The organism is Pantoea sp. X-Soil-OKNW-556, assembly GCF_059730695.1.
On sequence record NZ_AP035992.1, the window covers coordinates 230,686 to 345,158 of the forward strand.

63 protein-coding genes (1 of these 63 running past the window's edge) are annotated in these 114,473 nt (G+C 51.1%); 35 read left to right on the forward strand and 28 right to left on the reverse strand.

The features are described from left to right. The 7 genes from AC6I8T_RS24740 to sctC form a co-directional block, all read right to left on the reverse strand. Positions 1 to 48 carry the beginning of an EscR/YscR/HrcR family type III secretion system export apparatus protein gene (locus tag AC6I8T_RS24740; protein ID WP_497834741.1) on the reverse strand. 615 nt of this gene lie to the left of the window's left edge, so only the first 48 of its 663 coding nucleotides appear in the window; its start codon is at positions 46 to 48; its stop codon lies off the left edge, out of view. Then, positions 49 to 1,074 (reverse strand): FliM/FliN family flagellar motor switch protein, encoded by a 1,026-nt coding sequence (locus tag AC6I8T_RS24745; RefSeq protein WP_497834680.1) that lies wholly within the window; start codon positions 1,072 to 1,074, stop codon positions 49 to 51. It lies immediately after the preceding gene. Next, a complete protein-coding gene (locus AC6I8T_RS24750; protein WP_497834681.1) occupies positions 1,058 to 2,038 on the reverse strand; it encodes a hypothetical protein in 981 nt (326 codons plus the stop codon). The genes AC6I8T_RS24745 and AC6I8T_RS24750 overlap by 17 nt, the downstream gene beginning before the upstream one ends. 242 nt (positions 2,039 to 2,280) lie before the next feature. After that, positions 2,281 to 4,353, reverse strand: coding sequence for an EscV/YscV/HrcV family type III secretion system export apparatus protein (locus tag AC6I8T_RS24755; protein WP_497834682.1), 2,073 nt, complete (start codon positions 4,351 to 4,353; stop codon positions 2,281 to 2,283). Beyond that, positions 4,343 to 4,666 (reverse strand): hypothetical protein, encoded by a 324-nt coding sequence (locus AC6I8T_RS24760; protein WP_497831593.1) that lies wholly within the window; start codon positions 4,664 to 4,666, stop codon positions 4,343 to 4,345. The genes AC6I8T_RS24755 and AC6I8T_RS24760 overlap by 11 nt, the downstream gene beginning before the upstream one ends. Continuing rightward, on the reverse strand, positions 4,650 to 5,732 hold the full coding sequence (locus AC6I8T_RS24765) for an HrpJ domain-containing protein (RefSeq protein WP_497834683.1): 1,083 nt from the start codon (positions 5,730 to 5,732) through the stop codon (positions 4,650 to 4,652). The genes AC6I8T_RS24760 and AC6I8T_RS24765 overlap by 17 nt, the downstream gene beginning before the upstream one ends. Next, positions 5,729 to 7,390: a type III secretion system outer membrane ring subunit SctC gene (gene sctC, locus AC6I8T_RS24770; RefSeq protein WP_497834684.1), complete on the reverse strand. Its 1,662-nt coding sequence runs from the start codon at positions 7,388 to 7,390 to the stop codon at positions 5,729 to 5,731. Before sctC ends, AC6I8T_RS24765 begins: the two co-directional genes overlap by 4 nt. Before the next feature lie 563 nt (positions 7,391 to 7,953). Here sctC and AC6I8T_RS24775 point away from each other — a divergent pair. The 7 genes from AC6I8T_RS24775 to AC6I8T_RS24805 all read left to right on the forward strand — a co-directional run bounded on the left by AC6I8T_RS24775 (position 7,954) and on the right by AC6I8T_RS24805 (position 13,627). Beyond that, positions 7,954 to 9,000: a PrgH/EprH family type III secretion apparatus protein gene (locus AC6I8T_RS24775; RefSeq protein WP_497834685.1), complete on the forward strand. Its 1,047-nt coding sequence runs from the start codon at positions 7,954 to 7,956 to the stop codon at positions 8,998 to 9,000. A 10-nt stretch (positions 9,001 to 9,010) separates the two neighbouring features. Further along, a complete protein-coding gene (locus tag AC6I8T_RS24780; protein ID WP_497834686.1) occupies positions 9,011 to 9,283 on the forward strand; it encodes a hypothetical protein in 273 nt (90 codons plus the stop codon). Position 9,284: 1 nt separating this feature from the next. Beyond that, positions 9,285 to 9,575, forward strand: a complete 291-nt coding sequence (locus AC6I8T_RS24785) for a hypothetical protein (protein ID WP_497834687.1) — start codon at positions 9,285 to 9,287, stop codon at positions 9,573 to 9,575. Then, positions 9,575 to 10,312, forward strand: coding sequence for a type III secretion system inner membrane ring lipoprotein SctJ (sctJ, locus tag AC6I8T_RS24790; RefSeq protein WP_497834688.1), 738 nt, complete (start codon positions 9,575 to 9,577; stop codon positions 10,310 to 10,312). Before AC6I8T_RS24785 ends, sctJ begins: the two co-directional genes overlap by 1 nt. After that, positions 10,293 to 10,850: a hypothetical protein gene (locus AC6I8T_RS24795; RefSeq protein WP_497834689.1), complete on the forward strand. Its 558-nt coding sequence runs from the start codon at positions 10,293 to 10,295 to the stop codon at positions 10,848 to 10,850. The genes sctJ and AC6I8T_RS24795 overlap by 20 nt, the downstream gene beginning before the upstream one ends. Beyond that, entirely contained in the window at positions 10,847 to 11,461 is a 615-nt protein-coding gene (locus AC6I8T_RS24800; RefSeq protein ID WP_497834690.1) for a hypothetical protein, read from the forward strand. Before AC6I8T_RS24795 ends, AC6I8T_RS24800 begins: the two co-directional genes overlap by 4 nt. Positions 11,462 to 11,614: 153 nt before the next feature. After that, positions 11,615 to 13,627: a hypothetical protein gene (locus AC6I8T_RS24805; RefSeq protein ID WP_497834691.1), complete on the forward strand. Its 2,013-nt coding sequence runs from the start codon at positions 11,615 to 11,617 to the stop codon at positions 13,625 to 13,627. 88 nt (positions 13,628 to 13,715) lie between these two features. Here the strand turns inward: AC6I8T_RS24805 and AC6I8T_RS24810 are convergent, their stop codons facing one another. Together AC6I8T_RS24810 and AC6I8T_RS24815 are read right to left on the reverse strand one after the other, a co-directional pair. After that, positions 13,716 to 13,901, reverse strand: coding sequence for an Rpn/YhgA-type helix-turn-helix domain-containing protein (locus tag AC6I8T_RS24810; RefSeq protein ID WP_497834692.1), 186 nt, complete (start codon positions 13,899 to 13,901; stop codon positions 13,716 to 13,718). A 46-nt stretch (positions 13,902 to 13,947) separates the two neighbouring features. Continuing rightward, a complete protein-coding gene (locus AC6I8T_RS24815; RefSeq protein WP_497834693.1) occupies positions 13,948 to 14,829 on the reverse strand; it encodes a hypothetical protein in 882 nt (293 codons plus the stop codon). A 545-nt stretch (positions 14,830 to 15,374) separates the two neighbouring features. Between AC6I8T_RS24815 and AC6I8T_RS24820 the strand changes: the two genes are divergently transcribed. The 3 genes from AC6I8T_RS24820 (at position 15,375) to AC6I8T_RS24830 (ending at position 22,819) form a co-directional block, all read left to right on the forward strand. After that, positions 15,375 to 20,765, forward strand: coding sequence for a hypothetical protein (locus tag AC6I8T_RS24820; RefSeq protein WP_497834694.1), 5,391 nt, complete (start codon positions 15,375 to 15,377; stop codon positions 20,763 to 20,765). Positions 20,766 to 20,903: 138 nt separating this feature from the next. Continuing rightward, positions 20,904 to 22,151, forward strand: coding sequence for a hypothetical protein (locus AC6I8T_RS24825; RefSeq protein WP_497834695.1), 1,248 nt, complete (start codon positions 20,904 to 20,906; stop codon positions 22,149 to 22,151). A gap of 122 nt (positions 22,152 to 22,273) precedes the next feature. Then, on the forward strand, positions 22,274 to 22,819 hold the full coding sequence (locus tag AC6I8T_RS24830; protein ID WP_497834696.1) for a chorismate mutase: 546 nt from the start codon (positions 22,274 to 22,276) through the stop codon (positions 22,817 to 22,819). Between the two features lie 54 nt (positions 22,820 to 22,873). Here AC6I8T_RS24830 and AC6I8T_RS24835 read toward each other — a convergent pair whose 3' ends face one another. Further along, positions 22,874 to 24,034 (reverse strand): lytic polysaccharide monooxygenase, encoded by a 1,161-nt coding sequence (locus AC6I8T_RS24835; protein ID WP_497834697.1) that lies wholly within the window; start codon positions 24,032 to 24,034, stop codon positions 22,874 to 22,876. Between the two features lie 334 nt (positions 24,035 to 24,368). Here AC6I8T_RS24835 and AC6I8T_RS24840 point away from each other — a divergent pair, with 334 nt between their 5' ends. Next, positions 24,369 to 25,319: a lytic polysaccharide monooxygenase gene (locus AC6I8T_RS24840; RefSeq protein ID WP_497834698.1), complete on the forward strand. Its 951-nt coding sequence runs from the start codon at positions 24,369 to 24,371 to the stop codon at positions 25,317 to 25,319. A 52-nt stretch (positions 25,320 to 25,371) separates the two neighbouring features. Here AC6I8T_RS24840 and AC6I8T_RS24845 read toward each other — a convergent pair whose 3' ends face one another. Continuing rightward, the gene (locus AC6I8T_RS24845; RefSeq protein WP_497834699.1) at positions 25,372 to 25,740 is read right to left on the reverse strand and encodes a hypothetical protein; all 369 of its coding nucleotides are present in this window, start codon (positions 25,738 to 25,740) and stop codon (positions 25,372 to 25,374) included. Positions 25,741 to 26,138: 398 nt separating this feature from the next. Between AC6I8T_RS24845 and AC6I8T_RS24850 the strand changes: the two genes are divergently transcribed. The 3 genes from AC6I8T_RS24850 to AC6I8T_RS24860 all read left to right on the forward strand — a co-directional run bounded on the left by AC6I8T_RS24850 (position 26,139) and on the right by AC6I8T_RS24860 (position 34,748). After that, positions 26,139 to 29,534 (forward strand): Tc toxin subunit A, encoded by a 3,396-nt coding sequence (locus tag AC6I8T_RS24850; protein WP_497834700.1) that lies wholly within the window; start codon positions 26,139 to 26,141, stop codon positions 29,532 to 29,534. Continuing rightward, a complete protein-coding gene (locus AC6I8T_RS24855; RefSeq protein ID WP_497834701.1) occupies positions 29,534 to 33,229 on the forward strand; it encodes a Tc toxin subunit A-related protein in 3,696 nt (1,231 codons plus the stop codon). The genes AC6I8T_RS24850 and AC6I8T_RS24855 overlap by 1 nt, the downstream gene beginning before the upstream one ends. Before the next feature lie 340 nt (positions 33,230 to 33,569). Then, positions 33,570 to 34,748, forward strand: a complete 1,179-nt coding sequence (locus tag AC6I8T_RS24860; protein ID WP_497834702.1) for a hypothetical protein — start codon at positions 33,570 to 33,572, stop codon at positions 34,746 to 34,748. 54 nt (positions 34,749 to 34,802) lie between these two features. Here AC6I8T_RS24860 and AC6I8T_RS24865 read toward each other — a convergent pair whose 3' ends face one another. Next, positions 34,803 to 36,206, reverse strand: a complete 1,404-nt coding sequence (locus AC6I8T_RS24865; RefSeq protein WP_497834703.1) for a hypothetical protein — start codon at positions 36,204 to 36,206, stop codon at positions 34,803 to 34,805. 285 nt (positions 36,207 to 36,491) lie between these two features. Between AC6I8T_RS24865 and AC6I8T_RS24870 the strand changes: the two genes are divergently transcribed. Together AC6I8T_RS24870 and AC6I8T_RS24875 are read left to right on the forward strand one after the other, a co-directional pair. After that, positions 36,492 to 37,967, forward strand: a complete 1,476-nt coding sequence (locus AC6I8T_RS24870) for an RHS repeat domain-containing protein (protein ID WP_497834704.1) — start codon at positions 36,492 to 36,494, stop codon at positions 37,965 to 37,967. 404 nt (positions 37,968 to 38,371) lie between these two features. Further along, a complete protein-coding gene (locus AC6I8T_RS24875; RefSeq protein ID WP_497834742.1) occupies positions 38,372 to 39,601 on the forward strand; it encodes a lytic polysaccharide monooxygenase in 1,230 nt (409 codons plus the stop codon). Positions 39,602 to 39,672: 71 nt separating this feature from the next. Here AC6I8T_RS24875 and AC6I8T_RS24880 read toward each other — a convergent pair whose 3' ends face one another. From AC6I8T_RS24880 to AC6I8T_RS24890, 3 genes are all read right to left on the reverse strand, one after another. After that, positions 39,673 to 45,087 (reverse strand): inverse autotransporter beta domain-containing protein, encoded by a 5,415-nt coding sequence (locus AC6I8T_RS24880; protein WP_497834705.1) that lies wholly within the window; start codon positions 45,085 to 45,087, stop codon positions 39,673 to 39,675. Positions 45,088 to 45,617: 530 nt separating this feature from the next. Further along, a complete protein-coding gene (locus AC6I8T_RS24885; RefSeq protein ID WP_497834706.1) occupies positions 45,618 to 54,491 on the reverse strand; it encodes an inverse autotransporter beta domain-containing protein in 8,874 nt (2,957 codons plus the stop codon). Between the two features lie 237 nt (positions 54,492 to 54,728). Then, a complete protein-coding gene (locus tag AC6I8T_RS24890; protein WP_497834707.1) occupies positions 54,729 to 55,352 on the reverse strand; it encodes a hypothetical protein in 624 nt (207 codons plus the stop codon). A 200-nt stretch (positions 55,353 to 55,552) separates the two neighbouring features. On the opposite strand from AC6I8T_RS24890, the gene AC6I8T_RS24895 reads away from it, so the two are divergent. From AC6I8T_RS24895 to AC6I8T_RS24910, 4 genes are all read left to right on the forward strand, one after another. Next, on the forward strand, positions 55,553 to 55,819 hold the full coding sequence (locus AC6I8T_RS24895) for a hypothetical protein (RefSeq protein ID WP_497834708.1): 267 nt from the start codon (positions 55,553 to 55,555) through the stop codon (positions 55,817 to 55,819). 76 nt (positions 55,820 to 55,895) lie between these two features. After that, entirely contained in the window at positions 55,896 to 56,303 is a 408-nt protein-coding gene (locus AC6I8T_RS24900; protein ID WP_497834709.1) for an InvB/SpaK family type III secretion system chaperone, read from the forward strand. Positions 56,304 to 56,312: 9 nt separating this feature from the next. After that, positions 56,313 to 57,620 carry a FliI/YscN family ATPase gene (locus AC6I8T_RS24905; RefSeq protein ID WP_497834710.1) on the forward strand — a complete coding sequence of 436 codons (1,308 nt, stop codon included), beginning with the start codon at positions 56,313 to 56,315 and terminating at the stop codon, positions 57,618 to 57,620. Then, positions 57,598 to 58,005, forward strand: a complete 408-nt coding sequence (locus AC6I8T_RS24910; RefSeq protein WP_497834711.1) for a hypothetical protein — start codon at positions 57,598 to 57,600, stop codon at positions 58,003 to 58,005. Before AC6I8T_RS24905 ends, AC6I8T_RS24910 begins: the two co-directional genes overlap by 23 nt. Before the next feature lie 203 nt (positions 58,006 to 58,208). On the opposite strand, the gene AC6I8T_RS24915 is transcribed toward AC6I8T_RS24910, so the two are convergent. Continuing rightward, positions 58,209 to 60,653 (reverse strand): hypothetical protein, encoded by a 2,445-nt coding sequence (locus AC6I8T_RS24915; RefSeq protein WP_497834712.1) that lies wholly within the window; start codon positions 60,651 to 60,653, stop codon positions 58,209 to 58,211. Between the two features lie 628 nt (positions 60,654 to 61,281). Here AC6I8T_RS24915 and AC6I8T_RS24920 point away from each other — a divergent pair. From AC6I8T_RS24920 to AC6I8T_RS24940, 5 genes are all read left to right on the forward strand, one after another. Then, entirely contained in the window at positions 61,282 to 66,069 is a 4,788-nt protein-coding gene (locus tag AC6I8T_RS24920; protein ID WP_497834713.1) for a YadA-like family protein, read from the forward strand. Positions 66,070 to 66,073: 4 nt separating this feature from the next. Continuing rightward, positions 66,074 to 66,841, forward strand: a complete 768-nt coding sequence (locus AC6I8T_RS24925) for a hypothetical protein (protein WP_497834714.1) — start codon at positions 66,074 to 66,076, stop codon at positions 66,839 to 66,841. A 7-nt stretch (positions 66,842 to 66,848) separates the two neighbouring features. Continuing rightward, positions 66,849 to 67,637, forward strand: coding sequence for a DsbA family protein (locus AC6I8T_RS24930; RefSeq protein ID WP_497834715.1), 789 nt, complete (start codon positions 66,849 to 66,851; stop codon positions 67,635 to 67,637). 205 nt (positions 67,638 to 67,842) lie between these two features. After that, positions 67,843 to 68,625 (forward strand): hypothetical protein, encoded by a 783-nt coding sequence (locus AC6I8T_RS24935; RefSeq protein WP_497834716.1) that lies wholly within the window; start codon positions 67,843 to 67,845, stop codon positions 68,623 to 68,625. Positions 68,626 to 68,729: 104 nt separating this feature from the next. Next, positions 68,730 to 74,621 (forward strand): SET domain-containing protein, encoded by a 5,892-nt coding sequence (locus tag AC6I8T_RS24940; RefSeq protein ID WP_497834717.1) that lies wholly within the window; start codon positions 68,730 to 68,732, stop codon positions 74,619 to 74,621. 32 nt (positions 74,622 to 74,653) lie between these two features. On the opposite strand, the gene AC6I8T_RS24945 is transcribed toward AC6I8T_RS24940, so the two are convergent. Beyond that, positions 74,654 to 75,946, reverse strand: a complete 1,293-nt coding sequence (locus AC6I8T_RS24945) for an ABC transporter ATP-binding protein (RefSeq protein WP_497834718.1) — start codon at positions 75,944 to 75,946, stop codon at positions 74,654 to 74,656. Further along, entirely contained in the window at positions 75,946 to 77,658 is a 1,713-nt protein-coding gene (locus AC6I8T_RS24950) for an ABC transporter permease (RefSeq protein WP_497834719.1), read from the reverse strand. Before AC6I8T_RS24950 ends, AC6I8T_RS24945 begins: the two co-directional genes overlap by 1 nt. A 742-nt stretch (positions 77,659 to 78,400) precedes the next feature. On the opposite strand from AC6I8T_RS24950, the gene AC6I8T_RS24955 reads away from it, so the two are divergent. Next, entirely contained in the window at positions 78,401 to 84,154 is a 5,754-nt protein-coding gene (locus AC6I8T_RS24955) for a hypothetical protein (protein ID WP_497834720.1), read from the forward strand. A gap of 3 nt (positions 84,155 to 84,157) precedes the next feature. On the opposite strand, the gene AC6I8T_RS24960 is transcribed toward AC6I8T_RS24955, so the two are convergent. Beyond that, entirely contained in the window at positions 84,158 to 84,439 is a 282-nt protein-coding gene (locus AC6I8T_RS24960; RefSeq protein WP_497834721.1) for a hypothetical protein, read from the reverse strand. Positions 84,440 to 84,662: 223 nt separating this feature from the next. Between AC6I8T_RS24960 and AC6I8T_RS24965 the strand changes: the two genes are divergently transcribed. Next, positions 84,663 to 90,290, forward strand: a complete 5,628-nt coding sequence (locus AC6I8T_RS24965) for a hypothetical protein (protein WP_497834722.1) — start codon at positions 84,663 to 84,665, stop codon at positions 90,288 to 90,290. 60 nt (positions 90,291 to 90,350) lie between these two features. Here the strand turns inward: AC6I8T_RS24965 and AC6I8T_RS24970 are convergent, their stop codons facing one another. The 3 genes from AC6I8T_RS24970 to AC6I8T_RS24980 form a co-directional block, all read right to left on the reverse strand. Further along, positions 90,351 to 90,998 (reverse strand): GH25 family lysozyme, encoded by a 648-nt coding sequence (locus AC6I8T_RS24970; RefSeq protein ID WP_497834723.1) that lies wholly within the window; start codon positions 90,996 to 90,998, stop codon positions 90,351 to 90,353. Between the two features lie 142 nt (positions 90,999 to 91,140). Beyond that, positions 91,141 to 91,623, reverse strand: a complete 483-nt coding sequence (locus AC6I8T_RS24975) for a hypothetical protein (protein WP_497834724.1) — start codon at positions 91,621 to 91,623, stop codon at positions 91,141 to 91,143. Next, on the reverse strand, positions 91,593 to 92,372 hold the full coding sequence (locus AC6I8T_RS24980; RefSeq protein ID WP_497834725.1) for a winged helix-turn-helix domain-containing protein: 780 nt from the start codon (positions 92,370 to 92,372) through the stop codon (positions 91,593 to 91,595). The genes AC6I8T_RS24975 and AC6I8T_RS24980 overlap by 31 nt, the downstream gene beginning before the upstream one ends. Positions 92,373 to 92,979: 607 nt before the next feature. Here AC6I8T_RS24980 and AC6I8T_RS24985 point away from each other — a divergent pair. The 7 genes from AC6I8T_RS24985 (at position 92,980) to AC6I8T_RS25015 (ending at position 102,189) form a co-directional block, all read left to right on the forward strand. After that, entirely contained in the window at positions 92,980 to 93,519 is a 540-nt protein-coding gene (locus AC6I8T_RS24985) for a helix-turn-helix domain-containing protein (RefSeq protein WP_497834726.1), read from the forward strand. Between the two features lie 246 nt (positions 93,520 to 93,765). Then, positions 93,766 to 94,299, forward strand: a complete 534-nt coding sequence (locus AC6I8T_RS24990; RefSeq protein WP_497834727.1) for a hypothetical protein — start codon at positions 93,766 to 93,768, stop codon at positions 94,297 to 94,299. Next, positions 94,289 to 94,831 carry a helix-turn-helix domain-containing protein gene (locus tag AC6I8T_RS24995; RefSeq protein ID WP_497834728.1) on the forward strand — a complete coding sequence of 181 codons (543 nt, stop codon included), beginning with the start codon at positions 94,289 to 94,291 and terminating at the stop codon, positions 94,829 to 94,831. Before AC6I8T_RS24990 ends, AC6I8T_RS24995 begins: the two co-directional genes overlap by 11 nt. 127 nt (positions 94,832 to 94,958) lie before the next feature. Beyond that, positions 94,959 to 99,212 (forward strand): SpvB/TcaC N-terminal domain-containing protein, encoded by a 4,254-nt coding sequence (locus tag AC6I8T_RS25000; RefSeq protein WP_497834729.1) that lies wholly within the window; start codon positions 94,959 to 94,961, stop codon positions 99,210 to 99,212. 331 nt (positions 99,213 to 99,543) lie between these two features. After that, positions 99,544 to 100,566 (forward strand): ABC transporter substrate-binding protein, encoded by a 1,023-nt coding sequence (locus AC6I8T_RS25005; protein ID WP_497834730.1) that lies wholly within the window; start codon positions 99,544 to 99,546, stop codon positions 100,564 to 100,566. After that, on the forward strand, positions 100,550 to 101,368 hold the full coding sequence (locus tag AC6I8T_RS25010) for an ABC transporter ATP-binding protein (RefSeq protein ID WP_497834731.1): 819 nt from the start codon (positions 100,550 to 100,552) through the stop codon (positions 101,366 to 101,368). The genes AC6I8T_RS25005 and AC6I8T_RS25010 overlap by 17 nt, the downstream gene beginning before the upstream one ends. Continuing rightward, the gene (locus AC6I8T_RS25015; protein ID WP_497834732.1) at positions 101,365 to 102,189 is read left to right on the forward strand and encodes an ABC transporter permease; all 825 of its coding nucleotides are present in this window, start codon (positions 101,365 to 101,367) and stop codon (positions 102,187 to 102,189) included. Before AC6I8T_RS25010 ends, AC6I8T_RS25015 begins: the two co-directional genes overlap by 4 nt. On the opposite strand, the gene AC6I8T_RS25020 is transcribed toward AC6I8T_RS25015, so the two are convergent. The 5 genes from AC6I8T_RS25020 to AC6I8T_RS25040 all read right to left on the reverse strand — a co-directional run bounded on the left by AC6I8T_RS25020 (position 102,186) and on the right by AC6I8T_RS25040 (position 109,018). Then, a complete protein-coding gene (locus tag AC6I8T_RS25020; protein ID WP_497834733.1) occupies positions 102,186 to 103,661 on the reverse strand; it encodes an EAL domain-containing protein in 1,476 nt (491 codons plus the stop codon). The two genes, AC6I8T_RS25015 and AC6I8T_RS25020, sit on opposite strands and share 4 nt — an antisense overlap. A 114-nt stretch (positions 103,662 to 103,775) precedes the next feature. Then, positions 103,776 to 105,080 carry an RHS repeat-associated core domain-containing protein gene (locus AC6I8T_RS25025; RefSeq protein ID WP_497834734.1) on the reverse strand — a complete coding sequence of 435 codons (1,305 nt, stop codon included), beginning with the start codon at positions 105,078 to 105,080 and terminating at the stop codon, positions 103,776 to 103,778. 1,110 nt (positions 105,081 to 106,190) lie between these two features. Next, complete coding sequence (locus AC6I8T_RS25030) at positions 106,191 to 107,189, reverse strand: RepB family plasmid replication initiator protein (RefSeq protein WP_497831758.1); 999 nt, start codon at positions 107,187 to 107,189, stop codon at positions 106,191 to 106,193. Between the two features lie 888 nt (positions 107,190 to 108,077). Next, positions 108,078 to 108,395 carry a hypothetical protein gene (locus AC6I8T_RS25035; RefSeq protein ID WP_497834735.1) on the reverse strand — a complete coding sequence of 106 codons (318 nt, stop codon included), beginning with the start codon at positions 108,393 to 108,395 and terminating at the stop codon, positions 108,078 to 108,080. Next, complete coding sequence (locus AC6I8T_RS25040) at positions 108,392 to 109,018, reverse strand: ParA family plasmid-partitioning AAA ATPase (protein ID WP_497834736.1); 627 nt, start codon at positions 109,016 to 109,018, stop codon at positions 108,392 to 108,394. Before AC6I8T_RS25040 ends, AC6I8T_RS25035 begins: the two co-directional genes overlap by 4 nt. A gap of 1,234 nt (positions 109,019 to 110,252) precedes the next feature. On the opposite strand from AC6I8T_RS25040, the gene AC6I8T_RS25045 reads away from it, so the two are divergent. Beyond that, positions 110,253 to 112,562: a molybdopterin-dependent oxidoreductase gene (locus AC6I8T_RS25045; protein ID WP_497834737.1), complete on the forward strand. Its 2,310-nt coding sequence runs from the start codon at positions 110,253 to 110,255 to the stop codon at positions 112,560 to 112,562. 215 nt (positions 112,563 to 112,777) lie between these two features. On the opposite strand, the gene AC6I8T_RS25050 is transcribed toward AC6I8T_RS25045, so the two are convergent. Continuing rightward, the coding region (locus AC6I8T_RS25050; RefSeq protein WP_497834738.1) for a hypothetical protein at positions 112,778 to 114,473 on the reverse strand (1,696 nt) is incomplete at its 5' end.

Below are 114,473 nucleotides of genomic sequence, written 5' to 3' on the forward strand. Positions count from 1 at the left end.
CGTAGCCGCCAGTGACAAGGTTAATATCAGTGCCGCTTCATTCATGATTCAGGACTGTCCTGCGGCACGAAAATAGATATGGTTAAGAATCAGACCTAGTCGCCCGTCAACTTCAACCAGTTCACCTTTTGCCAGCGTCTGGTTGCCGAGACGCAGACGGCTTGCTTTCAGACCGCCGCTGGTCAGCGGGACAAAGTCCCCGGCCTGTAATGCCATGGCCTGCGACAGCGGTAACCCGGCTTTACCGAGTGTCATCTCCAGCGTCACTTCAACATCACTTAACGCCAGTTCAACAGCATCGACTTTCTCCGCCGCTAAACCAAATTCGTCGTCATCCTCGTCATATTCATCTTCGTCCTCATCATCGACCATATCCTCATCGTCATCTTCGAACATCCAGTTTTCATCAGGGTCCATTCGTTCCATAACGATTCCTTTTTCATCAAATTTCCATTGACCAAAAAAACGTCCGGTTAGTGTCAGATATTGCTGGCGACGGGTGAGCAGCACCACATCGCCGGTTTTCAGCTCACGTAACTGGCTGAGCGGCATCACGCTCCATCCCACCCGACATTGCAACGGCAGATGCCACGCCGGATAGTTATCTCTTTGGCGTCGTGGCGGGATCGCCGGAACCTTGATACTGGGATGATTATCCAGACAGAGCGCCACTGGCCCAAAGCTGGAGGAGACGCCATAACACCAGTCGGTCAGGTTCGCCGCCGAGGCTTCCGCTTGCGTCAACAGACGAATTTGTGATGCGTGCCAGACATTACCCGACAGTTCTAATCCATGCATTTCGAGGTATTGCGCCAGCAATGCTTGACGCAACTCTTTTTTCATCAATACAGAATCGGGTGGCGTGTTGGGTGCAAACACCCGTTCTGCCATACCTCGTACCGGTACAAACAGATATAAAGGGGCATCCCGGTCCCTGCCTTGTAGTTGCAGGATATCTCCCTCACCTTGTGGCATGTCGCCGCGCGAACATCGCTGACGATACAGCAAGTGATGAGCCGTTTTGGTCATTGCCGGAATGACAGGTGACCTCGGCATTTTATTGGTCACGTTCATCCCATGTACCATCAGTTTGGTTCACACGTTCCTGGCCGCTGGCACTGCCAAGATAAAAGGGTTTGGCCTGTCTGATGCCATGTAATGTCCAACTGGGGTCATAGGTCGTCAGCGATTGTTGACCAACCAACAAAGTATTGAGTCGAACATCGCTGCTGGACGGCATAATCGCCTGCTCCGCCACCTGAAGTCTGGCTGATGTCTGATCATTTACGGCGTAACGCAGCACTACCTGCTCGGCCTGTAAATCAAGCTCGATGGTTTTTCCGACCACACTGGTGGGAACATCGTCTGTTGCCGCCACGGGTGACACATCAGAACGCTGCGCGCCCGGCAACGCGGCATCCGCTGGCTTTAACTGTTCAGCGTTGGTTGGCGGCGAGTTTGGTTGCATACCGATAACACGCAGCACCCCAAGGTCAGCATCGGCTATCTTCTCAGCGGCTTCATCACCCCCCTTGCGCAAGGTGACGATGCCCGCTGAGTTTTCCGTTACCGCTGCCACAGGAGACTGGACCGAGTTGGCAGGTGACACTGTCGACGGCTCATAGGAGCCACGGGGTTGGTTTACCCTCTGCACCGCAGACTTAATGTCTGGCGGCATGTCGGTGGTTTTAACTACCCGGACCGGTAAGGGAGTTAGCGTTGGTTTGTCACTGGCAGTATGTGGTGAGGAATCGGCTTCAGGTCGCGTGGCTGAGCCATTTAAGACCGTTAACTGCATCATCACCCTGGATAACGCCGGTTGTAACGGTTGTGACGATATCGACTGCTGGGGTTGATATTGCATAAAACCAATCCCTTCGTCCTGGGTTTTATGGCGTTTCTTGCTGCGATCGACAGCCTCTTGCTTACTCTGCACCAGGCGATCGGCCAGACATTGTGCAAGGTCACCTGTGTCTTCCGCGCAGGCTACCGCACCCGCGTTATTAATCATCGGGTTTGCGACGTTCGGGTTTGTCACTTTTTCCTCCTTTTCACCCTGCGTAATCCGGACTGCCATCGACAGCGATGGTGTAACGCTTTAGATGGTTACATCGCGTGATAAATCGCGCCGCTACAGGACATGCCGTTTTTCATTTAAGAGAGATCTGACCGAAACAGATCGCACTTTCCTTAGAGCAACCACAAATATCGGCAGAGCGAAAACCCGCACTTATTTTGCAGCGGCGCGATGTATCACGACCTTATTAACCGGATGACAACCTATACCGTGGCAACAATTTGCAGTTGGCTGTGATCTGAAATTTCTTGCCATGACAGCACATCAAGATCGGTGAATTTATTTTCCAACAGTTTCTTCACAAAACGGCGAATATCCATGCTACACATAATGACCAGCTCATCTGCGGCAAAGGCTGTTTCGGCAATAGCATTGGAAAACAGCGCAAAAATCTCATCCATTTGCCCAGGCTCCATATTGATCGAACTGCCGGAGCCGCTGGTCTTGATATTGCTGCGAATTTCCTCTTCTACGCCCTGGGTCATCATCACGCAGCGAATAAAGCCACGACTCTGATATTTGTTTGAGATATAACGTGCCAGACGGCCCCGAACTAATTCGGTCAACGCCAAATTGTCTTTCTCTTTACCCGCATGTTGAGCGATCGTCTCAAGAATTATCTTATTATTCCTGAGGGAGATTCCTTCACTGATTAAACGTTGAAAAATTTCTGAAACTCTCTGAACAGTGGCATTTCGATACACTTCTTTCATTAGCTCAGGTGATTTGCTGTCAATTTTATCCAGCATTTCTTTGGTGTCCTGAATACCAAAATATTCATTAACCAGACGGCTCAGCGCGCGGGACATCAGCCGGTATATTTCCTCACGAGCACTGCGACTTTGAATATTGAGGGGGGCTAACTGGCTGGCATAGTTTTCGTCGCACCAATATTGTGGCGGCGTGCGTTCCAGACGCCTCAGGGGGATATGCAATGATTCCAGCATGGCTAATTGATCAACCGCCAGGATGCGACGCTGACCTGGCAATACCTCAATCTGGTCAACATCAATTTCATGAATCAGTAATTTCACAACTCCTTCAGGAATTCCCTCTTTCGCCAGAAGCTCAGTTCGTGGTAAGGGAATGCCAAACTCCAGAAAAAACGATTGTTGAAACCACGTCATATCATCAGGTTGATTGAGCCACTGGTGGGTTTGTGGCGCCATCACCAACATCACCGGAATGGTTTCAGGAAACAGTTGCCCATCGGCTTGTTCCTCGCCTTTCGCCGCGGCTTCCTCAGCCGCCCGGATCTCCTCAGCAGTACGCATCAGACCGACCCGCTGGAGCGAAGTCACTAATTGCGCCTTGAATTTACCATCCCGTTTTATCACTACCACTATCCCCAGCATCGCAGCCAGTGAGCCGAAGACCATCAGTGGAAAACCTGGTAGCAATCCAACAATCAGCACCATCACCGCAGCGCCGCCCAATACAAAAGGGTTGCTGAAAAGTTGTAGAACAATGCTGGCGCCGAGGTTCTTGTTATCATCATTGACGCGCGTGACCACAAATCCAGCGCCAATCGAGATCAGCAGTGCCGGTATCTGCGCCACCAGTCCGTCACCAATAGTCAGCATGGTATAGATGTCCAGCGCTTCGGAGAAACTCATGCCGTAGGAGTGCTGCGCAATTAAAATGCCGCCAATAAAGTTGACCAGGATGATGAGCAGACCGGCAATAGCATCGCCTTTTACAAAGCGCATCGCGCCATCCATCGAACCGAATAACTGGCTCTCCTGCTCGAGGCGTTTTCTTTTTATCGTAGCCTGTTCAGCCGTCAGGCTGTTGGCCTTCAGATCACCATCGATACTCATCTGTTTACCGGGCATGCCGTCCAACGAGAAACGCGCACAGACTTCCGCCACACGCTCCGAACCTTTAGTAATCACGATGAATTGCACGATGGTGACAATGAAGAAAATCACCACCCCCACCGCGAGGCTGCCGCCAATCACGAACTGACCAAAGGTGGACACCACCTCACCGGCATATCCGTCTAATAAAATGAGTCGGCTGGTGCTGATAGAGAGCGCAAGCCGGAATAACGTGCTGATCAGCAATACCGCCGGAAAGGTGGAGAACTGGATCAGATCATTGACATAGAGTGAGCTGAGGAAAATCAACAGCGCCAGGGCGATATTCAGACCAATCAGGAAATCAATCAGCCGAGGTGGCAACGGGATGATCAACATGGCAATCACCGTGCCAATCAGAATGACGATGGCCAGTTCCGGTTTAATCAACGCAGACAGACCCAGTTTACTCAGCATGCAGCCACTCCTTTAGCTGTGCGGTAACCGCGTGGAGGTCGCGCAAAATCTGGTTGGTCAGTTCCTCATAAGCGCGATGTAGATAACATTTCTCGCGAAGCAGTAGCAGCAGATAACCAGGATACTCACGCTCAACCAGGCTAATCAGCGCCGCTGAAAACGGCACCTCAGCTAACAGCAGCAATATCTCACAACCATGTTGCCGACGATGGAGATAGACGGTGATGCCCCCTATATCAAGCTCGATGCCCGCACCAGGCTCCAATTCATGCCACGATCCTAACAATCCGTTTTCTTCAACATCCCACATCATGTTGCCCTGTCCCTTGTCCCTGCCAACGCTCGCTAAGTTCCTGAACGATTTTTGCATCCAGCCGTGCCCGATCACTCTGCTCTTTAAAGAACAAGTCGGGCAATTCCACCAACGCGGCACGCAACTCACGTAAAAAGCGCGTTTGGCGGGAATGATCATTTAACATTTCGTGACACTGTAACGTTCGCCATTGCGGTAAAAATGTCACAGGCTGTGCAAGGATAGTGCGGAGAAAATGGACTACCGGGTCAGCCAGAGTGGATGCTGCCTGTTCTCTATCCGACTGTCCGACCGGGGATAACCCACAGACACGTTGCAGCAAGGTAGAAAAACGTGACATGGCGAAGATTTTGTTCTGTAGTGTACTCAGGCGTGCGGGTTGCGTGCTGGGTCGCAAGGCATTCATATCGTGACGTAAAGCCCGCGATATATAGTGAAACAGGGAGCCTAGACTGCCGAGTTCGGCCTCATCCGTCATGGCCCAAAAGAAACCATCTTCGTCATCTTCTGACCAACTCAGCCATACCCGATACCAGCGCCGCAGTTGTTGCGGGGTAAAACGCGTCATTCTGGCGTACTGCTGTGTGAGGGCATGGGTATTCGCCCCGGCCCACATCGCCTGGCGCTCCTCTTCGCTGGCCTCAGCCTCCAGCAGATCCAAGGTTTCCTGCAATAACAGCCGATCCAACAACCAGTTGCTGGCGTTAGCCAGTAAGGCTTTTAGAATCAGCAAAATATCAGTGGCATCGCTATAACGCTGGCGCAACATCAGGAGCAGCTCGCTGGCACGGGTGACCGGCTGAATGTCAGGCACCAGCGAAGAGGCGTTACCCTCAACATCCAGTTCCACTTTGCTGTTAATATTCTCAGCGCTGACGTTTTTCGCTATGGCTGGCAGACCGAACATCGGCCGCATCAGGCCTAAATCATCAGACATGCCAATCTGTTCCATCAAATTTGGAAACGCTGATATCTCAGTGATTTTGTCAGGCACATCCTTCCGGCTTCCCGCACGCTCGCTACTGACTTCGACAAAGCCATACTGGCTGCTAATCGAGCTACTCATGGCAGGCTCCGATTAGTTTCCTGACGAGTGCGCTGTAGCCACTCTTCCAGACGGGTAACCGAGCTGTCCGGTTCGCTCAGGACGCGCGGTTCAATCAGAAACAATCGCACCACATTGGTGCTGCGTGGCTCCTGATAGCGAAACAAGGCGCCCACCAGCGGGATACGACTCAGTAACGGTATACTGTTACGATCATCAACGCGCTCGCTGCGGGTATAACCGCCAATCAATAGACTGTCGCCGGAGGGGACGCGTGCCACAGTTTCGATACGTGTCTGACTGACTTGCTGATTATTCACATCAGCGGCGGCATCACTGCTGCCGTCCTCCACCGTCAGTTGCATTTCCACCTTCGGCAGTTGCCCAATCGCGGTGATAATGCGCGGAGTGACAGATATCAGCGTGCCATAGGTGATGGTTTTCAGATCGACAAAACGCTCGGCTTCCAGCTTGATGTAAAAGGAGTGGCTGTTGTCAAAATAGGCGGTGACATTATCCTGAGTCAGCACCATCGGACGCGAGATAATCCGTGCCTGTGACTTCTCGGTCAGCGCGTGGATGCGCGCCAAAATCGCGCTGGTTGGTACCAGGGTTTTCGCTGCACCAATGGGGTTGATTTCGCCTGTCAGGCTGCCATCGGTGAAGCTGCCCGACCACTTAATTCCCAGCCGCTCGACCTCGCTTTCTTTGACATCGATGATTTGCAGGCCAAGCTGCACCTGCTGGCGGGGATTATCCAGTTGCCGTATCAGGTAACGCGCATCGCGGATTTGGGCAGGATCACCACGCAGAATGACGCTGTTGCTATCGTTGTCGCCAAGTATCCATAACTGCTGACCGGATGACTGCGGGACAGTTAACGCGACCGTTTCTCCTTCAACCGCCGGCGTCGCCTCTTCCAGGACCGGTGGCGGCAGAGATGGCGGTTGCCCGGCCTCACGGCTGGCGGTAAGCGTCAAACGATCTGCCCCTGTCCATAACGCCCGTAGCGTATCAATTAAACCGGGTTCCGTGACTTTTTCACCGCGCAGCGTCAGGGTACGGGCAAAGATAGGACGATAACGTACCCGCACCACGGCAACCGTCGCGGTGACACCGCCCCGATCTTCTTGCGCCAATTGCTGTTGTTTATCCAGCAGTGCTGCGGTTTGCGTCACCAACTGGACATATTTGGGTGGCCCGGCAAGGTAAAATGAATGGGCGTCGGGACGCGCTTTTAATGGATAGGTTTCATCATATAACCCGGCATCGCGCAGCGAGCGCACCAACCCCTCGACACTCATGTGCTCCAGGCGCACCAGCGCACTGGTCAGTTCATCCTGGCGATAAACGTAAATCGCCAGACCATCGAAATACCAAATCAACCCCATATCATGGCAGAAGACTTTTAACGCAAGCATCGAATCGGTCAGGTCAAACTGACCCGACACCTCCATTTTTTTGCTGGCGGTACTGAGGATGACGGGCCTTTCCAGTAGTGCTGACAGCGCCTGAAAGTAGACCGTCACCGGTTGTTTCTGCAACGTCAGCAACGCCGGTTCCTTTGCCGGTGCAGAAAAAGCCATAAATAACAGCATCAGGCTGACCGGCAGGAGGTAAAATTCCGCCCATGCCCGGTTGAGTGCCGTATTCCATTGGTGTCGTCCTGTGTTACTCACCCGGCACCCTCTTCCATGATCAAGTTTCCTGACATTTGTTGTGCCAGCCAGCGCAATAACGCCTGACATTTGTCACCCTTTTGTTCTGGTTCGATGACGTCTAACACTATGCGGCAACTGCTTTCGTCCGGGAGCATATTAATGCTAATAGTTACGTGTTCACGTAATATCAATATGGCCACCGATAACAAGCTATAGTGATATGAAAATAATTCATCCACAGTCAATCTGGCATATAAGATCATCCAATCCTTCCCAGCCAATTAATTTATTTTCGACACAAGAATATAGCTTAATATTACCGATAAGCGTCCAATAAAACCATGCAGCCAGATTTGATAATCTTCTGAAAAGGATGATTTAAATCTGATAAATACTTCACCTTACATATGAAAAATAGAAATTAAGCACTTACATAACAACAAGTAAGCACCGAAAGCTGCTAAAAAATGCATTCGATTTACCTTTTTTTGGCTTTCATAATTGGCATATATCCATAAAATACCAGAAATCAATTTCATTCTTCCACGGCGTGGAGACGTATTGTTAACCTTGGGTTTATCATGTTTTCACTAAAAATTCTAAATGGTCCACTGAGTGGTTTTGATATGATGTTGAACAGTGGATTGTGGCACCTTTATCTATACAACCAAAATAATGAGCCCGAACAAATCCGGGTAGCCAATAATGTGAAAGTCGCCGGTGACAATGTTATTTTCATTCCGGTGTATGGCGACGAAAATGCACGACACATGCAACTGGAACTCGGAGAAAGCGTACAGGACTGCCGCTATGGCTGGCAGGACGAGCCAACGTCTTTTCAACTACTCACACCTCAACAAAAAACAGACTTCGGTGGCCTCAGTTTTGCGCTGAAGCCACAACAGGAGAACTGGTCACTTAACAGTGACTCGGGCACTGAGACACCAGCCGATGTGGGTGACAAACCGGTAAAACACCCCACCCGCACTGGGACTGTCTCTCCATTGAAGCTTGTTATGCTGGTTTGCATGCTGATGATCTGCGTGTTATCCGCTGTTTTTTATTATGTTGTGCCTTCAACCTCGCAGGAGAAATCGCCTCAGGCCAGCAGCAGTTTTCAGCTCACGCCCAAGGTGCGCAAGGTAATCCAGCGGCGGCTTTCAGAGGCCGGTATTCTGTGGCTCACCCTCAGCCAAAACGAGCAAAACAAAGTGGTGTTGCGCTTGCTGACCGATGGGCAAAAGGATGCGGTACAACGCGCAACACAAGTACTCCAGCAATCCTGGCCCCAGATGGGTACGGTGATTATCCATCCGCATTCAGTGCAGGAGATGCAGCGCGAATTACAGCTGCTCTTTGCCCAAACCGGCATTCAGTATTACCAGGAAACCACCGCCGAAGGGATTTATGTTGCTGTACGCCAGACGCTGGCCCCTGAGGCGCTCGATTTTCTGAACAAACGCCTGAACGCGTTCTACCTACGCTGGGGAAAGCAGCGCGTGCATGTCTCTATTCAGTTACCTGACACCAGCGATACGCCACGCGCGGTGCTTCAGCGTGGTCAGGATGACCTTATCTGGGACCGGAAAAATCACATCTTCCGTCCTGTTTTAAAGCAACCACTATAAGGAAAGTGAAATGAGCTCAATCTTCACTGATACACCGACAGAGACAAAACCGCTCAACGGTGACTTTTTACACCTATATGGTGTATTCGAAGAAAAACTTAAGGCAGCCCATGATGCGCTGGGTAAAGCAACTGCGGCCTGGGAAGAAACCCCTACCGATCCGAAGCTTACGCTGAAAATGCAGGCTGCCCAGGGTGACCTGGGCAACATTACCCGCGGGGTGGGTAGCCTGATCAGTGCGCTGGTCGCCCTGCAAAGCGAAGCGACTCAGAAGATTAAATAACATGGCGCAAATTCAACTTTTCGCCCTGCCGGACATGGCTGGCGCACTCAACCATGATGTCGAAGTCTCACTGGACCAACGGATGATTGCCGCCATGAGTCAGATGATTACGGAGAATCAACAATTGCGCACAGCAGGCACTACAGCGATGGATAACGCGGTGACCAACAATTCGCCTGGCGAGATGCTGAAATCTCTGGCCCTGCTAGGCGATCATAAAATTCACACCGAGACGCTACTGGCCTTCGCGCGTGAAGTGAACCGAGGGATTGAAACGCTGGTTAAAGCCTGATGAAACTGTTTGCTACGGGTAAAGTCTGCCTTTTGGCCTTGCTGATGTTACTGCTCACCGGTTGTCGCGATGAGGTGTTGAGTGGATTAAGCGAGCGCCAGGCGAATGAGGTCATTGCATTACTGGATCGTTACCAGATCCCGGCGACCAAAGTGCACGGAGAGAAAAAAATGTTTAATGTGCTGGTCGATCAGCAGCACATGAAGCAGGCGATTGCCGTGATTGCCGACTATCGCCTCCCTTCACACGATGACGTTGAGATCGACCGTTTTTTCCCCACCGATGCGTTAGTCGCTTCGCCACGGGCCGAGAAGGCGCGCCTGATCTCCGCGATTGAGCAAAAGTTGCAGCAATCGCTACTCAGGTTGGATGAAGCGGTGGAGGTACGGGTGCATATCACCTATCCGCTGGAGGATGAGACGCGCCTGGCCCATCCGTCAGATAAACGTATTTCGGTACTGATGCTCCATCGCCCCCTGGATGACGCCACCATCTTCGCCAATAAGATTCGTTTATTTATTTTGAACAGCTTTCCTGACGTCAAGCTGGAGGACATTACCGTGGTGCTGTTCGCGAAACAGGAGCCGCCACATCCCTCTGCGCACCCGGCGGAACCCTCTGGCACCAGTGCCATCATCATGATTGGCGTGGGGATGCTACTCATGACGGGCTTGCTAATTATCGCGAGGATTTGGCTACACAGACGGAGGGCAATCCGTGCAAACCAGATTGCATAAGCAACTATGTCAGCTGGGGGATATCAGCAGCTGGTTGCACCCGATGCGTCGACCTCAGGAGTACGCCGGACTGAACCGGCTACAGCAAAATCGGCTGTTGAGTTTACACCATCAGTTCAGGCTACCTGACCCTGATGCGCTCACCAGCGCCCCCGGCAGCGATCTCATCGCCTGCTGGGGGCAACTCCCCCGGCTGAGCCTGCTGGCGGGCAGCCTGGGCCTGATCGGCGCAGTACATACGCAACGTTTGCAGTCGTTGTATCAGGTCAGTGACCTCAGCTATATCACCGCCTTGTCCCTACAATGCTTCCCCATCCTGGCCACGGATGTCGGAACGTCGTTAAACGAAGCGCTATTGTGTGAACGTGGCTGGCTGGCGCTCTGCCAGGCGTTTAACGCATCTACTGAAATGACACAGGCTGGCAGACTGGCGCTGCCACCCCTTTCCTGCGACACGCGAGTACCGCTGACGGTATCGCTGCGTGTCTGCCTGACACTTAACAAACTTTTGCATTACGTTCAGGAAATAAGGCTATGAGCAGCATTGAACTGTTTTCAGCTTATGCCCTGCTCTCATCATCTGCGGTGACCTCATCATCACTGGATACGATGATGATACAGCGTCTGTCATCCCAACCGAGCGGTCAGGTTTTTCAGGAAAACGAAGAGACGCCAGCCCCCACCGTGAATGCCAAAGAAAAATTTTTGCAACGTTACGCGCAGGCTATCGCCGCCAGGGACTTTATCCTCGCCTACGACAAAGACCCGCAGAAGATGTGTAAGCAATTCGCCGCAGATCTCGCCCTGCTCTACAAATTGATGTTACCGGCCGAGGAGGATAAAGAAATTTTGCAACCTCCGTCGATATCAGAAATGGAAGACTGGTTGATTGCGTTGGTGCCTACGCCGGATGAAGAGGACGCCAGCGAAAAAGATCCTGTAGAACCGACCGATGAACAGAACTTTCTGTCGCTGGCATTCAACAATTTCCAGCTGATGTACAAAAAGAACTGGCAAAATATCTTCGATAAGCTGAAGGAGGAACGAGGCAAACCCCTGGCGGTGGACTGGGAGCAAGGGTTAGCCCAACCGAACTGGCCCTTTAGTGATGCCGAATATACCCCGACGGCTACCAGCAGCAAAAACTGAGTCATCCGTTATTCAGGACACAAGCGAATAAAACTCTGAGACCCTGCGCAATTTACACCCCCCTTCATAAGATTGCTGAAAAAATCATGGAAAAATTATTACCACGTTTTATTTACGGGATAAATAATAAATAAAATAACAAAAGAGGTCATCATGATGTGTGATTTATTATCTCCCCGCAGAAATAAACGCGCACTTCCGCGCACTATACTGACATCAGGATTGTTTTTTACAGGGATCAGTGCCAGTTATGCGGCGCTTTTCCCGGTGGAAAGCTTTCCATTACCCGGTAAAAGTACCTTCCTGTATCAGGGTGATGATCAGTTAATTTATGCTGTGTATCATAAGACTGACGGGTGCTCTGATGCTGTTGATGAATGCTCCAGCTATGCGGTCATTGAAAATCATGCCGTTAAGCGGTATGAACATTGGATTGCAGACAGCCTCAATGGCATGGCGCGTCTGGACAGCAGATTTCGTTTTGTGACCAACGGACCTGAAAATGAATTATATATTTCCAGCGACAGACGGATATATAGACTCAATGCCGATCCCGGAAAAGAAATTACCCCCATATTCATCATGCCAGAGAAAATTGGCATTTATAATTACAAAACAGATAAAATCAACACTTTTTTATTCAACAAAGATTTCACCCGATTATATACCGGCATAGTTCTGCGCAACAGTAATTATAATGCTGTAGCTGCCTGGGAGATTGATAGCAAAAATGGGGAAGTGCAGTCTGAATATCTCTGGAATGATAATCGTGGTTCTGCTGAACCTCATGCAATTTATAACCCTGACAAACAAGAGTTAATCTATCAGAGCAACGTGTCGAATTATGGTGGTTATAGCCTCTCGGCCATTGAAGGCGATTATCAATACCATGCCGGACAATGGTTTACCAGCGGCGCGGCGGTCATTGACGAAAATAATATGCTCTATGGGCTGAATGCGTATCAGTGCAAAATCAATAAAATCAAGTTGCAAGGTGCCACCAGCGATCAACCTGGCTGGGGAGTTACCGCTGATGGTTGCACTAACAGCGGGTTCTGGCACCATCCCCATACCCATATCAAATTGGGTAGCGAGGACAGCAACCTGCTGTATGCCAGTTATGAAAATGCGGTGTACGCCATAAACCGCGATACCGGATCCATACGATTCACCGTCCCGGCGCCAGAAGGGACAAAATTTATTCATCAGACAACGTTCGATGCCAGAACCGGATGGGGCTATCGCACTTTCAGTGGCGAAGATGGCAGCGGTGTCCTGGCTTTCTCGCCTGACGGGCAAAACACTAAAATTATGCTGTATCGCTGGGGTATCGACAGCGCGCCAATGATTCAGGGCAACTCACTGTACGTAGCAACGAGTAGTACCCTCTATCGCTATACACTGGATGGCCAGGAGATTGCTGGCTGGAAACAAGCCCGACAGATCGGTCAGGATGTACTGGAGGATAATAAAGATGACAAATTCATTTCCTTAGCCTGGGTCGTGAAAGAAAACGGTATCGAAATCGAACGTGGCTCCATTCCAGTCAGTCCGCGTGATTCTGTCGACAAGAAGGTCTCTCCGTATCAATGGCCATTGCAATTGGCAACCGCCATCAACGAGCGTTCTCTGTACCTGAAAGCCGGTGAACAACAAGATGATAAATTTATTCCGCTTGCCAGCAAATATCGCAATTTTATTTTCATTCCACAGGGCAGCAATATGAGTGTGGAACTAATACCCACTTTTTATGACTTTGCAGATTGTTCAACCGGATGCAACAGCGGCGTTATTCACTATTGGGGAATTAACCCCACCGGCAGCTATATCTGTTCGTTCAAAGACCTCGCGCCAAACTCTAAAATAAAAGTGACCGCGACTCCGCCCTTTGGACAGGCAGAAACCAAAATCTTCGAAGCTGGACAGAATACAGGTCGTTATAGCTGGCCTAAATTTCTGAGTGATTTTATCAATAACCAGTTCGGAAACTATGCGTTCAGGGCCGGAGAAAAGCTGGATGCGAAGAGAGATGTACAAATGAGGACGGTGTATAGCGGCTATCGCAACCGTCTGTGGCTATCGGGCAACAGTCGTATTACCATCGAACTGCCAGAAGCTGTAGGCAAAGTCGCAGATGACTGCGATGAAGACTCAATGGCGAAATAATGTAAGTTAATACGCCAGGTTTACACCGGGTTGGTATGTTGCGCTTACACCCTTCATCGGAAATAAGTGCAACACCCAACCCACACAACTACTTTTCAGGTCCCGATAAATCGTCCTCACTAACGCCTGTCAGTGCGATAATGGTTTCACGATCATAGCCTTTCTTCTCCATTGCCTTAGCGATATCAACCCTGGCCTGCTGCACACCTTTGTAATAACCTAACTCTTCCAGTTGCTCTGCAATACCTCGCGCAATCTTTTCTAAGTTTGCCACCCCTTTCCTCCCTTTGTTATATCGCTGGCGGTCCATTATTTCACTATTAAAACCGCGTAAACTCAGTATCGTTCTTTTTTGTTATGTCAAAAAAACAACAGGGTTTGATAAATTGCTGACCATCTTCTTGTGGATGTACGGCATTATGATTACCTTCGACAAAAACAACGTCATGATCAGGAACATGACTTTTTATCACGCGAATCGTATCAACCACGCTCATATTGTATTTTTTGGCAAATGCAATCGCATTATTGACTTTGACAACAACATCTGGTGTGCTGTTTGTCAGGCATTTTATCTCACCATAAGATCTGATGGATTCTCTGGTGTCGCTCACTATAAGCGTATCAATATCAATGTTAAATCCCTTGCGCGCCATATAGGTCAGCATTTCATGTGTGTTGAGTTTTTTCGTGCAACATTTATCATAAGAATGTTTGAATTTAGACACCCAGTCATTATTAATTCGATCGCTACCCCATGAATATTTCCCCTGTCCCGCCAGGGAAAATATCCCCCTACCTGATTTAGCAGAGAGTAATCGTTGGGTTTGCCAGTCGTCACAGCCGTTCATTTGCATGATCTTACTGACGGATAAAGCTCCCCTGGTGATGTTAGAGATTTTCTCCTCTAGCCTTTGCTCAACTCGGGTCAATAAGCGAATAATTTTCGCCTTATCGCCTTCCTGCCGGACGGTAATTCTATCGCCCTCAATCCCTTTTTTAAGAGAACACACAATAGCTCTCTGAAACTTCAGACTATAACCACTTTTCCTGACATATTTCGGCTTTAGGAAATTAAGAGAGAGTTTGACATTAGTTATGTATTTTACGAACTTCCTGGCGCCTTCTTTTGATACTTGATCACCTATAAGAAGATCAATGTAGTCTGAGGCAGAACCCTGGTGTGGACCTGTGATTATCATTGCCTTCCCCTCTGAGACATGGTTGTTAATCTGAAATCAGACTTCCATCTTTGTCATCGCAGAATGTCTTGTCGAGCGGCTTTCATGAATTTTTCATGGCATGTTTATCTTAATGCAGCCAGGCTAGTTAACGAGATAAATAACGAGATCGCGCAAATAAATATTAACCTGGAAACACCATATACAGAGGGAGAAAAACTCTAATAATCATTCACTAGCTTTAAATTTTTATTACCAGCTCAACTAACTCACGTAATTAACATAAAATGCCGCAGTATATATGATCGATTTTCATTAATTGTATTTAGAAAAAATCAGGCAACAGCTTCATGTTTTTTTCATAGCTATGGAGGAAAAGAATGATCCCGGATGCAGCCAATCCCCTATCTTCACCAGAATTTATTCACCCTGGCGGTTCAGGCAGCGAGGCAAAAAAAGCCACTTTGGTACCCTGGCTGGTTCGGAATACATGCAGTTTTATCAAGTCATGGTTTATCACTCCTCCTCCGCTACCCGCTGACGCGGCATTAGCAGACTACAAAAACATGACAAAAGGTATACCGGGTGCAAGATCGTTCAACAGTGAAACCGGGTTACTCGTCCATATTCAGGCGAAGCTGCTTAATTTTGAACAACAGACCTCTGCCATCGCTTCACAGCCAGGCACGCCTTCCCCCCTGTGCTGGCTACGTATCAAACAGGATTTTTTAACGTTTTTGCATGAAAAGTGCAGTGGTCAGCATTTACTGCCCGCGCAGCCGTTAGTTAGCGAACAACAGTTACAGCTGCTGGTGCAGACAATCTTTCCTGAAATCACTGATAAGGAAGTCCTGGCGCTGCTGACTTCCCGTTATCGCCATCTTCATAATCTGTTGTTGCGGGAGATATATCAGGTAATGGCCCGACCCGCACTGGAGCTGGCGCCCGCGGCAGGCATCCATTTGCTCAGCCAATGCCTGGCATTTCAATACCCCCTTATCGCGCTGGCTATTCAGGGGATTAACGCGATACGCCTTGCACCACGGCAAGGTATAAAACCGGGTTTGCATCTGGTTGATCAATGGGCCTGCATGCCGTTGCTGGGCCGTGGCACCCTCGATTCCGCAGGTTATCGGCCGGTTACTTTAGCTGGCGTCATCGCGCAGTGTCATGACATCGTCAGCGATGCCATCGCGCCGGGCATGCCATCTCCCGCCATACCGCATGAAGACAAAGCTATCCCCATGTTTAACTTCACCCTGAAGTTGCATGCTAACTCCGCGCTTAACTATCAAACGGCCCCTCTTCCGCTCCAACTTGCCGCAAACAGTTGTGCTGAATTTCTCAACACAGATACGCACCAACCTTTCTGTCCGGCGAACGTTACCCGCAACGCCGCCGAAACTTCAGAAGCCTTGCACGGACCTGGCGTAGTGACATTTACGCGTTTCACGGGGAGCAACAACCGGCAGTTGCTCCAGCAAGGCGTGTGGGTGGTCACCGACGACGTCACCATGCAGATCTTCGGCAGCCATATTTCGCCCATGCAAAGCCCAGTGCTGATTCAACATCGACACCTGGAAATCCACCGAGAACAGCATTCCTCTCAACAGGCCACCCAATTAATTTGTCCTGCCCCTTTCTGGTCAGCCGATCCCCCTCTGTCTGCCGCCTCCTTGCCCGCTGGCAGCCTGAACACTGAACCAAATTGGCACGGTTTTCTTTCTGCTGCTCACGCGCTGGAATCCACCACCGCTTTTGAGGGGGAATGGTGGGACAGAGGAAAACGCGGATTTGGCTTCGGCGTAAAGTTCGAACTGGAAGAAGCCGCCTCCTCGTCATCCACCACCCACGCTCCCATCCCCTGGCCTGGCTGGATTGAGACCGATGCCAACGCACCAGCCTGCCTCGAGATGCCCGCACAACTCGAAACCGCAGGCTTACGCGATATGATCAATCAACTCAGCCAACGAATTGAGACGCTGCCGACGCAGCAACTGAAAAGCATGCTGGAAGAATTTGTCGGTCCAATCGCTGGGGATAGCCGATTTAAGACCACGCTTCTCGCCGCCTGCGATCGCCTGGTTTCATGGGATGTTCAACATGAGCGAATGCATATTGATCCCGAACAGGCTGCCAATTTTATTGCTGGCCTGCCTGATATCTCCGCATTCAGACAATACCCGGAATCGATCGATGCCTTTGTCCGTTCGCCTCGCGCTACAGGCGCACTGGCTTATCGTCTGTTGCTGGCGCTGGATCATGCTCTGGACGCCACGGGTCGCCCACTGCTCAGCATCCAACAACTGTTTCTTCAGCGCATTAAGCCCACTACCACTTACGGAGAACTCGCGGCGTTGCTGGTAGAAACGGATCGCCTTTTTATCCAGCGGATACGTCCGGCCCTTGAGAGGTATGCACAGCAGGCCGGCAATAATCTGGAAGCAAAGCTCCGCTTTCTGGTGCTGCCAATGTTGCGGCAGCAATATCCGATGCTGAAATTGTCCGACCACCCGGACCTCAGCAGTGAACCTTGCCTCTCCGCCACCGGTTTTCAGCGTGCAGCGGCAGCGCATGAAATTCAGGACCCGGAAATTCTTGCGGCCGCCAGTGGCGAAGCCCTGCGCACCTTTGGTCTTCAGTTGATCTTCAGGCGTGCACCGGATGCATTGCAGGCCGAATTTGCCGCCACAGATGCACTGATTTTTAATCCCAGGTACAGTTTCAAACATTATCTGGCCGAGACACAGCAACAGGCGAAACGGCTCGATCAATACCTTCAGCATGCGTTCCGACTGCGTCAACTGCTCAACCAACCCGTGAAAAACGCCACCGAAATCACGCAACGTTACAATCAATTGCGGGAATCCATTCACGCCTGGTATCAGCCTGTACTGGAAAATCTGTCCGCTGACGATGAGGCGTTTTTTCAGCAACAATTCCTGACGTCACAAGGTGTCAGCATCTATCTGGTGCATCTGCAACAAACCACCGGGAACAAAACCGAAACGTCCTGCGTCGGCTGTTATCTCACTGCCAGTCACGATATCGAGTCGCGTACTTTGTTTATTACGCCTTTTGCCCAGTTGAACAAACTGGGCCAGCCCGACAGCTTTGATGCCAGCAATGAATTCAGCAACCGTCTTCAGACACAGGCACTGCTTAATGATGCGGGCAAAGTCGACATGTTGACCCGCATCTATCAGCCAGCGTTACGCAATAAAGCCAACATGCGTTTCCTGATCGATAAAGGGGTGATGATTAAGTCCGGCAACGCTAACGGCGGCTGGCCGTTTTGCGCCGCCGCCATCGCTCGCCAGATTAGCGAATGCCAATTTCCTGACATCACACAACCGACAAGCCAGGTCGCACCCACCAGCATGCCTTCGCCTGATTTACTGGGATTGTTGTTTGACTTAAACCCGTTAACCGTATGCTACGACGCGGTCAAATCCGTGATTCAGTTGCAATCGGTGAAAAACATCGTGCTACATCTTCTCGACTGTGGGTTGAGCGCTATCCCGGAAGAGGAGGCGGTGAGTGACATAGAAAAGGTGGGGAAATTTGCTTTGCGCTCGGTATACCATTATTTGGCAGACAGCGTTCGCGACCATCCCGACACCTCTACGGTATTTCCCCTGAATATCAAATTGGCGGAAGCAGGCATGGTCGATGATAGCCTGATTGGCGAAAAACTCTGCCGTTGCCCCGCTTTTAACGCAACCTTTGGTAAGGAGTTGCTACGGCGTTCTCTGCCAGTCAACGACCTGCCCAGGGGATATACGCTTACTGGCGTGATTTGGGATGAATTCAGCGATCGCATCCATTGCAATGTCACCACCCCTGATGGCACCAAAGATTATCAGTTGGATCGGTTTAGTCAGCATCTGTTGCCGCAACCCGAGACGCAACCTGCGACCGGGTTGACTATCCCGGTCGCAGAATTCCTGAATGCACTCAAGAATCAGCAGTTGCCGATGTTATTCAGCAACTTATCTCCCCTCTCAGCGATCCCGATTAGATTAAATGCTGTCGAAGCGGAAAATCCGGATCAGGATATCGTTTATAACCATCTTGACCACGCCAGCTTTCCTCCCGAATGGCGCTATCAGCGTAGCTGGATAAAAACGGCACCATACACGCAATTGATCGTGGAGTTTAAAAATGCCGCTGGCGCAGCGGTGTATGTTCAACTGAACCATGCCGGGCAGTGGCGTGACTGGCTTCCTCCCACCTCACTGCGGCGTGAAAATCGCGATCCTGTCACGCGACGACCGCTGTTCTTCGATGCGCTTACCCCCTCTTCCATCGGTTATCACGTTCTGGCGGCCACACTCTCTGCGCAACGGAGCGATGCGGCGAAGGAAGTTACTGACCAACTGCTGGCCATCCCTCATCCACAGCTATTAAACAAGATCTACGTAAAGGGGCTTTTCCACTATATTGCGTCTAACCTGCACCATACCTTTGAATCCTTTGGCGTTCCTGCACCTAAAAAATGGGTGGAGGAATTAAGTACCTGGCGAGAACCATTAACGGACGGAATAGTAAAAAACCTGGAGGACACGTTTAATAATTATAAATTGGTCCATTATCTGAAAGGGAACGAAGAGATTGATAAATTCGTTCTTGATATGATGCATGTGCTCTCTGAACGCAAAAAGTATGCCGCACGATATAATGATTTCCTGCTCAAATACCATAAATATGCCAGGGCATTAAAAAATCTTAAACAGGTGATCGAAACGGAACATTCAGCCGTAAAATCCTTTTTGATGAAAATAAAGAAAGCACTCCATCCGAATCCATCACCCTTTATTCTTAAGAGTTATAACGAAGAGCACTTACTCAGGAAGTATCCACTGGAGGCAGAAATTATTCGGAAAGCCCTCGGTGAAGTTCATCACACTGCCGGCGTGATCAGTGCCATGCTTGACCCGGTTGATAATCCAACGGGGATGTTGGATTTTCTGAAATCGTTTCTGGGAAAAAGCAGGCTGGACAGCACGCTGGTGGCAACTTTTCAGACGCATCTCATCAATATACTGCAAATTGCGGAAACGTTATCTGTGAACGACTTCTATCTGGTAGAGGATCGATTTCTCAATGATGGACGCATACCCGCTACCTGCGCCAGGCTGCCATTAGAGAAAAGTTTGCTTGGCAGCAGTGTCGTGGGTTACGTCTCCAGTGATGACAACTATAAAAGAATATATCTGATGAAATATGCCGTAGAGCAACTGCCAATCAAAGAACTGGCGAACGTCATTCGCCACGAAGGAAGTCATGTCGCCATGAGTGCGGTGGGGGATGAGTATATCGGCTCGGAAGTGTATCTTGACGCACCTCATCCGATTAAAAAACTCACGCTACACGGGATGTCCGTGTTGGGGAAAAAATTGCTGTCTGACAGTCGACTCTTTCAAAACTACGTGCTGAATGATGAACATTTTCTTGACGCATTTCTGACCCACTTTCATGACTATACCCATGATCCAATTATGAAAGCGAAAATTGACCACTTCAGAAATCGATTTTTACCGACAACACGCACGGTCAGCAATAATAAAAGTCAGGAAGACATGGCCGAAAAATATGCTTTACTCACCCCGGTGGTGGATAGTGCATTCAATAATCCGGCATATATGATGCAATTTATCCTGCGTAATGCCGACTGGGTCCTGAGCTTATTGGGATGGATGTTAGATTATGCCAGGAAAAAGACACATTTACGTGTCCAGCATGGACACAAACGACAGGTAAGATCGGCTGGTCATAAGCTCACACATTCCCGCCTGCGTACGGTACGTAAACGCGAGACAACGGCAAATACACCAAAGACGCCTCCTGCGTTTTACAACAAACTGGGGGGTGCTAATTCAACTACGGATCAGGCCAACAGTCTGTTTATTCAACTGTTGACGATACTGATCAGGAATAAGCCAGTGGTGACGTAATCGTGTTTCTCGGGCACGAGTTGGAAGTAGCCGATAGTCTTCGTGACATGCGGGGCAGACATATACCCAATAGCAACGTTGCTGGCGCTGGATTACAATGATGATCTCTCAAAAATTGTGTCCTGTATCTGCTGCGCTATGGCGGAGGGAGCATGTGGAATAGCTTCATTCCTGACTGAGGATCGTCCCATCAAAAAAACGCTGCTGTACTGGGCAGGTTTTGCGGCACTTTACACCGTGCTGGCACTGTTCAGTTTTCAAAACCGCGACCCGTGGAGTTTCTCCTCGACGGTGTGGTTTCCGGCAGGTCTGCTGCTGGCAGCGCTGTGGTTATCGCCCCGGCGCGACTGGCCAATGTGGCTAATCACCGCCGGGCTACTGCACGCATTGTGCGGTGTGTATACCGGACGTCCTCCTTTACTCGCCGGGATTTTTGCCGCTTTTGATATCGTGGTGTTTCCGCTTTGTGTCCTGCTGCTGCGCCAGTTGCCACAGCTACGCTGGCAACAGCCGGTCATTCAGGTGCTGTGCCAGGTCGGGATCGTGGCAGTGTGCCTGAGCCTCGGCAGCATCTTGCTCAGTTGCTGTTTATTGCTGGCAGGCTATGCCGTCGCTCCGCAGCATTTTCTCTCCTGGACGTTGGCCGCGCTCACGGCGGCGCTGTCTATCCTCCATTTTCTGCATAGCAAAGAGAGTACCTTCTCACCCAGCCGCTGGCACAGCATCCCGGCTCTCGCCAGCAACCTTGGTCTGATGTTACTGCTGGCAGCCACCAATAACGGCCCGTGGCTGGGGCTGAATCCATTGTGGCTTCAGTTCAGCGCCCTGCTGTTAAGCGTTTTTATTCTTTCCACTCGCCAGGTGGGTCTGCTTCTGCTTTTGCAATACGCCATCATGACCACCGCCGCGTCATTCGACCATTCGGCACAGGCAACGGTACTGACGGTATGGCAGGTACAGTGGTATCTGATTTTTTCAGCGATTCTTTCCGGTTGCCTCAGTGAATTCGTCGATGCCCACCGACAAATGGTGGCACGCAGAGAAAGCGAACAGCAAATTATTGCCCGCCTGGCGGATACGGCCTCCAGCCTGATATTTACGCTGGACCTGGCCGCAGGCGAAATTGAGTGGCGCGGAACGCCTGCGGGGTTTTTCCCCGATGAAACCCTTTCGGTAAGCACGCTGGAATTACTGAATGCTCATTGCTCTCCCCCGTTTATCCATGAGGTGATTGAATGGTATGCCGACACCGCCCGCATCCAGTTTAGCCAGCCAGTATGGGTGCAGCGGCTCAACGGCGAGCGGGTGCATTGTGTGCTGATGTTGCAGCGTATCGCCGGACAGCCGTCACTCATTGGCGGGCTGACCCTGTCAGGGGCGCAATAGCGACAGAGTCATCATTCCTCACATTGCAGGCATTTACTGCCCCGCTCGCCATCAGGTAAATTATTCTTTGCCTGGCTGCTTTATCAGGAAATGCATCAAAAAGATCACTACAGGGAGAGGTAATGAAGATGAAACATCAGGGTAGAAAGTGGGTCTGGGGAGTGCTGGCGCTGTTGGCATCCTGTTCATGGAGTGCCAGTGCCGCGTCGGTTGGCGGGCTGGTAGGCCAACGTCTGTCAATGATGAAAGACGTCGCCGCCTGGAAAGCCGCCAATCATAAACCCGTGGAGGATTTGCCGCAGGAACAACGCGTACTGGACAGTTCGCTGGCAGAAGCACGTAAACTCGGCCTGTCTCCGGACTCAGTCGCGCCATTTATTCAGGCGCAAATGGATGTCGCGAAGGCGATTCAGTACCGCTATCGCGCCGACTGGCTATCAGACACACACCGTCCAACCCCGCCGCGCTCGCTGGATGAAACCCGCAGCCAACTTAACAGCATCAGCAGTGAAATCCTGCGTCAGCTCTCGCGCGATCTGCGGGTTGACCCTAAAGCGGGCGGCAAAGCATGTAGCGCGTTGCAGTCACTCCGCCTGCATAATTTGACCAATGATGACAAACGCTATCTGTGCCAGACATTACGCCAGGTAAAACGGACCCGGCATTAGCAATAAAAAAGCGTCAACAGCAGAGCCGTTGACGCTTTGTTCACGCATGAAAACTTACTTCACCAGTTGCCACAAACTATGTGCCACGCCCGGTGCCCAGTCGCTCTGTGATTTGTTGTCGTTCAGACACTTATACGTCTGGCCGTTATGCGTCACCGTATCACCTGCGAAATACTGATGACCCACCACCCAGGCGCTGCCTTGTGGGGTTTCAGTACCTGGCTCATCGCCGCCCGGTTGCTGCGGGATACTGTCTTTGACTTCCACCTGGATATCTTTCGACACGCTACCAAAATCGTTTGTTGCTGTCAGACGGTAGGTCGCGGTACCGGTATGGTCACCCTTAACCCAGGCGCGTGGTGCGGTGATATTCGGACCTTCCAGTCTGCGAGTGGTAGGCGCTGCATGTTTCTCCTGCAACTGGAATTTGTCGAAACCTTCCACCACTTCCCAAATGTAGTTGTTGGCATACTGGGTGTTGGATGCATCCATCGCATAAGCCGCGTTGGCGCTGTTCTTCTCCACCACGATTTTGTTCTGTGCAAAATGGATGACCGGTTTATGCTGCTGTTCCTGGGAACCATCATCATCACCACCACCGATGTTACTCCCGCTGAACTCAACATCAGCTATGTTATAGAACGCCGCGCTGGTGTCATTGACCGTCCAGACGGCCAGAATCGCCTGATATCCTTCGCGGGCCGGAACATTACAGGTATGGCTGTCAGTCTGCCCCGGACGCTCTCCATTACGGCTAACGGTACAGAATGGCGTGGATTCAAAAGAGGCGCGCGACAGTGCCTGATTTGGGTTCCAGTTATTTTTGGTGATGAAATATTCGTATTTCGTGGTCGGATGCGGTGAAGTAAAGTACCAGGTAAACTGATGCTCACCAGCAGACATCGGGGTCTTATTCCAGCGCGTTTCGCTTTGCGCATCCAATTCAGGACCACGCACACTGTTAGCGCTGGCAATCATACCATCAAGTAGTTCACCCAGAGGATAACCCTTGCCTCTTTCCAGACTTTGCGGCTCATACTGAATATCCCCGCAGCCGGTGTTCATCTTTTCAGTGGGATAGTTTTTATCATGAGTTTCCTTGATCTTATTACACAATACCGCACGCGCCGGTGGGTCCAGTAAGTAACCATGTGACCAGGCCGCACCACTGACCAACAGGGTTGTAACAGCAAATGCCAGTTTGTTAAGTTTCATATTTATTGCTCATCAATATTAAGTTGAAATGAATGCAATCCCACGATTCTGCGGTGAAGCTGTAAGAAAACGTGTTAATTGGTGATTCATTATGAATTCGGCATGGAATATAGATACCCTGGTCACCTGGCGGAATAAGGTTTTTCTCTTCTACAGCGGGAATAGCAGAATAATTAAACTAAAAAACCATTATCTCGTGTAGAAATCGCAACTTCTCGCTCGGGATAAGAAGTTACTCATTCAACCGGGCTGCGTTATTCAGCAAAATCACGGGAAAATTCTATTACCTGACAATCAGGTTTTATTCTTCGCGCGAGAATCGACGAGAACAGTTATGAAATTCAATAAATCCGCTATGACCCTGGTCGGCTTACTGGTGAGCGGTGTGGCATATTCGCAAGGTTATGTGGTGGACCCACCTTCGCGGGCGGCTATGTGCAAGCAGGGCAAAAATAACCAATGTGATAACGAAGCGATGTATATCGCGGATCGGGTCATCAACTCAACCGCATTCAGCGATGATTTTCCTGATGATGGCAGACTGGCCAGCGGTGGCCTGTTACAGTTTTCATCATTAAATAGCGAACGCGCCACCCGCTGGGAAAAGAATTCGCTGGAAAAAGGCAACGTTGATATTAGCTGGCAATTCACCGCGCCTTCCCGTGTGTCAAGTTATAAATATTATCTCACCAAACCAGACTGGCAAAAAAGGCTGGATAAGGCCAACCATCTGACGCGCGACAGTTTTGCCAGCAAACCTTTTTGCACCCAGCGTGGCAGTGATGAAAGCGTACAGGGACTGGTCACCCATCGTTGCCAATTACCCGACAGTCAGGGCTATCAATTAATTTATGCCGTGGCGGAAATGGAATCCGCTGCCAGCGGCAGCCACGAGCGTATTTATAACGTGGTTGATGTCGATATTGATCACATCAAAATTGGTCGTCCCACACCAGTTAATAGCGAATGGACCAAAGAGATCGCGACAATCGACCAACTGGTCAACGGCGAGCCGATGATAGCCCCGCAGGGTAAAACCATTAACGTGCATTTTTTAAGCAATGAAGCGGATAAAACGGCGCGTGATTTACATGTATCTTTACCTGCCGGGGAAGAGAGCGCGTGGAGTTATTATGTGGCAGAAATGATCAACGGCACATATACCCGTATCCGCGCCGGGGCAATGCATGACGACGGGAATGTTTATCCCGAAAAAGACCGAATAAACAGCATATACGTTAAGGCGAACAACCCCATTACTCATGCCGAAATTTCGTTTCGTTGATGGGGGAAATGTTTATAGAGCGGCGCGACAAATCGCACCGCTACGACAGGCGCTATTTATTAATCTGGCAATCTATTTTTTCAGCACGACAAAACATCGAATCCTGACCATTTCCTGCCTCACATTTTTTCTGCACCGTCAGACGCGTTTCCAGCTCGGTGCGACCGAAGGCAGAATATTCCGTGCCAAAAGTTTTCACTTTACAGAAATATTGACGTTCAATGGCGGCACCGACGGGTTTGCCGTAACCGGGCCGTTGATGACCAACATAAATATTCACGTCGGGCGCGGAAGGAAGCGGGCGTTCACTACGTTCGTCTTCGCGACGGGTGTCACGTCCCTGCATATAACCGTCCCGATAAGCCTGCTGCATCGCGTTACGGCTATTTTCCGGGCAGAAATTAATATAGTCGCTGTCCATAGGCCCCCCTGCTGCGCCATCGTTCATTCCGCGGGTAAAACTGGTGTTGGCATTGCAGGAGCGGGAATCCACCAGGTCTGAAGACTGAAGAGTACAGCCGGATAACATCACTAAAGTTGCAGCCGTTAAAATAACGCGTTGTAACGCATCAAATTTCATAAAATATTCTCACCATCATTGAAAAAACGTCACCGGGCATGAAGCCACCCGCCATAACATCGTCGTATTTATTCCTTTTATGACACCCGCTTTCCATCAGTCGGGTTCGAAAAAACAGTCCTCCCTTATTTGTCATACCTGTTCACGCCGGTTGAGCAGTATTTTTGCAATCTGGTTCTCTTTACCCTGGTTCCCGTTTGCCTTACGGCACAACGCTCTCTCAGCAATAAAGGAACCCTATGATGATCTCTCATTCTCCTGAACAACCGGACCTGCTGTTGCAATTGCAGCAACAAATGGCCGAATTTGGTATCTCCTCGGTGTTCGATGTGGTGAATAAAAGCTGTGCGCAGCTTATTCACGACTATCAGGACCGCTTTTCTCCGGAAACCATCGCGACGTTTTACCAGGCGGCCCAGAGCCGCGCCAGCCAGATCACGCGTCACTATCTGAATCACCACGCCAGCGGCGCATTTGCCCTCTCGCCCCTGGCGCGCAGTATCAAACGTGCGACCTGGCCAGAGTTGTTCCCTGAAGATATCAACGCCTTCTGCCCACCGGACAGCATCGAATCTGTCGATTCACCGGTCGCCTATCTTAATAACCTGTATCGCCTTGCGCTCGATATTGAATCTCGCGCCGGAGGTGAGGTGCAGACCCTGGCACAGCGCCGCCCCGATATCGCCAGCCTGCTGATTGACGCCGACAGCGCCTACACCGCGCTGCCCACCCAGCAACTGGTAAACGAAATCCTGCAACAGAAACTCCAGACAGACAGCGATCAGTCGCTGACACAGAGGCTGGCTCGTCACCGCTATCCCTTTATCCTGCCATTGGACAGCGCCGCCAGCACCACCCACCTCGGTTTGCAGGCACTGAACACCCGCTGGGATGAAGTGGTGCTGGAAAATATGCTCCAGCCTGCGTTTCTCGCGCCTCCCGCCGATCCCGACGCCACCCGGCAACTCCGCCAGTCACAACGCGCCAGTCTGGTGCTGGCTCCGGAGCTGATGGCGTTGTGTCGGGAACAGCCGGTTTGGTACTCCGCCGTGCTATGTAATCAGCATGACATCAAAGCCAGCAACGGCGAGCCGCTGGATCTGCTGACCTTAAACGGCCCGGATATTAGCTACCTGCAACCCTGGTTGCCTGGACAGGCGACCGCCAGCGACTACAGCCGCGCGTTTGTTGTTCCGCCACAGGATCATGTGGTGTGCGATCCACCCGCCACGGCGGTGACGATGGCGGTTGACGATGATTTAACTAAATCAAGCAAGTTTTCCCTTGTCTGTCAGCCGCTGGTGGGGAGCAGCGAACCACTCACGGTCACCCTTACCGGGCACAGCGTTGAGATCAATACCACGACCACCCTGTTACGCCCGGTGCATGTGGCGACCGCGCATAAAGGTGAACCGCACCCACGTCAGCTGCGCCTGCGGCTGGATACCGCCAGCCTCGGAACCCTGGATGCCAATGCCGCCTGGCTTGGCGAACTGCGCATCTGCGCGCGAGAATATTATTCGCAGCAGGATATGACTGAGTTTCGCTATGCGGTGGTTATCCAGGGCAGCAACAATCGCGCCACGCAGCAACTGGCTCGCCTGTATGCCAACACCCACTACGGTCAGACACTGTATGATCAGGTGGTGGCGGCTCCGCTGCTGCAACTGCCGCTCACAACGGTGCTGGAAAGCTGCCAGCTCACGCGCAGCGAACTGGAAAAACAGCTGTGCCTACAGGATGCGGTGCCTGCCGTGTCTGACGCCTGCCCTGCCATCCCCCCCACCAGCTGGCAGTATGGTGCCGCCTGGCTGCACGGTAGCCACGGCCCGGCGATTACGCTCGATGATGACTATCTGACCGGACCGGCGGCAATGCTCAACCGGCTTCACGTTTTCCTGCGTCTGCAACAGGCGCTGGGACTGAATAATGTCGAACTCGATCAGCTGCTGACCGCCTGTAACCGCGCGCAGTATCAGGGGGCATCGGGCGATATGCCAATCTCCGGTTGCACCCTGCGTGCACTCGGTCTGTTCCAGTTGTGGCAGCAGCGTTATCAGATCAGCGCCGGGCATTTCGCGGCGCTGCTGGACGAAATCAGCCCGTTCACCATCAAACCGACTCTCTCCTTTTTCGACCGCCTGTTTAATCAGAATTGTGGCGATGAAGAGAAACTGCGGCTGGATAACGCGCTGTTTGAGCACAGCCCGGTTGGTGATCTGCCCGCCTGGAGCAAGCGCCTGTGCGCCGGTCTGAAAATCAGTGAGAATGACTATCGCCTGCTGGCACCGGTACTGGAAAACGCCCTGCAATCCCGTATCACAGCCGGGGCCGTCGCTGATGGCAGCAGCGAGCCACTTAGCGGTAAGCTGCGTCGGTCGCTGTTCGTGGTGTCGGCGTTTTTCCGCGTCGTCTCAGTATTCCGCCTGCTGGGCTGCGACGTTGAAGACGGGATGGCGCTGGTCAGTCTGCCGGGCAACGCTGTCGCCAATATCTGGCAACAACTGGCTGGACAGCCGCGGATGTATGACCGTCTGAGTAGCGAACCTGGTGCAGCCGCCATTGACGCCACGCTGACGGAAAAAGACGACATCCTTGATGTACTGGTCCGTCTGGAACAGCAGGCACGCTTCCTGCAACAGATGAACACTGCCCCCCGGACGCTGGCGTTTATGCTGGCCGACAATGCCACGGTGACCGATACCGATCCGCTGCGCCAGTGGTTCACCACGCTGGTGAGCACGCTGGCACCGGCGCTGGTGACCGCAGACTGGCTAATGTCATTGCCGCTGCCTCTGCGGGATAACGACGCGGCCGCCCTTGACTGGCTGGCGATCCTCAGCGATCTGGTGGACAGCCAGGGTCTGCTGAGTGCCACGTTAACCCAGGCGAACCTGACCGCTGCCGTGGTCAGCGCCACCGCCGAGCTGAAACTCAGCAACCTCGCCACCCTGCAACAAACGTTATCTGCCGCCCTCGGCATGCAACTGGACAACCAGCACAAAATCGCCCGCAATGCGCAGGCGACACAATTCAATCTGACCGAACCGCTGGTCAGCGCCCTGTTGCGCTGGATGATGCTGACGCCGTATCAGCTGTTAAGCGTGGCGCTCACCTGCACCGCCACGGCCACATCGGCTGCCGGTCTGGCGCTGGTGGCGCGCATCAGCCGCTATGTCATGGTGATCAACGGCCTGAAACTCAGCCCGCAGGTCATTAGCGCGCTGGCGGATCGCCCGGCCAACTGGCAGGCCACCCCGGCCAGCTTAACTCTCACGTTGATATGGAACCTGTACTGCTTTGCCGAACTGCGCGACAGCGTTGATAACGGCGAAGCGCTGATCCTCAGCTGGCTGGGCCGCACCAATGATGAAACTGCGACAGAACAACTGAAAATCCTGTTCGGTTTCAGTGACAGCGATGCGCAGAGCGCGCTGGCTCAGGGTGGACTCTCCACCGTTACCGGTCTGTCACGCTTGTTGCGTCTGCGTAACCTCGCGCGTCGCAGCGGGCTGGGGCTGTCCACCTTAATCCACGCCGCGACTCTGGCACCGGAAGCCAGCCTGACAGCCCGCCAGCCGCTGGCCGACTCGCTGCTGCATACCCTGCGCGCTCATTCTCAGGAGAACCTCTGATGACTCAATCCATACTGACCCGTTTAGCACAACAGCAGCACGATGCCCTGGTCGCGCTGTATATCGATAATGAAAACCGCAGCCGCAGCGCTGCAATGCCGGTGAAAGACGTCATTGCCGCCTATGAACGCCTGCTGATCGACCCGCTGGTGTCGCAAAAGGTCACCACCACCCGCGTGGCGGAAGCGATTGCCAGCCTGCAACTCTATCTGGGGCGTATTTGCCAGAATCTGGAGGCGGGTTTACAGGCCGCACCGGAGGAGACCGAACAATGGCAGAGCTGGCAGCATCGCTATGCCCTGTGGGCCGGGTTACGCAAGCTGGAAAGCCAGCCGGAAAACTATCTGGATCCAGCGATGCGCCAACGTCCGACACCGCTGTTTACCGACCTGCAACAGAAACTGCAACAGGGCAAACTCACGGACGCGCTGATCCAGGACGCGGTGCTTAACTACCTGAGGGATTTTGAAGAAATCGGCTCCCTGAACATTCTCACCGCCTTTCAGGAGGGGGATGATCCGCAAACTGCACGATTCTGGTTTATCGGCCGCACGCGTAGCGAGCCGCAAACCTACTACATCCGCAGCCTCGATCTGCGCGAAACCGGGGGTAGCGATACCGCGCCTTCGATTAATGCCTGGAGCGACTGGGAAAAAATCAATCTGTCGTTTGGCAACATCGGTGAACGGGCGATTCGTCCAATCAGCTATCAGGGCCGCCTGTACATCGCCTGGTATGAGATCGGAGAGACACGCGACAGCGCCAATAATGTAAGGACAAATACCCTGCTGCGTGTCGCAGAACAGCGGCTGGATAAAAGCTGGGCGATCATTGCCGAGAAGACGTTTTCCGGCAACGTAGCCAGATTTATGGCGGCAGGCTATCTCGTAACCACGAAGTCTTTTGGTGAAGAAATCGCGGGTATTACTCTGAGTCTTCTCAACAGCTACGGCAATTATATGGGCATGTATCTCAGCGAAGAAAACAACATGTCAGTACAGGAGCTTGCGGATGATGCGTTATTTCAAGGCCATGTTGCTCTTTATCATACCAACGATGAGGCATGCCAATTTTTTGTACAAAAAAACTTTGAGAAGGCACCTGCAAACCGTAATTTCTGTGCGCTGATACACCAGGGTAATGCCGAGATGATTGTGGGGGTTCGTGAAGCCGATACGGCGATTCGTTATATGCAAACCCCAGTCAACGATGAAGGCACAAAGCGCAACTATATTCTTACCACCTCGTTTGCCCGTCGTTTCATCCCTTATGCGCAGCAGGGCATGGAGCGGTTATTCAGCTGGCAGACACAAAACCTTACCGAGCCTGCACTCTACAAAGGTGATACCAGCGATCCCAACACCCATGAGTTACCGATCGATTTCTACGGTGCCTATGGCCGCCATTTTTACGAGCTGTTCCTGCATCTGCCGTGGCTGGTGGCGAACACCCACACCGAGCAACTGAGCTTTGAGGCGGCGCAAAAGTGGCACAATCGCCTGTTTACCCCGCAGCAGAAAGAGGGGCGTTATTTCCAGGTACGCGCGCTGGCAGAAGCCCATGATGCCGCCCGTCGTCAGATGCCAAACGATGCCGACAGCCTGGCGCTCAGCCATCCGGTGATTTACTGCAAAGGATTATTTTACAACTATATTCGCTTCCTGCTGGCGCGTGGCGACACCCTCTATCGCGAGCTAACTCGTGACAGCCTGAATGAAGCGAAGCAGTTTTATATGCAGGCACTGGCGTTGTTTGGGGAGAACCCGCTCCAGGCCACCGCACAGCACTGGCAACCCATTGCCCTCGCCGATCTGGCCACCAGCGGCAGCAGTGTACTGCGCGAACTGGAAGCGCGCTTCGATGCCCCGCTGCAACCGTTGCAGCAGACTGACGGCAGCGCGGCGACACGTAATACGCTGTTCCGGGAACCGCAGAATCCGTTGCGTAGCGAGATGTGGGAATTGTTGCAGACCCGCATCTATAACCTGCGCAACCTGCTGACCCTTGACGGCAGACCGATGAGTCTGCCGCTGTATGACACACCAGCCGATCCTGCTGATTTACAAAAAGCGCTCGCCAGCGGCCAGGGTGCGGCGGTCAGCGCAATTCAGCAGAACCTGGCGGTGCCGCCGTTCCGCTATCCGGTGATGCATGAACGTGCGCTGCGTGCCACTGAAACGCTGATCCAGCTGGGCAACAGCCTGCTCAGCGCGCTGGAACGTAAAGACGGACTGGATCTGGAAAACCTCCAGTACAACCATCAGCAGCAACTGCTGGATTTCACTGTCACCATGCAGTCCATGACGATTGAGATGGGTGAACACAGCCTGATGTCGCTGGAAAGATCGCGCGAAGCCGCCCAGGCGCGTTACGACCACTATCAGGGACTGGAAGAAACCGGGTTTATTGCCGAGGAGAAAACGGATATCAAACTGCGCCAGGCGGCGGCAATGACTTTTACTGCGGCAAGTGGTTTCTTTGCCGCCGGTTCAATAGCGGCCTGTATTCCCAATATCGCCGGGATGGCGGTCGGTACGCCCGGCGCATCCCAGGTGCTGTTCGGCATCGGTTACGGTTTTAATGGGGTTGGGAGCGCCCTGAGCGGGGAAGCCGATGTCAACCGCTCCTACGCCGATCTCGCCCGCCGCCGTCAGGACTGGCAACTGCAACGCACCCTCGCCGACAAAGACGGGCAGCAAATTGAGGCGCAAATCGCCGCGCAACAGCAGCAGAACGCCCAATACCGTCGCCAGCTGGCACAGACGCAGCGCCAGCAGCAGCAGGTGAACGAGCTGCTGGACTTCTGGAGCCAGCGCGTCACCAGCGCCCAGTTGTATCAGTGGCTGATTGGTCAGTTACGCCGCCTGTTTAACCAGGCGTGGGATGCCACCCTCAGCCTGTGCCTTGCCACTGAGGCGGCATGGCGTTGTGAAACCGGTTGGTTCAGCGAGCCGTCGTTACTACGCAACAGTGGCTGGAACGACGCCAGCTACGGCCTGCTGAGCGGTGAAACCCTGAAGCTGGCGCTGTTGCAGATGGAGCAGAAATACCTGCTGCACTATGAGCGTCATCTGGAGCTGACCCACACCTTGTCGCTGAAATCGCTGCTCGAGCAGAACGGTAGCTGGCAGGTGGTGGCGCAACAGATCGCACAGATTGAAGCCGGGACCTTCCAGGGCACCAGCCTGAAGATCCCGTTCTCGTTGCCGGAAGCGCTGTTTGCTGAGCGGCACCCGGGGCTGTATCAGCGTCGGCTGATCCAGGTGGCACTGTCGATCCCGGCGGTGATTGGGCCGTATCAGAACGTGTGTGCCCAGTTGACGCAGACCGGCAGCAACTTCCTGCTGACGCCGGATCTGGAAGCGTGGAAAAACCTGCACGCTGGCAACACTCACCATGCCGGTATCTACCAGAACCTGCGCGCCTCGCAGCAGGTGATCCTCTCAAGCGGCTTTGAAGACAGTGGGCTGTTTGTTGAGAACCTGAGCGACGAACGATACCTACCGTTTGAAGGCAATGGCGTGCATTCCAGCTGGGAGCTGCAATTCCCCAACGTCAGCCGCCTCGAACAGCAGCAACTACTGAGCCGCATGACCGACATTATTCTGCGCGTTCGTTACCGTGCACTGGATGGTGGCGAGCGGTTTGCTGACGGCGTGCTGGCGACCCTGACACCATCAGAACCGGAAACTTAAGCTGCATTTTACTCACGGCCTCGTAAGAGGCCGTTTTTTTGCGGTATTGATATGACGCAAGTTAATCTGAATATACCGTTTTCTCTCTTATCTGCGTTTGCATGCCCCCTTCAGAGATAAATAAAAAGATACGTTAACTAACGATAAATAAGTTCTCATGTTCCGCTCTGAATTTATCTTAAATAAAAAATCACAACATTTTTATTTATCTCATGAATTAAGTGTTGTTACCTTCTCTCGCGTCCGACAAAACCCTATAACAAACACCCACAAAATATTAGAACCATGTTACACGGCAAGGGAATACCCTTCTTTTCTTCGATTTATTGCGAGGTCTGGCATGCCCATTTTTAACCTGGCTGTTGCAGTACAATATCCTATTAACACGATATCCCAATACTGTTCTGGCACCTTCCTGTTTGGTAACGCCACCATTGAAAACACCACCCACACATTATCATCAAATACGCCATCGGCACTTCCCCCCCTGAAGTACACCGCATCACAACTGCTGCACGCGCCACTTCCCAGCTTGCGCAATGCGGCAACGGGGTTTGCAGGTGCTTTAGCGGCACACTACACTGCACAGATTCCCAGGGAATGGGCCAGAGGCATTATAAGTGGTGCTAATTTTTTTGCCGCATTACAAAAGGCGACAGAAATAGTAAGACAATGGCCGACGTTCATTGCTGCATCGAATGCCGAGAAAGCAAAAATGATTCTCACCGAGCTGGTGCCAATATTGGTCAGCATATCCGCCTCAGTTTTTATCAGTGAACCGGGTAAGATGGTCGGTTATATCCTTATTCCTCCCATTCTCGACTATCTTTTAAACCATGTTTTACCCAATTCAACCGACACCCGAACGTTAGCTGTCACCACCCCCTTGCAGATGATAAATAAATTTGGCAGCTATGAATTTATTTACCACCTGGTAGTACTGCCGCCAGGATTACGCCTACTGGAAATTCCGTGCAGGAAATCCGCCTCGGAATTCTTATTCCGTAACTTAGAAACCCTGTCACATATGGTAAAGAAGGGTTCACTGGATGATCCGAATCAAATCACGGTGCCTACCCTGAGTGCAACCTATGGCACCCCTTCTTATGAAATCACCACCCTGGTTAACACGCTGCTCGCCAGCATCCATGTCAATAACCTGATCTTTTTCTGTGATCTGTTGAGTAAATCGACCGGGCTACACGGTCCCTCAATTAACAATACTATCGGCGTGTTGGCGACTGTCTGGAACAGCACCATCAGTGTCAGTTTATTCGGAATAATGTCCAAATCACTTGGCTTAAAACCTGAGTCCACCACGTACACGCGACAAGAGCCCTTTAAATACACCTATAAGGATGGCAACAAAAGAATCGCCGATAAAGAAAACTCAGAAGATGCTCTGGCCGCTACCATGTTCAATACCAATATCATGCCATCCGTCTATTTAGTATCGGATGTCGTTCTCACAAAATTCACGGATATGCAACATGATGAGTCGGTGAAAGACGTTGTATAATACGTTCAACGGCCTCACCAGAGGCCGTTGGCATTTTATCCGTGCCGTGATGGTTCAGGAGGTTTTAGGTATATATTTACTGATCCATCTGCCACCGAATGTCGTCTCGATTTTTGTGCCTTGATGATCGATGACCCCTGCTTTAATTCCCGGCGCCCAGTTAATGATACTCATGTCTGTACGGTTGCGCGCCGGCAAAATTGTCGTTAACAGGTGCGATGATGCAATCATACTGCCAATAGCAGCCATGAGTTGGTCGCTGGCCTTGTCATCCACATATGTATATGCAACAGCACCACAGCTCAATGTTCCGAGAAAGATAACAGCCAGTTTGAGCCACTCATCGGTTAACGAGTAACTGTGTTTTTCTGAACCCCTCCCGATGAGTGTGGAGCACGACGCGCCTTTCCCTCCCAACGCATGAAAACCGACGATGCCATAACCACGCAGCACGCTCTCATACGTAACGGTAACACCTGGAATTTTCTGATATTTTTGCTGTTCATTTAACTCAAAGCCAGCACTCAAAAATACTCTTCGCCTGATAATAGTCCTTGCCTGAGCGTAGAGATCCGCCGTGGAGGTAGCGACACCAAAGTATTGCTTCAGAATATTTAGGGTCTTTGATAACGCCACTTCAACATAACCACAACCTTCAATAGTGAATTTTTTGGGTCTGTCATTAGCGTTGAAAGGCGTGAAAGGGTTTTTACTCTCCGGCACGACAAACCTTAATTGCAGGCCCATTTTGGCCGAAACCGCAGTGACACGTTCATAGGGAAACGACATGGCAAAACTGAGTAGCAAAACCGTTGTTTTAACGTCCAGATATTCCAGCAAAAAACCGCCAATGATATCGAGGTTTTTCAACCTGGCAGACTCACTACAATCTTTATTTAAGTTTGTCATCCTTGCGAACGATTCTTCACACTCTTTTTCCTGATCCTTCAAGGTCTTTTGCAGTTCTGTTAACTCGTGTTGTTGCTCCGCAGTAAATTCCGTTGTCTCATGTTGTTCTGACATTTCATTGATAATTTGCGTTGTCGCTTCACGATTATGCTCTGCTGAACCCCAGAGGAGTGCGGCATCGACCAGTTTTTCGATCCGCTCTGGTGCCCAGTGTGTCGACTGTTCCAATGCCGCCACCGTTTCATCTCTCGCCGTCTTTCCTTTGTCGATACATTCCTTCAACATTTTATCAATTTGCTTAAAGGCTTTCTCTTGCAAACCGGTATTTACCTTATTCATTATCTGACAGAACGTATTATGAATGGCAAAAGGCAAGGTAAAAGGTGACATAACAAGGCTCTTCACGCGATTTAAACATGAGAGGATTTCACCCGTTGTATTTTTCAGCAGCTTAATGTTTTCAGAAAGCCGATAAGCAGGTGTATCTCGATGACATTGTGACTTATCTGTATAGTCGAGATTAACAGATATCGATCCAATTTCAGACATAACATCTCCTGACAGGAAATAAAAAATAAAATTGTAGCCCATCAGGCTAATTTCATTTCAAGCGCGCCATGATAAAAAACTCAAAATAAAATGATTATACCTTCACAAACACAGATGAAGAGTTAATAAATTCGTCACAATAAAATCCAAAAAAAATAAAAATGAAACAAAAGCAGCTTCTAATTTAAGATAAGCTTCGTGGTCTTAACTTACCACCATTCCGGTGTTAATCGGACATCACGCAGGTTATGTTTCCGCCTCCCTTATTCGTTCCAGGAGCTGAAAATGACCGACATGACCGTTGATACCTTCACGCCAAAACTGGCAGTGCGGGATAACCGCGGCAATACCGTGCGCGAAGTTGACTGGTATCGCCGTGATAGCACACAAGAACCCAGCCCACGCATCACCCGCCATCAATTTAATCTTCGTAATCAGCTAAGCAGCAGTATCGACCCACGCCAGTTTTTGCGCGCGCAATCTGAGAAAGATGTGATAGAGAATATGCGCTATCGCTACAGTCTGAGTGGTCGTGAGCTACGTACCGACAGTGTGGATGCGGGCGCACGTTTGACGCTCAATGACAGCATCAATCTTCGCTTTGTGACCTTCGACAGCCGCAAAACGTTTACCCGCTGCGAATATGATAAATACGCGCGTCCTGTTGCGCTATTTGAACAACTGCACGGCGCAGCGGAATGCTGTGTTGATCGTTACTGCTATGGAGAAATTAACGCGACCGATAACGCACGCGGTCAACTGATTCGCCATGATGATCCGGCCGGTTATGTGCTGACACCACGCTTTAATTTGCAGGGTAAAGCCAGCGATGAAACCCGCCACTTCCTGCTCGCTGAGATAGCAGATCCCGACTGGCCTGTCGCCATCGCCGAACGCGATGCCCAATGTGAATCCGAAGGCTTTACCACCCGCTGGCTTTACGCGCCAGGCGGTGAAATCATCCGTCAGACCGATGCCTGCGGCAATATTCAGGCGCATCGCTACACCCTGCTGGGGCTACCTTTCTCCTGTGAAGTCACACTGGCGGCGTTGGATGAACAACCCGAAACCCTGATACCGGTACTGTTATCCACCGAATATGATGTCTTCAATCAAGCGTGTCGTGAAGTCGCAGGCAACAACGTGACGACCTGGCGCGAATATTGTCCCGCACTGCAACGTCTGCTGCGTATTCTGGTTCGCGCTCCTGGACAACAAGGACGCCAGTATGGCGCTGTCTTGCAGGATTTACTTTACGGATATGATCCTGCGGGCAATGTGATTACTCAGGATGATGCCGCACAGCCCACCTCCTTCTTTCGCAATCAACGCGTCGATGGGCTGTGTACCTACCGCTACGACACTCTTTATCAGTTGATTGAAGCCACCGGCCAGGAAAGTATCAAAGCGGGCATTCAGGGGCCGGATTTGCCTGAGCGTGAACCGCTAACCGGACCGGATGCCGCCCAACGCGTTAATTACACCCGCGAATATGATTATGATGAGGGCAATAACCTGATCGTGATGCGTCACCGTAGTGATAATGGCAACAAACGTTACACGATGACGATGGTCGTCTCTCCCACCTCCAACCGGGCGGTGAAACAGGATGCCTCCGGCAGTATCAAACCCGAGGATGTTGACCCTTTCTTTGATGCTAACGGCAATCTGTTGGTGCTTAACACCAATCAACCCATGACCTGGGATGCGCGTAATCAGTTAAAATCAGTGGCATTGCCTGGCAGTACGAAAAGCGAGTGAAGTTTTTTGTGTGCCGTCTGAAACAATGACGGCGCATAAAGAAAAACATTCCCTGAATATTTAATTTCTCTAACACAATATAAATGAAACCGTCTCGTCTATTTTCTTTCATCTGACATAAAATTCATTTGTTAAATATTAAGCGAAGTGAGATAACGCTACGCAATGTAACTTCACCCCGCTAACAGACTTATTAACGCCTCGCTTAATAACTCTCAACCAACCTCTGGAAAAATAATTAATATCGCTCTATACCTTTCCTGAGAGGAATTTCCCCGGGCTCTACCCGGCCTATTAATTCGCACGCTAATCACCTATGCCGTATTTTAACTTTATCACGACTGGTTACTGTAGGAATTAATTCTATGAAAATAATCAAGATAGGCTCGACCCTGCTAAAAGGAATGACAATATTAATCTCGTTTTTGTTATCCCAATTATCCTATGGTCACGGTGCGGTTTCTTACCCTGCTTCGCGACAATTACAATGCTTTCAGGATGGTGCCATATGGGGACCGATAGAAAATGTGCCAAACGCTGGCTGCCGTGCCAGTTTACAAACCTCGCAGCAATATCCGTTTGTCCAGTGGCCCGAAGTGGCGGCCAATCCTGAACATCCCGATGATGATCAGAGCGTTAAACTGGCAGTACCGGATGGATCGTTATGTGCCGCCGGGGATAAAAGAAAAATCGGTCTGGACGCACCACAAAATGCCGGTTGGAAGATGACCGATGTTGAGTCAGGGAAACCCATTCAGCTCACCTGGGCCGCAACGGCAGCGCATAATCCCGCCACTTATCGTGTCTATATCACCCGCCAGGACGCAAATTTTCAGGGGCGCGAACTGCAATGGGATGACTTAACGCTGATCGCCAGCGGGCAAATGCCATCACCGGCTCCCGCCACGCCCTATCCGGAATATAGAATTCCGGTCACCCTACCGGCTAACCGCACTGGCACCGCCATTCTTTATAGCGTCTGGCAGCGTATCGATGCCGGTAATGAAGGTTTCTTCAACTGTAGCGATATCCGGTTCGATAACACGGAAAACCCCGGCACTCCGGAACAACCGGCAGATGAGTGGATTGAAGACAAAGCCTTTATTAATCCCGCCTTCCCGGCCCCCCGAGAAGGTGATCGGATTCGTTTCCGCCTGATGGACGGCAGCAAAGCGAGTGGTCAGGAACTGGTGGATATTAATATCTCCATCACCACCAGCAACGAAAACAACTTCCGCTGGGCAGAGGAACTTGCCAACGTTCTGAATAAACAAGATAAATATCTCCAGGTTGGGATAAAAGATAACGGCAATATTCAATTCGATGGTGATGAGAGCCGTGTTCATCAAAACCTGGTATGGGTGAAAGATGCACGTAACACCAGTTATATGGAATATATGAAACCGGATGAACCAGGGCAGGGACCCGATAATGGCGAAGTCCAAACCTGGCCTGCCGGTATTGGTAACTACAAACTGGGCGAAAGCGTGGTCAAGGGTGCAGACGGCAATCTCTGGCGCTGTCGTCCCTTCCCACAAGGCGGATGGTGTAACATTAATAATCCGGTTTATGAACCTGGCGGCAAGAATATGATTAAGGATGAAAACAGCCAGGCCTGGGAACGGGTGAAATAGATCCCTTCACTCCCTGAGATCTGTCGCGGCGTCATTAATCGCACCGCGACAGATCCATGTTGATGCAAAGCCTAGTCGGGCCAGTGCGTAAGGGATCCATTGTAGGAGAGGTTGGTTTGACAAGTAAATGGATTGCTGGGGCTGCTATTAAACTTCACCTTTGATTCAGCCGTTTTATTCCCGTAAACATCTTCCACCCAGAAGGCATAATCGGTGCCAAAATTCAGGTCTACAAACAATCCAGATTTCTCGCCTGCACGCGCTTCTGCTGTATATTTTACTCCCGCAGTCAGCGCTACCATTGATACCGAGTCATCAACATTGTCCATTTGCCAACGAATTGCTCCAGACTGACTGTCTCTGGCGGTACAATGCGCATTAAACCAATACCCAGCGGGCAACAGAGCTGGATTAACTTTCGCCGTTGCTGTGCTGATTACGCTGCTGCCCTGCCTGCCACTTTGACTTTTTGGTGTGACCTTCACTGTCAGCACCTTACCTGGGTTGTTACGTAACACCGTATAACTTCTGTTCGTGGCATTTTGAATAACAATGTTATTCAAATACCACTGGAAGGTCGTGCCCCCTTCTGCGGCCCCATCATTAGCATGATAGCTATAGCTTGCCGTCAGGGTTTTGGTCACCGTTGGATCACCGCTGATCGTCACATTGGTTACCGAGGGGGGCAGAATTCGGACGGTTAATGGATTGCTAAAGACTTCCGTTCCCTCGACGGGCGGTGTGGTGCCTCTCGGCTTCACGCCTACCCTGACCTGATAGCCATCGTAGTTATCGCCGGGCGTGAAAGATTTCTGTTTCGCATCTCCCTGCTGCGATGCGGCCCAGTCGCTGTCTCCCACTTTGCGCCAATACCACTGGTAAGTTGAGCGATCCGCACCCGTGCCCTGCGCATCATAGCCAGCATAAGTGGCCGTCAGTTTTTGGTTTGGTGCTACGTCGCCATTCGGGGAAACGCTGACTGAGTTGATCGTTGGCGTGCCATAGAACGTGACCAAAGCATCGACTTCTGGCGTTTCACCAAGACGCGCAGCCGGACGATAGGTATTCGCCACAGTCTGTGTATAACCCGTCCAGGTGACTTCACCATTGGTATCGGTTGGCAGCTTCTGTAGTGTGATGCCACCGGATTTATCAAGGAACTTCACCCCAACACTGTTGACAGGGTTACCGTACTGGTCCTTCACGGTCGCCTGAAGACTGACATTGTTATTTATCTGCGCGGTCGCTGGCGATGGCACCAGACCGGTGACATGCGCGCTGTTCGCATCGGCTCGGAAGGTGACTTTCGTCTCCCTGGCCGTGCTGCCCTGAATGACCGCGGCGGGAAAATAATCTCCCATCGTCGTCTGGCTATACTGGTTCCAGCTCACTATCCCTTGCTCATTGGTGGGCAGCGACGTCAACGTCGTTCCCCCTACTGCGGCACTGAGAAAATCCACCGATTTGTTCGCCACCGGATTACCGTACTGATCTTTTACCGTGGCTGAGAGGGTGACGTTCGCACCCGCCATGAGCGATGTCGGGCTGGCGTTGAGTTCAATGACTCGCGCAGTGCTTGCTTCCGCCTGCCAGCTTATTCGTTGCGATTTCTGTTGTTCAGGCTGGTCCGGTAATGTTGCGGTGATTTCATAAAGACCCGGCGCACCTGCTTCTTTGCCATTGATGATTTTCACTAGTGCCTGTGCCACACCATTGGTATTGGTTTTGACGTTCGACTGCTCCGACATCAGGTCATTACGATTATTGGTGAAGTCCACCCGCACATTTTCCAGTGCCCTACCCGCCAGATCGGTCACTTTGGCCGTCAGAGTGAGGTCTTTACCTACCTCCGGTGTGGCCGTACTGGTTTCCAGCGAGACCAGGGTAAGCACCGGTTGCAGCAGTACGCTGTCGCCATCCTGTTTCTGCCCGGACGTAACAGTCACCGTCAATTCCCCCATCGTCTCGGGCATCGTTACGATAACCTTCCCTTCACCGGTGGCGCTGGTTTGATTATCCTGTCGCACCGGAGTGAGTTGGCCTGTCGGACCGTTAACCGCCCACGTCAGCACGGCATCTGCGACGCTGTTGCCAAACATGTCGGCTGCCGCCACCGTCCAGCTTTTCTGCGTTTTGCCATCGGCCAATACGTTACCCGTGAAATCGCGCGTGAGTTGCAGCGTGGCGACGAGATCCGCCGTAAAAGTTACCGTCGTATCCTGTGTCTTGCCACCCACAACACGCGCCACCGGATGATAGTTGGTTGCCGTGGTGTGCGAATAATCAGGGTAACTCACTTCACCCTGCGCATCGGTTAGCAAGGTGATCAGCGGTGTACTCGCTGCCGCATCATTGAGGAATTCGACCTGTACATCCGGCACCGGGTTACCATGTTGATCGTTGACCGTCGCCGTTAGCATGACTTTCTTACCCACCACAGCCGAGGTTGGGTTAGCTATCAATGTCGTCACCTGTGCTCCGCTGGCATTGGCCTGCCAGTCCAGTCGTTTAGTTTGCGTCTCTGATGCGGCCGCGTTCAGCGTGGCCGTCACCGCATAGCGTCCCGGTGCGCCCTGCTCTTTACCGGGTTTAATCCGCAACTGCGCTTGCGCTTTACCGCTGGCATCCGTTCTGACGTTCGATTGCTCGGTCATCACCTCCTGATGGTCGTTGGTAAAATCCACTGCCACGTCTTCCAACGCCGTGCCTGCCAGGTCGGTGACAGTTGCGGTTAGCGTCACATCATTGCCCACCACCGGTGTGGCGCTACTGATTTCAAATGCTGCCAACGTCAACACGGGTAGCAACAATACGCTGGCCTGATCCTGTTGATTGTTTGAGGAGACGCTAACGCTCAGCTCACCGTGGTTTTTCGGCAATACCAGTATCAGACGGCCTTCCCCCTGTCCGTTGGTACGTTCGCTTTTCTGCTTAATGGGCAGGATATTTCCCGCCCGGTCTTTCGCTTCCCACGCCAACACGGCATTGGCAATAACGTTGTTGTGCGCGTCATGCGCCGTAACCGTCCAGCTCACCTCAGTGCGGCCATCCGCCTGTTGATCGCCACTAAAATCAGGCCGCAACGTCAGTTTGCTCAGTTGGCCCGCGGTGAACGTCACCTGAGTATCCAGCTCCACGCCTCCACCGACACGCGCTGCCGGATACCAGGTTCCCGTGTCAAGCTGAACATAGGGGTAGGTCGCCACACCCTCGGCATTGGTGCCCACAGGCTCCTCCAGCGGAACACCCGCTTTGCTGCTCAGGAAACTGACCCGGGCCTGATCGTTACGCACCGGATTGCCGTGTTTATCTTGTACCGTTGCCATTAGCTGCACGCTCATACCCGCTGTCGCCGTCGCCGGCTCCGCTTGTAATGCCACCACTCGCGCAGATGACACGTCAGCCAATAACGCCAACACCGCCTCATCGCCAGCCATTTCACTGGCGGGGAATTGCGCGGCAACCTGCCACTGCGCCGGATCGGTACTGAGTGGTGCGGTCAGTGAAAAGCGCGCTCTCCCTTGTTTGTCAGTTTTGACGCTTGTGGTTTTCCCCTCGCTGGTGATCTGTAGCGTCGTGTCCTCGACCGCGATATCGTCTTCATCAGTCACCTGCACAACAAACGCCGTCTCTGTTCCCACCGTCGCGTGCGTCGGCGGCTCAATAAATTTTACATTCGCCGCAGCGCTAAAGATGACGGCCAACGGCAGAGATCTTCTGCTGTCCGAATCATTGACATTGAAGGTGCGCGCAGTGACCTCGGGTTGCAGGGAGGCGACAATGATGTCTTCACCGTCGCTGGTCACATCACTGAATTTCACCAGTGATAATCCTTTGCTGTCCGTTAGCTGCCGGTTATGCTCCAGCACACCCAGAGTCGGATTGCTGTGCGACCAATACACCGGCTCATCCGGTATCGGTTTCCCGTCTTTACCCTGAACGGTAGCTTCAAAAAACAGTGTGCCGGATGCCCCTGCTTTGAATTTCACCCGTCCATCACTTAACACCTCGCCCGCGCCACTAATGCCGGAAATGACCAGGCTGTTCAGGGTCAAGTGCGGTCCTGCCTGCTGCGCGCTGGCGGGCATACCGTTGAGGCCAGCTTTATTCACGGGAGTCACTTCGTAAACCAGCGTTTTACCCACATCCGCCACCGTCAGTTGATATTGATGGTTCGTGGATAGCGTCTCGTCGGGCGCGTCTGCACGATACCAACGTTGCAGCGACTCGCCCTCATCATCACCTTCGTTGGCGACAAAGGTGTAACTGCCGCTAAGTATGCCGCCGATCGCGGGTTCTCCGCTGATGCGTACGTCGGTAGCGGCTGGTGCAAAGTCTCCCGGCATGACAGTCAAACGGTATTCCGCCCGACTGTAGAGCGTCCGTCGGCTGGCATCCTGATACTCTTCAGCAGAAACCGTCACTTCGCCACGTTTCAATGGTGCCACCGTTCCGGCTTGCTGATTCACAACCTGCGCCACATCGGGTTGGCTGGAGTGATAAACAATAAAACCGCCTCGTCCTCCGCTAACCGCGTGTGTGTAGGACGCACTGCCGGCTTTAGCAACCCAGGTTGTGGGACTGAAATACAGGTTGATTCCTTTCTCGCGCTGTTGATAGGCCAGCACGATGTTGTTGTTGCGACTGACGAAGTCATGCCGTGCGTCCTGCAACGACGAGAGAGCTGTTGCCGCGCCAGGATCCAACATTTGATCCAAGGTACGGCCAAACTGCCAGTTAAGGTTGAGTCCCAGGCGGGTGTCATCACTCTGGCCGCTGATGGCGCTGTGGTCGGCATTCAGACTAACCAGTGGAACAGGTTGCCAGCTGGCTCCCAGAGTCACCCCGTGCGGATCGCGGCTTGCCTGGTTACGGGTGCCGGTCACATCCACCTTATCGCCATACCATTGGAAAAAGGTTCCTTTGACGCCAACGTGTTGGCTCAACGCCGCTTCAACCGCCAGATCCCAGCCGCGCGCCGGGCGTTCGTATAAGTTGAAGCGCAGTGGATCTTCATTGAAGTGATCATCGTGTGAAAGACGCCAGTCGCTTAATGGGTGATAGTAGTTAACGGACGTGCGCAACCCGGCCCCCCACAGTTCAGCGCCTACGCCGAGGCGGCTGTGACGGCGACTGAGGTCACGATCATAGAAAACATTGCTGCCAATCAGCCAGCGTTCATTCAGGTCATGACGGACACCCAACCCGACGTTGAATTGATTACGACCATTCCAGCGGTGAAAACTTAACTGGCTAAACAGGGTGCTGGCCTCCCATTCCATCAACGGCCAGAAATAATCCAGCCCCACATCCCGACTGTGATTGCCGGAAAGCCCGGCATCAAAAGTCACGCGTGCTTTGGCAGCCCCCAGATTGAGCCAACGCTCAACTTCAGCAGTCAGGGCGCTATTTACTGCACTGTTTGCCATGCCTCGTGCCGCATCACCGGCAGTGCCGTGTTGTGCCGTGCCCCAGAATTGCGCCATTTGATCGCGTAGTGGCGAGTTATCCTCAGTCCCCCCTTCCGCCGAAGTTTGCGCCGAATGGGTGTTCTGAAGAACGGGCGTTGATAAATGGAGATCGGGAAGTGATGCCGGGATGTCTCCCCCGCGGGCAGATGAAGGTAGAGAAAAAATCAATAAGGTGAAGAGATAGTGAAACAAGAAAAACAGGCTTTGCCAGCGAAGTGCAGGAGAGGGTGTCCGTTCCGTCATAGCTCATTTACTCAAACAGGCGCATTAGGGTTCATAGCCTGTCCAGATTTTGGGCAGGCAATTTTATCGATGCGATTGTTCTGTACTTAGGTTTAGGTGGCTATGCTTTTGAAGTGATAATCCCGCGACTTTATTATGAATATTCTGATGTTATGCTGAAAAATTCCTATACAGTGCTCAGGATCAGGGGTTGGGGGACTGACACAACAGATCGCTGCTGAGTTTTTGTCCCCTCTCCCTTCACTACCCCTTAGCACTGGAGCAGGTTGTCCGGCACAGCATTTAAAACCAACCACTTCTCATCAATCTGGCCACCTTGATGTACCTCCCGTTTCAGCACCAATGGTGGCGATACATTTGGATTGCCAGAAGTTGTTTTCAAAAGTCACTGTGTTATTCGACGTTTTATTGCCATAAGCATCTTCCATTGAGACATTGAAAGTCGCTTTAGGCATTGAATCCTGGTATTTTCTCGTGGCATCAACAGATTCCCAATAAACTACCCCCCAACTCCAACTGGCAATGATTACCTTCAAATCTGCTGGCGTATTTGCAATATCCCAGCGGAAGATTCCCTTTTGAGAGTGGACGTAAGCACAGTCAGCACCATGAAGATCAGGCATCGGCAGTTCTACTGGCTTAACATTTTCCGTAGGTAAACTGGTGACACTTTTCCCTGTCATACCCTTTTGATTTTTAGGCGTGACTATCACGGATACTGGCTTGCCTGGGTTATTACGTAATACGGTATAAGTTTTACCTGTTGCACCTGGAATCACTTCACCATTCAGATACCACTGGAAGATTGTCCCGGACTCCACTGCCCCACCATTTGTTTGGAAGCTGTAATTGACGGTCAGTACTTTCGTCACTGTCGGATCGCCAGAGATGGACACATTAGCGACAGAGGGTTCAGCCTCAAGTACAGTGACAGGCCCGCTATATATCTCAAGACCGGTAATCGCTTGCTCGCTACCCTTCGGCGTCACAGCGACACGAACTTGATAACCGGGTTGCGTGTTAGCAAGACTGAATGTGTTCTGTTCGGCTTTATCAACCTTGATCCACTCCTGATCCGCCGCCCGACGGAAGTACCACTGATACAAGGACGCATTTCCGCCGGTACCTTGCGCATTAAAGCCATTAATGATGGCCGTTAACATTTCGTTTTGCGCCACACTCCCTGACGGTGTCACCATAACCGACGCAATGGAAGGCATGCCGTATACGCTGACAGGATCACTGTATATTTCCGTGCCCGTGACCGCCTGATCTCTACCTTTTGGTGTCACGCCGAGACGCACTTGTTGGCCGATACGGACATTATCCGGCGTATAGCTTTGCTCTTTCGCCGTATCAATGACGATCCAGTCAGCCGTTGGCGATGGGCGATAATACCATTGGTATAAGGACGCATCCTCACCCGTTCCCTGGGCATTGAAGCCGCTATACGTGGCACTCAGTGGATTGTTCACCCTGACCGAACCCTTCGGCGTGACCGTGACGGACGCAATAGTGGGTTTTCCATAAAGCCTAACCACATTGCTCTCCTTCGGCACACCTGCAACCTCGCTCAGGCTGCCTTTCGGCGTCACAATTACCCGAATTTCTAAACCAACATTCGATACCAGGGTTGGGAAGGTCTTACCGGCGGCCCCCTTGACCTCTGTCCAGTCGGTGTTACTGCCCTTGCGGTAGTACCATTGGTACGTCGAACTATCCTGACCGTTACCCTGGGCATCAAAACCCTTGATGGTCGCCGTGAGGGCTGTACCCGCTTGCGCAACACTTTCTGGCGTCACGCTGACGGATTCGATGGATGGCGTACCGAATACACGCACCTCATTACTGTATTTTTCGTCGCCCTCAATGGCCTGCTGGCTACCTTTCGGCTTCACACCGGCACGCACCTCAAGCCCCACATAGCTGCTGGTCGGTGTGAAGGTTTTCTCCGTCGCTTTATCAATGTATTTCCAATCCTGGCTGCCACGACGGTAATACCATTGATATTTTGAATCATCCTCCCCGGTTCCGTTTGCATCGAAACCGGAATGGGTTGCGGTCAGCAACGTACCTGCCTGAGCCTGAGTCGCCGGGGTGACGTTTACCGAGGTTATCGTTGGTTTGCCGTATAACGTGATCGGAGCACTTTCTTTCGGCAACCCTTCAGTTACCTGCTGGCTGCCGCGTGGCGTAACCACCACACGCACGTCATAACCAGCATAGTAAGCTGAGGTGTTTAAGGTCTTATCCGTGGCATTGTTGATCTTCTGCCAGTCTTTACCCGGCTGACGCGAAAACCACTGATATCTCGAATCATCATCGCCGGTTCCCTGTGCATCAAAACCCTGCACGGTTGCGGTCAATGTGGTGCCTGCCGCAACGCTGCCATTCGGCGTGACGATGACTGACTCAATCGAAGGCGTCCCCCAAATGCTGACCGGTGCATCCTTGCTGCCACCGTTCCCCGTGCTGGCAGCTGGGCGGTAACTTCCCGCTGTCGACTGCCGATACTTGAAGATTGAGATGCCCTCAGCGTTGCTGTTCACAGCCTCACCCAATGCATTACCCGCAATGCTGCTGAGGAAAGTCACCGCGGCATTCTGCACCTTGTTGCCAAACTGATCCTGAACCGTTGCCGTCAATTGCACGTCAGTATCTGCCGCAGCAGAGGTTGGATTCGCGGTCAGTCCCGTTACCTCTCCAATCCCTGGTTGCCAGGTCACCGTTGCCTCTTTGAATTCGGTGGTTTTGTCCTTCAGGGTTGCCTTGATGACATAGTTGCCCGGCGCGCCCAGCTCCTTACCCTTCAGGATCTTCAGCGTGGCCCTGGCCTCTCCGTTGCTGTCGGTTTTTATGTCTGGTGCTTGTTCCATCACGTCAGCGCGATCATGGGTAAAATTCACCGCCACGTTTGCCAGCGCCGTACCTGCCTGGTTAACCACTTTTGCTGTGAGCGTCACGCTGCCGCCCACCTGCGGGGTAGTGGTGTCAGGAACCAGCGATTTCAGCCGCAAAACCGGCAACAGCGTGGTACGGTCGTCATCCTGTACATTGCCTGATTTGACCACGGCATGCAGCTCACCCTGCTCACCCGGTAAAGTTACTGTCGCCAGTCCCTTACCCTGTGCGTTGGTCTTATCATCCTTCGTCGGGATGATGTTGCCCGCCGGACCCGTTATTTCCCACGTCAGTGGTGCATCAGGTATTGTGTTGCCGTGTGCATCCTGAGCCGTTACCGTCCAGCTCACCTTGCTGATGCCATCCGCCTGTAAATCGCCGACGAAATCAGGTTGCAGCGTCAGCGTTGTGACCGCGCCTGCCGTATAGGTCACCCGCGTATCAACCACCGCGCCCCCGCCGACACGCGCAGCCGGATAATAGTCACCCGCCGCCTGCTGTTGGTAGTTGCTGAAACTTGCTTCACCGATTTCATTGGTCGTCACCGGTTCGCCCAGTGGCACGCCCGTTTTGCTGACGAGGAAACTCACCATCGCCTGGCCATTTTTCACCAGGTTGCCATACTGATCCTGAACTGTCGCCGTCAACATCACATCGGTACCTGCCACGGCCGTTACCGGATACGCCTTCATTGCAACGACCTTCGCACTGACCGGGTCAGCACTAAAGTTGACCGTAGTCGCCTGCGCATTCCCGTTGATGACCCGCGCCGCGGGTGCGTATTCCCCAGCGGTTGTCTGCGTGTACTCAGCCCAGGACACCTCACCTTTGCCGTTAGTGGTGAGTGTCGTCAGCACCTCACCCTGGCTGGCAGCGCTGAGGAATTGCACCCCGGTATTGGCAACCGCGTTGCCATACTGATCCTGCACCGTAGCTTTCAGCACCACTTTCGCACCTGCTACCGCCGTGGCAGGTTCAGGTTGCAGGTTAATCACCTGCACGCTGGTGGTGTCGTGGGTAAAGACAACGTTCGCCTCCCGTGCCAGACCACCAACAACACGCGCCGCCGGATAATAACTGGCAGCCACTTTTTGGCTGTACTCGGCATAAGTGACAATCCCCTGATCGTTGGTACTCAGGGTACTAAGCACTTCACCATTGTCGGCTGCGCTGAGGAAATCCACCGAGGCATTGTTTACCGGATTGCCAAAGGAATCCTTCACTGTGGCAATCAGTTTAACCTTGCTTCCCACCACCGCGGAGGTCGGGCTGGCATGCAGTTCGGTCACTTTGGCATCCGCCGTATCGACCTGCCAGCGCAGCGTTTCTGTCCGGGTTTCCGAGGTTTTCTCCGCCAGCGTTGCGGTCACGTCATAATGACCCGCAGCCCCCAACTCCTGACCGGTAATGATGCGCAGTGTGGCTTCGGCTTTGCCACTGGCGTTAGTTTTCACTCCGCGCATTTCCGTCATCTGACTGTTACGGTTGTTGGTAAAATCCACCGCCACATTTTCCAACGGATCGCCTGCCAGATTAGTCACCGTTGCCGTCATGGTGACCTGAGCGCCAACCATCGGGTTTGGGTTGCTGGTCTGGAGCGACTTGAGCGTCAGGACCGGCTTCAGCGTCACGCTGTCGTGGTCCTGTTTCACACCTGAAGCGACGTCAACCTTCAACATCCCGTGAGTTTTTGGCAACGTGATTGTCGCCTTAGCTTCACCGTTGTCACTGGTCTTATCTTCCTGTTCAGGCGTGATGCTTTCTCCGGATGGGCCGGTCACCGTCCATGTCAGCGCAGCGTCCTTCACCCGATTACCGTGTGTATCCTTCGCCGTGACGATCCAACGTGCCGAGCTGCCGTCTGCCCAGAGTTCGCCGGTGAAGTCACGCGTCAATTCCAGCGAGGCGACCGTCGCCGCTGTAAAAGTGACCCTTGTTTCCTGTGCCGCTCCACCCGCCACACGCGCTGCGGGTTGGTAGATCTGCGCCACATGTTGTGAATAGTCCGGGTACAACGCCACACCCTGGTCGTTGGTGGGGATCCTCGTCATTAGCGTGCCGTTGCTGGCAGCACTGAGGAATTCCACGTCCATGCCTGTTACCGGGTTACCGAACCTGTCCCTGACTGTCGCCGAGAGCTGAACCTTGCTGCCTGCTGTCGCCGTCGTTGGAGTCGCATGCAGTTCCGTGACCTGGGCTTCCGCCTGGTCAGCCAGCCAGGTAATCGTTTCCTGTTTGGCTTCCGACGGTTTTTCCTGCAACGTTGCGGTGACCAGATAATTTCCCGGAGCCCCGAGCTCTTTGCCCTCTCTGATTTTCAGAACGGCTTGCGCCATACCATTGGCATCGGTTTTCACATCAGCTTGCTCGGTCATCCATGCGCTGTGGTTATTGGTGAAGTTGACCAGTACGTTAGCCATTGGATCACCCGCCAGATTGGTCACATATACCGTCATATTGACCGGGCCGCCAACCACCGGACTCCGGTTATCCGCTTCCAGCGATTTCAACGTCAACACCGGTTGCAGGATCACGTTGTCTTCTGTCTTCTCTGCCCCCGATGACACTTCCACTTTAACTGCACCCTGTTTTTTCGGCAGGACGATCGTCACCTCACCTGAACCATTTGCCTGGGTCTTATCATCTTTTTTCTGCGGTGAAATGTTGCCGCCAGGCCCGGTCACTGTCCACGCCAGCGCCGCATCCGGCACCCGATTGTGGAACCGATCTTTCGCCGTGACCGTCCAGCTCGCTTCAGTGGCACCATCCGCCAACAAATCGCCACTGAAATTTGGTATCAGCTCAAGAGAGGCAACCGCATCCACCGTGAACGTCACACTGGTTTCCTGCGCCGTACCGCCAACCACGCGTGCCGCTGGTTTGTAGACCTGGGCGATGGTCTGCGAATAATCTGCCCAAACCGCGATACCTTGATCATTGCTGGCGACGCTGGTCAGCACTTCATCGCCATGCAGGGCGCTGAGGAACTCCACCTGCGCACCGCTTACCGGGTTACCGAAGGGATCATTGACCGTCGCCATGAGCTGAACTTTACTGCCCACCCGCGCGGAAGTCGGATTCGCGCTGAGTCTGGTAACGCGCGCGGCGGCGTTGTCGAGCTGCCAGCTTACCGTTGCCGTTTTGTGTTCCGTGGGTTTGGCCGACAAAGTGGCTGTAACGTCATAATCGCCTGCCGCGCCTTGCTCCTGACCTTTAACAATTTCCAGCGCCGCCTGCGCCAGACCATTGATATCCGTCCTGACTCCGCGTTGTTCCGTCATCCGGGTATTCTGGTTGTTGGTAAAGTCCACCGGCACATTCTCCAGCGGCTCCCCAGCAAGGTTAGTGACCTGAGCCGTCAGGATGACCTGACCGCCCACCACCGGTTTGTCACTGCCCGGTTTAAGCGAAGCCATTGTCAACACTGGCTTCAGCGTGACGCTGTCTTGCTGTTGCGCATTGCCTGACGCCACCTCTACCTTCAGATCACCCTGGGTTTTCGGCAGTGTGATCGTCAGCAGTGCGTCTCCCTGATCGTTGGTAACATCGTCTTTTTCCGGCGTGATCTCGCCCGACGGCCCCGTCACTTTCCAGACCAGCGCCGCGCCGATTACCGGGTTGTTATGTGCATCGTTCGCGGTAGCCGTCCAGCTCACCCTGGTGGCATCCGCAGCCAGCTCGCCGCTGAAGTTACGTTGCAGCGTCAACGTTGCCACTTTGTCTGCCGTGAAGGTAACGCTGGTTTCTTTGGTCACACCCGCGCCGAGTTGCGCCGCCGGATGGAACACCTGCGCTACCGTCTGGGTATAATCCGGGTATAACGCCACACCGCGTTCATCGGTAGGCGATTTCTTCAGCATCACGCCATTGTTTGCCGTACTGAGGAATGTCACCTCGACCCCGCGTACCGGATTACCATGCTTGTCCTGTACCCTGGCCGTCAGCAAAACAGGTGTGTTCACCACCACCGTGGCGGGGGTGGCGGCCAGGTTGATGAGCTGGGCACTGGCGCTATCCGCCAGCAAATCAATCCGGGCGGTGTCACCTTTTTCGCTGTTATCCGTTAAGACGGCACTAACCGTCCATTGGGCTGGATCGATACTGAGGGGAGCCACCAGGCTAAAGGTGGCTTTGCCGTCTTTACCGGTGTTAACCGAACGGGTGTCTCCATTGCTGGTGATCTGTAACGACGTATTTTCCAGCGCCTGGTTCTCCTCATCCGTCACCAGCACCGTAAAGTCGGTTTTCGTCCCCACCGTCACCTTTTGCGGCGGATTTATAAATGTCACATTGCTGGCCGCGCTGAAACTGATACTCAACGGCAAGGTTTTAGTCGTGGTATTTTCCGCGGTGGCAGCGGTCTTCGCCAACCCACGCTCCGGCAACAGCGAGGCAACGATAATATCCTCGCCCCCTTGGGTAATATCGCTGAATTTAACCAGCGATTGCCCTTTGCTATTGGTCGTCTGGCGGGTTTCATCCAGCTTACCGAGGTTTAGGTTATTGTGTGACCAGTATACAGGTTGATTGGCCACCGGCTTGCCGTCCTGGTCCAGCACCGTGGCCTCAAACAGCAGCATGCCCGTTTCACCCGCTTTGAATTTAATCGTACCGTTCGCCTGCTGCTCCCCTCCGCCATGCAGCAAAGTCATCTCCAGGTTATTCAATGTCAGCTGCGGTCCGGCCTGCTGGGCGCTGCCCGGCTTTCCACGCAGACCCGCTTTGTTGACCGGCGTGACTTCATACACCAGGATGCGTCCAACATCGGCAGCCGTCTGCTGGTATTGCTGACCGCTGGAGAGCACCTCTTCCGGTGCATGCTGACGATACCAGCGCTGCGTGGTTGCTCCTTCGTCTTCCCCTTCGTTACTGATAAAGGTGTAACTGCCAGTAAGGGTGCCGCCAATCGTCGGTTCGCCCTCGATACGGACATCCGTCACCGAGGGGGCAAAATCACCCGGCAGAATGGTGAGCCGATATTCAGCGCGGTCGTAAAGTTTTTTCCGGCTCGCATCCTGATACTCTTCAGCAGAAATTACGACTTCACCGCGTTTCAGTGGGGCAACGGTACCCGCCTGTTCGCTGACGATCTGCGCGATATCTGGTTGGCTGGAGTGATAGACAATAAACCCACCCCGCCCGCCTTTTACTGCGTGCGTGAATGGGGTGCTGCCTGCCTTGGTAGTTAACGAGTTGGGTTCAAAGTACAGGTGCAGATCTTTCTCACGCTGCTGATAGGCCAGCACGATGTTGTTGTTACGATTAACGAAATCATGACGTGCTCCTTTCAGCGATGACATTGCAGAGGCAGCGTCAGGATCGAGCATTTGATCCAGCGTGCGACCAAACTGCCAACTGAGGTTGAGGCCGAGACGGGTATCATCCTCCTGCCCGCTAATCACGCTATGCTCGGCGTTAAACGCCAGCAACGGCACCGGCTGCCAGTTAGCGCCCAGCGTCACGCCATGCGGATCGCGGCTTGCCTGACTACGGGTGCCGGTGACATCCACTTTGTCGCCATACCACTGAAACCAGGTCCCTTTTACCCCAACATGCTGGCTCAGCGCCGCTTCAACTGACAGGTCCCAGCCACGCGCTGCACGTTCATACAAATCGTAAAACAACGGATCGTCATTGAAGTTATTGTCATGCGATAAACGCCAGTCGCTGAGCGGATGGTAATAGTTGACCGAGGTACGCAGCCCCTCCCCCCACAACTCGCCCCCGACGCCAAGACGGTTATGGCGACGGCTCAGGTCGCGGTCATAAAACAGGTTGCCGCCAGCCATCCAGTGTTCATTAAGATCATGGCGATAGCCCAGCCCGACGTTGATTTGATTACGTTCATTCCAGCGATGGAAGCTAAGTTGGGTAAATAGCGTGCTGTTGTCGCTGTCCAGCAACGGCCAGAAATAATCCAGACCAATATCCCGGTTGTGGCTGCCGGCAATACCGGTGTCGAGGGTGACTTTCGCTTTGCCACCGCCCAACTTCAGCCAGCTTTCAACTTCGGCGGTCAGAGCGCTGTTAACCGCACTGTTCGCGACACCGCGTGCCGCATCGCTGGCATTACTTTGTTGCGCGGAACCCCAGAACTGCGCCATTTGGTCACGCAACGGCGAGGCTTCGGTATAAACTTCATGTGATGATGGAACGGTTGCTCCCGGATTAAGCGCATGTGCAGGCAAGGAAAAAATCAGCAAAGAAAACAGATAATGAAATAATACAAAAACTGTCTGCCAGCGCAGCCAGGGAGAGATCGTCCGTTCCGTCATAACTCAATACTCAATCCAAAGTACAAAAAGTCGTGGCTGCCATATACGCCAGCGTTACGACAAGGTATTAGGATTGTTCCGATGATTGAGAAAACGGGCTATATACACGGAGTGATAATCCCGCGATTAAATTATGAGAGTCTGAAATTAAGCTGATTATTTGAATGTTTTCTCGCATAATCAGAAGCTTATTTTCCTGTAGCAGCGCGATAAATCGCACCGCTACGGTTCGTGATATCAGTATTGTTGCTGCTCAGGTTTACCGAGTTGCCATACCACTTGCTGCATCACCTGCTTACGGGCATCAAACACCCATACCATTGGCCCCGCCTCCAACCGAAACTGCTGTGTTTGCTCGTGGATTTTGATGTTAAACCGCGAGATGCCCAACGCCCGGCAACGTTGTTCGAGCGACCCCGCTTCTTCCGCAACATTACGCGGCAACCAGAGCGTGGCTTCCGTGATGGTGAATTCCCGCGTTAACGTCTTAATAAAGTTATCAAGGACCAGCGGTGTCATCAGCAGGCCAGGCAGCCGCTGTTCCAGCTCCGTTTTGAGCCAGCTCAGCCAGTTCTCCATCAGTTGCTGCTGTTGTGACAGCGTTTCCGGCACCTGCGCCAGTACCTGGCGGAAGCCTTCACTCTTCCCCTGTTCAAATGCTTTCTGAAAGCGTTCCTCCGCCTGTTTGTCCTGGTGACGGCGTTGACGGGAGAGATAACGCTTGAATTGGTCCAGTGCATCTTCCAACGCCGGACGTGGCGCATTGGCGGCTTTAATTACTGGCCCCTCAATTGCCATAAACAGGGTTAATTTTCTCGGTTGCATAATATCGGCTGACTTTTGCGGGATATAACGCGCCATACTAAATTTTCAGACAGGTGCCACAAGTCCGCAGGCGTAATTATCAGGGTAATATCAGATTGATTTAATGACAGTTATTTATAATTGTGCGGCGAATAATCGAACAAACTGAAAATAAAAGATATCCAATGATAAAGACTCTTTTTATGGCTTTCTTATGTTGCGTGTTACTTTCAGCCTGTTCATCTCCTGAGTCCACTGTGGACGAACCTGGCAATCACGCCAACGACCAGCTAATGACCGCACAAATTCAGCGTCTGATTCTTCGCTGCATGCTGCCACGGGTTTATTACCGCTGGTCTGATGAAACGTCGGTGCAGGTCACCTGGTACACCTCCGGACAGTCAATTCAGGTGAAAAGCTCACTACCCGGAGATATCCAGTCATGTGTTGAGCAGTATTACAGCGCACAGCCGTTTTATTTCCGCTCTGGCTTGTCCGGCAAAATGGATATACGCAGTAGTTAACGCCTTTTCGCCCGCTAAATTTATTGTAAAACCAACCTTGCGCGATCGATCGCGCAGCCAGGAATAAGGAAAGAAAATGCAATTTGATCTCGCAGAGATGCTACGTCGTTCGTTAGATAAAATGGGCTATAAAGGCGAAGAGTTTCAATTTGATTCCCACTCCACCATTGAAATCGGTCTGGAAAATATTCCGAGCATGTTCTTATCGCTGATTGATGAACGCGTATGGTTATGGAGTCGTCTGACGTGGATGAACCGTGACACGTTAGATGCCTGGGGAACCGAGTTATGGCTGGAATTACAAGAGGCGCTGCCATCCGTCATTACCGGGCAACCGGTGCTGGGGCATGGCGATGAAGGTTATGAGCTGAAAGCGCTGGTCGATGAGAATTGTTTCGAACAGGAAGACGGCTTTGAGTCACTGCTCGAAAGTTTTTTTCTGCTCTGCACCCGCCTGCAAGATCGTTTCAGTCGGTTAGGGTAAGCCGTCACCATGCTTAACTTTATTGAGCATTATGCCCGCCCGCTGAAAGTGCTTGGGGGCATTATGGAAGTGCCACTGCCACACGTCAGGCTGGGCGAGATTTGCCTGATTCATGCCGATGCCCGCGCGGAAACATGGCGACGTGGCCAGGTGATTGGTTTTAAACCTGGCTGCGCCATTGTAAGTTTGTTCGACGATGGGCAAGGGCTGAACGGGCGCTCTCAGGTGTTTCCAACCGGACGCCCATTATGTGTTGAGGTTAGCGAGAAAAGCCTTGGCGGCATTTATAATGGTGTCGGTGAACTCTGCGCCCGCATGGTGGCAGACAAGCCAGTCACTCAGCCGCGCTTCTCCCCGCAACTACGCACAGTTGAAAGTCAGGTTGTGGACCCGCTGCGACGCAGGCCGATTAATCAGCCCTTTTTCACCGGCGTGCGGGCAATAGATGGCCTGATGACCTGTAGTAAAGGCCAACGTGTCGGTATTTTTGCGCCTGCGGGTGCCGGGAAATCATCGCTACTTCAGGCGCTGTTGCAGCGCGACAGCGCTGAAATCATTGTTATTGCATTGATTGGAGAACGTGGCCGCGAAGTACAGGATTTTATCCAGCATGGGTTGCATCCCCAGCAGCGCGCAAAAACGGTGTTGGTGTACGCCACCTCCGATGCCCCGCCAATAGAAAGGAAAAACGCCGCGCTGGTGGCGATGACCATTGCCGAATATTTCCGTGATGCCGGCTGCGAAGTGCTGCTGTTAATGGACTCGATCACTCGCTATGCACGCGCTCTGCGCGAAGTCGGATTTGCCGCCGGGGAACCTGCGGCATCCTCCGGGTTTCCCGCCTCGGTTTTTGCCGAATTGCCTCGTTTGCTGGAACGCGCCGGTTGTGGCAAAGATCATGGCATGATCACAGCCTTCTTTACTATTTTGCTCGAATCACAACACGGGCATGATGCCATCGGTGAGGAGGTTCGTTCGATACTTGATGGCCATATCTACCTTTCCAGCAAACTTGCCGCCGCCAACCACTACCCTGCCATTGATGTTCTGAACAGCCTGAGTCGCCTGTTTTCCCGTATTACCTCACCGCAACAACAGGAAATTGCGGGCATAATCCGCCGCGCATTACAACGGCTGGATGAAGTGCAACTGCTGCTGGAGTTAGGGGAATACCAAACCGGTCATGATGATTTCACCGATAAAGTGATTGAGCAGAAAGCCAAACTCATGGGCTTCCTCCAGCAGGCCTCTGCTGAAAGTGAAGCGCCGGAAACTACTCTGGAGAAAATGCTACATGTCGCACACGCTTTTTTCTAAGCTCGGCGAACTCAACCGCCGTCGTAAAATACAATGTCTGGCCAAACTTGAGGAGACACAAAAAAACATCGCCCGGCTTGAAACCCAGATTGCTGAAAATGAACAGGTGCGTAAGCAGGCGTCGCTCAGTATTGATCAGGCCATGCTGCATCTCACACTGCAACAGGTGGTCGTGACCCAGGAAGTCTATGATGTCCGTCTGCTGGAGGCGGCCATGCGACGTAATATCCTGCAACTGGAGACCGAAGCCGAACAGTATCAGAAGGAGAAAGCACGTCACCAATCCGATGCCGAGGATTTACGTAAAGTGGTACGCTATTTTGGTATCAAGGAAGAGAAAATGGCGCGGGGTGAGACACGGCTCAAGCGGTCTGAACATCGGTGATGGTAGGTATGAATGATTGCCCGGTAGGCGGCAAAACTAACCGCCGTCCGGGTTCAGAATTGCGCGGCAGGAAGAGGGCTATTTATTATGTTTATCCCGGAACAGTTTCGCCAAAAGCTTTATCTGATCCGTTTTTTTAATCTGCGAGGATTAAAAATATGCGTCTGGCAGCGCGATAAATCGTTCTGCTACACCGGGCATGATTACTCCCCACCTAACATGCGGTCCCTTTTTTTCCTTCTGTCACCCGCGGGAATATCTTTGGGATGAATCACTTTTGCCAGCCCCGTCGTCAGATCTGAAACCGAGTCCGGGTTATACAGCTCCATATTTATTCTTAACACCTCATTATTCTCATAGGTTTCCCAGGCCTCATCCAAATTGCTGGCTTTCATACTTCGCATAAAACTCTCGCCGCCATCGTCATAGGTCACGCCACTGCGCTCCTCCCTGGTGATGCTCTTATGAATATTCTCTCCACGACCTCGTGGGCGGTACATCCCATCTGTCGCTGTCCTGAAAGGGCGTTTCAAATCGAGAATACTGTGATGACCCAGCTCATGCTTAAAAACATGCTCAATCGCCTTTTTTCCTTCTTTAAGGGCCTCATCATAAATAACGATTTTATTATATTCTGGAATGTAGCTGCCATCATATCGCCCTCTTACACCTGGCAAATTATTAAGCGTCATGATGCTGTACTCGCTACGACGAAGCCATAAGATCCCAGATTGTAGCGCCATCAGGTTATTCTTTACTTCATTAATTAATTTTGGGGTGATAGACGATTCGGCAATAGCAAAATGTTCGCTGATCACTTTTCTCACCTGTGAATTATGAGGTTTGGCAATCGCCTCCAGCGCAAACTTAATCTCTTGCTCTGCACCTTTTATTCCCCGCATCACTTTGACATATTTGTCATAATTAACCGAGCGCAACTCGGTGAAACCATCAGCCTCGAAAATATAATCTATCCCCTGGAATTTGATCATCTCACCTGCCTGGACCGGATAGCGCAGCCTGTCGCTTCGGTTCCTTCTTCTTAGCTCTTGTTTAATTACTGACTTTTTTAAGCGATTATCAAGACGTTTAAAATAGCTCGATGTCAAACGATGCGGCTGAAAATTAACTATTTTTGTTTCCCATGTAAAGGTGTTTTTATTATAGGTGACGGGATAGTCCAGTCCATCGCCGGTTTTCACGACATAGGATTTGATGTCGTTATTGTATTCGATTTTATAGACACCATAATTCCCCCTGATATATTGTTCACCTTCAATGGTTGCGATACCGGTAATCATATCGGGTTTAGCCAACTCCAGCGTATGCGCCGAGGCAGCAGAAGCCAGTCGATGCTCCCACTGAATATCCGTGGTATCCGGTTTATTTTTGCTACTGCGCATGCCGAATACCACGCGCCATTCAGTTGAACTTCCTGCTACACGCTCAACAGGAATGGTAGCCTGTTCTTCAGTGTTAATAATAAAAGCATTGTCCGGGTGCCCCTTGAGAAACTCAACTGGATAATAATTCTTTTTCAACTTGATAAAGTCCTGGTTATCCATTGAACTGTATAAACCGTTATCTCGTTCAATAAACATCTCTTTTTTACTGGCACGATAGTTTCTTAATGGGATCTTCCATTCACCTTCTTCGGGAGGCCGGGCATCCTGATTTATGTTTTTATACCAGCTCACCGGCAAGGTGTGCGATTTGCCGTTATGGTCAGTGACGCTGAGGGTGCCGGTTTTTGCGCCCTTCTGTGGCTTCGCCTGCGTGGTGTGAAACGTCTCCTGACTGAAATAGCTTTTCAGCACATGGACATCGTTCAACAGCCCGGTTAATTCATCCGCCGTCGGCAGTGCATCGCGCTTTGTCATTAGCTCTGTTAATTTGAAAGGGAAACGGGTTAAATTAACGTCAGGAATCAACGCAGTGATATCATCAATAATGCCAGCGATCTGGTTCAATAAACTCCGGGTATCCCGATTAACTTCCTTATAACTTATGATGCTATAAATATCGCTACCCATATCCATCAGGGATTGGAAGGGGTGTGCCCCACCTTTACCTATGCTGATAAGTGCATCGTTTAAGGAGTCAATTTTTTTTATTACAAAACGCGGCAGTTCGACTTTTTTTACATCATCGGTTTGAATGGGCATTGTCGTCGTGGTGTCTGCTGGCATTGAACGCAACGGGACCGATCTGACTGGTCGTGGCCGTAACGACGCTGACGTATGTAATGCCAGTATCTGGTCAGCGGAAGTGGCCGGAGCCGAACGACGTTCGGGTTTAGCGGCCTTTTCACCTGCACTCTGTCTTGCTATTTCACTTTTCACAGCGCTGACGACGTTATTCTGATGAGAGCGGGCGCCAAGCATCTGAATATTATTTTCTAACCTGCGCTTTTCTGCATTCCCCACGGATGTGGCATAAGTCTCACCCATAATTATCATCGTGGTAGCAACATGAACAATCGCTTTGGCGAGTAAATGCTTCGCGACATTTCCCGAATGTAAACCGCGTTGATGAGCCAGTGCCTTTAGAAAATCATCATGCTTTTTTTGACTTCCTTGTTTTTTATCGAGTTTCAAATGATGCTGCCCAGAAGTGTAGGTGAAATACCTGGCAGAAATGTAAGGCATGGGTTGGCTTTACTCCTGGAGTGTATAAATTTTCGTTTTGCGCCGTATGCAATATTAAGCGAGGCCGCGATCTTTTAACGTGTCTACATTTTCCGTCGTAATGATGCCGCAAAACCATTGCAGAATAACGTGCCACATGAGGATTGCAATGTCTTTCACAAAGAAATGATAAAATAAATTAACGAAATCTAAAAACCACTTCACCTGAAAAATTACCAATACGCTTAAGATTCGGTTTTAAAACCTCATGTCAATGTTATACCCCTCCGTTTTTAAGTGCATATTCACGGCTCGCTTTCTTTGCGCAAATGCATTTTATTTCATGTTTTTTACCTTTAATTCCATTTAAGCGACACGCATCACAAAACGACATGGAAAAACACCACCTTGCATAAGACAACAATCATTAATTATTTTAAATTCCCCCTCCGCTACGTTTAAAATATTTTCACTCCTGTATGGCATCAATTCACACCAGGACACATAATTAACGCAACAATACATGCCAATTGCACAACAACTAACATTCCCCTTCCTGCTCCCCTGTTAGCAATCGACAGCAGGTATAAGGTTGACTTTATAAGTAAGCGGATTACCCGGCATCCGATTATTTACGTGGGTAAAAACCATGAACAAGATCTATAAATGCGTGTGGAGCATGGCACGACAATGTTGGGTGGTTGTAGGTGAGTTAGTGAAAAATAACTGCCTGATAAATCTTGCTATAAACTCTTCACCGATAGCCCCATCCCTGTTGTTGTTAACACTTTTTCTTGTTATTGCAGGAGGCTCACAGGCGGGCGTATTAGATGAAGGGACATATACACCTACGACCCTGAACCCCACTCAGTTCGTCGCTTATGGCCCAAAAGCTATTGTACAAGCTCAGGGAGGGCTGGCGATCGGGAGTAACGGTTCCTTTGGTGGAATCACTCTGGCAAGCGGCACAGATGCTATGGCAATCGGTAATGGAGCAACTGCCAGTGGCAGTTATAGTATTGCCTTCGGCCACTCGAGCGCTACCCAAGCAGGAAGTATTTCAATAGGAGATGCAAGTAATTCAACGGGAACGAACTCTATAGCGATAGGCACCACATCCAATGTCAGCGCCAATAACAGTTTGGCACTGGGTGATGGATCTACAAACACCCGTGCTTACACCGTTTCCATCGGTTCTGCGACTCAACAACGTCAACTGACCAATCTTGCCGCAGGGACAGCGACGACCGATGCCGTCAACATCAGCCAGTTATCCTCGGTTTTGACCGCGCTGGGTGGCGGCACCGGGACAACCAATGGTTCAGTTAATGCTTCAACCGGTGTGGTAACAACGCCAACCTACAACCTCTCCGGCAGCAATTACCCCCAGGTAGGCAGTGCACTGGTGGCTCTTGATACTGGAGTAGCAGGGCCGGTTAAGGTAACGGGAAGCAGCATCACCGTCGGTGCCTCGGCAGGCACCACGACGGTATCTTTTGCCGGCTCTGCTGGAAATCGCCAGTTGCTCGGTGTTGCCAACGGCAGCGTAGCCTCGGGCAGCACCCAAGCCGTAAATGGCGGTCAGTTGTTCAGTACCAGTCAAAGTATCGCCACCGCATTTGGCGGTAGCGCGACGGTCGGCGCAAATGGTGTTATTTCCGGGCTATCGTATAACTTACCCAATACCATCGGTGGGCCTTTTACCAACGTCGGCAGTGCCCTCAGCGCGCTGGATACCGGGCTGGGCACGACTAACAGCAGCCTCAGTAGCCTCACCACAACGGTCAACAATACCATCGCCAATGGTACTCGTTATTTCCACGCCAACTCGACCAGTACCGACTCCACCGCCTTGGGTACCAATGCTGTTGCCATTGGCGCGGCCGCCAGCGCAGCCAATAATAATTCGGTGGCACTGGGAGCCAATGCCACCACCGCTGCGGTGGTGGCGACACAGCAGGCAAATATTGCTGGCACCGTTTACAACTTCGCCGGGGTGAATCCCGGCAGTACCGTCAGCATCGGCGCGGCAGGCAGCGAACGTACCCTGACCAATCTCGCCGCCGGACGGCTCAGCGCCTCCAGCACCGACGCGGTTAACGGTTCCCAGCTGTTTGCCAGCAACGAGGCGATTAACACCCTCTCCGACACCATAACATCGGGTGAGATCGGCCTCGTCCAGCAGGCTGGTTCCGGTGAACCCATCACCGTCGGCGCATCCACGAACGGCGGTGAGGTTAACTTTACCGGTACCGATGGCGACCGCGTCATGAGCGGCGTCGCCCCCGGTACGGTGGCACAGAACAGCAACGAAGCGGTGAACGGCGGCCAGTTGTACAACACCGCACACACCGCCGCCGCCGCGCTGGGAGGGGGAGTGACCGTGGGAGGGGACGGCAGTCTCTCCACGCCGGCCTACCCCCTGAGTACGACCGGTACGACTTACAACAACGTTGGCAGCGCCCTCAGCGCGCTGGACTCCGGACTCGGCACCACCAACAGCAACCTCAACAACCTCGGTACCACGGTGAATAACCTCACCACCGGCGGCACCCGTTATTTCCACGCTAACTCCGGCGCGGCGGGCACCGACTCCAGCGCTTCCGGTACCGATGCCGTTGCTATCGGCGCAGCCGCCTCGGCGGGAAACGCGGGGGATGTGGCACTCGGGGCAAATTCTGTCACTGCCGCTGCCGTGGCAACACCCTCCACCCTTATCGCCGGGGTGAACCATACTTTCGCCGGTGCGGCACCGGCCAGCACCGTCAGCATCGGCGCGGCAGGCAGTGAGCGCACCCTGACCAACGTCGCTGCCGGACGCCTCAGCGCCTCCAGCACCGACGCGGTTAACGGCTCTCAGCTGTTTGCCAGCAACCAGGCGATCGACTCGCTGTCCAGCTCCATCAACAACGGCGGCATCGGTCTGGTACAGCAGCCCGACCCCAATGATCTGATCACCGTCGGCGCCCAGACCGGCGGCAACAGCGTGTCCTTTGCCGGTAACAGCGGCGCGCGCACCCTGCTGGGCGTGGCTTCCGGTGAGGTGAATGAAACCAGCACCCAGGCAATCAACGGTTCTCAGCTGTATGCCGCCAGCCAGAGTGTCGCCACTGCGCTTGGTGGCGGGGCGTCCGTGGACACGGATGGCAGCGTCACCGCTCCGTTATACACCTTACCCAACAGCGGCGGAGGCAGTTATAACACCGTCGGTAATGCGCTTAGCGCGCTGGATAACGGTATCGGCACGGTGAACAATAACATCACCAATCTGGCAAATACCGGCACCCGCTATTTCCACGCCAATTCCGGCGCGGCAGGTACCGACTCAGTCGCTACCGGTAACAATGCGGTGGCAATCGGTGCCGGGGCTGTAGCCAATAGCGAGGGTGACGTGGCGATCGGTACAGGATCCATTACCGGCCCCCTTGTGGGAACCTCTTCCGCCACCATCGCGAACCAGCATTTTAACTTTGCCGGAGATGTTCCCTCCAGCAACCTCAGCGTCGGCTCGGCAGCAATCAAACGTACCATTACCAACGTCGCCGCCGGACGCCTTAGCGACGCCAGCACCGATGCCGTCAACGGATCCCAACTTTTTGCCAGCAATCTGGCGATTGACAGTATCGCCAATACCCTCAACTCCGGTGACATCGGCCTGGTGCAGCAAGATTCAGATACCGACCCCATCACGGTCGGCAAGGACACTGCCGGTACCCAGGTTGACTTTACTGGCAGCGCAGGCAGCCGCCAGTTGATTGGCGTCGCGAATGGCACGGTGGCTGCGGGGAGCACCCAGGCGATCAACGGCAGCCAGCTGTTCGCGTCCAGCCAAAGCATTGCTGCCGCCCTCGGCGGCGGGGCGACGGTAGCCGCGAACGGCAGCGTGAACGCACCCACCTACTCTCTGACCAGCACCACCACCGATTACCATAATGTCGGCGATGCGCTGCTGGCACTGGATTCCAACATCGCTTCCGGCAATGCCGGGTTGGTACTTCAGCCTGATCCGAATGGCCTGATTACCGTGGCAGCCCACACCGGCGGCGATAGCGTCTCTTTTGCCGGTAACAACGGCGCACGTACGCTGCTCGGCGTGGGCGTTGGTGAAGTGAATGCCACCAGCACCCAGGCGATTAATGGCTCCCAACTCTATGCGGCGAACCAGAATCTCGCCAGTGCGTTGGGCGGCGGCTCCGCAGTGGATGGTAATGGTAATCTGGTGCAGCCCGGCTACAACATTCAGGGTAGCGTGAGGAATAATGTCGGCGACGCCCTTAGCGCACTCGACACCGCCACCACCAGCAACACATCCAATATTAGTAACCTGATAAATAACGTGAATACCGGTGCGCTGGGGCTGGTTCGTCAGGCATCTGGCAGCAGCACTGTGACCGTTGCCGCCGCAACCGGCGGGTCAGAAGTGAATATTGCCGGTACGGAGGGTAGCCGCCGTCTGACCGGCGTGGCAAACGGTGCGGTGACGGCCAGCAGCAACGAAGCGGTGAACGGCAGCCAACTGTTTGCCACCAATCAGCAGGTGTCACAAAATACCAACAATATCAGTGATATCTATCAAAGCATCAATAACCTGGGCGACAGCCTGGTAAAACAAGAGCCGAACCAGGGTACGGTCAATGTGGCCAGCGAGACCGGCGGCCATACCGTGGATATTACCGGCGATGCGGGCACGCGTACCCTGACCGGGCTCAGCGATGGCGTGGCGGATGATGATGCGGTGACGGTACGGCAAATCAAAGCGTTACAAATTGAGCCACGTAATATCGATCAACTGGCGGTTAATGCTTCAGGCATCGCCACCGCCAGTGGCAGCAACGCAGCCGCTGTCGGCAGCAACGCACGCAGTACCGGCGTCAATAGCACCGCGCTGGGCAACGATACCCTCGCCAGCGGGGCCAACAGCACCGTGGCCGGCAACGGCGCGATCGCTTCGGGGGATAACAGCGCCGCGTTCGGTGCGTTCAGCAGCGTCACCGCCAGTAATTCGGTTGCGCTAGGCGCAAACTCGGTTGCCAGTGAAGCCAACACCGTGTCGGTGGGCGCACCGGGCAATGAACGCCGCATCACCAATGTCGCCGCCGGGGTGAACGACACCGACGCCGTCAACGTTTACCAGTTGAATCAGGTGCAGGCAGCCAATAACCAATCATTCCGTAACATCAATAACCGCGTCGACAAGCTGGATGACAAACTGACGGCGGGTGTCGCGTCAGCCATGGCGATGGCCGGGCTACCACAAGCCTGGGAACCGGCTTCCAGCCTGGTCAGCGTGGCGGTGAGCGGTTATGAAGACAAATCAGCTATCGCCGTCGGAGTTTCGGCGATTTCCGGTAACGGCAGATGGATCACCAAATTACAGGGTTCAGGCAACAATGAGAGCGATTTCGGTGTTTCACTGGGTGTCGGCTATCAATGGTAACGCCATGAGAAAATGGTTATATCCCGGGGTCCTTGCCCTGCCCCTGATGCTACAGGGGAGTGTCAGTCAGGCAGCGGGCGCAGAGGCGCATAATGTTGAGATCTCTGCCCTGCCCGTCATTCAGCAAATGATCAGCTCGCTGGTGCCGTTATTCGATGGCAAACGCAATAAGGTGATTATGGATCAAGTCTGCCTGTATGCGAGCGGTCAGCAAAGTCAGGCGCAGCTCGACGCCTTCTTCACCAACAAAGGCATCCAGGTGGCACAACTGGCACCCAACGACAGCGGATTTCGCTTCCTCGCCACCGCCAGCCAGCAGTCGCTGATCACCGCCTGTGCTGCCTTTGTCGCCTCAACGTTTTTTACCGAAGGGGCATTGGTGGAGGGCGCCGGAATTCAGGCCAACGACCCTCAACTCAGTGACAAACTGCTGCGTTTGACCCCACTGGCATTGGTGACAGTCAATGCGCTGGCGGGTTTGCTGGCCGCGCATCAGGGCGAGGTATTCGGGAACCTCGACAGTTACCAAAAGGTATTGCGACAGGATTTTGAACGTCAGGCAGCGGGTTTTGTCAGTCAGACGTTCAAAGGCAATTTCGTGCTGAGTGATTATGTCGCCAACGGCAGGGCCAACGGCTTCTATTATACCTTTGCCTACGGTAACGCCCGGTTGAACCTGTATGACGACGTGTGGCTGGGCGACGGGAAAGTCATGGGGACACGTTATGTGGTGTATCTCAAAACCAACGCACCCACAGCGGCAAAGAAATAAAGGGCGGGTGGCTGCGCTGATCATCTTCGCTGTGCTGGGGCTGTTACCCGCCGTCGCCAGCAATAAGCCTACTTTTAGCCCAGAGCAGCAAGAGCAAATTGGCAAGATCGTCCGTGAATATCTGCTCGCCCACCCTGAAATCCTCGATCAGCTTGCACGCAAGTGGCAGGCGCAACAGATGCAACGTGAAAATGACCAAATCTCTGACCTGACACGCCGGGTGATTACACAACGAAAGGCATTACTGGAAAACAGCAGCGCCCCCCATACTGGCCCGGATGGCGCGGCCGTCATAGTGATAGCCTTTTACGATTATCGCTGCCTGCCCTGCGGAAAGATGGACGCAGTCATCGCGCAAATGATGCACGATTTCCCACAGGTCCGTTTTGTCTTTCGTGACTGGCCGATGGCCGGTGCTGGCTGGTCCGTGTCAGAGACGGCCTCAGCAATCGCTGTGGCGTTGTGGCAACAACAGGGGGACGCGGTATGGCAGCAGTATCATCTGACGTTGTTTAGCATGGCGCAACAGCAGGGCAAGGTCGAGGTGGAGGATATCGCACGGGTAGTGAAAGCAATGCACATCGCCGTGCCGGAGAAGCAGGCAATCACCCAGGCGCGACGCGTGTTGAGCAGCAGTGCCTTGCTGGCCAGGAGGCTACAACTGAGCAACTTGCCAACCGTCATCGTCATGCCCGTGCAGGGTGCGACAATGCATAATACCTCGGTATTTATTCGCGCGGTGTCAGCATCCGAATTACAGGCAGCGATTGTCAGAGGATTACGGAAAGGGAAATAAAGCGATATCCGGTTCGTATTTCAACGCATACCTGGTTCGCAGCATTAATAACACTTTAGAATTAAAATTCAGAGAAAATTCAGGAAATTTACCCCTCATGTGTCGTAGGGTTGATGGCGAAAAAATATATTCTGCTGATTTATCTGCCGAATATAAAACTGTCCCATTCCTCTCAGCCGAATCTCGCTTAACTCAGGAGTCTCTGATGCCCAATATGCTCACAACCACCCAGCCACTCGCTGTAAATCACGCTCTCTCTTTTACACTGTTTAACCAAAGCCCTACCCCTCATCTCATGCCAACTACCGGTGTGAACAATGTTTCTATGATTATGCAATCCATCCATGCCCTGCCAAAGTCTGTTTCTCAACTTAATGACAAATCGGGTGCAGCTATTCGTGCCGGAATAGAAAATCAGCAGAACAACGAAAAGAGAGAACAGAAACGTCGCTGTAGGGAACTGTTGAAAAATAAAGAGAATTATGCGCAGCAGTCAGAGAAGAACAGGGTATCCAGTGAGGATCGCGCGCAGAACATCCAGACGTTAAACAGTTCGAATGCCATTATTAAGGAAACATGTGAACATGCTTATAATGTAACGTTAGAGATTGAAAATAGCGATACGCCGCTGGCAGCGGTGATTGATACGAAAATACAGCGACAAAAAATTAAGGAAATCGACCATAAGGACAAAATGTTCCGTATAAGAAAAAAAATAGTTCAAAGTCATAACAAGATGGCCAGGGAAGTTAACTCTTCAGGCGTCTCGCCATATAAGTTTACTCTGTTAAAAAAAATGGACTTCGAGGCGATCCCGCGCTCTGTCGAAAGTGACCAAAAAAAATGCGCACAAAACCGGATGGTATCCGAAAATATAAAAGCAACGGCGTATTACAGATTTAAAGATGCTGGTCAGTCGGTGACCAGACAATGTGATTATCTTGCTCCGGTCGATACAGAAATCTTGAGAATATCCCGTACGGTTTAGCCCGTAAAACACGATGCGAGGTCATGCTGATCTGCGTCGTGTTTTTTTGCATGGCACTGCGTCGGGCAGTGCACCTTCTCTCATTTCCAGGGCAAGGAGTGCCAATGGAACCCTTAACAACACTATCCACCTGGTGTGCTGCACCGGTGCGCATTGTCGGCGCTGCCTCATCGCAACTGACTGGTCAGATTGTTCGCCTGAAAAATAGTCTGGCTCTGCCTTGCCGGATACTGTTCGACCCCATGATCAGAACGCTACATGCCCTTAGCCTGCCTGTTTCCTTTCAGGACGCCAAAATACGCGTGCTTAATACCTCGCATGCGAGTTGCGTGGCGCTGCTGCAAACGGAACTGGCGGGTACGGCGGCCCCAATGTGTTATTCCGTGGCCCGGTTCGCGCGGTTACTACTTGGTCGGGAAGGTATCGACCCGCAATTTCCGCAGCATAATGGGCTACTGGTGCTGGTGGCAGAAACGCTCCCCTATATCAGTCGGGCAGCAGACGAGCGAATACAACAATGGCAACCCGTAGCCAACGCACCTGGTGCAACACCAACGTGGCAAAGTGATGACCACCATGACCCCGTGGAAGATGACCGTTTTATGAATTTTGACCCGCCAGCGGATATCTTCTTACCGGGCGCCCTGAAGCTCACCCCCTTTGCGGGGGACACATTGCGACTCAGCGGCAAACAAGAAATTTGTCTGCTTCTCAACACCTGCCCGCAAGACCTGCCGCTGGCGCTGAACGCCAACAACAGTACGCAGATTGCCCCCGGTGTGGAAGCCTTCCAGGTTGAAACCCATGAAGGTGATCTGTTGGTGTGGATCAGCAATGAGAATCCGTTAACAAAACGAGACACCGTTATCAGCTTAGACCCGCGAGAGCCCCGCACCCTCCTCCCCCAGGTGGTCTTGTTTGCCAAATCTTCCCGCCCGATCCCTATGCCCGGCACTGCGTCCCAGGAAATCTGTCCGATCCGGCCCGACCCCGTTAGTCATGTTGTGGTTCCTCCAGCCACCGCAGTCTCAGCCCCCGAGGTTTGGCCCGGTATCAACGTGCAGCAAATAGGTGCTGGGCTAACCGACGTATTGCATTCCATTGATCACACCGTTGTCACCTTTTTTAATCAACCGCTTAATCTGTTCGGCGTCATGGCCAGCGACACGCCGGAAACCGAGACGATCAGCCCGGAAGAAAAAGCAGCGATGCGAATGGCGCTGGAGCTCCAGCAGCAGAACAGACGTACCACCGCGACTACACCCGCCCCCGCTCAACCATCCCACAGGCTGACCTGGGAGAACGGTAAACTAAGCTTTGAGCAACATGCATCTGTAACGTTAAAAGACTACGCCTTGCCGCCAGGCGAGTTGCCGCTAAACGGCACGCAGGACAAGCCTCTGGCTTCGGCCACATCATCGGGCGTTTTCAATATCAAATTGAGAGGCGATGCGGGAAGCCGCCTTTACGCTGTCAGCTACCAACCGCTGGTGGTGAAAGTCATCCTGCCAATGGCACTGACGCAAGAAGGAGAGCCGCCGCTCGAGATCAGAAAAGAAAAGGACGGCCCTTTCCATCTGGCACCAGACGATCCTTTTTTTGCGCAGTTTTTAGCAAAACATTATGCCGCGACCGGCAGGATTACCGGCTCCACCTCCCGGAATGGAGACGGGCTGATTCGTAATGGCGATAACATATGGGCACCCGTGAACAGTATCGCGTATCCGGTACGGATGGAGAACGGTAAATACTACGCTGATGCGCATGCGCAGACACTGCCTGCGGTGATGACCGACGCAACCCGCCAGCGCTATAAACCGCTGAGATTGCCACCGTTAGAATTGGTACGTGAAGCAAATGGACAATGGCGCACCAACGCCACGCTTGAGCACCAGCAGGACTTAATCCGTTTGTTAGGGCAACGTAATAGCTATGGCGTAACGCCGCTGGCTGCCAGAGACACCCTGCCACCATCGACGCTGGTGATTGCGGGTTATAAAGTCCCCTTCGCACGCGATGTCCCCTGTTATCAGGTGGTGATGTGGCCAGCAATTACCGACCCGATGGGAGTGCGGGATCCGGTACCGGTGGTGTGGCGTGAGCAGCCGCAGGCGGTGACCAATAGAATTACCACGGAGACGTTACCCGGCCAGTATGTTGTGCTTTCTTCTTCAAACGATCTGGCGACACGACCGTCACTGACCGGCCGTGAGGAAATGGGCATCGTACTAAATTACTTCAGCAACATGATAACCAACCCGTTTGAAACAACCGCTATGACCATCCGTGCCGCCAGGGGTGATGCCAACGCGCAGGAAATTCTCGGTAACGCACTGATCACCGGCAACTGGCCACTGCCGCACACCGCACTCGGGTGGTTTGCCAAGGTGGCCGATATCACCTTGCAATTCGCCTTCGGCATGAGTCCTCCCCTCAGTGCCTTAACCAATGCCATGCACTTATCGATGATGTTGGGTGGGAAAGTGATGCTGAACCAACAGTTAACCAGGGAAGAGAGCAATGCTCTTGGCCAGTCGATCGCAGATATGCGTGCGTTAACCGAGGTACCGACCAACGCGCGTGGCAATGGTGCGCCAAAGCCACAAGGTATGGAAGATTTTCAGAGAGTGATGGAGCAGAACTTCATTGAAAAACAATTGAAGACCATGCCGGAAGAGGGTTTCCGTAATCTCTATGCGCACAGGCAAAGCACGGCGCTGTGGGTCAACGACGCGCAGATCGGACATCCCATCCCGGTACGACAATTTGCTGATTTGTATGCACGCAAAATGCCAGCAGGTTATGCGCCACAATACTTTCTTAGCGACGGTGGCAAGCTACGCCTTATGACTCCGACCGAAACCCGCCTTAATGCGCGTCTGCAAAAGGTGGTGCAGCCGCATGCGCCATCTAATCTCTATCGCGATATCAATGACGGTTGGTTGTACGTGAGGTTAACCGATGAGCAGGGTATCCGCATTGGGGACATCCAGGTGATCAAAAACGATGACTGGTATGAAGTGCCGAAGTTTGATGCCAGTACAGGAAAACCGCTGCTGCGGGTCGATCAAGGTTTCAAACTGGAGGGCACAAAATTGGTGCGATTATCGGTTTCCGAGCTGAACGAGCTTCAGCCCGATGCGAACCAACCCTATGAGAAGATCTACCTCAGCGACGAGAGTGATAGCCAGCTCACCACGGCGTATCTGCCGATGGGCAGTGCTGAGCAACGTCGCAGCGGCAGAAAAACCTGCCGTTTTCTTAAGCGAACCCGAGGTTTTATTCAGACTGAAAAATTGATTGGTCCCGATAGCCAAAGGTTCAGGCTGCCTGGTGGTGTCCGGGTAGCAAAAAAGCCGCGGGTCTTACCCCCCTCAGAGATCAATTGGCTCATTGCGCAAAACATTCCAGAAGGTAAAGGGCGCGCTGAAGCAGTACGGCAACTATTAGAACGCCCTTTACCCGAGGAAATGACGCGGGATAAGGTACTGAGCTATTTTGGTTTAAACGAAAAAGACATGATTAACGCTGCCAAAATGGCGGCCATACCCGATCTGCCCGACACCATCAAAGCGGAGCTGGCGATAAAGCTGCCATTGCTTGATAAGTTTGGCAAAGCGCGGTCAGCGGAAGATGTGGCGAAATTTACACTAAATGAAGAAAAGTATCTAAAGGATAACGGCATTAGCTATGGCAGTCTTGGCAAACATTATGGTTATTCCGCTCGCGTAATTGTTAATGCACGGGTAGCGGTAAACGGCCAACTACTTAAGTTGAAACCAGAAGATATAACCTGGCTCAACAGTAAATTGCCGAAGTCAGCTAAAGAGGATGAGACGGTTGACGCATTGGATGTTGCCACATTGGCATATAACGAAAAAGAGGAGTTGACAAAAAGGCATATTACCCGGCCAATGCTGGCGAAATATTATGGTTTTACCTATAGCAAGATGAAACAGACCATCGGTCTGGTAAAGCGGGAAAATGAATATAAAGATATTCTAAAAGAGATATTGCCATTAGAGGGCGCACATATTGATGATGTAGCAGAAATGTCATTCCAAAAAGGGGGCTTGCTGAGCGAGCATAAAATCGACGAGTCGATGCACGCGCGTTTCTATGGTTATGACCTGAAGACATTACAGGAAGCCAAACAACGTATCAGGCCCGATAAATATACCAGCTACGAGAAAAACTATTTTAACGACAAAATACCCTCTGCATATCGCCAGGAGTCGCTGGAAATGATCCAACATCAAATCCAGGAAAATTACTATCTGCCGGACTGGCCTGGTACGCCCTTTAGTATCCTGGGAAATTATTACCATAAAGCAACCTTCAAATTGCAGGCCGCGCTGGAACCCACTGATTTATCACTCGACTCGGTGCAGAACGCGGTGCTGGATGGCTTAGTTAAGCAGGAGACGGCGTATGGCAATCCTGCGCCAGCCGCCCCGATGACAACGCTAAGAGCAGCGAAGATTTATCACAACAACCAGCGTATCCTGAATGATAACCATATTTTCCAGCGACATCTGGTGCATAAGTATAATCTCGACCCGTACCAGTTTGGTCATGATCTGCTTTGGCAGCAGACAACACCGCTGAATAGCGAACAACGGCAATTTCTTGCACAGTTTGTCATTAACGCGAACCCACAATCGCTGGCGAAGTTTTACCTCGACAGGTTCGAAAAACCAGAATGGCCGAATATCAGCGTGGCGCAGTTAGCCAGAGAAAAAAATGTCTTGCTGGCCGACGTAACAGACGCCATTTTGCTGGGAGAAACCCCCGGCATGAATAAGGTGCAAAGCGATTATCTCAACCCTCTTTTGCTGGAAAATGCTGACATGACCGAGAAGGATGTTGCCAAATTTTATCTGGAAAAACGTGACCTGCCGGAGTGGCCGAAGATCAGCCTGAAACAGCTGGCTGTGCGCCAAAAACTAAACTATGGCAATCTTCACAAAGAAAAAATGCGCCTTACCGGCAAAATGACACCAGAGCAGGTCGAACGCGTTCGCGAGCTTCCGAATGATGACACTCTCACCGCAAATAAAGTGGCCATGTTATATCGCAATAATAAAGACCAACCGGATTGGCTCGATATTACGCCACCCCAACTGGCGCAGTATTATGGTGTCGACCCTGTCGATCTTACTATCGCGATTGAGGCACTGGCGGTGAAGTCTGAAAGCATACCGACCGGTAAGGGGGCAATAAATCTTCTGGTTTTGGATGAAGAGGGTCAAATAACGGCAGAACTGACTTCGCCGGATGGCGGCAGGAACATAGACAATAATCTGCCAATTATTCGTGATCCCAAAAATCCTCGCCAAAGCCTTACCATGAAGTGGCTGGGTATAACCAGCTACCGACAATTAAAAAACAAAAAAGTATGGTGGGGTGAACTCCATCGTCATTTCAACGACATGCCTTATAAACAAATGATTGAATTGAAAAAGATCATGAAGAGGGAAATGGATAGCATTATTATCAATGAAAATAACCAAGGTGATATTTTAGAGAACAATTTTGAAATCAGAAACATCTCCATTGAGAATACAGAAGGGGAAATTATTAATCTCGGACAAGGTGTTTTCTATCATGGCACAGATATATGGTCGAAATATAAAGTCGTGGGTGCCTATGCTGGGATTGGTGAAGACACACCAGAGCAAATTCAAGCATCGTTACGCCAGCTAGGATCCCACCGGCAAGCCTCTCATTCCTGGGATGTCGCCAAAAGCAAAGCAATTAATGGCTACTTGAGTGGAAATATCTTAACCAATATCAATACAGGTAAATTAGGTGACGCAGCATCCATTGGTGAAAACAATTTGGTCGCGGTGAAATACGATAATCAATTGATATTTTATTTCCCTGTCAAAGACATTTATCCTGATGACCAACTGCTGATTGATTATGGGAAAAGCTATCTTCAAGATAATCAAGTGAAAACAGAGCCAGTTGAAGCAGCGCCGCCCGAACGGTAGCCATGATAACCGCGGTTAAGTTAGTCGCTGGATTACCCCTCCACATCCTCCAGGCTAAACATCGCGGTTTGATCGTTATACGAGAAGATCTCGCCAAAACGCCCCCACTGGATAGCGGTATCCAGCGTTTGGCGGCCGGCATTATCGGAGAGATCTTTCTCCAGCACCTGTTCAAACCAGGCGCGCGTGACGCGGTGATCGGAACGTTCATCCAGTTCCGCTTTCATCAAGGCAATCAGAGGGATATACCGCAACGCCTGCTCGGCAAACACCATTTTACGGCGTTGCGTATCAGACTCCGCAAAGATACGTCCCTGCGGTGTAAGGAAAATGTCCCCCTCCTGCATTTCGACAAAACCGAGCGCCTGCAACGCTTCGGCTACCGGGAATAACTCATCCACCTCCAGCAGTTGGGCACGCGCAATGTCTGGCATATCCGCGCGGCCATGATAAGGCGCCTGCACCAGCGTCTCGATCAAGCCGGCCATCAGGTTGGTGGAGACGCGCGGCAGGCGACTACCAAGCGTAAGCCCTTTTCGATCCATACCGTGAGCCAGCCGGGCGGTCATCTTGCCATAGACGTTATCCACCAGACGGCGGAACTGCGGATCGAGGCGGTCACGCGGGTGGTTGAACGGCACCGCCACCTCGGCAATCACTTTACCGGGGTTGGAGGAGAGGATCAGAATGCGGTCGCACATAAACACCGCTTCTTCAATATTGTGCGTGACCAGCAGCACCGATTTGATCGGCATCTGACCGCTGCGCCACAGGGAGATAAGGTCACTGCGCAGGTTTTCTGCGGTTAATACGTCTAACGCCGAAAAAGGTTCATCCATCAGTAACAGCACCGGATTGACCACCAGCGCGCGAGCAATCCCCACGCGCTGACGCATGCCGCCCGACAACTCGCGCGGATAGGCATTTTCAAAACCATCAAGACCGATCAGGTCAATCGCCGCCAGTGCGCGTCGTCTGCGTTCGGCCGCAGCAATGCCCTGCGCTTCCAACCCCGCCTCCACGTTTTGCATCACCGTCAGCCACGGAAACAAGGCAAACGTCTGAAATACCATCGCGATGCCCTGCGCAGGTTCACGCAGCGGTGCTCCCTGATACTGCACTTCCCCTCCGGTTGGGCTAATCAACCCGGCGATGATGCGCAACAGGGTGGATTTGCCCGACCCCGAGCGCCCCAGCAAGCCCACCACTTCATTTTCATGCAGCGCGAGGTTGACCTGATCAAGAATCAACACCTGCCCCTGCGCCTTTGTAAACCCGTGGCTGACGTCACTCACCGATAAAAGATCAATGGGTTTCATCTTCATTATTCTCTCCCACTGCCTGCCACCCAATCATAGACAGGACGCCAGATCAGCCGATTGCTGAGCGTGACAAACAACGCCATCACCGCAATGCCGAGGATAATGCGTGGAAAGTCCCCCGCGGCTGTGGTCTGCGCAATCCAGGCTCCGATGCCATGCGCAGTCAGTTGCGTCTCGCCCCATTGCACATATTCGGCAACGATACTGGCGTTCCACGCACCACCAAACGCGGTAATTGCCCCCGTTACGTAAAACGGCAAAATGCCCGGCAGAATGACCTGCCGCCACCACTGCCAACCCCGAATATGAAAATTGCGTGCTGCTTCAAGGTAGTCATGGGGAAACGCGGTACAGCCAGCCACCACGTTGAACAGGATGTACCACTGGGTGCCAAGGACAATCAACGGCGACAGCCAGATATCCGGGTTAAGGTGGAAATGCACGATGACGATGACAAAAAAGGGAAACAGGAGATTGGCAGGGAAAGCGGCAAGAAATTGCAGCACCGGCTGGACTTTCTCGGCCAGCGACGGCCGCAGACCAATCATCACCCCCAGCGGCAGCCAGATCAGCGAGGAGAGCAGGATCATCAACACCACACGCAGCAGGGTGATCATCCCCAGCAGCAACACATGCCCCACTTCACGCAGCGTAAGGTCATCATGGATGTCATAGATGACGCGTGCCGTCACGGCAACGGTGAGGGCGATGACCAGCAGATTCCAGATAACATCTTTGCTGGCGGTCCGTGGTGGCTGATGCCGTGTCGATGAGGGTAAGCGCCACGAGACACGCGCCGCCGTCGCAAATATCCCACCTGCGCGTTGTAGCAAACGATGCACCAGCCGGGTGCGCCGCAGCAGATCAAGCACCCACGAGGAGGGTTGTATGGCGGCGCGGGTCGTGCCCATCTGAAACTTATCTGACCAGGCCACCAGTGGACGGAATAACAGCTGATCATAGATGAATATCACGACAATCATGGTCAGCAATACCCACCCCACGGCAGTGAGATTTTTCTGATCAATGGCCAGCGCCAGATACGATCCCAACCCCGGCAAACTAACCGAGGTGCTGCCGACAATGATCACCTCGGACGCCACAATAAAGAACCAGCCACCGGACATCGATACCATCATATTCCAGATCAATCCCGGCATGGCATAGGGGACTTCGAGTTTCCAGAAACGCTGCCAGGCCGTGAGCTGGAAACCGCGTGAAACCTCAACCAGATCGCGCGGGAGCGTGCGAAGCGATTGATAAAAGCTGAAGGTCATATTCCACGCCTGGCTGGTGAAGATGGCGAAGATTGCCGCCAGTTCCATCCCCAATATGCGGCCGGGAAACAGGGCGATAAAAAAGGCCACGGTAAAAGAGACATAACCCAGCACCGGGACTGATTGCAGAATATCTAAGGCAGGGATCAGAATTTTCTCCGCCCGTCGACTCTTGGCCGCCAGGGTGCCGTAGATTAAGGTGAAGACCAGCGACGCCAGCATCGCCACCAGCATGCGCAACGAGGTGCGCATGGCATATTCAGCCAGGTTAGCCGGATCTAAGGTTATCGGCTCGCTTGTGAGGGTGCTGACGGGTTGCAGGGTTTGATGAAAATCGAGAGCGAATAAGGCGATAAGGCAAAGGATAAGCGGAAACGCAAGCACATCCCAGCGGTTGGGCCGTCGCCACCCGGAGCTTTGATTAACACGCAGAGTCATTTTTCACTCACTTTGCAGGCAAGATGCCAACCGTAACGGCGCAATTTATGCCAGAACGGAAATCCACGTCACAGAATAGTTTTAATGTAGATGACGGCAAAGCGTTGTGGTTAGGTTGGCGGAGGAATTATTTGTTCACAGATGGCAGGTTTGTTTCGAGCATGCCATCGTTGGATAAAACCCGCGCGATAAATCGAGCCGCTACAATGCGAAGGATGACAGGCAAAAAAAAACCCTCTCCACTTCCACATAGAGAGGGTGCCTTATCGGCCAACACCAGGGAAATGCTCCCACTATGCCTAAGCATCACGACTATACCAAAGCACAGTTAAAATGACATAGTTCATTGCCGTGCGCAAACACTTTTCCCTGAGCAATATCAAAAAAATCAATCAATTATGTTAACACCATGATTGTAATGGCTATTTTTTGCACGCCTCTCATTGCGTCAACGGGGTGTTTTCAGGCATTCAGAAAAAAGGGGAAAGCGTGCTTTAACTTATTAGCGAGTGTAGTAACGAGGTTTTGTTATGACGCCCTTCCATAGAACGCGATGTATCGAACGCTGTCAGGCACGTCAGGATTCGGGGCAATTTCACCAATTTTCCAGCTATCATCCCCGGCTCGCACGGCTTCGCTTCAGATTTATATCATCTCTTCATCACGGCAGTTTCCTTGTCAAAACGTCGCGCCCTAGCCAGGTTTAGCGTCTTTGTGAGAAATGGCGGACAGGGAGATTGTTATGCCGGGAATCAGTATACCCACCACCGCAACGGAGAGTGCGGCCTTTCTTACGTCGGAAATACCGACGTTTTGCCTTGGAAACATGCTTCGAACCATCGCCAATACCATGAAACAAATAGCCAGTTCGCATCGATTAACCCTCCGCTTCCCTGACATGGTCAACCAGAGTATCAGTAACTTCTGTAGCTACCTGGGTACCCACATTCAGATGAACCCAGGTGGCATCGAAACCCCTTTGCTGGTGGGTACGCAGCAGTTGGCAATGCAGGCCTACTTGATGCTGCAAAGGCACGCCTTAGCGCGGGCGCACAGTAAAATACTTCGGCTGGAAATGCCTGACGATCTGCAAGACGGGAAGCTGCAAAATTACTTCGCATGGATAAAACGACAGGCGCTTACCGCCACCAGTGAGGATAAGGGCAGCATTCACAAGGCGTGCAAGTTACTGGAACGCATGAGAACCGCCACACCACCCAAATGGCGTCGTGCATTGCCGCCCACGAAACATCTGGTGTGCCAGGCATTTGAACAGCAACTTCTCAACCGGCTGGAAATTGCCACATTATGGCGGCCAAAACACACGCTGTGGCTGCCACTGGCGCGTATAGCTGCCCCTTATATCGGTGTTTATCTCCAACATAATTTGCCTGTACCGGCCAAATCCCCCTCAGCTCCGGGCCAGCAACTGTACGCCAGCCAGCCAGAGAGCAGCACCGTCGATGAGGATGCCGAAGCGTTCTTTACCCCGGACAAACCGCTTCCCCCTTCTGGATCAACCGTGGTCTGCCTGCCGGGTGAAATTGACCTGCCGCCACTGGGACTGGGTGCTAATCAGGAATTCCACACCACCCTGCTTAAGTGCCCTTCAGGTTTGCAGCGCAAAACTGTCAATGCCAGCGCAGACTTTCATCTTATCGGTTTTGGCACCCCCGATAATTTGCACATCAACGTCTTTCTTTACAGCCACAAACCTATGGTGATCGACCGCGCACTGGGCGGCACGCCAACCCCTTTTTACAGTGAAATTAATCGCAATGCCTTGATGATCGACGGCGATAATGTCATCGCGGGCACCGGGGTCTGTCCTGCGCATGACGCCCTCCCTGAAGTGCCCGTTACAGCCCCTTCTCTTCGTGAATTTCTGTCAGCTTACGTTGACGCCTTCTCCTGGCCGGACTGGCACTTGCTACCCGTCACGCATGCCCAGGATAGCTGGCGGGGCGGTGCCCATTGGGGAAATTCTGTTGGGGACAACGGAGATGATCCAGAAAGCGCATTTAAAGATCTGCCGCTATTCATCCCTATCCCTGAAGCGCAATCCGCTACTGGTCAAAACAACCCTGGCCTGAACCCGGCGGCCATGCATACCATCGTTCACCGTGAGGATGCATCAGAAGGGCCGCATCTCAACAATTTTCAGGTAACGGGGCCTTACAATCACGACAACAATCCGGCGGCGCTTCCTGCGCTGATACGCAGCGAAATCCTGCTGCCACAGCTCGACGAACTGGAAGCCAGCGATATGTTACCCACCGCGGTGCCCGCCGCCGTGCAAAATCATCAACTGCCGGTACCCGAAAGAAGCGTATGGTTGATGATTGCGACCCCTTCAACCACTCCTCCCACCACCACTTCAACCACCACGGCACCGCCCCCACCCGCCACCACGCCGGACAGTATTACGGAGCTATTTGGTCGCACAGGTGTCGGGAATCCCCCTGACGCCTGTCAGCCAAAAACCGCAAAACTGGTCGCTCGCGATTTGCATGAGATGCTACACCGGGCGCAGCTTTGGATTCGGCACCAGTCAGGTGACCGCATTGATGACAGACTGCACGCTTTCCTGCGCCAATCCGTAGAAGGCAGTTTGCCGCTACGCACACCGCTGGAAGAGGCAGTGGCCGTTGCCGGAACATTGATCAATGGTAGCGATCGTCAGTACGCCTTCAATGCCAGACAGATAACGAAGTTTGCCCGGGTGTTGTTCGAAGGTTCTCGTTTTGCCGACAACAGTGAGTTCGAGGATGCATGGACAACCTCGCCCGAAGGGAGGAAGCAGCTCACCACCCTGCTGCTCGGCAGCATAGATCGTCTGATGCCCGATCCCGGAGAATTAATGTCAGCGAGTTTCTCAACCCTGAAGAAGGTGATAACCCCGCAAACCACCTTTTCCGCACTGACCAATCTCCAGATTGACCTGGAAAACGGCTTTAAAAAAAACCTGTGCAGCTGGCTGGAGCAAGCGGCAGCCCCGCTGCCTGATTTTTTCAGCAATGAGGACACGCTGGGGAAATTGCAGTATCTGGTCATGGAAAATATAAAAACGCAAATCCCCAGTTTCCTGTTAAGCAATAACCCTTCCGTCAGTGATAAGCGGGTGTGCTCTTCCGATGGTGTGTTGTTAACGGTGGCGGCGGGCCTGCTGGGTGATGAAGAGAAGTTGATGCGCATCTCTGACACCACATTAAAAAGGTTTGGTATGCAGGCAATGATGCGCCTGTCCGAAGATTTCCTGAACGAAGAATTTGCTCCATTCGATACCCTGCTGGCGCAGGGACCGTCGCGGTTTATGGATTTTCTGAATGATCTCGAATCAACGGGTGGACTGATGGCCAAACAGCTGTTTTTGAACCATCAAATCTCGCACGAGTTACGCCAGGGCGTGGCCCAGGGAAAAATGTTGATCCGTGATTACCAGGCATTAGCGGAGGTGGAGCAGCAACTCTGTAACCTGGCGCTGTCGGAGATCAGTGCCAGCGATGGAGATTTTTTCCTCGCAGCCTCAAAAACCACACTGGGTCTTGAAGTTCGCTATATCAGCATGGCAATCGCGACTGAAAAAGGCATACAACGCCATTACCTCGGTTTTACCTTATCGGCGGGACTCGGTTCTGATCGTCGCTGCATTACCGTTACTACCCTCCCCAGGCTCGATGATTTCGCCGCGGATATCCTCTACGACGATACCGAACATTGTCGTCAACCGGCGGATTACATTAACTGGTTGAATAACGCCGGCAAAGATACGTTTACGCGTCGCATCTCTGCGGAATTTAAACAGCAGTCAGCGAAGATGACTTTTTCTTCCAGCGAGAAAATTCTGGCCCCGGCCGCCAACACCGGGCAAACCTGGTTACAATATCTTGATTCGTTAAGTCAGTTCATCACCGGGAAGCGTTTCCCACCGGCGAAAATACCGCCCTCATCATCCCCTGCCGATGATGTGCTGGGGACCTTCGTCGATATCGGCGATGCCTTAATCAATATGGTCATCCCGGTAGACGATTGTAAAAAAGCACTGTCGGATATTATTCACTGGCCTGGCTCCCTGCGAGAGTGGGGAATGGCGGCAGCCGATGGTTTAACCTGCGCTGCGGATTTCTTGCCTGCCAATAAAGAAAGTAAAGTCGAAAAAATACTGGATACCATTATCCATTCCTGGTGGTGGAAAAAACTCACGCGACTCAGAGAAAAAAATACCACCTCCCCGCTGCCCTTCGATGTCCACCAGCTACAGGAACAACTTTTTGACTCGGACGCAGAAGTGCGACGCGCCCTGATACAATCGGCGCTGTTTCATAACGATCTCGGCTGGAAGCTCTATCAGCACTCTCTTAACCTGCATAAGCTCCCTCCCGAGGTCACCCTCACCGACGTACGCTGGAATTACATCACGGACCAAATCTATTGCAAAATCAGTACCAGTCAGGGGATGAAAAATTATCGGCTGGATGCCAGAAACGCCCTCTTAATTCCGACCCATCATCAGTTTACTGATTTTCACAGCAATACACAGGAATTACCCCTTTCAGTGCAGGATTTTATGTCACATAAAGACCATCACATGCTTAAGATATTAAAATCCGACCGCATGGAACAATTCATGCGCACAGCGAAACATAAGGGGGAAATTAATTTTAAAAGAGAACTTGAGGGGTTGGATTTTAAAAAAGGACATATTGTTGACACGATTTTTAAAAACCTGTCGATTCCACCGGGCTGGAAGTTGTTACATATATGGACAAAAGCCCATGATGGGGGAGCGTGGATTGTTGAACTTAAGAATGAAAAGGGACAAACGCGTTTCCAACAACACTCAAAATGGAATGGTGATTTTTACGACTGGTGTGGTGAGCCCACGAATCCAGAGTTTATTGCTCCGCGTGAAAAGAAAGGTGGCACCACGGCCAAACCGCAAAAGTCTTATTACACCCTCGGGTTAACCCCGTTAAATTTTGGTTATCAATTACAAGCCTCTGATGCCGATTATCAACGTACCACTGAAGCCAGGGCATTGTTCGAAAGAGCCCTTCAGGGCCCCGAGCCACCACTCAGTGACGAAATTATTTGTCGTACGCTGATGCAGGATCTGGTTACCAGCATCCCGGAGAGTTTCTTCAACGATAAATTCCCGGAAGCGAGAAAATATGTTAGCGAGTTTGCTCAATGGGCGACGAATACTGAGTTAGGCACAGGTTTTCACCATTTCGCCGGCCTGGTCGATAGGTTCGCAAAACTTGTGCCTGGTGATACCGGTTTTCTTCCCGCAGCGCGGGATTTTATTACAAAGATGACGAAATTATCTGCAACGGGAAAGACATATTACGATTATTTCCGCGTTTTACAGGATGAAAAGGACAATTTTTACCAAAAACATATTGTGCCTGAAGTTTTGCTGCATACAAAGCACAATGAATTGCAGGATATGATTAATAACCCCGCAGTACCCGGTGCGTCCCAATATATCTTGCGTGCCAGTACCCCGGAGGAACTGGCAACCAAATACCCGGAAACGACGACGCTACTGTCAAATGTACTGGCTAAAGTTCATAGCAATGCCGCTAAGGTCAAAGACCTGCTCACCAGTAGCGAGGGTTATAATGTGGTGTTTAACACGTTACTGGAATGGACCAAAGTGCGCTTTCCTGATGATGCTGTAAAATCGACACTGGACAATCTACTTCGTTACCAGGATGAGCTTTTATCGCTGAACCTGGAGAGATTCAACATTTTTGACGAACGCTATACCGATGAGGATCATATTGCTAATAATTGTTATAAAGACAGTAATGAAGAGGCATTATTTTCACCGGGAAATGAAGGTTTTACCATTGAAGGTGATCCGCAGAAAAAAATTTATATTAAAGACATTAAGAATAAAAACAAACTTAAACAAACGGTTTATCATGAAGCCGGGCACAGCAAACAAAGTATTTTCCCTTCTGCCGATGCAGGTGAAATCTACCCTCTGACCTATCACCCGACTAAGCATTTCAGCATTACGGGGTTGCAGATGTATAGCCAGGCGATTCTCTCTGACAGATCTTTTTTTGTAGAATATCTGATGCGCGACGTCAACTTCCTTGATCGTTACTGTCACCAAATGCGGGAATTCTCCCAGAGTAAGGCTTATCGGGACAAAATCCAGAAATTTGAGCAGAATTTTCTCGGCAAGAATTCTCTGCTTTATGATGACCTTCATTCTGACCATGCAAAAGTCAAACGCAACGATTTGGGTCTGATCGTTCATATTATGTATAACCAGCCGAAGTTACTGGATAAATTTATCGGTCATAATGCTGACTGGCTTGTGGGTATCCAGAATCGGTTAATTGATATTGCCAAAGGGCAGGTGCCAATAACCAAAGACCCGCGTAAGGATTCAGGTATTGAGGACGATTTGAGCCTGCTGGCGTTAAAAGGCACTCATGCTTTCCTTGTCAGTAGTGCTGCAACAGCCAGGGCAAGTTAGCCGTTATTTGTGGCCGTTGTCGAGCTGCATTAACGCCTTAATTGCATGCGGCCAGGCGATAGCGATTAACGCAGCATGGGTAACGGTGTGATGAATCGACGCGTGCTGGAGCAAATCCCACGCGACGATCATCATGGCGACAATAACGCCGTGGATCATATTGCCACTGAGTTTACGCAGCGAAAATGACTCCGGCGAATTCAACAGGTTTGCCATAATGCCAGACTGGAGAATAAACAGGACCAGCACCAGTTCACTGATCGGATAACCGTTTAAGAAACTCATTGTTATTTACCTTGTCATTGTTGATAAAGATAACCTGATGGCTATACTTCGCCACCACCAAAGGACCAAAGAACTATACCTTGGTAGCATTCAGGTAGAAATCAGTAATCTCTCTCGCCGGTTGAGGAATTTCTCACCCCTTCATCACAGTCTTTTCCTTGTCAAAGAACAGGCGATCCGCCTATTACTTGTCAGTTAGCAAGGTTATTGGATGGAGTTTCTTATGCATGGAGCAGAAAGGGTATCTCCGGGCACAGCGAGCTGTGCTGACGAAGATAAAGTCACACCGAAACCCTCTTTCGGTGGGCTGTGTCGCTTCATTTGCAATAGTATCGGGACGGTGATCAGTAATCATCGCTTCCCCGCCAGTGGACCGGAAGCCTGTCGGCAAGTCGCAAGCAATCTCAGAAATTTCCTCGACGTTTACATTGCCGCCAATCCAAAAAGCATTGAAACACCGCTTCTGACCGCGACATACATATTGGTTGAGGGGATGTTTTGGCAACAGCGGCATCAGGCAACCCGTCAACTGCTACAGCTTTTGCGAGCTACCTCTGACAATCACATGCTGAATGCTTATTTCTACCGGCTAAATTCTCTCGCCCTGACCATCCCGTCTGACGGGGCTTTGGAACAGATCAATCGCTATATCGCCCAATGTGGAAAATGGCGCAGCAGCCTGTCCGGTGAGGAGCGCCAACAGGCGCAAAAATTTGAGCAGATATTGACGACGTGCCTGGAAAAACGCCGGTTCTGGCAGCCACAGCCCTCGCTGTTGCGACCATTGATCAACTGGGTTGCGCCTTATCTTGGTGTTTATCTCAGCGAAACAATCCCCGTCTGCTCACAAACAACGTCACCAGATGAGCAAGGACAAACGCTGTATGCCAGCCCGGCATTGCTCGCGGAGAACATGGGTGACGAAAACGTATTTTTCGAACAAGGCAAAGATATCCTTTTCGTCCCTGGAACCTGTTCCCTGCCGCCATTGGTATTGACGCCCGGACAGGAATTTTGCACTGAGTTACCATTGTGTGCGACCGACCTCACAACCCCTCTGGCAAATCAGACAGCCGGGTATGAAATTGAGGGTCTGGCATCACCCGGTAATGAGGTGCTTCAGCTCTGCATCAATAATAGATCGCTACGTCAGTTATTTATTAACCGGGAATTAACCACCATTCGAACGCCATTCCCCTCCCGGACTTACCGTCATTCGTTGCTGATCTCCGGTTCCGCCAGCGATGATATCGGTAAGGGGGTCTCTCCTGCACCAGAGGAGGCACCCTTTGCGACGATTGTCACCCCGCCTGCTTTTGATGTAGCAAACAGGCTGCGCAATCCGGGCAGTGGATGGGGGTTACCGAATGTCTTCGCGAAAGAGATACCCCATCATCCCGTTTCCAGCGAGCCGTACATTGACGAAGATAACTTTCGCCACTTTGGCGAAACGGCGCCTTTCGCCGAGGTTAAGAATGATGTCCCTTTCCGCCATCCCTTTGAAATGCATGCTCTGCCGGAATCCTCCCACTCCCCACAGAGGGATGGGGTTGGGGTAAGCAACCCAGAAGAATTAAGGTTCTGGACAGAGCGTAATGAGGCAATCACCACAACACGATCTTCCCCCATAGAACAGGCAGAACTGATTAACTATGAGGTCAATATCGTTAATTACGATCGTGCCAAACGGATTATTCCTCTCGAGAGGCACCCGTTTATGCGGCGTATTACTCCAACCAGCGCGCAAAGCACTCAGGCACCAGTGGTCGGCACGCCGGACCCGCTTACCCGCTTGTTCGGTTCGTCTGAAACCACTAAACCGGTGGGAACCTGTCGAACAATCCCACCAGCCCTGCTTGCCCGTGATCTTGATGTCATGGTGGAGCGTGCTGATCAGTGGCTGAAGGACATCCCTCCCGCTCTGATTGATGACAAAATTCATCGTTATTTTCTGACGCTGGATGGCATAGCAGCCCAGGCAATCACCCCGCTGGAAGAGATCGTCACTGTCGCACGCAAGCTAGTGACCGGTATTGATTCTCACTATGCCTATGATGAGTTTGCAGCGCGGGATTTTGCTGGATTATTTTTTGCAGGATCAAGCTATGCGGAAAACCCGGAGCTGCTGACGGCCTGGTTGCGATCACCGACCGGTAAGGCCTGGCTGGCTGACATCGTGCTGCACGCGATTGACCGTGCCATTCCCGATCCCGGCATCTTACTGGCGGGTACCGTGAAAACACTGGAGCAGAGGATACCGTCCAATAACACCCGATTTGCCACGTTGCCCACCCTCAAGGTCGAGCTACAAAACCAATTCAAAAGCAATTTGGTTGCGTCTGTTTACTACGCGCGCGGCGCACAGCCTGATTTTATTCAACATCATGCTATCACCGGGAAATTGCAGTTTTTGCATCTGGAATGGATAAAAAAACAATTCCCCTGCTTCCGTGTTTGCAACAAAGCGGATGTCGATAACAGCATCGTCCTTTCTCCCCAGGGCGTACTTTTGACCATTGCGGCAGGCATGATTGCTGATGACGAGAAGTTACATTACATCCCCGCCAAAAAGTTAGAACGGTTTGGCAAGCAGGCGATGTCGCGTCTTTCCGATGATTTTGTGCTGAGCAGGTTTGCCCATTTCGACCGCCTGCTGGCAAAAAGTGGCCTCGACTTGAGCGATTATCTGCAACATTTCGAAGAGGAAGGTGAGCTGCTGGTGAATGCGTTGTATCTCAATCTGCGGATCGCTCATCAGTTGTTACAGGGCGAAAAGCAAAACCGACAGCTAAGAAGCGATTATCAAGCGTTGGCCGCGGTGGAGAAACAACTCTGCACCTTGATACTCGGGCAGATAACCACCGCAGATCAGGCTATTTTCCTGCATGCCGCGCGACAACCGCAGGGGCTTGAAATCCGGTTCATTAACGCTGAAAAACCTCTTCAACAACGCCATTTCGTTGGTTTTACCCTGACCGTTAATGATAAAGATAATGTTCGCTGTAATATGCTTTCCGTGATCCCAATGATCAACGACATTGTTGCGGATGTGGTTTTTGACGATTCTGCACACTGCCAGCAACCCCATGATTATCTTCAGTGGATTACTCATCAGGGTAAGGACACGGTGCTGGGCCGGTTGGGGGAACAACAAAATGCTTCGTTATCAGACGTGACCTTTGTCGTTGGCGATAAAACTGTCGCGCCCGCAGCGAGCAGTGAGGAAAGCTGGGCGTCGTATATACAAAAATTGAGTACGGCGATCATTGATCAGCGTTTTCCGGCAGCGAGTGCCGCCACTACGCCCATCCCCGGCATTATTGGGGAAGTAACCGAGATTGCCGGGAATTTGCTGGCGAATTTTATCCCGATAAAAACCTGCCGAGAGGCTTTCGAGGCGGTGCGCAGCAGGCCCGATACGGTCGAAGCCGCGTTGATAACCGCCGAATATGTCGCCCTTTGCGTGTATAACCTGACACCAGAAGAGGAAGCCACCAGCCTGACGAATGAAGTCGGCTATGCCCTTGGTTCCGTTGCAGAAAAAATCATCGGACTGTTTCGCGAGAAGTCCCAACGGACCCGGCATGCCACGCCAGACCCACTGAATGCCTCACGTATTCAACAACAGCTATTCCTCGAGGATAGCCAGGTGACGGGACAACTGGCCCGCTCGCCGCAATTTCACGATTATCTGCGCTGGATGCTGCGCGACAAAACCCTGAAACTGAAGCCACTTCCCGCACAGGTGAAAATACTCGAGGTGCGCTGGAATATCATTACCGACCAGATTTATTGCAAAGCCAGCACCCCCTATGGTGTGAAGAACTATCGGGTTGATGAACAAAATGCTTTATTGCTTCCTACTCACCATCAATTCACCGATGGTATTACGCACAGTCAGGAATTAGTGGTGGATGCCGACGCATTCGCTTCTCATGTCGAGAGTGGAACGCTCGACAACTTAAAAACCGAGCGCATGGAGCAGGACATGCGGGAGAGCAGTCGCTATGGGGATATGCTGTTCAAAAATGATATCAATGAGATTGATTTCAGCCGTGATGATGTCCGAGAAACCTTTTTTAGTAATTTGAATATCTATTCCCCGTGGCAACCAATCGGACTCTGGGTTAAAAAAGACGTCGTCGACTTTGTTGTTATTGGTTTTAAGGATGCTAAAGATAAAATACATTATAAACAGTTATCACAACGTGATAATACTCTGATCGACTGGTTTGGTGATCCCATCAGGAACAAAAGGGTCGCGCGGGGTGCCACCACCCCCGCACCTGACTATATCAATATGTTCACCCCTCTGCTTTATAACTACCAGGAAATAAACCAATACAACGACGCACAGCGTGCAGCTGATATGATGGCACTCATCGATCAGGCTAACCAAATCCCCAACCTCAATCATCGGGCGGAAAGCCGTTGCCGAAAAAATGTCGGGGAGTTAATAAAACTTACGCCATTTAGTTTTATCAAAGAGAGATTTCCTGTAGCCGCTAATTTTGTCGAAAAGTTTGCCCGCTGGGAAGTTCCGGTCAGAATTAATGACGGTTTTAATCAATTTGTTGATGCGGTCGAACAGTTTAAACGAGAGCATCACCAGGACTCTGTTTTCTACACAGCAGCTACAACAATCATTAGAAGTTTCGAAGAGTTGGTTGCGAAAAACAAATCAGTTCGTGATGCCAATAAAAAATTTGGTAAAATGGCGGATGATTACTTTAAGAAACACATTGAGAAAAACCTAATAATTAATAGTCGCCTCAATAAAACAAAGGACAAGTTGAAGAATCCAGGTATCACAGATGCCCATCAGTTCATATTAAAAACCAATAACACTATCGAGCTAAAGACGAAATACCCTGATTATTATACTGAAATTACCCGCACACTCGGTGAAGTTCATGACATTGCCGATACTGTCGAGAAATTACTCAACAGCAACCATGCAACTACCGCAGTTAAAGAGGTCTACGAGTCATTCACTGGCAATTCATTTACTGACAAGCAGGTAAGATCGATCGTAGCTGACTATAAAAATTATATGTATGAACTTAAATCTATAACTCCCGACCGCATCAGAATTTTTGAAGAGCGATATACCGGCGATGGCAGGATCGCAAACGGCTGTTTAAATACGGAAGTTGAGCGATTGTTGTATGGTGCCGGCACGGACGGTTTTGTTCTTAATAAACTTATCTATCTGCAAAGTGTCACTCATTCTGGATCTAACAAGATTGTTATCTCGCATGAAGGCCGGCATCTTGCGAATAAAGATAACGTGATATTTACACCTGCCGAATTCTATGCAGAAACAGATAATCCCGTGGTCAAATTCAGCCTGTCCGGCATCGCGCACTTCAGCCAGGACCTGCTATCAAACCGATATCAACTGGTTAATTATCTTATGCACAACCATGAGTTTCTGCGAAATTTTTGCCGACAGGTTAGTGTATTCACACCCAATTCACCCCTCAAGCAAAATATGGTCCAATTCACTAATAATTTTTTGGGCATTAATGCATGGTTATATAATGACAGCTATAGTGCTGCCGCAGATGATAAGCGTAAGGCACTGATTAAATTAGTGACGGAGGTATTTAAAAACAATGCGCTCGTTGAATATTTGATCGCACATAATGCAGATTTCTCTGCCGGTGTGCTGGATCAACTTCAGGCAAAAGCTTACCAATATCTTGAGTTAAAAAAGGGAGACAGGGATGATGCAGATATGGCGAGTGAACAATTAAAATCACTGATCTTGCAGGCTGGTAAGATTAACGCAACAGACATCAATTTTGCCATGTCAACTTCACAACCTATAGGGCATGCCGGAGTTTGATGGTCCGGCACTTCCGGGTGCGCCCCCATTAACATCGCAGATCAATTCGAGGAAGCTTTATCACCAGGAAGGACGGTCGCGATAGACGTAATTCAAGGCAACAGGGGCGCTGATCCCGTCAATTCTACAGGTTTGCCGATATTGCCGGATAGTCCACATCTTATTATTAAGCTGCCAGGGAAGCGGCAGCGTAAAACGGGTGTCCCCCTGGTTTACCAGCCAAAGTGGAAAATCGTGGAAATCAAACTGTTGCCAACCATATAGCCCTTCCCAAACATCTGGCGAACAGTAAATATAGGGTTTTTTGCCATGCAGGCCATTCAGACATACCCATTCAAGTAAGGTATGAAAAGCTTCCAGTACAGCCGTTGCTGGGTAACCTCTTGCTCCTGTGAGATTAAATTTCAGTGCCAGCTTATCCAGACTGGGATTGAACTTTATGGCCTTTAACGCCGACACGATATTTTTTAACTGTGTGCGAATATCGCCCGCCGCATAGGTGAAGTCATGCCATGCGCCCAGTTCAAAACCTGCATTTCTGGCATCCGACCAGTGCCGCATAAATAGGGTGTCGTAGCACTGAACTCCTTCACTGATCTTAAAAAAGGCATGAGTAATACCTGCCGCTTTGATGGCTTGCCATGAAATCACTTCATCGCCATTGCAATACGGAATCTCTATGCCTTTATCATAGAAATCATTCATCATAAAAAAATCTCCCACTTTGAGCTGTGACAACCCGGAGAAAAAATAACGAACAATGATCAAAAAAAAGAAAAAGGAAACAGCCGCAATCTATTAAAATTACCGTCGTAAATTGTCAGCTAAAGAGATTGCATAACAACCTCAATCACTTGTTTTCGCACATCATAATCCAGTTGTCATTTATCAACATTAACCAGCTGTTGCGATCGATGGGTTTAAATAGCAACGTCAGATCTTTGCCCTTCTCACCCAAAATGACATAATTTGGCGGCAGCTTGTCATCATTAAAGATCTTTAAATCACTGATCTTTGCCTGAATAACTCCTTTTTTTGCCGTCAGGGTTTGTAACTGCAATGCCCGGTCAAACACAATGCCTGCATTGTCTTTATCACTTTTCACGCCAAATAATGTGAGCTTGTTAGCCTGAGGCCACCAGGTTATTACGCCATTAAACTGATAAGGACTTTGATATTGATCAATTAAATTGGCTCCCTGAATAATACTGGAACAGGGTTGCTCGGGACGTTGTGCATTTTCAAAATGGTGCCAAATCGTCCACGACAACAAAGCTCCGCCCAATACGCAAACCGCACCCATCAATACGAGGAATAGAGTTCGTATCGACATTTATTCTCCTTAGATAATTCGCCTTCACACTCCGCAACCCAAAATTTAGGGCCGTTGGAGGCAATGTAAACATTGGTCACTGTTTTTGGTAATTTCGCCTTTCGCTCTTCCAACACTTCACGGCTGATGCCACGCATTGAACTCAAGTGAAACGCCACATCTCCAACATGCGTTTCATACGGAAAGGCCTGCTGGTGTTGATGAGATAACTTATACATACATGTTAGCAGTGCTGGTAATGCGAAAATTACCAATCCGAATAATACTAGTTTTTTTTCAGGGAGAAATCGGCCTGAATTCAGCTTTTTCGGGGTAACAACAGGCGGCGCTAACACCGGTAATGCGACAGGTTCAATTACATCGGAAATAATCTCCGTATCGGTTGCTATAGCGTCAATGTTTGCCGTTTCTTGTACGTTCGCCTCAGGCTCAGGGCATTTTACCAGGTTAAGGGTAATACCATGTCGAGGGATGGTCTTAATGACGGAATAAGGAAGACCAGCAATCTGCAACTTACGGCGCAGCATTTTTATCAGTTGGTGATAGCTGGATTCACCGACTATCGTTCCCCGGCTGTGCCATATTTCATCAATGATGGTTTCCTTCTTCCCTTTACCGCTGATAATCAGTTCAAGCAAACGACGTTCATTGGGAGTTAAGTGAATATCCTCCTGCCCCGGTGATGAGAGGCATGAACGTTCTTGAATAAACGTGATTTCTGGCGAGAGCGAGATTTCATTCTGGTTCACAGATGGTTCCTAAATGTAAAAATTCCGATTAATATAGATAACTCACTGAATTAATTAGGTATCATGCAGGTAAACGCTAAAGCGCACTCGTCTCAGACCGAGAGACATCTTATTTAGAAGGGAAAAATAACAAATTCAGCCACGGAATTACAGCTCCCTCCCTGCCACGAGCATGATTTTTACTGAAATCATGTCAATCCACCCAATAAGGTCGGATTTTAGTATGAATTAAAAATAATAAAAACATGATTTTTCATTAGCAGGATAAGAAATACCCCCTCTCAGATAAGAACATTCTCAGTTTTTTTTGCGAAATATCGAGTTTTCATCAACATGAATCGGCATCAACCCTGATTAAACAAGGTGAATTTCATCAAAAACAGCGTCTGGATGAACCTATAATACCTGGAGAAGTAATTGCATACACGTCATTTAGCCGCAGCGCTCGATATTGACGCCTGAGCGCAGGCGTTGCCATAATGGCTTTGTTGTTGAAATTGGCTATAAAAATTAAGCAAGGCTGAGATATCGCTTATTCACCTGTCCGACGACGAGTGAAAATAAATCCCTTTCAAATAAATTTGCGCATCCTGCATTGAGATTAACCATGAACATTTATCTGGTTTCTGACGATTACTATTTTTCTCACGGTATGAAAGCTCATTTTCTTGCTGACAATCAGAAATTTTTTATACAAAAATGGAAGAACTACACGCCAGAATTCACTCAAATGCACCTGAGACATGGCGATATCCTGTTACTCGACTCCAGTAACCATTGCTTTGTGGAGAAGAGCATCATCCATCCGATCATCTCCTGTAAAGTGAATGTGATGATTCTTTATAACGTCCGTAAACATTTGTCATCTATCTTCACAGCTTACGCGAAGGCGCCTAAAGACATTTCCTTTAACCAGTTGACAACGTTGCTTGAAACCATGCGTAAGGCCCCCCGCAATCTGCGCTACTGTCCGGGTCATTTGACAGCAACGGAATGCATCATCATCCGTCGTCTTTACGAGCAGGCGTCGCATGCACAAATTTCCAAAGAACTGGCGATTTCCATCAAAACCGTCAGCACACATAAAATGAACGCACTGAAGAAATTAGGTGTTCGATCTTTCAATCAACTCTACTTTTCCCTTTGAGGAAACAGTCACATCTCTTTTATCGCGCATCATCTATTTTGTCTCATTAATAATTCATCCAATATTATTCTCGCCGTGTGATTCACCACGGCAATTTTTTTATTTGAAAGTTCACCTCTTTTTTTTCTCTCTCCAATGCATTTTTTCCATTCTCTCAGCATATTCTGTTGTTCTGATCTGCCGAAATGTCTACCATGACTTTGCTTGGTACTTCGATTAACACGTTCTTGTAAGTAGGGAGAGCAAATGACGTCACCCCGCAAAGGCTATATCTTCTATATAGAGTCAACTAATACCCGGTCATTCATCCGCGCCAAACTGCTTGAGGCGAATTGTGACCTTATATATGAACAAACGTCTCCCCACGATTCGCAGACGCTACGCACCTGCCTGCAGGAGCTTAATCCTGGCGAGACGTTGGTATTATGGCGCGTGGATAAAACCATTCCGAAATATCATAATAAAGTGGCCTGGTTAACGGATATTCTCGCACGAGACATTCGTATAATTAGCCTTGCGGATATGCTTACACTGGAATTTGCGCCAGAGCATCCATCTTCCCGTTTCTTTCTTTTCCTGAAAAATAGAAGACTTCAGCCATCCTTTCATGCAGGAAGTCGTCATCGTAGCCTTAGTCATGAACAGACAGAAAAGATTTTCCATGCTATCCGAAGCCATAGCTGCTCCATTTCACACCAGGCCCGTAAATATGCGATATCACGCACCACGCTTTACGCTGCACTGCAACGTTACAAGGAGAACAAACAACATGAAAAATAATCAGCAGCAAATTATCGGCTATAGCCGGGGTACGCAGGACGAACGAAAAGAACAAAACGAGCGATTAAAGCATGCCCTTTGCTCCTCAATAATTGAAGACCCGGACCAAAGTAATGATCTGTGCCCGGCATTACAGCCATTCTCAGCGTTGGATGTGACTTTAATCATCACCAACCTGAACGTATTGCGTGGCTCACAATCTTTCCAGCTCAGCTGGTTGCGCAAATGGCTGCTTAAAGGAAACCAGATTATTACCCTCGATGGCGTCTTCAATAGTATTCAGTGGCCTGAAGCAACGTCACTTATCGCCGCACTGACCGGACATAACCCACGAGCAAAACATGCGCCGGCAGGTCGCCCGCGTGGCTTGTCAGATAAAGCATTGCAATTGAAAGAACAGGCCAAAGGAATGTACGCGCAAAAAAAACTCAACTCCAGCCAGTGCGCCCGGCGTTTGGGCATCGCCCGCAGCACCTACTATCGCTATCTCAACCTTAAACCTGCCACTTTGCCACAGGAAAATCAGGAATAAACGCCACACTGTCCGTAGCTGTTTTCCTGCTATTAACCGGATCATCCTGCCCCTAGCCTGTTGCCGCCGCGCACGTTATCAACGGAGGCGCTAACCCTGCATAAAGGTTCAGCTAAGGATGATCACTATGAATACAAAGCAACCCAATACGGATGTCACATTACCCGCCATCAGCTTGCCTAAAGGCGGTGGCGCTATAACCGGCATTCGTCAGAGCATTGAAACCACTGGTGTTACCGGTCAAAACGGCCTGACTATTCCACTACCCATCACTCCTGGCCGCGGACATGATCCTGCCCTGGCCATCACTTACGCCAGTCAGCAAGGACAAAGTCCTTTTGGACTCGGTTGGGATCTGGTGACGCCGTCTATCTCCTTACGCACCCACTTCGGCGTACCAAAGTATCAAGGCGACGATCAACTGATTGCCCCCAACGGAGATGTCCTGGTTGCCTGCCGTGACAGCGCGGGTGAACCGCAGATCGAGCAAATCAGCCAGTTGGCCGGCGAAATGCTGCCCTCACCCTGGACAGTTGAAACCTTTATGCCGCGGATCTTTGATTCACCCACGTTATATCAACGCTGGACACCCACAACCGGTGAACTCTCCCCTTTTTGGTTAGTGCGCTCGCCCGACGGCATGCTGGCAGTATATGGTTTTAGTGTTGAGGCACGGGTAGCCGACGCACAACAGCCGCAGCACATTGCGCGCTGGCTGCTGGAAGAGACCGTCATGCCGAATGGTGAACACATCTATTATCACTATCGAACCGAAGATGATGCGAACCTGACAGATGCCGATCGGCAGCGTGATTATCGCGCACAACGCTATCTGCATCGTGTCTGTTATGGTAACCCCCAGGCTCAGGCCCTGCCTTTCCTGCTGAACAATTCGCTACCTGACGACTGGATGTTTGAACTTTGGCTGGATTATGGCGAATATCCTTTCGATGCCGAAACGTTGCCCGAGTGGAACAACCCTACACAATCCTGGCCACGTCGCGCCGACCCTCACAGTTGCTATCACTACGGATTTGAAGTTCGTACCTTACGTCTGTGCCATCAGGTGATTATGTATCACCGCTTCGCGCAACTCGGCCCCCTGCCGCAGCCGGTTGCACGACTGCGGCTGCACTATGAAGCAACGCCGACTCTGACGTTGCTCAAGCAAGTCGATATGTTGGGCCATCGGATCGCGGGCGAAACCGAGAGTTTACCCGCCATCACCTACCATTATTCCCGCTTTAATCCCAATGCCACGGAGCTGGCCTGGCAATCGCTGTTACGTCTGACGGCACTGTGCGAAGGTAATCATTATCAATGGGTTGACCTGTGGGGCGAAGGTTTACCAGGGATCCTCTATCAGTCAACCGACGGCTGGCGTTACCGCGCTCCAGTCCGTGATGCAACAACCCAGGCAGACAGCGTAGATTATGGGCCGGAGCAAGCGCTACCGTTGCAGCCGGTTGGTTTGCACCAGCGTGCGCGTCCATTACTGACCGATATGACCGGCGATGGTTTTCCTGACTGGGTGGTACCGTTGCCAGATATGGCAGGTTTTTTCACCGCGAATGCCGCAGGCGAATGGTCAACGTTTATTCCATGGAAAGCCTTTCCTGTCGAGTTCGTCCATCCGGATGTCCAGTTAGCGGCACTCGGGGGGTATCTGAACGATATCAGCCTGATTGGCCCACGCAGCGTGCGCCTGTATAGCAACCAACTCGACACCTTTAGCGCGCCGCAGGATGTTGCGCACGATGGAAGCCTGCCACTGTTTAATGCCTCACGTCAGGAGCTGGTGGCCTTCAGCGATGTGCTCGGTAGTGGGCAACCGCATCTGGTACGGGTACGCCACAATGCCGTGCATTGCTGGCCGAATCTGGGCCACGGTCGCTTTGGTCAGCCCCTGCTGCTGGCGGAATTACCGTTTGACGTTGATACCTTCAATCCTGATCAGGTCAGCCTCGCCGATCTGGATGGTAACGGTGCGGCCGACCTGATCGTTGCCACCACCGATAGCCTGCTGGTGTTCCTTAATCAATCCGGCAATGGCTTTGCTGCCTCGCCGCTACTGGTGCCGTTACCACAAGGCGAACGCATTGATAACCTGAGTCGTCTCGACTTTGCCGATCTGAACGGCAACGGTTACGCCTGCCTGATTTTAAGTCAGCCGCACCCACAGCCACGCCATTACCAGCTTGATTTCAGCCATAAAAAACCCTGGCTGCTGGAACAGGTGAATGATCCAGCCGGATGTGAAACCCGCTGGGAATATCGCAGTTCTGCGCAGGAGTGGCTGGATGAGAAAGCGGCCACACCAGGCATACGTTGTCGTTTACCTTTCCCGGTGCATGTGCTGAAGAAAGTGCAAACGCATGACCTGATTAGCCAAAATACCCTGACCCAAACCTTTGAATATCGCGAGGGATGGTACGACGGTTACGAACGGGAATTTAACGGCTTTGCGCAGGTGACACAATATGATGCTGAAAGCGCTGGCCCTCTGACCCGTCGGGAAGGTTTCTCCGCACCCTTGATCAGTCGTAGCTGGTATCATACCGGCGATCCCGATGTGCCCAACCGCCAGCGATTCTGGCAGGATGCCGCGGTCACGCCAATGGGAAAGACCCATGAACTGGAGCGCAGGGATGAAGGGGATGTGCCGTTAGTCTTACCGGATAAAAATACTCGCCGTTCACTAAATCGTGCCTTAAAAGGGATGTTGCTACGCCAGGAAATCTTCGCTCAGGATGAACCTGTTCCCTACTCGATAAGTGAAAATCGTTACCTGCTGCGCGTGTGGCAAACCGCCGAAGCGCAGGATTATGCGCAAATCCAGTCGCTCAGTCTGGAAAATCGTCAATGGAGTTATGACGGAATTGCTGATGATCCGCAGGCAACCCATGAGGTATTGCTGACATGGGATCGCTGGGGCCAGCCACTGCAACAAGTCAAAGTGGATTACCCGCGTCGTCAGCCGCTCTGCCCCTATGACACCGATACGCCACAGGCGCGTTGGTGGCAGGAAAGTTTTGATGATCAACAAAACCATTGGCAGCTCCAGGCCTCACATCAGAGTTGGCTGGCGCGCCTTGATGAAGGCCACTGGCGACTGGGTTTACCCTTACAAAATCAGATGGCTGCACTCAGCATACCCGTCACTGAACACGAAGCGCGCCAGGGTGTCAGTTATGAATTCCTCAGCCGCTCCGACAACTGGTTACAGGACGAACGCTTTCCCCCCACGCTGATGAGCTGGCAGCAGCTTCACTGGCAAACAGATGCGCAGTCTCGACCACTGGCTGCCGGTTTGTTGCTCAGCAGCGACCAGGGAGAGCTGGATGATGATGCATTGAACGCCTGGCAAGGCTGGCTGGAGGGCGAGGCGCTGGAAGACATGCTGCTCGCTGCGCATTATATGCCGGGAACCGAGGCGGCAACGCGTTGGCTGATTAGCGGGCCAGTCAGTGAATATGCCCCCTTTAACCAGTTTTATCGCCTGACCGCACAGCGGGCCGGTGACTGGCTGCCGCCAACCCTCCTGACCTGGGACGAATACAGTTTGCAGGTGATTAACTCTCGCGATCCCATCGGACTCGACACTCAGGCTGATTATGATTATCGGCTGATGGCACCTGTCAGGATGATTGATGCGCAAGGTACACAGCATGAGGCAGCATTCGATGCATTAGGACGGGTACGCGCCACCAGCCTGTATGGTGTGGAAGAGGGAAAACCGGTTGGTTTTGCAGCGCTAACCCAGCATCCCTTGCCAGCCAATGATTTTGTTGCCGCCTTGCAGGATCCTGTCGCTGCCCTTGGCGATCGGGAATCCGTATTCTTCTATGCCCCGGACAATCTGATGTTAAATGGTGAACCCATCTACAGTGCCGCCATCAGTGCGGATCGCTATCCCGACGATGAGGATCGTCAGATGCGTATTACCCTCATCTTCTCCGATGGTTTTGGCCGTGTGCTGCAAAATAAACAACGGGTTGAACCCGGTGAGGCCTTCACGCGTAATGAGGTGAATCGGGTGCGTCAGGATGAGGAAGCAATCGCCCATACCGACGATCGCTGGCGCGTCAGCGAACGTGTTGAATATAACAATAAGGGCCAGCCGGTACGTCAGTTTCAGCCCTATTTTATCGCCGGTTGGCGCTATGCCAGCGACAGCAGTATGCGTGAGAAAAGCTGGTACAGCTGCTTGTGGTACGATGCAGTGGGCCGCCCAATTGATACCCTGGATGGTCGCTGGTACTGGTCACGCATCACCTGGCACCCCTGGTATCAGGTGACGGAGGATGCCAATGACACGCAAGGTATCACACGCCCGGACTGGCTGGTTGGTTGTCCTAATGGCCGGCCACTGGGGGAATAAACGCTGAAATAAAACGGATAAAAAACTCAACATGTCACACGGGCAGCCTATACACTGCCCGCTCGCTTCTGAGAGAAACATAAAAACTCGGTTGCGCAACCTGATTTTTCACGCAAAGGCGGGAAGTCACCCTGTTAACACCCCTACCTCTGACACATTGATTAAACTGACATTTTCCTTATCTTACGAGCAGTTATCTTCTGATTCAGATTTTCTTCCACCCTGATTTAAGGGTTGCGATAGCTGGTGGTTTGTCTGCGCTAGAGATAAAAATGGACGTTTATTGCGAGTCATTCCTGACTCGATTAACGCGGCAGGAAACCCGATGACAATGATGATGAGATGGCTTTGCGGCACCTTGTTGCTTCCCGGTCTTTGCGCCCTGGCGCAAACCAACGCACTGGAACAAACGCAGATTACCCTTGCCGTTGGCGGGAAGAGCGTGCTTTATCATCTACCACTCACCATTGCTGAGCAGAGGGGATACTTCAGGCAGGCCGGGTTGAATGTGCGCATCGTCGATTTTGCCGGTGGAGCGAAAGCGTTACAGGCATTGATTGGTGGTAGCGCAGATGTGGTCAGCGGCGCGTATGAACACACCATTAAAATGCAAAGCAAACAGCAATTTATCACCGCCTTTGTCCTCACCAGCCAGACGCCACAGATTGTCATCGCCGCGTCACGCAAAAATTTGCCGTTCTGGCAACAGGCGTCAAATCTCAAGGGGAAAAAAATCGGCATCAGCGCACCCGGTTCGTCGACCCATATGGTGGCGAGCTACTGGCTGGCAAAACAGGGTATTCATCCCGACGAGGTGGTGTGGATTGCGGTCGGCACGGGTTCAGGTGCGGTCGAAGCCCTACGTTCGGGTAAAATTGATGCCATCGCCCACACCGAGCCGGTGATTTCTCAGTTGGAAAAAAGTCAGGATATCAACATCCTTGCCGATACGCGCACCCCGGCAGGGACACAGATGTTATTTGGTGACACGCTGCCCGCAGGCGCGTTATACGCGAAGGAATCGTTCCTGAAAAACAACCCCACCACCGTGCGCGCCCTGACGCAGGCGATGTTGCAAGCATTGCGTTGGCTGGCCCAGGCTACACCGGAGCAGGTGGCCGCGACGGTACCGAAAAATTATCTGGCCGGTGATCCGGCGCTTTATCAGCAGGCTTTTCGTCATATCCAACCCGGTTACTCACGCGATGGCGCCTTTGCTCCACAATCGCCTGTCACTGCCTTGCGCGTCCTGAGTGCGTTCGATACCAGCATTCATCCTGAAAGCATCGATCTTAGCCGAACCTGGACAAATGACTATGTCATGGAGGCCCGGAAAGATGGCAAGCAACAATAACCCCGTTTTGCAATTGCATGGGGTGTCTTATTCTTGCCAGACCCGTGTCAGAGGGGGGGAAACGCGAGTGTTGGCTAATGTCAGCCTGAGCGTACGGGCCGGGGAATTTGTCGCCATTGTCGGCCCAACAGGCTGCGGGAAATCAACACTGTTGAATCTCTGTGCCGGGTTGTTAGCCCCGTCGTACGGGCATATCACGCTGTTCGAGGGAACGTTAAGCGGCCTGGACCCACGCATCGGCTATATGTTCCAGGATGAGGTATTGATGCCTTGGCTGACTGTACTTGAGAACGTGGTACTCGGTCTGAATTACCGTGGCATCGTCGGTTCCGTGGCAAACCAACGGGGTTGTGATTGGCTGTCACGTACCGGCTTAAGCCAGGTGGCTAATGTCTATCCTGCTCAACTTTCTGGCGGCATGCGTAAACGCGTCGCGCTGGCACAAACCCTGATCTGCGATCCGCAGATTATCCTGATGGATGAGCCTTTTTCCGCGCTCGATATCCAGACACGGCAATTGATGGAACAGGAGTTACTGGCGCTGTGGGAAAAAAGTGGCAGCGCCGTGTTGTTTGTGACACATGACCTGGATGAGGCCATCACCCTGGCTGACCGGGTGATTGTGCTATCAACCGCACCTGAATCGCACCCGATCCGAGAGTTCCCCGTCCGACTGGAACGTCCGCGTCAAATGGCACACATCCGCACCTTACCTGCCTATAACCGACTTTATCAACAGATTTGGGAAGTGTTGGGTAGCGAGGTTCTGAACAGTTATAAGCAACGAACTGGCACACAATGAACAAGCAAACCGCTAACGCAAATGTGATTTTTATAGGAAAAGTGGCGGTATCCGTCGTAGCTGTCCTGTTATGGGAACTGATTTCACGGGATCCTCAGTTGGCCTTTTTCTTTGGCAGTCCACGCCAGGTGATACAGGTGTTTTGGCAATGGTTCAGTGAAGGTGAAGGAACTCTTGTTGTCTCACTGGCCTACGGCACCGATATGACGCTGCATTTTCCGGCACAGATTTATCCGCACCTGATTATCACCTTAACGGAAACCCTGCTGGCCTTCGTCTTTGGCACAATGCTTGGCCTCATCGTAGGGCTGTTGTTGGGCATCAGCCCACTGATAACCGCCATTATGTCGCCCTATATCAAGGCGTTGAATGCCTTACCCCGGATTATCCTCGCCCCCATTTTTGCCATGTGGTTCGGCCTGGGGATCTGGTCGAAAGTCGCCTTGGCGATTAGCCTGGTATTTTTTGTCGTGTTCTTTAATGTCACTCAAGGGGTACGTCATGTGAACCCCGCGCTACTGGCTAACGCACGCATATTAGGTGCCGACCGTCGTCAACTGCTGTGGTCAGTTTATTTCCCATCAGCGCTGTGCTGGGTATTCTCCGGTTTGCGCATTGCGGTCGGGCTGGCTTTCGTTGGTGCAGTGGTGGGTGAATATCTTGGATCGTCGCAGGGGCTGGGCTATCTGATATTGCAGGCTGAAGGCAATTTCGACATCAACACCATCATAGCCGGCACCTTGCTGCTGACCACCTTTGCCTTATTGCTTGATTACGGCGTTAACCTGATCGAACGTCAGATGCTGAAGTATCGCGCTTAATCATTCCAGACGTTGTTCGCCACAAGATACTCCCTGAAGGTGTTAATCGGCAGCGGTTTCGAAAACAGATATCCCTGCAACGACAAATCGCCCTGTTGTTGCAGGAAACTGGCCTGTTGCTCGGTTTCGACACCTTCCGCAATCACCCTCGCATTAATTCTTTTTGCGAGGTCAAGGATGTTGCCAATAATGTCCTGACAAACCGGATTGCTGCCAATACCGGAAACGAACAACTTATCGATTTTTATCAGGTCAATATTTACATGATGAAGAATCTCCAGCGTTGAATAGCCGGTGCCAAAATCATCAAGGGCAAACAGCACACCCTCCTGCTGTAGCAGGTGAATATTGTCATTCACTTGCTGATTAGCCACCACGATTTCCCGTTCGGTGATCTCCAACGCCAGTTTTAGATTTGGGTTCAGCACGGTTAACAGAGGGGTCAAATCGGCACATAAGTTTGGGGACTGCAAATGCTGAGCGCTGATATTGAGACTGATATAGAAGGGTGTCGCGGGATGAAAATCTTGCAGGAATTGTTCCGTCACCTGGGTAATAAGCGCTTTGGTGAGTGGGATGATCAGCCCGGATTGCTCAGCCAGCGGGATAAACTGATCCGGTGGAATGATGCCTTCTTTGCTGATCCAGCGTACCAACACTTCACAACCCACCACTTGCCTGTCGCCGGCCCACACAATCGGTTGGATCCAGGCCTGAATTTCCCCCTGACGGATGGCGGAGGCCAGTTGTTGTTCCGGGCTGCGCCTCATTGCTGACCAGCGATAACAGGCATAAGCTGCTATTGCCGCTATGAATATCAGCAGCAACATCAGCAGGCGATTGTTCTTTACGCTGATGGCCAGCACCGCTTGCGGGTCAATATTGCTCCACAACTGATAATGGAAACGTGAGGAGTTCAATTGCAGGTTATGCGGGCCAGGATATTGCCTGGGATTGATCGCCCCGCTCTCACCCATCCAACCGCTTTGCGTGATTAATACCACCGGCAATAATGTCGAGGCGGATTCCAGAATGTTTTTCAGGTAATAGCCATCGGTACTGGTATAGAGGCCAAACTTGCCCTGCTGTCGCTGGGTGATAACAAAGGGATGGCCAGGCAATGCTTTTATCGCTGATGTGAGGTAGAGGGGGACGTCTTCCCGCCGCTCCTGCCCGGTGTGAACATCCCCCACCAATGAGGAACAATACACCACCCCGTCTGACGCCAGTTCGATATTGCCAAGGTTAGGTGTGATGGCAAGTTGGTTACGTAACTGCTGTATCGTTTCCGATGTGCAGGGTGCCCCTATCAAACCGGAGAGCGCATTTGTCGCCGAGGTAACATTATTGAAGATGGCGTTTAGCTGCCGATCCGCCAGCGCCATACTGGTGCTTTGCTGGGTCCTGAGCCATTCGCTGGTCTGCACATAAATAAAAAAAACCGAAACCGCGAGGAAAAGTAAAAAACTCATTAACGCCAGTGCGATCCTCGCAACCTGTCCTCGCAGATTTCGGTTCATCGTTGCCTTCATGGTTTAACGGGTTATCACGCAGCAAGCATAGCGTAAGCGATGAAGTTTATCCGGTCATACATGATCACGTTTTTGATGCCTTAATAGCGATTGTGATTGCGAATATTCTCTACCACAGGCGGGAAATGCACAGCGATGCCCCACCCACCCCTCGTCATGTTTCTTCATGTGTTGCTTAAGATTGTTTTTATTAGCAAACGCTTTTCCCATTGGGCATTTATCACAGATATGCCCCTCGGGTTTGTGCTGCGCGACTCTGTGGTCGCGCCGTTTCTGCGGTGTCTCGAAGCGTTGCTCGCAATTGGGTTCCGTGCAGAGATAAGGGGTCGTATCTGAGTGCTTCCTCTTCACATGTTTATACATTACCGGGATTGTATTGAAACGGGCGGTACACCCCGCGACATTACAAGGCACATCGCGTAGATCCTCATGTGCCTTCAGATGGTTCCTTAGTCTGAAGGGATGCTGAAAAAGCTTGCCACAATTCATCCAGTGGCAGGACCAGAGTTTTTCGTCGTGCACGCGATTTCCCGCTTCTGTCAGGTGCTGGTCATAAAGCTCACCATGAGTGAACTGCGTATTACAGCCTTCGTGAAAACAGTGGTGAATTTTCATAGCCGAGGGGTTTTCGAGCGTGGCCTGTTGAATTAAATCTGCCACATCCCCTGTGAAATTGGTTTGCAAAAATACCCTACTCATTGCCTCCCGGTGTTTTGCCACATCTTTATCACTGATTTTCATTTGTACGGATTCCATTGCGGTGATAAACACCGCTACGCCCTCGGTTCGCACTCTCCCATCAATGTCACTGAAGGTGACCGGATTATTACCCACCATCGCAAACAGGTTCAGTCCGCCAATCTCTCCGGCGGGGTCGGGGTTAAGCCAGCGCATCAGCCAGGCGGCATAGTAACGAAAACCGTAATAAATCAGACCGGTTATATCTCGTTCTTTGCTGGTATAGCGCCAGTACTTATAGCTCGCATCTTCCTCACTACAGGTACGCCACTGAGCGCAGCCGCCATAGGGATAGAACACTTCACTGCTGATGACGGTGCCATGCTGATCCGTTTCCAGCAGGCAACTGCCGTTTCGATCGGGTGCAGTGTAGCGAATAAGCGGATGCCGAACTGGTGCGGGTTTATCCTGCAACCAGCAATACACTCTGACGTTGGTCAGCATCATCACAATGAAGTTCTGGCAGGTTCTGCCATTCTGTCGTATCAGGCGCTTCTCCAGCCCAGGCAAATAACACGTTTGCTGGTGCAGACGCGACGCTGAACTGTTCTGCGTAGCAGACTTGTCCAGGCGCACTCCTGACAGGCCATAGCGATAGTTTTCTGCGTTAGGGGTTACCATGATTTTTTTCCTGAAGTGATATCGAAATGCTGACCATTGCGTCAAACATGTCCAATAAATAGAAAAATCACTTCTGATATTCCTGTCAAAACGCAACAACCTTCAGGTTAATGCTGGTAATTTTGACGCCTTAAGTGGTCGGAGGAATTCTCAAATGGATTCGGCTGTGCATGCATATCAGTCCAACATGATGCAATTCTGTACCCCATGACGTCTCGCGATGATCCCGGATCGGGTAAGTCCTGCACCTCGTCATAGATTATGTTGAGCTTCAATCTACTCATTACAGCTTATATCCCTGTGTGATGTCCCAATGCCTTACGAGTAGTAACTTTCACAGGTGGGGAGTTACCAAAAACCCTTTCATAGCGTTCTCCTCATAACAAAACATTATAATTTACTGTTATTTATGAATATTTAATTAGTGACGCCGTCACAACATGTTTCTGACTCTGATTTCGTTTTCCTTCTGACACTTCCCTCAGGGCGTTATAACGCCTTTATCCTGACGTTTACTGCAACGTTCCTGTTCGCTCTCTATAGCTTATATATAAACTATAGGGAGCAACTTTATACGGCGGCGCTACATAAGCTAGAGTGAGTAAAGATAAGCTGTAGTGAGTACAGTGCGCAGTCATCTCGCCTCAGCACAAATGTTAGTGACCGCTAACAACATATAAATCATGTAGTTATATGTTAGTGGTTACCAGGGCGGTAGCGCAATATAAGCTATAGCAAGTAGGCTACTCCTCTCATGCTATATATAAGCTATAGGGAGTAATTTACCTCTCCTGTCAACTTCCCGATAAGCTATAGTGAGTAGTTTTGGCCGATGAGGATAGGCAGTATAAGTTGTAGTGAGTAAATAATGTGATGCCCTACCCCTTTGCTTAGAACCGGGAAGTCCTTCTGCTCACTACAGCATATGTTATAAGCTATAACGAGTAGAATACATAAACTATAGAGAGTAACTGCGACTGATCAAACGTGAGAAGATGATGATAAAAAAATGATAAATCAGGATATTAACCGGATAAGATAAGCTGTAGGGAGTGTAGCGGGAGGCAACATAAGCTGGAGTGAGTAACCTACTCACTCCAGCTTATCGGCTTATTTACCTTTGAAGAGTTTTTCGAGATCGGCCATCGAAATGCCTAATTTATTCAGAAGGTTGAGCTTTTCCTGAAGCTCCGCATCAACAGGTTCAGCTGGCGTGACAGGCACTGGCGGTTGTGAGTTTTCAGAACTCTCGTTCCTGGGCGCTTTCAGTTTTGGCCGACGATAATGCACATTAAAATAGACGCTACGCCCTCGTTGCACCTCGGAGTAATCGAGATAACCAATCTCCTTAAGCTGCTCCATAGCGCGCCGTACCGTCTGGTTTTGCGAAAACACCGGTGACTTCAGGTTCAGCCTGTCACGCAAGCGCGCCAGTGAGATTGGTGCCGGGTTCTTGGGCAGGCTTTCGATATAGGTGTACAGCGCCTGAGCAGACTCTCGTCGCTTCAGTGCATTAATCGCTTTAAGCTGCAAAAGCACTTTACGATCAAACTCATACAGCTCAAACAGTTTGGGATCAGCTTGTAAAATCACGATATCTTTTTTGGTATCGTAATAGGCTGACTGAACCAGATGCGTGATGTATTCCTTACCATCTTCCCCCATATTGCTGGTGAAGGAGATCGTTGTCGCTGCGATGCGCTTCAGAGACGGGCTGATGCGCTCTCTGAGCTTTTTGGAAGAACGACTGGAAGGGATTCCGCAGAGTTTGGCAAATTCAACGAAGGGAAGCTGAACCTTGTCACCGATGACTTTATGTTTGGCAAAAGAGTGAATGATCCCGACCCAGGTCTTGAAATCATTGTCCATATCCAGGCGTGGACCGACGATCTCAACCTTATCAAATCCCTCTGCTTTTGCCAGAGAAAGTCGGGTCAATTCTTCCGTTGCATCTGTGGTAGAAAAGGTTTTGTTTTTACTGTTTTTCAATGACTTAAGTGTAGGGACAAATACACCGAGCCTCATCAATGCAACCGGCTGAACGGTATTATTTGCATTCGGCGTTAGCGTGATCACCTCACCTGTAATTTTGTCCGTTTCTTCAAACAGTTTCTTGAGGTCAAGATTTTCGCTGTCCACAGGCTTTCTCACGGTTTTCGATGATGATCGACAAAAGGATCGAGACATCTGGATTTGTGAATGACAGAACAACAACTCACACAGGGCGAGCCTAATTGCATGAAGACAGAAAGAAAAAACTATCCACAGCAATATCTGTGTTCAAGGCGTTTGACTCACTATAGCTTATGTCGTTTTCTAACTACAGCTTAGATTTAACAATCTATAGCTTATTGTAATCTGCCTATAGTTTATAATTTACTTTCTATAGCTTATGCAATACCCCTTTCAGGCCAGAACTGGTGCGGCCTGGCGCGATCGGGGATCTCTTTGGGATCTATATAGGATCTAAATTGGATCTAAATTACTGGGATCTGGACGGTGGATAAGTGGATATCTTGCTGAGCGCTCATAGTAATTCTGAAGCTTATGTGAAAAGTGCGAAGTCAGAATCGTTCTGCAATATGACAAGTTTTCCTGTTGATGCATAAATCTGGGTAGATCCTCTCACTGATAAACAGCTTTGCCGAATGTTAAGGATCAACTTACAGCTTGTCTGAAGCAACCTGAGCACATCAATGGCATCTGTAAGCGTGTGTACGGCATCCTGCGTGCCTCAATGGTCAGTTACGGCAAATCCTCTTTCTTCTTCCTGTAGAAGCCCTGTAGTGCTCTACAGCGTGTTTTCATTACACCAGGAATATAAATTTATCTTCCTGATGATCATGACCGATTTCTGGCTAAGTGAAATGAGGATCGACTGGACTGAACAAATAATCCTGAATTGACAGAATCACTTTAATGAGAAGAACGAGTTACAACGTCACAAGTTAGTTATCATCTTATTAAGATAATAACTAACTTTCTTAACAACATTGCTTACTGAAGTTTCGCCTTACTGATCAGTACAGAGATCTCCTCATCAGAGAAACGCTCCAGACCAAGAATGGCAGCACGTACAATATCCGAACGATTAACCCGTGTGCCTCCGGCAAGAATTTCATTACGTATACGGTTATCAATCTCGCTAAGATTTTCGTCAGTGAAAGAGATGCTGACAGGTTTTGCTTTGGCCTTCTTCACCGGCTCAGCTTCAACTGCTTTTACGTCTGGAGCAGCATTGGGTGACAATGCTGCTGTGCCACCATTAATGAAGTCGTTTTCTCTGTCTTTCGTCACACCGGATCGGTTTCTCATAGAATGACCTCCTGGATCAGTCTTTCGACTTCATCCTTCGCTTTGCTGTTTTCTGTTTCATAGATGGTCATGGATTCAGCCCATGCATCGCGGTGCGCTTTACGATCACAAATGCGGGTATCGGCCAGTTTCATTTGTGGGAAATCTTCCAGCACTTGAGCAGCTTCATTGCCTTCATTTACGAACATGTTGGTAGGTGTCATGTTGAGCACCAGATATCCTTTCACATCCTCATTGAAATCTTTTGCGGCTGTAAACACCGAACAGGTATGCGGCACGACATCGAGGTCCATCTGAGAGGGACGGAGTGGTGAGATAAAGACATCGGCGGCCATCAAGCCACTGCGCATCTCAGCACTGTCACGTCCGGCACAGTCAGCAATGATGTAGTCATAGGATTTCGCGTGCTCTTTTAGCATCGCTTTGATATTGCCAGAAGCACCAGTGACAGGAATATGTGGCAGCGATTCCGGGCGATTGTTGTACCAGGTCAACACAGATTTTTGGTCATCGGCATCAACAATTAAGACCCTGTAGCCACGGGAAAGTAAGCCGGCGGCAATCGAAACAGCCAGTGTGCTTTTGCCAACCCCACCCTTCTGGCTTCCTAAAACGATAATCATTGATGACCTCCATTGAAGACGACAAAAACAGAAATAACTTTATATGATTATCTTAACAAGATAGTTAAATAACAACAAGGCAAGTAATTATCTTATTAAGATAGCAAGATAATTAAGTATAACTAAATGATATTAAACGATTGTTAAGATAATATCATGTTAACATGATATGGCGGAAGTCTTGTTTTGTTGTTACGATATTATCTTGTTAAGATGATTGCTTCGGTCATTTCTTACAAAGACGACTGATTTGAATGATTCCTGGCAAGACGAACGAGTATCAAATAATCAGGCTGCAATCTGGTGTCGAAGACCCTCGCTTTACTTGTCACTTTCAACCAGAAAGGCTCTGATTTTAAGCGCGCTATACCTCCTGTTATGCATTTCAGTTAAAGTGAAAGTTTGGCGTTTCTTTCCCATTTTTGCGTTATTGTTCACCCTCGTTCCGACCGTGTGTTTTATATTCCATTACGTGCCGTAAGCTGGTTTGATGGTGATGTCTGATAGGCTATTAAGAAGTTATCATGTTATCTTAACAAGATACTAATTTTGGATAGTCATCAATGCGTATACCCCTGGTTATCTTAATAAGATATTATCTTAACTTCTTAACTTCTTAACTTCTTAGTAAGATAACATCTTACAGCATCACCTTTGACTCTTCTGCTGCATCAGACTGCATAAAAGACACAGAGTGATTGTAGAACTGAACATACTGAGCGAAGTGGCAGAAACGACAATTTCAGAGTTTAGTTAACGCACTGAACCAATATGGTTGCCCTATCATAAATGCCCGGAGGAGGTGAACAACATACGTGATGATTAAGTTGTTATTTAATTTTTTAACATCTTGTTAAGATATTAATTCTTTCTCCAATATATCAAGATAGCAAAAGATTAAGATAACATCTTAATAAGATGTTATCTTTCGCTCACCAAAATACATTATTTATGATAATGAGCTGAGTGCGGCTTGGTTACGATTCAAATCCCAATGCTTCCTGAATGCGGCCCCGGGTATGATGTTATGCAGTGAGATAAATCGCCCATCAAACTTGTGACGATTAACCCAACCTGTTCTGGGCATCACTTGTGAGACGGTTACCATCACACCGTTAAGCATAACCTTATGAAATAAAATCGATTAGTGCATGCACTCCCGAAAGGAAAGGGTTTGTGATACGGTATTTTCATCTTTTTCCTTCTCACATCGCACACACTGATTTATCACAACATGACAACACATCATAACCTTGCAGTAATGCACTGGGGCACCTATCGCGTATCAACCTCCGAGGGCGCATTGACTGGCATTGACCCGGTCGAGTGGGATCGTAATCCCTCGGCAATTGGACAATCTCTTGTTGGCGCCATTGATGGTCCGAGTCGTATCCGTCGCCCCGCCGTTCGTCTGGGATATCTGCAACAGGGGCGCGATGCGCGTCATGGACGTGGCAAAGAACCTTTTGTCGAAGTCAGTTGGGAAACTGCCCTGGCGCTGGTAGCCGCTGAACTCACGCGAGTAAAACAGACGCATGGCAATCAGGCGTTTTATGCAGGATCTTATGGCTGGTCAAGTGCCGGACGCTTTCATCATGCGCAAAGTCAGTTACATCGCTTTTTTAATCAGTTAGGCGGATATACCGACAGTACCAATACATACAGTCTGGCGGCGGCCGAGCGCTTACTGCCCCATATCATTGGGGAATTAGATGTGTTGCAAAAACAGCATACGCACTGGTCTTCCCTGGCGGAACACTGCGAACTTTTTGTTGCCTTTGGTGGCCTGCCGCTGCGTAATTCCCAGGTTAACGGTGGGGCGGCGAACGATCATTCGCTGAAACACTGGCTGGGCGAGATGCAGCGTAACGGCACGCATTTCATTAACGTCAGCCCGGTGAAAAATGACCTGTCTGGTGTTACTAACGCGGAGTGGTTGTCATTAAAACCCGGCAGCGATACTGCACTGCTGCTGGCGCTGAGTTATGTGCTGATTGATGAGTCCCTGTATGATGCGAGTTTTATTGCCAGTCATACCGTGGGTTTTGCACAGTATCGCGACTACCTGATGGGCGACAAAGACGGTAAAGCAAAAGACCCGGCTTGGGCGGCGCAGATCACCGGCATTGATGCGCAGAAAATCCGCGAACTGGCACGCATGATGGCGGCAAAGCGCACCATGATCAACATCGCCTGGTCGCTCCAGCGCGCGTTCCAGGGTGAACAGACCTTTTGGGCCACCGTGGCGTTAGCAGCTATGATCGGTCAGATTGGTACGCCGGGCGGTGGCCTCGGTTTCGCCTATGCCAGTACCAACCTTGCGGGTTCAGTACGCCGCACTTTCTCCGGTCCACGTTTCCCGGCTGGAACCAATCCCGTCCAGAGTGTCATCCCGGTGGCGCGGCTCTCAGATATGTTGCTTAATCCCGGTGAGGCTTATCAGTTTGATGGCAAAGAGTGTACTTATCCCGACATCCGTCTGGTGTACTGGGCGGGGGGCAATGCGTTCCACCATCATCAGGATCTGAACCGACTGGTGGAAGCCTGGCGGCAACCGGATACGGTGGTAGTCCACGAGCAGTACTGGACTGCGCAGGCGAAATTCGCTGATATTGTTTTTCCGGTGACGACCTCACTGGAGCGTAATGATATTGGCAGCTCCAGCAATGATGGCTATATGATTGCCATGCGTCAGCAGATTGCGGCGCAGGGTGAGGCGCGGAGCGATTACGCCATCTTCCATGCGCTGGCGGAAAAACTGGGCTTTGGCGACAGTTTCAGCGAAGGCCGTGATGCCGAGGCGTGGATCAGATTTATTTATGACGCCTCCCGGCCGCGTGCACTGGCTGACGGAATCGAACTACCTGCTTTTGATGATTTCTGGGCGCAGGGCATGCTGGAGTATGAGCGGCCAGACCAACCGCAGATTTTGCTGCAAGCCTTTCGTGACAATCCTCAGCAAGCACCGTTGCCGACACCCTCGGGGAAAATCGAGCTGTTCTCCCAGACGGTGGCGGATTTTGGCTATGATGAGTGTCCGGGTCACCCGTTCTGGTACGAGCCGGAAGCGCAGTTGCAACGCGAAACGGCGGCGCGTTGGCCGTTGCATCTGCTTTCCAGCCAGCCACGCACTCGCCTGCATAGCCAGTATGATCACGGTAGCGTCAGCCGCAAAACCAAGATTCAGGATCGGGAACCATTGTGGTTACACCCGCAGGATGCGGCGGTGCGTAATATTCATGAAGGTAGTGTGGTGAGGGTGTTCAATGCACGCGGAGCGATTCTGGCGGGCGTCCATCTGAGCGAAGATATCCGTCCCGGCGTGGTACAGATGTCGACGGGAGCCTGGTATGACCCGCAAGATCCTCACCAGCCGGACTCACTCGACAAACATGGAAATCCGAACGTACTGACGGAAGATCGTGGCAGTTCAAGATTAGGGCAGGGATGTAGCGCGCAGAGCTGCTGGGTAGAAATTGAGAGATGGGATGAGCCGCTGCCTGCGGTAACCGCATTCCAGCCACCGGCGTTTGTACAGGGATGACGCGCATTTGCGAGGCGGCGCGAGTCGGTTTTCTCCGCAAGATTTCATAAGTAACACTATGATAAATAACAATAACTAGAAGGATTTTCAGCCTGAAAACTCCGTAACACAGATGCCATCGCTAGTGACTGGCATCTGTGTTAAAACGTTTCCCAATGCTAAGTAACCCCTTTCGCAAAACATCGGCGTCGAGTAACGCAATGTATCGCGCAATATCAATTCGAATCGGTATCAAATGAGGTTATGCGTCCGAATTTATGGATTTGCCTTTCCATGTAATCAAGATCAAATTCGTTGGTGGTAATGAATGAGGGAGGGCTAGGTCTTTTCTTCACACCCGTTGGTTGTTGCGGGTTGATATTGCGATGGCCGTGCTTACCATAGAGTTTTTTATAGGCTGAATGGATAGCATGCAATGGGAGGTATTTTACGGGGTCTTTATCAAGTAGCGAATAAAAACAGATCTTATGAGGGGAAATTTCGGGGTTATTTATTTTACTGCAAATCTCAAAGGCACGTATAACGAAGCTTCTGATTTTTCCGTTCGCCTTTTCTCTTTTAACGGCCTTTTCAGCCGCCCGGTAGGCAGCCAATTCAGCCTCATTTACAATCGTGCCTGCAATTAATACAGCGTATCTCAACATATAAAAGCTGCAATATTTATCCGCATTCAGTAAAGCTCGGCGAATCACCACTTCTTTAATACCTCTGGCGAAGAGGTCAATTAATATTAAAACAAACTTTGCTTCGGTCGGAAGATTACGATATTGAGCATTTTGGATAACAGAATCGTGTACCTCAACCACCAACTTCATCTGAACGCGATCCGGTTGGCACTGAGCTAACTGAATCGACTCGTTCACCGCGCGTCTTACCAACTGAGATCTGTTGGCATCTTCCTTAATCAGACGCATGACCTGTTCCACCTCAATATTGTCCAGTAATCTTACGGTCAATTTGCATAACTGTCTTTCCAGCCTCTCCTGATTATCTTCGATGTGAGCAAACTCAAAGTTTGTCGCGTCATACCAGCTTTGCAAATGAGCGATGGGTGTATTGGCTTTAATGCGATAGTAATCCACGTCTATTTCTTTGAGGGTGACCGACTCACTTAAACGCGTTGCTTTTATGGCTTTCAACAAATTTTTGACGTCACATTTCTTGATGGTTTCATTTTGAGATAGCGCGTCCAGTAGTGCTGAAGCGTTGGTCAGGTTTTTATCTTCCAGCGCGGGCTGCATTTCCTTAATGATGTGCAAAACCGTTTTGTACGAAGTATCGACTTTGAAAGGAAGTTTTGCCCGGCTCAACATCGTGTCGGAAAGAATGATGCCGATGGACATCAGGCCAAAATGTAACACGCGAGTGGCAAATTTTTCCTCTGGGAAACGTGCGTGCATATTATTCACAAAGGCATTCGCGAGGGCTTGTTTGTGGTCTGCGTTAAGAGATTTAATCGATGTTATCCCGGCACTGTCAGGCATGGAGTGCCAGCCTTGTCGGATTTTTTCCAACTGTAACGCATCGGGAAAGCTCCTGACCCTCTCAAGAATCTTACGTAATTTATAATTCTCCAGCACGATATTGCATTCTGCCAGCTTGTCAGCGATATCGCCTATCGAGTGATCTCTCAAATCCTTGAGCTTAATATGTCTTAGCAGTCCCTCAACCACATCAGGCGATGATGTGTTTTTGGCGTTATGGTGAGTCACCAATACGCGCAAATCTTTCATGGCATGATAAGAATAAGAAGCCGGCAGTTCATTACTTTGGCTCAAGCCACAAATGTGGCAAGTAAAATGATATAGCGGCTTTTTTTCCCGTGCGGGCGAGGCGATTGTTGAAGGCGCTGTTATCGCGAAGGTTATCGGCTTTGGCATACCATCCCCGTTAATCACAAAGTGAGATACA

Bases quoted from the DNA above. Each gene is read 5' to 3' on its own strand.
- AC6I8T_RS24870 (WP_497834704.1), top strand. From the start codon at position 36,492: ATGACCGACATGACCGTTGATACCTTCACGCCAAAACTGGCAGTGCGG.
- AC6I8T_RS24765 (WP_497834683.1), bottom strand. From the start codon at position 5,732: ATGAGTAGCTCGATTAGCAGCCAGTATGGCTTTGTCGAAGTCAGTAGC.
- AC6I8T_RS24775 (WP_497834685.1), top strand. From the start codon at position 7,954: ATGTTTTCACTAAAAATTCTAAATGGTCCACTGAGTGGTTTTGATATG.
- AC6I8T_RS24850 (WP_497834700.1), top strand. From the start codon at position 26,139: ATGATGATCTCTCATTCTCCTGAACAACCGGACCTGCTGTTGCAATTG.
- AC6I8T_RS24745 (WP_497834680.1), bottom strand. From the start codon at position 1,074: ATGAACGTGACCAATAAAATGCCGAGGTCACCTGTCATTCCGGCAATG.
- sctJ (WP_497834688.1), top strand. From the start codon at position 9,575: ATGAAACTGTTTGCTACGGGTAAAGTCTGCCTTTTGGCCTTGCTGATG.
- AC6I8T_RS24860 (WP_497834702.1), top strand. From the start codon at position 33,570: ATGCCCATTTTTAACCTGGCTGTTGCAGTACAATATCCTATTAACACG.
- AC6I8T_RS24945 (WP_497834718.1), bottom strand. From the start codon at position 75,946: ATGAAGATGAAACCCATTGATCTTTTATCGGTGAGTGACGTCAGCCAC.
- AC6I8T_RS24955 (WP_497834720.1), top strand. From the start codon at position 78,401: ATGCCGGGAATCAGTATACCCACCACCGCAACGGAGAGTGCGGCCTTT.
- AC6I8T_RS24920 (WP_497834713.1), top strand. From the start codon at position 61,282: ATGAACAAGATCTATAAATGCGTGTGGAGCATGGCACGACAATGTTGG.
- AC6I8T_RS24950 (WP_497834719.1), bottom strand. From the start codon at position 77,658: ATGACTCTGCGTGTTAATCAAAGCTCCGGGTGGCGACGGCCCAACCGC.
- AC6I8T_RS24910 (WP_497834711.1), top strand. From the start codon at position 57,598: ATGTCGCACACGCTTTTTTCTAAGCTCGGCGAACTCAACCGCCGTCGT.
- AC6I8T_RS25000 (WP_497834729.1), top strand. From the start codon at position 94,959: ATGAATACAAAGCAACCCAATACGGATGTCACATTACCCGCCATCAGC.
- AC6I8T_RS24905 (WP_497834710.1), top strand. From the start codon at position 56,313: ATGCTTAACTTTATTGAGCATTATGCCCGCCCGCTGAAAGTGCTTGGG.
- AC6I8T_RS24995 (WP_497834728.1), top strand. From the start codon at position 94,289: ATGAAAAATAATCAGCAGCAAATTATCGGCTATAGCCGGGGTACGCAG.
- AC6I8T_RS25040 (WP_497834736.1), bottom strand. From the start codon at position 109,018: ATGATTATCGTTTTAGGAAGCCAGAAGGGTGGGGTTGGCAAAAGCACA.
- AC6I8T_RS24755 (WP_497834682.1), bottom strand. From the start codon at position 4,353: ATGCTGAGTAAACTGGGTCTGTCTGCGTTGATTAAACCGGAACTGGCC.
- AC6I8T_RS24855 (WP_497834701.1), top strand. From the start codon at position 29,534: ATGACTCAATCCATACTGACCCGTTTAGCACAACAGCAGCACGATGCC.
- AC6I8T_RS24925 (WP_497834714.1), top strand. From the start codon at position 66,074: ATGAGAAAATGGTTATATCCCGGGGTCCTTGCCCTGCCCCTGATGCTA.
- AC6I8T_RS25010 (WP_497834731.1), top strand. From the start codon at position 100,550: ATGGCAAGCAACAATAACCCCGTTTTGCAATTGCATGGGGTGTCTTAT.
- AC6I8T_RS24960 (WP_497834721.1), bottom strand. From the start codon at position 84,439: ATGAGTTTCTTAAACGGTTATCCGATCAGTGAACTGGTGCTGGTCCTG.
- AC6I8T_RS24890 (WP_497834707.1), bottom strand. From the start codon at position 55,352: ATGGCGCGTTATATCCCGCAAAAGTCAGCCGATATTATGCAACCGAGA.
- AC6I8T_RS25035 (WP_497834735.1), bottom strand. From the start codon at position 108,395: ATGAGAAACCGATCCGGTGTGACGAAAGACAGAGAAAACGACTTCATT.
- AC6I8T_RS24915 (WP_497834712.1), bottom strand. From the start codon at position 60,653: ATGCCTTACATTTCTGCCAGGTATTTCACCTACACTTCTGGGCAGCAT.
- AC6I8T_RS24880 (WP_497834705.1), bottom strand. From the start codon at position 45,087: ATGGCGCAATTCTGGGGCACGGCACAACACGGCACTGCCGGTGATGCG.
- AC6I8T_RS24760 (WP_497831593.1), bottom strand. From the start codon at position 4,666: ATGATGTGGGATGTTGAAGAAAACGGATTGTTAGGATCGTGGCATGAA.
- AC6I8T_RS24800 (WP_497834690.1), top strand. From the start codon at position 10,847: ATGAGCAGCATTGAACTGTTTTCAGCTTATGCCCTGCTCTCATCATCT.
- AC6I8T_RS24965 (WP_497834722.1), top strand. From the start codon at position 84,663: ATGCATGGAGCAGAAAGGGTATCTCCGGGCACAGCGAGCTGTGCTGAC.
- AC6I8T_RS24970 (WP_497834723.1), bottom strand. From the start codon at position 90,998: ATGATGAATGATTTCTATGATAAAGGCATAGAGATTCCGTATTGCAAT.
- AC6I8T_RS24825 (WP_497834695.1), top strand. From the start codon at position 20,904: ATGGCGGAGGGAGCATGTGGAATAGCTTCATTCCTGACTGAGGATCGT.
- AC6I8T_RS25015 (WP_497834732.1), top strand. From the start codon at position 101,365: ATGAACAAGCAAACCGCTAACGCAAATGTGATTTTTATAGGAAAAGTG.
- AC6I8T_RS24780 (WP_497834686.1), top strand. From the start codon at position 9,011: ATGAGCTCAATCTTCACTGATACACCGACAGAGACAAAACCGCTCAAC.
- AC6I8T_RS24805 (WP_497834691.1), top strand. From the start codon at position 11,615: ATGATGTGTGATTTATTATCTCCCCGCAGAAATAAACGCGCACTTCCG.
- AC6I8T_RS24935 (WP_497834716.1), top strand. From the start codon at position 67,843: ATGCCCAATATGCTCACAACCACCCAGCCACTCGCTGTAAATCACGCT.
- AC6I8T_RS24940 (WP_497834717.1), top strand. From the start codon at position 68,730: ATGGAACCCTTAACAACACTATCCACCTGGTGTGCTGCACCGGTGCGC.
- AC6I8T_RS24840 (WP_497834698.1), top strand. From the start codon at position 24,369: ATGAAATTCAATAAATCCGCTATGACCCTGGTCGGCTTACTGGTGAGC.
- AC6I8T_RS24815 (WP_497834693.1), bottom strand. From the start codon at position 14,829: ATGATAATCACAGGTCCACACCAGGGTTCTGCCTCAGACTACATTGAT.
- AC6I8T_RS25045 (WP_497834737.1), top strand. From the start codon at position 110,253: ATGACAACACATCATAACCTTGCAGTAATGCACTGGGGCACCTATCGC.
- AC6I8T_RS24975 (WP_497834724.1), bottom strand. From the start codon at position 91,623: ATGTCGATACGAACTCTATTCCTCGTATTGATGGGTGCGGTTTGCGTA.
- AC6I8T_RS24830 (WP_497834696.1), top strand. From the start codon at position 22,274: ATGAAGATGAAACATCAGGGTAGAAAGTGGGTCTGGGGAGTGCTGGCG.
- AC6I8T_RS25020 (WP_497834733.1), bottom strand. From the start codon at position 103,661: ATGAGTTTTTTACTTTTCCTCGCGGTTTCGGTTTTTTTTATTTATGTG.
- AC6I8T_RS24835 (WP_497834697.1), bottom strand. From the start codon at position 24,034: ATGAAACTTAACAAACTGGCATTTGCTGTTACAACCCTGTTGGTCAGT.
- AC6I8T_RS24820 (WP_497834694.1), top strand. From the start codon at position 15,375: ATGACAAAAGGTATACCGGGTGCAAGATCGTTCAACAGTGAAACCGGG.
- AC6I8T_RS24985 (WP_497834726.1), top strand. From the start codon at position 92,980: ATGAACATTTATCTGGTTTCTGACGATTACTATTTTTCTCACGGTATG.
- AC6I8T_RS25025 (WP_497834734.1), bottom strand. From the start codon at position 105,080: ATGGTAACCCCTAACGCAGAAAACTATCGCTATGGCCTGTCAGGAGTG.
- AC6I8T_RS24865 (WP_497834703.1), bottom strand. From the start codon at position 36,206: ATGTCTGAAATTGGATCGATATCTGTTAATCTCGACTATACAGATAAG.
- AC6I8T_RS24875 (WP_497834742.1), top strand. From the start codon at position 38,372: ATGACAATATTAATCTCGTTTTTGTTATCCCAATTATCCTATGGTCAC.
- AC6I8T_RS24885 (WP_497834706.1), bottom strand. From the start codon at position 54,491: ATGACGGAACGGACGATCTCTCCCTGGCTGCGCTGGCAGACAGTTTTT.
- AC6I8T_RS24845 (WP_497834699.1), bottom strand. From the start codon at position 25,740: ATGGACAGCGACTATATTAATTTCTGCCCGGAAAATAGCCGTAACGCG.
- AC6I8T_RS25005 (WP_497834730.1), top strand. From the start codon at position 99,544: ATGATGATGAGATGGCTTTGCGGCACCTTGTTGCTTCCCGGTCTTTGC.
- AC6I8T_RS24785 (WP_497834687.1), top strand. From the start codon at position 9,285: ATGGCGCAAATTCAACTTTTCGCCCTGCCGGACATGGCTGGCGCACTC.
- AC6I8T_RS24900 (WP_497834709.1), top strand. From the start codon at position 55,896: ATGCAATTTGATCTCGCAGAGATGCTACGTCGTTCGTTAGATAAAATG.
- AC6I8T_RS24990 (WP_497834727.1), top strand. From the start codon at position 93,766: ATGACGTCACCCCGCAAAGGCTATATCTTCTATATAGAGTCAACTAAT.